Origin of the sequence: Mycobacterium sp. 852014-50255_SCH5639931 (assembly GCF_001665605.1) — a bacterium.
GTDB classification, from domain to species: Bacteria; Actinomycetota; Actinomycetes; order Mycobacteriales; family Mycobacteriaceae; genus Mycobacterium; species Mycobacterium paraffinicum.
In genome coordinates this window covers 1-112,808 of the sequence record NZ_LZSV01000019.1, presented here as the reverse complement: position 1 = coordinate 112,808, position 112,808 = coordinate 1, and the positions used below count along the sequence as shown (strand labels likewise).

Sequence of the window (112,808 nt, the reverse complement as noted above, 5' to 3'; positions counted from 1 at the left end):
GGCCCGGGTGCATGCCAAGGCCGAGGTGCTCAAGCTGATCAACTGGGAACTGGCGTCGTCGAACAGCGAGTCGTTGTCGCCGGCCGACGCATCGGCGGCCAAGGTGTACGGCACCGAACTGGCCACCGAGGCCTACCGGCTGCTGATGGAGGTGCTGGGGACCGCGGCGACGGTGCGCCAGGATTCGCCGGGTGCGCTGCTGCGCGGCCGGGTCGAGCGGATGCACCGCGCGTGCTTGATCCTGACCTTCGGCGGCGGCACCAACGAGGTGCAGCGCGACATCATCGGCATGGTCGCGCTGGGCCTGCCCCGAAACCGCTGAGCCCCCTCTTCCTAAGGACGAACATCGATGGATTTTTCGACAACCGAAGCGGCGAACGATCTCGGCGGCTTGGTCGACACGATCGTGAACTCGGTATGCACACCGGAGCACCAGCGTGAGCTCGACAAGCTAGACCAACGGTTCGACCGTGAGCTGTGGGGCAAGCTCGTCGACGCCGGAATCCTCACCAGCGCTTCGGCCACCTCGGTGGGCGGCGATGGATTCGGGGTGCTCGAGCAGGTCGCCATCCTGGTGGCGTTGGGTCACCAGTTGGCGGCCGTGCCTTACCTGGAGTCGGTGATGCTCGGCGCCGGTGCATTGGCCCGCTTCGGAACCGAGGAGCTGCAACAGGATTGGGGCGCCCCGGCGGTCAGCGGCGAGAAGATTCTCGCCGTCGCGCTGCTGGGCGAGATGGGTGAGGGTCCGGTGCAGGCCACCCGCGCCGGCGACGGCTATCGCCTCACCGGTACCCGCACCCAGGTCGGCTTCGGGCCGGCGGCCGACGCCTTCCTCGTCCCGGCCGAGACCGACTCCGGCACGGCCGTTTTCGTGGTTGCCGTCGGCGATCCCGGCGTTTCGGTGACCGCGTTGGAGACCACCGGCCTGGGCAGCGTCGGGCACCTGGCGCTGGACGGGACCGAGGTGGACGGTGCCAGGATGGTCGGCGGCGCGGAGGTCGTCGTCTGGCTCGACACACTTGCGGCCCTGGGCCGCAGCGCCTTCCAACTCGGAGTGCTGGAACGCGGACTGCAGCTCACCGCCGAATACGCCCGTGAGCGGGAGCAATTCGATCGTCCGATCGGTAGTTTCCAGGCGGTGTCACAACGGCTGGCCGACGGCTACATCGACGTCAAAGGCTTGCGGCTCACGCTCACTCAGGCGGCGTGGAAGGTCTCCGAGGACGTTCCCGCCGACATCGACGTGGCCAGCGCCGCGTTCTGGGCCGCCGACGCCGGGCACCGCGTGGCGCACACCATCGTGCACGTGCACGGCGGCGTCGGCGTCGATACCGACCACCCGGTACACCGCTACTTCTTGGCCGCCAAGGAGGCCGAGTTCGCGTTGGGCGGGGCTACCGGCCAGCTGCGCCGGATCGGCCGCGAGCTGGCGGAAACCCCTGCCTAGTTTCGTGCTTCCTCCCGACCCCACGGTCACCAGGCTGCTGGTACCGCTGGCCGAGATCGAGGACCGCGGCGTCTATTTCGAAGACTCGTACGTCAGCTGGCGCGATCACCTGCGCCACGGCGCCGCGATCGCGGCGGCCCTGCGTGACCGCCTCGACCCTTCGCGGCCGCCGCACGTCGGCGTGCTGCTGGAGAACACCCCGTTCTTCTCGGCGATGCTGACGGCGGCCGGCATGTCCGGGATCGTGCCGGTGGGCCTCAACCCGGTGCGCCGCGGCGACGCGCTGGCGCGCGACATCGCCCATGCCGACTGTCAGGTGGTGCTGGCCGACTCGAATTCGGCCGAGTCGCTTGCCGGCATCGACTACGTCAACGTCGACTCCGCCGAGTGGGCCGACGAAGTGGCCACACATCGCGATGCCGAGCCGCACTTCCAATCGGCGACGGCCGCGGACCTTTTCATGCTGATCTTCACCTCGGGTACCAGCGGCGAGCCGAAGGCGGTCAAGTGCAGCCACGGCAAGGTCGCGATCGCTGGCGTGACGATGACACAGCGATTCGACCTCGGCCACGACGACGTCTGCTACGTGTCGATGCCGCTGTTCCATTCCAACGCGGTGCTGGTCGGCTGGGCGGTGGCGGTGGCCTGCCAGGGCTCACTGGCGTTGCGGCGTAAGTTCTCCGCGTCCAACTTCCTGGTCGATGTCCGCCGCTTCGGCGCCACCTACGCCAACTACGTCGGCAAGCCCCTGTCGTACGTGCTGGCAACGCCCGAGCAGCCCGACGACGCGGACAATCCGCTGCGGGCGGTGTACGGCAACGAGGGCGTGCCCCGCGATGTCGAACGCTTCGCGCGTCGATTCGGCTGCGTGGTCCAGGACGGGTTCGGTTCCACCGAAGGCGGGGTGGCGATCGCGCGCACCCCGGACACCCCGGATGGTGCCTTGGGCCCGCTGCCCGAGGGCGTCGACATCGTCGACCCCGACACCGGTGCGCCCTGCCCGGCGGGCGTGGTCGGCGAGCTGGTGAACACCGCCGGAGCGGGCCGGTTCGAGGGTTACTACAACGACGAGGCCGCCGAGGCCGAGCGGATGGCGGGCGGGGTCTACCACACCGGCGACCTCGCCTACCGCGACGACGCCGGCTACGCGTACTTTGCGGGACGGCTGGGCGATTGGATGCGCGTCGACGGTGAAAACCTCGGCGCCGCCCCGATCGAACGGGTGCTGCTTCGCCACCCGGACGTGACGGAGGTGGCCGTCTACGCGGTGCCGGATCCGGTGGTCGGTGACCAGGTGATGGCCGCTTTGGTGCTGGCATCCGGGGCCGAGTTCGATGCCGAGAAGTTTCGCGCCTTCCTGGCCGAGCAGCCCGACCTGGGGCCCAAGCAGTGGCCGTCCTACGTCCGGGTCAGTGCCGAACTTCCGCGCACGGTGACCTTCAAGGTGCTCAAGCGCCAGTTGGCGGCCCAGGGTGTCGACTGCGACGATCTGGTGGCGCGAATCCAGCCGAAAAGGGGGAGGGGAACGTCCGCAGGTGATGAAACTCCGTAAGGTGATGGCCGGATCGGCTCTTCTTGCGTCCCTCGGCGCGGTCGCTCTCGGGTTGGGCGCCGGTCTCGCCGTGGCGGATCCTGTGCCACCGCCACCTCCGCTGCCTCCCCCGCCGCCGCTGGTGTGGGCGCCGCAGGCACCGGAGCCCGATCCATGGCAGCCTCCGCCGCAGGAGGAGTCACCGCCGCTGCCGCCGCTGCCGGCGAGTTAGCGACGCGCCGTCACCGTTGTCGCACTGGGCGTTAAGACGGTCGACGATAATGCGACACTGCACAGACATGTCGTCGAAGGAGCCGCGATGGTTGGTCCGATCAGCCGGCCTCTGGAGACAGCGCTCGAAGCGAGCTTTGAACAGCTTTGCGCCACGGTACCGGCGGACGTCGGCATTGCGATCGCCCGACCGGATCGCACCTACTCGTTGGGTCGGTGGTGGTCCGGTGTCGCATGGTCGACCATCAAGGTGCCGTTGGCGATCGCCGCGCTGCGGTGCGATTGGTTGCACGCCAAGGACCTGGCCGTTAAGGCGATCACGGAATCCGACAATCGCGCATCGGAGCAATTGTGGTCCCGCTTGGGCGATCCGGAGGAAGCGGCACGGCGAGTGCAGGCTGTGATCGCCGAGGGCGGTGACACGGCCACCGTGGTCGAATCTCGTCGGCTTCGGCGTGGGTATACGGCATTCGGCCAGACGCAGTGGACCCTGCAGCGGCAAGCGCGGTTCGCGGCCGAGCTGCCTTCGATCCCCGATTCGGCCGACGTCATCGACCTGATGCAGGGACTCACCAGCGGCCATCGCTGGGGGCTGGCGGCCAAAGGTCTTGCGGCCAAGGGCGGTTGGGGGCCCGGCATGCACGGCGACTACCTGGTGCGGCAGTTCGGCATCGTGCCCACACCATCGGGGCAGTGGGGCGTGGCGCTGGCGGCCAAGGTTCACGACGGGGTGTTGGAGACTGGCGTCGAGGTCCTGAACACAATGTCCGAGTGGGTCCTCAGCCGGCTTCCCGGGTTAGCCCGTTATTGACGGCACCACGGCGTCGATCAGGTGTGGCCCGGGTTCGCTCAATGCTTGACGCAGCGCGTCGGCGAGTTCCTCCGCGGTGGTGACGCGGCGGGCAGGCACTCCCATCCCCTCGCTGATCTTGACGAAATCCATTGTGGGGCGCGACAAGTCCAGCAGGTCCAGCGCCTTGGGCCCTGGAGCCGATCCGGCGCCCACCCGAGCCAACTCGATCCGCAGGATGTCGTAGGCGCTGTTGTCGTAGATCACGGTGGTCACGTTCAGGTTTTCCCGTGCCTGAGTCCACAATCCGGAGATCGTGTACATCGCCGACCCGTCCGATTCCAGGCAGAGCACCGGACGATCGGGCGCCGCCACCGCGGCACCCACGGCGGCCGGGATGCCGTACCCGATCGCCCCGCCGGTCAGCGTCAGCCAGTCATGGGCCGGCGCCCCCGCCGTGGTCTGGGCGAGCAGCACACCCGAGGTGTTCGACTCGTCGACGACGATCGCCCGTTCCGGCAGCAGCGCGCCGATCACGTCGGCCGCTGACGCGGACGTCAGGGCACCCATCGGTAACTGCGGCCGCGCCGCGGCCGCCACCGGGGCAGCCGTTCCGGGCGCGACCTCGTCGGCCACCGCGGCGAGCGCTTCGGCGGCGCCGCTGTGCCCGGCGAGCAGATGCACCTCGCAGCCGGCCGGGACGAGGTCGCTGGGCATGTTCGGGTAGGCGAAGAACGACACCGGCGACTTGGCGCCGGCCAGCACCAGATGCTTGGCACCGTCGAGTTGCGCGGTCGCGGCCTCGGCGAAATAGGCCAGCCGTTCGACGGCGGGGACGCCCGCACCGCGCTCCAGCCGAGTCGGGAACGTCTCGCACAGCACGCGGGCGCCGGTCGCCTGAGCGATCCGAACGGCGGCGGCAAGACCCGGACCGCGAGTGGCGTCACCGCCGATCATGAGCACCGTGGGTTCCCCGGAGCGCAGCACCTCGATCACTTCGAACGCCAACCGCGGCTCGGCCCCCGCGGGTTCCGCGGGCACGGTGGCGCCGGCTTGCGCCCCGTCCGACCAGGACACGTCGGCGGGCAGGATCAGCGTCGAAATCTGCGAGCCTGCGCGGCTGGCGGCGATCGCCTCGGCGGCGTCGGACGCGACGTCCGCGGTGTGTTCGGTGCGACGCACCCACCCCGAGACCGTGCCCGCGAGCGCGTCGATGTCGGATTCCAGTGGGGCGTCGTACTTTTTGTGATACGTCGCGTGGTCGCCGACGACCACCACCATCGGCACCTGAGCGCGCCGGGCGTTGTGCAGGTTCGCCAGGCCGTTGCCCAGGCCGGGACCCAGGTGCAGCAGCACCGCGGCCGGCCGGCCTGCGATGCGGGCGTAGCCGTCGGCCGCGCCGGTCGCGACGCCCTCGAACAGCGCCAGCACACCGCGCATGCGCGGGACGGTGTCCAGCGCGGCCACGAAATGCATCTCCGAGGTGCCCGGGTTGGCGAAACACACGTCGACGCCACCGTCGACCAGGGTGTTGATCAGGGCCTGGGCACCGTTCACGTGATCGCCTCCAGTTTGAAAACGCGCTCGGCGTTGCCGTGCAAGAAGTCTCGGCGGCCCTCGTCGGCCAGACCGAGGTCCGCCAGTCCCGCCAAGGCGTGCGCGTGGGTCATCATCGGATAGTTGGTGCCGAACAAGACCTTGCGTTGTCCGGTACCGGTTTTCATGAACCGGACCAGCTCATCCGGAAGTCGCTTGATCGTGTAGGCCGACGTGTCGATGTAGACGTTCGGATGCTTGCGGGCGACGGCGACCATCTCCTCGGTCCACGGATACCCGACGTGGCCACACACGATCACCAGCTCGGGAAAGTCGAGCGCGACCTGGTCGATGTAGGGGATCGGGCGGCCGGTCTCCGATGGCCGCAGCGGACCGGTATGGCCCACCTGGGTGCAGAACGGCACCCCCAGCTCCACGCATTCGGCGAACAGCGGATAGTAGCGGCGGTCGGTGGGTGGCGCGTTCCACAGCCACGGCACCACCCGCAGGCCCAGGAATCCCTCTCGAACGCGGCGCCTCAGCTCACGGACCGCTTCCATCGGGCGATCGAGGTCGACGGTGGCCAGTCCGCCAAACCGGTTCGGATGCAGGCGAATCCACTCGGCGACCTCGTCGTTGGAAATCAAATCCTGGCCGCCGGGGCCGCGCCACGCGCTGAGCAGGCCGAAGCGGACGTCGGCCGCGTCCATGGTCGCGATGCTCGCCTCGATCGGGACGTCGGCGTCCGGTATGGAGTCACCGGTCCAGCGCCGCAAGGATGCCAGCATGTCGCTGCGCAGGAACCGCGCAGTGGGGTGCTGCATCCACACATCGACCGTCATCGCGATCAAGAGTAGACGCGGCGTCAGAGGGTCAGCGCGGCGCGGGCGCAGGCGTGCGTCCGTTGGGCGTGCCCGCCGCCGAACAGCACGACGTGCGCCAGCAGGGGAAAGAGCTGGTGCAGCCCGATGCGGTTGCGCCAGCCGGCGCGCAGCGGCCGCACCCGCTCGTAGCCCGCGACGATGGCATCGTAGTGCGGGCAACCGAACAGCGCGAGCATCGCCAGGTCGCTCTCGCGGTGACCGGCGTGCGCGGCCGGGTCGATCAGCACCACCCCGTCGGGCGTCCACATCACGTTGCCGCCCCACAGATCGCCGTGCAGCCGGGCGGGCAGGTCGTCGTCGTCGAAATCACCCGAGCGACAACGCGCTACGACGGAATCGATGGCGCTTCGGGTGGACGCATCGAGCCGCGCCGCGGCCAGCTCCACCATCGGGAGCAGCCGCTCCTCGGCGTAGAAGTCGCCCCAGCGGCGGTGCCGCCGCAGCGACATCGGCAGCGGCTGGGACAGCGGCCCGAAGAACCCGGGTCCGTCCCACCCGTCGGGCCCGGCGCCGAAGTCGGGGGCACCGGCGTCGTGCGTCACCGCGAGCCGGCCGCCGAACGCGAGCGCCGCCTCGGGAGTCGGTGTCACCGACTCGAGCCGCCGCAGGGTCAGGCTCGTCGCGTCGACGGAGACAACGCGCGCGCAGGGCACACCCCCGTCGATGCCGGCCAGCCACCGCAATCCGGCGGCCTCCCACGCAAAGTAATTACTGGGCGCGGCCGGGTGTTGCTTGACGAAGTCGCTCAAGCGGTCGCGTGGGCGGCGTGCACGTCGTCGGCCGGGCGCGCCTCCGTCTGCTCCTTGGCCCAGCGGTAGTCGGGCTTACCGGCCGGTGACCGCTTCACCTCGTCGACCAGCCAAAGGCTGCGGGGCACTTTGTATCCGGCGATCTCGGAGCGCACGAAGCGGTCCAGCTCCACCAGCGACGGCCGGGCACCCGGGCGGGGCTGCACGACGGCGGCCACGTGTTGGCCGTAGCGGGGATCGGGAACACCGACCACCAGCGCGTCGAACACGTCGGGGTGGCCCTTGAGCGCCGCCTCGACCTCCTCGGGGTAGATCTTCTCGCCGCCGCTGTTGATCGACACCGAGCCGCGGCCCAGCATCGTCACGGAGCCGTCCTCCTCGACGAGGGCCCAGTCTCCGGGGATCGCGTAGCGGACCCCGTTGATGGTCTTGAACGTTTCGGCGGTCTTCTTCTCGTCCTTGTAGTAGCCGACCGGGATGTTGCCCTTCTTGGCGATGAAGCCGCGCACACCCGAGCCGGGCTTGACCTCGTTGCCCTCCTCGTCGAGGACGACGGTGCGGTGGTCGATCGTCACGCGCGGGCCGCCGGCGTGCGGCGCGTCCTTCGCGACGATGCTCGTACCGCCGAATCCGGTCTCCGAGGAGCCGATCGAGTCGGTGATGACCCGGTTGGGCAGCAGCTCGAGCAGCCTTTCCTTGATGCTCGGCGAGAACAGCGCCGCGGTGCTGGCGAGCAGGAACAGCGACGAAAGGTCGTAGTCGTGGTCGGTGTCGAGCGCGTCGAGCAGCGGGCGCGCCATCGCGTCGCCGGTGAAGAACAGCAGGTTCACCTTGTGCTCGTGGATCGTGCGCCACACCTCCTCGGCGTTGAATTCCGGTGCGAGCACGGTGGTTTGGCCCGAGAAGATCGACATCCAGGTGGCCGACTGGGTGGCGCCGTGGATCATCGGCGGAATCGGGTAGCGCACCATCGGCGGATTGGCGGCCGCGGCCTTGGCCAGGTCGTGCTCGTCCTCGACGAATTTGCCTGTCGCGAAATCGGTTCCGCCGAACAGCACCCGGTAGATGTCCTCGTGGCGCCACATCACGCCCTTCGGGAAGCCGGTCGTGCCGCCGGTGTAGAGCAGGTAGATGTCGTCGGCGCTGCGCTCGCCGAAGTCGCGCTCGGGGGAGCCTTGAGCGATCGCCGAGTAGAACTCGACACCGCCGTAGCGCTGGTAGTCGTTGTCGGAGCCGTCCTCGATGACGAGGATCGTCTTGACGTTCGGGGTGTCCGGCAGCACGTTGGCCACCCGGTCGGAGTACTGGCGCTCGTGGACCAGGGCGACCATGTCGGAGTTGTCGAACAGGTAGCGAAGCTCGCCCTCGACGTAGCGGTAGTTGACGTTCACCAGGATGGCGCCGGCCTTCACGATGCCGAGCATCGCGATGACGATCTCGATGCGGTTACGGCAGTACAGCCCGACCTTGTCGTCCTTTTTCACCCCCTGGTCGATCAGGTAGTGGGCCAGGCGGTTGGCCTTCTCCTCAAGTTGGGCGTAGGTCAGCTTCTCGTCGCCGCAGATCAGGGCGACACGGTCCGGCACAGCGTCGATGGCGTGCTCTGCGAGATCGGCAATATTCAGGGCCACGGCCACCAAATTAGAACGTGTTACATTTCTTGACAAGCTCATGCCCCTCGTCGACGGAAAGGCGGTAGCCGTGGCACCGGCCCCAGCAAACGAGCAGTCCGGCCCCTCTGGAGCAGATGCGCTGGTGGAACAGCGTGGCCACACCCTGATCGTCACGTTGAACCGGCCACACGCCCGCAACGCCCTGAGCACCGAAATGATGGAAATCATGGTGCAGGCCTGGGACCGCGTCGACAACGATCCGGACATTCGCTGCTGCATCCTGACCGGGGCCGGTGGCTACTTCTGCGCTGGCATGGACCTCAAGGCGGCAACCAAGAAGCCGCCGGGTGAGTCTTTCAAGGACGGCAGCTACGACCCGTCGCGAATCGATGCTCTCCTCAAGGGCCGCCGGCTGACCAAGCCACTGATCGCGGCCGTCGAGGGACCCGCGATCGCCGGCGGCACCGAGATCCTGCAGGGCACCGACATCCGCATCGCGGGCGAGAGCGCCAAGTTCGGCATCTCGGAGGCCAAGTGGAGCCTCTACCCGATGGGCGGATCGGCCGTGCGGCTGGTGCGCCAGATTCCCTACACGGTGGCGTGCGACCTGCTGCTGACCGGGCGGCACATCACCGCCGCCGAAGCCAAGGAGATGGGCCTGATCGGGCATGTGGTGCCCGACGGGCAGGCGCTGACCAAGGCCCTCGAGATCGCCGAGATCATCGAGAACAACGGCCCGCTGGCCGTGCAGGCGATCCTGCGGGCGATCCGCGAGACCGAGGGCATGCACGAGAACGAGGCCTTCAAGATCGACACTCAGATCGGCATCAAGGTGTTCCTGTCCGACGATGCCAAGGAAGGCCCCCGGGCGTTCGCCGAGAAGCGCAAGCCCAACTTCCAGAACAAGTAACCCTCCTCTTGACGCCGAACGTGAACTGAGGGCCACTTTTCGGCCGATTTTTCGCCCTGACGTCACGTTCGGCGTTGTCAGTCCCCCGCGCCACACTGCCGGCATGCGGGAACCGTTCATCGGCAGCGAGGCGCTGGCATCGGGCGCACTGACGCCCGCTACGAAGCGCTGGCCGACCTCGGATGGATGGCCATCCGGGTCACGGCCGGCGACACGCGGGGTGGAATCCTCGCACGCGTGGCCGCCGCCTGGACCCGCCGAGCGTGAACTCATGGCTGGTTTCGGCCGATTTCCTCGCCCTCAGATCACGCTCGGCGAACAGGGGCGGCGCTCAGCCCAGCGGCGCGGTCGGCGTGAACGCCACCGGCATTTTCTCCAGGCCGGACACGAAATTGGCGGGACGCAAGGGCAGGTCGGCGTCCGAAGCCAGCCGCATGTCCGGTAGCCGCTGCAGCAGCCGGGTCTGCATGATCGACAGCTCCAGCCGCGCGAGCTGGTTACCGAGACAAAAATGCGTCCCGAAGCCGAAGGCAAGGTGGTTGTTCGGGTAGCGCTCCATGTTGAACGTCTCCGGGTCGTCGAAGACCTTCTCGTCGAAGTTCGCCGACTCGAACAGCAGGATCATCTTCTCGCCCTGGCGCAGCTGGGTGCCGTGGAATTCGGTGTCGGCTGTGATCGTGCGCGCCATGTTCTTCACCGGCGCGGTCCAGCGGAGCATCTCCTCGATCGCGTTGGGTAGCAAGCTCAGGTCGGCCGCCAGGCGCCGGTGCTGATCGGGGTGCAACAGCAGCTGCCTCGTCCCGCCGGACAGCGTGTGGCGCGTGGTCTCGTCGCCGCCGATCAACAGCAGCAGGACCTCGGTGACGATCTGGTGGTCCTCGAGCCGCGAGCCCTCGACCTCCGCGTGCACGAGGACGCTGACCAGGTCATCGGTCGGCTCCTTCTTGCGGGCCTCGATCATCCCCATCATGTACTGGCTGTAGGCCGCGAAAGCTTCCATGGTGACCTGGACGTCCGCTTCAGCGGCGGTGCTGCTCAACGCGCCGACCAGCTCGTCGGACCACTTCAGGAACATCGTGCGTTCTTCCGGCCGCACGCCGAGCATGTCGCCGATGACGGCCATCGGCAGGGGCGCGGCCAGGTCCCAGACGAAGTCACACTCGCCGCGCTCGCACACCGCGTCGATCAGCGTGTCACAGAGCGAAACGATCTTGGATTCCAGGTCTTTCACGCGTTTGCGGGTGAAACCGGAGTTGACGAGCTTGCGGCGCAACAGATGTTGCGGATCGTCCATCTCTATCATCATTTCGACCCCAGGTTGATCGGGTCGGATGCCGCCGGCGTTGGAGAACAACTCGGGGTTGCGCTCCGCCTCGATCACCGCCTGGTAGGTCGAGGCGGCGGCCAATCCATTGCGGTCCCGGAAGACCGGCTCGTGCTCGCGCATCCACTTGTAGATGGGCCGAGAGTCACCGGCGTAGAAAGTCCCGTCGGTGAGGTCGACGTCGGGTTTCGTCATCGTCATGAGATCTCCTGGGCATCACCGAAGGACATTTGTACGCGGTCAACAGAGCTGGACACCATGGCACGCTTCGGAAGACCAAGCGAAGCAAGCTCTTTCGAGTACGGATGCTCGCCGAGCCGGATGCTCACCCCGCCGAATCGCGTTCGCACGCCGTCCAGGGTGTGCTCGAAGGCGGTCTCGCGGGTGATTCCGTCGCGGTGCGAGTAGGTGCGTTGCGCTTGCTGGCGCGGGGTCAGCCGGAACGGCAGGCCGCGGCGGAATTCCATGCCGATCACCGGCTGGCCGTCGATGCTGAGGTCAAAACCGAACCGGTACCCTTCCCGAACGGTGAAGTCGCCCATCACCTTCGGGTAGCCCCAGATCTTGGTTCCCGCTTCCAAGGTGAACGCCTGGTCGACGGGAAGGTGGTGAATGAAGGCACCGGCCGACTGCAGGGCACGCGGTCCGCTAGCGTTCGAGCCGGGCGGGTTGACCATCACGCTGGTGCCGAACTCGTGATACTGGCCCAGGTCGCCGTCGATGTAGTGCATCAACATCAGCACCGCGATCGCGCGGCCGGGAAGGTAGCGGCAGACCTGCAGGCCGCTGTAGTCGATCATCTGCTGCGCGGCGTCGGCGTCGACGGAGAACATCGCCATATGTTGATTTGCCTGGCGGATTCGCACCGGCATCGTGAGTACCGTGCCCGCGATGGTGTGCTGCGAGGCTGTCATCGGGCCAATCTAGAACGTGTTCTATTCGTTCGGCAATAGCGGGTCAGATCAGCGTGGCGAGCTCCCTGATCTGCGCCTCGTTGCGTCCGTTGACCACCATCATGGTGACGCCGGCGGCTTCCCAGACCTTGACCTGCTCACGGACGTAGTTGATATCGCCGACGATCGCGGCGTCGTCGACGACCTCGTCCGGGATGATCGTCGCGGCCTTGTCCTTCTGATTGCTGCGGAAGAGCTTGGTCACGTCGTCGACCACCTCGGCGTAGCCCATCCGGCGGTACACGTCGGCGTGGAAGTTGGTGTCCTCGGCGCCCATGCCGCCCATGTAGAGGGCCAGATAGGGCTTCATGGCCGCGAAGGCGGCGGCGCGGTCGTCGGTGATGACGATGTTGGCGGTCGCGCAGATCTCGAAGTCCTCGCGGCTGCGCCGCGCCCCGGGCCGCGCGAAGCCCTCGTCGAGCCATTCGTTGTAGGTATCCGCCATCCGCGGCGTGTAGAAGATCGGCAGCCAGCCGTCGCAAATCTCGGCGGCCAGCGCGACGTTCTTCGGCCCCTCGGCCCCCAGCATGATCGGGATGTCGGGGCGCAACGGGTGGGTGATGGGCTTGAGCGCCTTGCCCAGGCCGGTCGTCCCCTCCCCCGTCAGCGGCAACGGATAATGCGGCCCGTCGCTGGTCACCGCCTTCTCTCGCGCCCAGACCTGCCTCATGATGTCGACGTACTCGCGGGTGCGGGCCAGTGGCTTGGGGAACGGCCGGCCGTACCAGCCCTCGACCACCTGTGGGCCGGAGACACCGAGGCCCAGGATGTGCCGGCCGCCGGACAGGTGGTCGAGCGTCAGCGCGGCCATCGCGGTTGCCGTCGGGGTGCGCGCGGACAGCTGGATCACCGAGGTGCCCAGCCGGAGCCGGTGGGTCGACGATCCCAACCAGGCCAGCGGCGTGTAGGCGTCGGACCCCCACGCCTCGGCGGTGAATACGGCGTCGAAACCGGCTTCCTCCGCCGCGGCTACGAGCTCCGCGTGATTCTGCGGCGGCTGAGCGCCCCAATACCCGAGCTGCAACCCCAGCTTCATAGTCATTGACCCTTCCGGCGACCCGATGTTGAAACCGTTCTTAGAACCTGTTCTACTCGATGGCGTGACAGCCAGCTCGAGCAGCCCGACCTTGACGGATCACCCTGAGCCACCGCTCTCCGCGCCACTGACGTTGTCTTTCGACTACACCCGTTCGGTCGGCCCCACGCTAAGCAAGTTCTTCACCGCACTGCGTGAGCGCCATGTCTTGGGGGTGCGCGGATCCGATGGCCGGGTGCACGTTCCACCGGCGGAATATGACCCGGTTACCTACGAGCCGCTGGGCGAGATGGTACCGGTCTCCAGCGTCGGCACCGTCGTGTCCTGGACGTGGCAACCCGAACCGTTGGAAGGCCAGCCGCTGAACCGTCCGTTCGCCTGGGCGCTGATCAAGCTCGACGGCGCGGACACCCCGCTGATGCACGCCGTGGACGCCGGCAGTCCTTCCGCCATCAAGAGCGGCTCCCGGGTGCACGTGCACTGGGCCGACGAGCCGGTGGGCGCGATTACCGACATCGCCTACTTCGCACTCGGCGAGGAAGCCGAACCCGTGTCCGAACACGCCGCGGGCGAACAGGATCCGGTGACCATGATCGTCACGCCGATCTCGCTGACGATTCAGCACACCGCCTCCCATGAGGAGAGCGCCTACTTGCGCGCTATCGCCCAGGGCAAGCTGCTGGGCGCGCGGACCGGCAAAACCGGCAAGGTCTACTTCCCGCCGCACGGCGCGGACCCGGCCACCGGCCAGCCCACCACCGAGTTCGTCGAGCTGCCGGACAACGGCACGGTCACGACGTTCGCGATCATCAACATCCCGTTCCAGGGACAGCGCATCAAACCGCCGTACGTGGCGGCCTATGTGTTGCTCGACGGGGCCGACATTCCCTTTCTGCACCTGGTCGCCGATATCGACGCGCACGAGGTGCGGATGGGGATGCGCGTGGAAGCCGTGTGGAAACCCCGCGAGGAGTGGGGCTTTGGCATCGACAACATCGAGTACTTCCGGCCGACAGGGGAACCCGACGCCGAGTACGACACCTACAAGCACCACCTGTAAAGGGCCTACCTGTAAATGAGCGCTCGCAACGTTGCGGTGGTCGGCTTTGCCCACGCGCCGCATGTCCGCCGCACCGACGGCACCACCAACGGTGTCGAGATGTTGATGCCGTGCTTCGCCCAGCTCTACGAGGACCTCGGAATCACCAAGGCCGACATCGGCTTCTGGTGCTCGGGTTCGTCCGATTACCTTGCAGGACGGGCTTTCTCGTTCATCTCGGCAATTGACTCGATCGGCGCTGTCCCGCCGATCAACGAGTCGCATGTCGAGATGGACGCGGCCTGGGCCCTCTACGAGGCGTACATCAAGCTGCTGACCGGCGAGGTGGACACCGCGCTGGTGTACGGGTTCGGCAAGTCCTCGGCTGGGATTCTGCGACGGATCCTGTCGCGGCAGACCGACCCGTACACCGTCGCGCCGCTGTGGCCGGACTCCGTGTCGATGGCGGGGCTGCAGGCCCGCGTCGGGCTCGACACCGGCAAGTGGACCGAAGAGCAGATGGCGCGCGTCGCGTTCGACACCTTCGAGAATGCCCGCCGGGCGGACTCTGTGGAGCCGGCGATGAGCGTCACGGAATTGCTCGAAAGGCCATTCTTCGCCGAGCCACTGCGGCGCCACGACATCGCGCCCATCACCGACGGCGCCGCCGCCATCGTGCTCGCGGCCGGTGACCGGGCGCGCGAACTGCGCGAAAACCCAGCCTGGATAACGGGAATCGAGCACCGCATCGAGACGCCTTCGCTCGGCGCGCGCGACCTCACCCAATCCGTGTCGACCAGGGCGGCGGCTCAAGCGGCGACGGGGGGCACGATCGACAACCTCGACGTTGCCGAGATCTGCGCGCCCTTCACCCACCAGCACCTGATCGTCGCGGATGCGATTCGGATTCCGGGGCCAACCAAAGTCAATCCGTCCGGCGGCGCGCTGACCGCGAACCCCATGTTCGTCGCCGGGCTCGAGCGCATCGGCTTTGCGGCGCAACACATCTGGAACGGGTCGGCCGAGCGGGTGCTCGCGCATGCCACCAGCGGGCCCGCGTTGCAACAGAACCTGGTCGCGGTCATGGAAGGAATGAACTGATGGCCGGTGCAGGCCCGAACCTCGCCGCGGTACTCGGTACCGGACAAACGAAGTACGTCGCGAAGCGACAAGATGTCTCGATGAACGGGCTGGTGCGCGAAGCGATCGACCGCGCGCTGGCCGACTCCGGCTCCACCTTCGACGACATCGACGCCGTGGTCGTCGGCAAGGCGCCCGACTTCTTCGAGGGCGTCATGATGCCCGAGCTGTTTATGGCCGACGCCATGGGAGCCACCGGCAAGCCGCTGATCCGGGTGCACACCGCGGGTTCGGTCGGCGGATCCACCGGGGTGGTGGCCACCAGCCTCGTCCAATCGGGCAAATACCGGCGTGTGCTGGCGATGGCCTGGGAAAAGCAGTCGGAGTCAAACGCGATGTGGGCGTTGTCGATTCCGATCCCCTTCATCAAGCCGGTCGGCGCCGGTGCGGGCGGTTATTTCGCCCCACACGTGCGGTCGTACATCCGCCGGTCGGGCGCACCGTTGAACATCGGCGCCATGGTCGCGGTGAAGGACCGGCTCAACGGGGCCCGCAACCCGCTGGCCCACCTGCACCAGCCTGACATCACTTTGGAGAAGGTGATGGAGTCGCCGATGCTGTGGGATCCCATCCGTTACGACGAGACGTGTCCGTCATCGGACGGCGCCGCCGCGGTCGTGATCGGCAACGAGGAGGCTGCCGAAGCCCGTCTGGCGCAAGGACAACCGGTGGCATGGATTCATGCCACCGCGCTGCGCACCGAGCCGCTGCAGTTCTCGGGCCGCGACCAGGTCAGCCCGCAGGCCGGGCGTGACGCGGCCGCCGCGCTGTGGAAGGCGGCGGGCATCACCAGCCCGATCGACGAGATCGACGCCGCAGAAATCTACGTGCCGTTCTCGTGGTTCGAGCCGATGTGGTTGGAAAACCTCGGGTTTGCACCCGAGGGCGAGGGCTGGAAACTCACCGAAGCCGGCGAGACGGCGATCGGCGGACGGCTGCCGGTCAACCCGTCCGGCGGTGTGCTGTCGTCGAACCCGATCGGCGCCTCCGGCCTGATTCGGTTCGCCGAGGCGGCGATTCAGGTGATGGGCAAAGGTGGGGATCACCAGGTTCAGGGCGCGCGCAAGGCCTTGGGCCACGCCTACGGCGGTGGCTCGCAGTACTACTCCATGTGGGTGGTCGGTGCGGACAAGCCCACGCCTGAGAAAGTCGACGCGTGAGCGAACACCCGGCGCACGAGGCCGGTAGGCGCTCGCGCGAGGCGGTCATAGCCAGGGACAAAGAGGCGTGGCTGGCGGTGTTCGCCGACGACGCCATCGTGGAGGATCCGATCGGGCCGTCGGCGTTCGACCCTGAGGGCAAGGGCCACCGGGGCCGCGACGCGATCTCGGCCTTCTGGGACAAGGCCATCGCCCCCACCACCAAAATCGAGTTCGTCTTCCGCGACACCTACCAATGCGGCAACGAGGAAGCCAATGTCGGGCACATCCTCATCACCCATGGTGACTACCAGGTGACCGCCGAGGGTGTGTTCACGTACAAGGCCGACGACGAGGGCAAGATGACCGCCCTGCGCGCGTACTGGGAGATGGACCGGGCGACAGCCACGTTGAAGAAGGTAACCAGCTAGGTCGCGGGGTCGAGCAGCACACGTTGGTGCCGAGTTCCCCTCGCTGCTTCGATTCTGCCGACCGTCCTCCCCATCTGCTGGCACGCTATCTTCATGTCCGACAAGCACGTCGTTCTCGTGCACGGTTCATGGAGCCGCGGGGAGCAGTGGGCACCCGCCCGGGCCGCTTTTGCGGAACGTGGCTTCACGGTGCACACGCCGACATTGCGCCATCACGAACTGCCCCTGCGCGACGGTGCGGCCAAGATCGCGTCGTTGAGCATCCGCGACTACACACACGATCTCGTTGCGCTGGTCGCATCGTTGGATTCCCCGCCGCTGCTGGTCGGGCACTCGTTGGGGGGCCTGGTGGTCCAGCTGGTCGCGGCCCGGACGGCACATGCCGGCGTCGTCGCCGCCTGCCCGTCGTCAGTGGGGCCCTCGGGTCTGAATGCAACGACGATCGGCATCGCGCTGCCGCACGCCCGTAAGCCGCGGCCATGGGCCAGGGCCGTCTATCCCCCGGCGTGGCAACGGTTTCGGCGAGGGATCGCTAGCGCACAGACCGAGGAGGCGGCTCGCGAGGTGTTCGACGACCTGGTCTGCGAATCCGGGCGTATGCTGTTTTTCGAACTGGCTATGCCGTGGCTGGACCGCAACAAGGCCGCAAGAGTGGACTTCGGCGCCGTCACGGGACCGGTGCTCGTCATCAGTGGCGCCCACGACCGCATCATGCCGCCCCGTCTGGCGCGCCGGACGGCGGGCCGGTTTGCCAACGCGAGTTACGTGGAGATCCCGGGGTCTGACCACATGGTGTTTTCCGGAGCGGCGTTACCCGCCACTATGGGCCTCATCGACGATTGGATCGCGACGCATCGCCTTTTTCGCCAGTGTCTGACGCGTTGCGCGGACACGTCGGCCCGGAAGGTCTAGAGCGGCTCGAGCCCGGCCAGGTGCCGCTGAGCCAGCTCGCGATAGGCCTGCGGATTCACCTTGACCCACATCTCGGCGCCCGTCCCGGCGACCGGGCCCTTGATCTGCGCCGGTGCGCCTACCGCCAGCATGCCGGCCGGAATCTGGGTGCCGGCCGTCACCAGCGAGTGGGCTGCGATCAGGCTCCGTGCGCCGATCACCGCGCCGTCGAGAACGGTGGCGTGGTTGGCGATCAAGGCCTCGGACCCGACGTGCACCCCGTGAATGCAGCACATGTGCGCCACCGTGGCGCCCGGGCCGATGTCGACCGGGATGCCCGGCGGCGCGTGCAGCACGGACCCGTCCTGCACGTTCGCGCCCTCCCGCACCACGATGGGCCCATAATCGGCGCGCAGGACGGTGTTGAACCACACCGAGGCACCGGCCTCGACGACAACGTCGCCGATCAGAGTGGCGGTCGGGGCCACGAACGCGGTGGGATCCACCCGCGGCGCCCGCCCCTCGAAAGCAAACAGCGGCATCGTCTAGATATACCCCGAGTGCGCGCACGCCGCGGGAAAGCCCAGCCAGACTCGCCGTCGTTGCGCGCCCCGGGCGCAAAACTGTAACGTGTTCTAGTTAGAGGGGTCGTGAGTTGGAGGTGACTGGTGAGTACCGACACCAAAGCGGTCGGCATCCGGGAAATCGATCCCGGCGCGTTGCCGACGAGGTACGCCCGGGGCTGGCACTGCCTGGGCGTCGCGAAGGATTTCCAGGACGGTAAGCCGCACTCCATCGAGGCGTTCGGTACCAAGCTCGTCGTCTTCGCCGACTCAAGTGGGGACCTGAAGGTGCTGGACGGTTATTGCCGGCACATGGGTGGCGACCTCTCGGAGGGCACCATCAAGGGCGACGAGGTGGCCTGCCCGTTCCACGACTGGCGCTGGGGTGGTGATGGGCGCTGCAAGCTGGTGCCGTACGCCAAGCGCACACCCAAGACGGCGCGCACCCGCTCGTGGACGACCGATGTACGCGGCGGCCTGCTGTTCGTCTGGCACGACCACGAGCAGAACCCGCCGGACCCCGCGGTGCGGATTCCCGACATCCCGGAAGCGGCGAGTGACGAGTGGACCGAATGGCGGTGGAACCGGATCCTCATCGAGGGGTCGAACTGCCGCGACATCATCGACAACGTCACCGACATGGCGCACTTCTTCTACATCCACTTCGGTTTGCCGACGTACTTCAAGAACGTTTTCGAGGGCCACATCGCGTCGCAGTATCTGCACAACGTGGGGCGGCCGGACGTCAACGACCTGGGCACCTCGTACGGTGAGGCGCACCTCGACTCGGAGGCGTCGTACTTCGGGCCGTCCTTCATGATCAACTGGCTGCACAACAGCTACGGCGGATACAAGGCCGAGTCGATCCTGATCAACTGCCACTACCCGGTTACCCAGAACTCGTTCGTGCTGCAGTGGGGCGTCATCGTCGAAAAGCCCAAGGGCATGGACGAAAAGATGACCGAGAAGCTGTCGCGGGTGTTCACCGAAGGCGTCAGCAAGGGCTTCCTTCAGGACGTCGAAATCTGGAAGCACAAGACCCGCATCGACAACCCGCTGCTGGTTGAGGAGGACGGCGCCGTCTATCAGCTGCGTCGCTGGTATCAGCAGTTCTATGTCGACGTTGCCGACATCCAGCCGGAGATGGTGGAACGCTTCGAGATCGAGGTGGACACCACGCGCGCCAACGAGTACTGGAACGCCGAGGTCGAAGAGAACCTGAAGACCAAAGAGACCGAAGACGTACCCGCGGAGCAACACTGACCGACATGCCCGGCGATCAGGTTCCTGACGTCGATCGGCTCGCTCGGTCGATGTTGTTGCTGCACGGTGATCACCACGATCACGACGAGCGACCGGTCAGTTCCGAAAGCAATGGCGGATCTTGGTCGAAGTCAAGGGATTTCGCCAACGATCCGCAACGCGCCGCCGCCGTCGCCGAGGCCAGCCGCGCCGACCGAGAACGCTACCTCAGTTCGGGGCTGCTTCCGGTGGATTGCCGGTTCTGCCACGTCACGGTCACCGTCCGAAGGCTGGGCCCGGGCCACACCGCCGTGCAATGGAACACCGAAGCATTGCAGCGCTGCGCGCACTTCACCGAGGTGCGTAACTCCGGCGGCGATACCGCACGCACCCGGTCGTGCCCCAAACTGAGCGACAGCATCGAACACGCCGTCGCGGAGGGCTATCTGGCCGAGCCCGACGATCCGGACGCTGACTGAATCACTGCCCTTGGGGCAGTTTGGTTATCGCCTCGAACGCCTCGAGGAATACCGCCGCGATGTCGCCGTCCCGAGCGCTGGCCATCGGTTCGCGGCATCACCGGCCTTCGGCGCGCGAACGGGCCGGCGCCATCGGGCCTCCAGACGGTGTGTGGTTAGGGCCGCGGCGTATCGGCGACTGATCTACAGTCCCGCGAACCGCTCCTTGACGGTTTCCACGGTCAGCCCGTAATCGGCCAGCGAGTAGCGGTGTTTCGGCGCCCGCTCGCCGGATTGACTGTCGGCGTGCGCCTTTTCCATCGCCGCCCGCGCCTCCTCGGTCAGCGACAATCCGAAGTGGCGGTAGATGTCGGCCACCGTGCCGATCGGATCGGCGATCAGTTCCTTGTAGTCGACGTCATAGAACTGAGCCGGCGAGTATTTGGCGCGGGCGGTGTTGAAGCGCTCCAGTCCACGCGACCAGGTATCCATTGCGTCAGCGCCGATTTGAGCTCCGTCGAACGATGTCGACCATCCCTCCGCGGTGTGCTGAGCCAGCGAGCACATCGAAGCCATGATCGTCTCGACCGGCCGATGTGTCTGAATCACCAGCGCGTCGGGATACGTCGCCATCAAGGCGTCCAACGCAAACAGATGACTGGGATTTTTCAGCACCCAACGCTTTTCGGTGTCGTTCAGTCCGATCAGTTGGAGGTTCTTGCGGTGCCGGTGGTAGGACGGCGTCCAGTCCTGTTGCGACAGCCACTGCGCGTACGTGGGCACATGCGCCAACGTCTCGTAGGACACCGAATGCAGCGATTGCCGAAGCAGCTGCCAGCACTCCTCCAGTTCGTATGCGGCCATGAAGTGCAGGCCGGTGTACCCGGGGTTGTCCTGGTGGTGCTTGTTGAATTGATCGTCGAGTTGGCGATAGAGGGGATGCGACTCCCAGGTTTCGCGTGGTGGACGAGGCTGCGGGAATTCGGCCAGCCACATGTGCAGGCCCTGATGCGCGGGGTCGGCGCCGAGCAGGCGGTGCAGCGCGGTGGTGCCGGTGCGCACCAGGCCGGTGACGAAGATCGGGCGTTCGATCACCACGTCGGCGTGCTGCGGGTACTGCTTCCAGGACGCCTCGGACAGCAGCCGGGCCACCAACGCGCCGCGCAGGAAGAACCGATTCATCTTGCTGCCCAACACCGTTAGACCGGCTTCACGCCGGTACGAGTCCAGCAGCACCTCCAGCGCTTCGAGGTAGTTGTCGTCGTCGGTGCCGAAGTCGTCGAGCCCGGTCAGCTTGGTGGCCGATGCGTGCAGTTCGTCGACGGTGCCGATATCGGTGCGATCGGACATCAGTTGTGGTACTCCCCGCAGTTGACGTCCAGGGTCTGCCCGGTGATGCCGCTGGACAGATCGCTGGCCAGGAAAAGGATCGCCGAGGCCACCTCGTCCTCGGTGGGCAGGCGCTTCAGGTCGGAGTTCGCCGCGGTGGCCGCGTAGATCTCCTCCGCCGTGGTGCCGTACTTGCCAGCCTGGTGCTCGAAATACGCCTGCAATGTTTCACCCCAGATATAGCCGGGGGCAACTGAATTGACGCGAATGCCCTTCTCACCCAGCTCGGTGGCCAGGGATTGCGACATGGACAGCAGCGCGGACTTGGCCATCTTGTAGGCGCCGTATTTGGCCTGGGAGTGCCGTAGCACCATGGAGTTGACGTTGACAATCGATCCGTGCGACTTCTCCAGCGCGGGCGTGAAAGCCTGGATGAGCCGCAACGCGCCGAGCGCGCTCAGCTCGATCGCGTCACGGATGTGCTGAAAACTGGTGCCGGCCAACGGCTTCATGGACGGCACCCGGAACGCGTTGTTGACCAGCACGTCGACCTTGCCGTAGGTCGCCATGGTGGTCTCGACGAGGTAGTTGACCTCGTCGTCGTCGGTGATATCGGCACGCACCGCCAACGCCTTGTGCCCGGTGTCGTTGATCTGCTTGGCGACGTTTTCCAGCCGCTCCACGGTCCGCGCCGCCAGCACCAGGTCGGCACCGTCCTGAGAGCACCGGTGCGCCAGGGTGGTGCCGAGCCCCGGTCCCACGCCACTGATGACGACGACCTTGTCGTTGAGCAATCCTGACATCGTCACCCCAGCATCCTGGCCGCAATTTGTTGTTGACGCAGCGCTATTCGCGCACGCCATTCGTCGTCGGAAATCTTATTGTGCTCGAAGTAGGGCAACGTGGCCGGTATGGCGTCGAAGTCGACCAGTTCCACGGTGGGGCCGTCGGCCTCGGTGAGTTGACGGGACACCCGCTGCCAGCGGAACTGCAGGAAGCCCCGCCGATGGTTCAGTGTCTCCACCCAGTTGGTCACCCCCGGGTTCTGGTCGGCCACGACGATGCGCACCTTTCCATCCGGATCCGCTTGCGCCTGAGTATTGTTCAGCGACGTCTGGTGGTTGATGTAGTCCAGCGAGATGTACCACAGGCTGCCCAGTTGGAAGCCGAGGTAGGGGGCGTCGGAGACCGGGATGGTGATCACCAGTGCCTGATCGGGCCGCAGGTCGTAGTGTCCCACCGACGAATATTGCGTCGCCAGCCCACCCGGCGTCAGCCGCGGTGCGACCATGGTGTTGACCGGGAGGTCGAGATAAAACCACTGCGGGAATTGCAGCCAGGTCTTCACCCGGTTGACGAGTTGCTTCCCGGCTGTGGCGTAACGCTTTTCGATGGTTTCGCGGGTCAGCGGCGGTGGGGCGGTGCCTGCGGTGTCCAGCCGGGAGATGGCCAGCGTGCCGCGCTGTGCCGACCAGTCGCCATAGACCTCGCGGATGACCAGCTGCCCCGGGCTGGTGGGCCGCACCCGCCACTCGAAGCTGCCGTCCGCGTCGATTTCGAGTTCGCGGTCGTCGAACGCGGCCTGGCTGGCCGGCACGTTGTCGTCGGTGTATTCACCGCCGAGCAGCTGGAAGCTCAGATCGGTCGTGGTGCCGCGCCGGCCCGTGACGACGTAGTCGTGATTGGCGTGCACCCGGGTGCCGAAGTAGAGGGTGTCGGGGTTGTCGAGGCCCATCTTGGTGAACGGTCCGGTGCCCGACTGCAGGAACGGGTGGTCCCGGTCGTAGTCGAAGGCCAGGTGCATGCAGGCCGAAACGCAGCCCGCCAGGTACTGCAGCCCTTCGAGCAGGTCGGCGTCGGTCTCGATGTGGGGGGCGTCGGCGATCAGTTTCTCGGCTTCGACGATCGCGGCGGTGAGGGGATCAGAGAACACGCCTAGACGCTAGAACGTGTTCTACTTTTTCGTCAATGGCGAACGTTCCCGCGCGTCGGCCGCACGTTCAAGGACGAGGCCGACTCGCTAGGGCGCGCACTGCTGCGACAGGTCGATCAGGTGCTGCCGGACGTCGGGATGCCGATTCAGGTAGTCCATGACGTTGCCGTTACCGCCCTCGGCCTGAGATCTGGCCTGCAGCTCCTGGTGGAGCTGGGGGTGCTGCTTCAGGTACGAGTCGATGGAATTTCCGACGGTCTGGTTGCACTGGGGAGCCGCGTTGACTGTGCCCGCCAGTGGCACCGCGATGACCGCGGCGGCGGTGGCGGTCAGCAGCCCCCCGGCGAGCAGGCCGTACAGCCCGCGGCGGCGAGCGCCGACTGTGTTGGATGTGCTCATGCGCGCCAGAGTACTCGCGGCAGCTTTGCGTAACCTGTGCGTTTCGTCGCTCAGGAGGAGGTGGTCAGCGCGAGGACGCGGTGCCGCTTTCTTGCTCGCGCTTGATTTCCAGCGCGATATCGATGAGTTGGTCTTCCTGGCCGCCGATGAGCTTGCGCTGACCCGCCCGGTGCAGCAGCTGATGCGCGGGTACGCCGTAGCGCTCGGACTGGCGGATGGCGTGCTTGAGGAAGCTCGAGTACACCCCCGAGTAGCCCATGATCAGCGCGTTGCGATCCAGCAGGCATTCGGCCGGCATCGCCGGGGCGACCACCTCTTCGGCGGCGTCGGCGATGTCGAAGAAGTCGATACCCGTCTTGACGCCGATCTTGTCGAACACCCCGATGAGCGCCTCGACGGGCGCGTTGCCCGCGCCGGCGCCGAACCGGCGACACGAGCCGTCGATCTGCTTGGCGCCCGCCCGGACCGCCTCCACCGAGTTCGCCACCCCCAGGCCGAGGTTCTCGTGCCCATGAAAACCAACTTGAGCAGCCGACCCCAATTCGGCGACCAGTGCGGCCACCCGGTCGCGGACCCCTTCGAGAACCAGCGCGCCGGCCGAGTCGACCACGTAGACACACTGGCAGCCCGCGTCGGCCATGATGCGAGCCTGCTGCGCAAGTTTTTCCGGCGAAATGGTGTGCGACATCATCAGGAACCCGACGGTTTCCAGCCCCAGCTCGCGCGCCAGGCCGAAGTGCTGAATGGACACGTCGGCCTCGGTGCAGTGGGTGGCGATCCGGCAGATCGAGCCGCCGTTGTTCTGGGCTTCCTTGATGTCCTCTTTGGTGCCCACGCCGGGCAGCATCAAAAAGGCGATCTTGGCTTCCTTGGCCGTCTCGGCGGCCAGCTTGATCAGCTCCTGCTCGGGCGTCTTGGAGAATCCGTAATTGAAGCTCGAGCCGCCCAGCCCGTCGCCATGGGTGACCTCGATGACCGGCACACCCGCGGTGTCCAGGGCCGCCACGATGGCGCCCACCTCTTCTTTGGTGAATTGGTGGCGTTTGTGGTGGGAGCCGTCCCGCAACGACGTGTCGGTCATCCGGACGTCCCAGATCGGGTTGAAGAAGATCTCCTGAGTGCTCATGCCTGCGCTCCTCCCGCCGTCGCGGATAAGGATTCCTTCGCGATCTCCTCGCCGACCTTGGTGGCCGCGGCGGTCATGATGTCCAGGTTGCCCGCATACGGGGGCAGGTAATCGCCGGCGCCCTCGACCTCGACGAACGTGGTGACGACCGCCTGACCACCGGAGTTCATCGACGGCTCGTCGAACTGCGGCTCGTTTAGCAGCCGATACCCCGGCACGTAGGTCTGCACCTCGGCCACGACGTCGTGGATGGATTTGGCGATCGCGTCCCGGTCGGCGTCCTCGGGGATGGCGCAGAAGATGGTGTCGCGCATGATCATCGGTGGGTCGGCGGGGTTGAGGATGATGATCGCCTTGCCGCGCTTGGCACCGCCGATGGTCTCCACACCCTTGCTGGTGGTCTTGGTGAACTCATCGATGTTGGCCCGGGTGCCCGGCCCCGCGGAGACCGACGCCACCGACGCCACGATCTCGGCGTACGGCACGCCGCCCTGGTCGACCAACGCGCGACTGACCGCGTACACGATCGGGATGGTCGCCTGTCCCCCGCAGGTGATCATGTTGACGTTCGGCGCATCCAGGTGCTGGCGGAGGTTGGCCGGCGGGATGACCGCGGGGCCCACCGCGGCCGGCGTCAGGTCGATCGCCCGGATTCCCGCGGCCGCATACTTCGGCGCCGCGTCCCGGTGCACGTAGGCGCTGGTCGCCTCGAACACCAGGTCGGGTTTCTCGGACTGGGCCAGCAGCCAGTCCACACCTTCGTGCGTGGTCTCCAGACCCAGCTTGCGGGCCCGTGCCAGGCCTTCGCTTTCCGGGTCGATGCCCACCATCCAGCGCGGCTCCAGCCAGTCCGACCGCAGCAGTTTGTAGAGCAGGTCAGTGCTGATGTTTCCCGACCCGACAATGGCCACACTCGCCTTAGCCGGCATGACGCTCCTTTGCGAAGCTCTAGATATTTAAGTCCGACGATTTAATTCGAGACTATTCGAACGACAACTGAACAGAACCCAGGCCCGTGAAGTCGGCCACAAACTGGTCGCCGGCGTGCGCGTCGATTGCTCGCGTGCACGATCCGGGAAGCACCAGATCGCCTTTGCGCAGCCGTACACCGAAGCCCTCCACCTTGCGGGCCAGCCAAGCCACCGCGGTGACCGGGTTGCCCAGCACCGCGTCGGTGCGGCCCTCCGCGACCACCTCGCCGTTGCAGCGCAACACGGCGTCGATGCCCTTCAGGTCGACGTCGCGAGGCGAGACGCGCGCGTTGCCGAGAACGAAGCCCGCGGACGAGGCGTTGTCGGCGATGGTGTCGCACAACTCGATCTTCCAGTCGGTGATCCTGGTATCGATCAACTCGATCGAAGGGACCAGCGCCTCGGTGGCCGCCAGCACGTCTTCCTCGGTGCAGCTGGCTCCCGGCAGGTCGGCGTTCAGGATGAAACCGACCTCGACCTCGACCCTCGGCCACAGGTAGCGGTTTGCCTTGACCGGCGTGTCCTCGAACAATTCCATCTCGTCCAGCAAATGCCCGTAGTCCGGCTCGTCGACCCCCATCATCTGCTGGATCGCCTTCGACGACAGGCCCACCTTGTGGCCCAGCACGCGGGCCCCCTCGGCGACCCGCTGACGGATGTTGATCAGCTGGATTTCGTAGGCGTCGACGACGTCGATGTCCGGGTGGGCGGCAGTCAGCGGCGCGATCGGCTCGCGGCTCCGCTCAGCCTGCGCCAAGTCGGCAGCAAGCCCGTCTCGCGTCGCAACACTGAGCATCTGCAGAAGTCCCCTCGTTCGTGTGACCGGCCCAGTAGCGCCCGGCCTGGGCAATTCTATAACGTGTTCTACATGACAGCACAGGAGCTCGACGTCGTCGTGGTCGGGAGCGGCGGAGCCGGCATGGTGGCTGCCCTTACCGCCGCTCACCGGGGCCTTTCCACAGTAGTCATCGAGAAGGCTGCGCACTTTGGTGGCTCCACCGCCCGCTCTGGTGGTGGCGTGTGGATTCCCAACAACGACGTGCTCAAGCGCGACGGCGTCCGCGACAATCCCGAGGCGGCCCGGACCTACCTGCACGGGATCGTCGGCAACGTCGTCGAGCCGGAGCGCATCGACACCTACCTCGACCGCGGACCCGAGATGCTGTCGTTCGTGCTGAAGCACACGCCGCTGAAGATGTGCTGGGTTCCGCGCTACTCCGACTACTACCCGGAGGCGCCGGGCGGTCGCACGGAAGGCCGCTCGATCGAGCCGAAGCCGTTCGACGCCCGCAAGCTCGGACCCGACGAGGCCGGGCTGGAACCGGCATACGGCAAGGTGCCGCTCAACGTGGTTGTGATGCAACAGGACTACGTGCGGCTGAACCAGCTCAAGCGACACCCTCGGGGTGTGCTGCGCAGCCTGAAGGTCGGCGCCCGCACGATGTGGGCGAAGGCGACCGGTAAGAACCTCGTCGGCATGGGCCGGGCGTTGATCGGCCCGCTGCGGATCGGGCTGCAGCGGGCGGGCGTCCCGGTGCTGCTCAACACCGCGCTGACCGACCTGTACGTCGAGGACGGCGTGGTGCGCGGGGTCTATGTCCGCGATAGCGGCGCATCCGAGTCATCGGAGCCGCGCCTCATCCGGGCCCGTCGTGGGGTGATCCTCGCCTCGGGCGGCTTCGAGCACAACGAACAGATGCGCGTGAAGTACCAGCGCGCGCCGATCACCACGGAGTGGACCGTCGGCGCCAAGGCCAACACCGGTGATGGCATCATGGCCGCCGAAAAGCTGGGTGCCGCACTGGAACTGATGGAAGACGCCTGGTGGGGCCCGACGGTCCCGCTGGTGGGCGCACCGTGGTTCGCGTTGTCGGAACGCAATTCGCCGGGATCCATCATCGTGAACATGTCGGGCAAGCGGTTCATGAACGAGTCGATGCCCTACGTCGAGGCCTGCCACCACATGTACGGCGGGGAATTCGGCCAGGGCTCGGGGCCGGGCGAGAACATTCCGGCGTGGCTGGTGTTCGACCAGCAATACCGGGACCGCTATATCTTCGCGGGATTGCAGCCGGGGCAACGCATTCCCCGCAAATGGCTGGAGTCCGGGGTCATCATCCAAGCCGACACGCTCGAGGAGCTCGCCCAAAAGGCCGGTCTTCCGGCGGCCGAGTTATTGGCCACGGTGCAGCGATTCAACGGCTTCGCCCGGTCAGGCGTCGACGAGGATTACCACCGCGGCGAGAGCGCTTACGACCGCTACTACGGCGACCCGACCAACAAGCCCAACCCCAACCTCGGCGAGCTCACCCACGCGCCGTACTACGCCGCCAAGATGGTGCCCGGAGACCTGGGCACGAAGGGCGGCATCCGCACGGACATCCACGGCCGTGCGCTGCGCGACGACGGTTCGATCATCGAAGGCCTTTACGCCGCAGGCAATGTCAGTGCCCCGGTGATGGGTCACACCTACCCGGGTCCGGGCGGCACGATTGGCCCGGCGATGACCTTCGGTTACTTGGCCGCACTGCACATCGCGGGGGAAAACTGATATGCCTATCGATGTAGACGTCGCGCTGGCCGCCGAGCTGGACCCCATCGAATTCGCCTGGACGAGCAGCGATGTGCAGCTCTACCAATTGGCGTTGGGGGCCGGCAAGGATCCGATGGACCCGCGCGAACTGCGCTACCTCGTTGACGACACACCGCAGGTCCTGCCGACGTTCGGCAACGTGGCGGCGTCCTTTCACATGACCAAGCCGCCGACCGTGCAATTCCCCGGCATCGACATCGAGCTGGGCAAGGTGCTGCACGCCAGCGAACGGGTTGAGGTGCCCGGACCGCTGCCGCCCTCGGGATCCGCTCGCGCCGTCACCCGGTTCACCGACATCTGGGACAAGGGCAAGGCCGCGGTGATCTGGAGCGAGACGACGGTCAGCGCGCCCGACGGCACGCTGCTGTGGACCCAGCGGCGGTCCATCTTCGCCCGTGGCGAAGGCGGATTCGGCGGCGAGCGCGGGCCGTCCACGTCGGACGCGGCGCCGGACCGCGCGCCCGATGTCGAGGTGGCGGTGCCGATCCTGCAGCAGCAAGCGCTGCTGTATCGGCTCTGCGGGGACCGCAACCCGCTGCACTCCGATCCGGAATTCGCTGCGGCGGCCGGCTTTTCGCAGCCCATCCTGCACGGCCTGTGCACGTACGGCATGACGTGCAAGGCCATCGTCGACACGCTGCTGGACGGCGACGCCGGCGCGGTGGCCGCCTACGGCGCGCGCTTCGCCGGTGTGGCGTTCCCCGGCGAGACGCTCAATGTCGGCATCTGGAAGGAAGACGGGCGCCTGCTGGCCAGCGTCGTCGCGCCTGCCCGCGACAACGCCGTGGTTTTGAGCGGCGTAGAGCTGGTGCCGGCGTAGGGACTTGCGCCGACCGCCCGGCTAGCCGGGGGGTCGTGGTTGTGTGCCCGGCTAGCCGGGCACACGACGAGCACGCGCAGCGCGAACCCTGTAAATGATGTCGCCGGGCCGGTCGCCCGCGACCACCCTTACAACGATCCAACCCAGACGCTCGAGCGTTTCCAGCCTCCGAACATCCCAGGTGTACTGCCAGCGATCGCTGCGGTGCTGCTCACCGTCGTACTCCACCGCAACTTTGACCTCCTCCCACCCCATATCCAAATACGCGAACACGCTGCCGAATTCGTCGAGCGCCGGAATCTGTGTCTGGGGCCGCGGCAGGCCAGCCTCGATCAGCACGACTCGAAGCCATGACTCCTTCGGAGACTGCGCCCCGGGGTCGAAGAGGTCAGCTGCTCGCCGGGCTCGCGCAATGCCTCGGCGTCCCGCATACCTGCGCGCTAACAGCTCGACGTCAGCTGCCTTGATTTCCGTCGCTCCGGCCAACGCGTCAATAGCCGCCACGGCAGTCATCGTCGGATACCAGCAGCCGAGGTCCAGCGCTGTCCTGGTCGGCGATGTAACCGTCAGGCCACCGATTATTTCGATTTCATCCGCCGCGACGATTTCCGTATGCAGCTGTATTCCAGGCGAGCGATGGTGGTTGGTGTGGATCAGTTCCACGACTCTTGTGTCGTCGACCCATTTGCTCCCGTGTAGCACCGCCGCCGAGAACCCCGCGACAACTCCCCGGCGGCCGCTCCACAGCCACCCGGCCTTGGCGCGCACCGCGGCGGTGAGCTCGGCATCGCGATCGATGTAGACGCCGGGAAAAAGCCGGTGGTAGCGCGCTTCCAATCGGCTCTTCGTGACGAGTCCACACGCAATGGCTTCGCTTCCGACAAATGGCTCACCCATCGCCGCAGGGTCGCACGCCTAACCGCCGGCGTCACTTCAGCTGCCCAGTGCCCGTCCAGCCGCACGTTGAGCGCCGAGCGCCCGGCTAGCCGGGCGGTGACCGAAAAGGAGAACCCGGCCTAGCCCAGGATCAGGCCCGACGTGGGCACACCCGTGCCCGCGGTGACGAGCACGTGTTCGACGTCGGGGACCGGGTTCACCGAGGTGCCGCGCAATTGCCGCACGCCCTCGGCGATGCCGTTCATGCCGTGGATGTAGGCCTCACCGAGCTGACCGCCATGCGTGTTGATGGGAAGCCGGCCACCAATCTCAATCGCGCCATCGGCGATGAAGTCCTTGGCCTCGCCCTTGCCGCAGAATCCCAACTCCTCCAACTGGATCAGCGTGAAGGGCGTGAAGTGGTCGTACAAGATGGCGGTCTGTATGTCGGACGGCTTCAAGCCGGATTGCTGCCAAAGCTGCTGGCCCACCACGCCCATCTCGGGCAGGCCCAGTTCCGGTCGGTAGTAGCTGACCATCGTGTACTGGTCGGGGCTCGAGCCCTGCGATGCCGCCTCGATGACGGCCGGCCGCTGCTTGAGGTCCCGCGCGCGCTCAGGCGAAGTCACCACGATCGCGACCGCGCCATCGGTTTCCTGGCAGCAGTCCAGCAGTCGCAGCGGCTCGGCGATCCACCGCGAATTCTGGTGGTCCTCAATGGTGATCGGCTTTTCGTAGAAGTACGCCTTCGGATTCTTGGCGGCGTGCTTACGGTCGGCCACCGAGATGGCGCCGAAGTCGCGGCTGGTCGCACCGGACAGGTGCATGTAGCGCTGGGCGATCATGGCGACCTGCGCGGCCGGCGTCGAGAGGCCATGCGGGTAGGAGAACGAGTTGTCCGCGGCGGTCGAATCCGCTTGTGCGCGGGCATCTCCCACCAGCCTGGTCTGCACCTGGCCGAACCGCATGCCCGAGCGCTCGTTGAATGCCCGGTACGCCACCACGACGTCCGCCACTCCGGTGGCGACGGCCATCGCCGCCTGCTGGACGGTCGCGCACGCGGCGCCGCCGCCGTATCCGATCTGCGAGAAGAACTTCAGATCACCGATGCCGACCGCCCGCGCGACAGCAGTCTCGTTGTTGGTGTCCATCGTGAAGGTGGTCAGCCCATCGACATCGGACGGCGAAAGACCCGCGTCGTCCAACGCGTCCAGCACCGCCTCGGCCGCCAACCGCAGCTCGCTGCGACCGGAGTCCTTCGAGAAGTCGGTGGCGCCGATGCCGACAATCGCGGCTTTACCCGACAACATCAGGAGTCCCCCATCCTCAGGGTCACGGTCGCGATGACGTGGTCACCAAGGCTGTTGCGGCCGAACACCTTCACCGTGATCAGGCCGTCGTCCACGGCGGTCACCTCACCGGAGAAGGTCACCGTGTCGTAGGCGTACCACGGCACCCCGAGCCGCAGCCCGATGGACTTGATCAGCGCCGACGGACCCGCCCAGTCGGTGACGTAACGCTGCACCAGCCCGGTGTCGGTCAGGATGTTGACGAAGATGTCCTTCGACCCCTTGGCCTGCGCCAGATCGCGGTCGTGGTGTACGTCCTGAAAGTCGCGCGTGGCCAGGGCCGTCGAGATGATGAACGTGGGATCACCGTGCAGCTTCAGCTCCGGCAATACGGTGCCCACTTCGATGGTCGGGGCGCTCATGCGTCTGGCTCCCATGCGTACAGGGTCCACTCGGGGCCGGTGTCGCCGGCCGGGAAGTCGATATAGGTTGCGCGCACCGGCATTCCGATCGCCACCGAGCCCGGGTCCGCCCCGCGCAGCTCGCCGAGCATCCGCACGCCCTCCTCGAGTTCGACCAGCGCGATCACGAAAGGCAGCGTGCGCCCGGGCACCTTCGGTGCGTGGTGCACAACGAAACTGAAGAGCTTGCCCTTACCGCTCGCCACCACGTAGTCGATCGGAGCGGCCTTGTCCTGCCACACGGCGGGCACCGGCGGGTGCTGCAGGCTGCCGTCGGGCCGCCGTTGGATCCGCAGCTCGTGTGCCTTGACGCCTTCCCAGAAGAACGCCGTGTCGCGCGACGACGAGGGGCGCATCATGGCATCGGGGTCGAGGTCCGTGGGCACCGACGACGCCTGCTCAGCGGCCTCGCGCGGCCTGAATTTCAGGATGCGCCAATTCATCTCGGCGACATCCTCGTCCCCGACCCGCCAGATGATGTGCTGGTTGATGAAATAGCCCTCACCCAAACCGGTCTGCTTGGGCCCGATTACGTCGCCCATCTCCGAAGTGATGCTGACGTGCTCGCCGGGCTGCAGGTAGCGGTGATAGGTCTGCTCGCAGTTCGTGGCGACGACGCCGATGTAGCCGGCGTCGTCGAACAACTGCATGATGGGCCCCATCGGGTCGTCCTTCGGCCGTTCCCCGCTCAGGCCGAACATGGTCCACACCTGAATCATGGCCGGCGGGGCCACAATTCCCGGGTGTCCGACGGCGCGGGCGGCGGCCTCGTCGACGTAGATCGGGTTGCCGTCGCCGATGGCCTCCACCCAGTTGTTGATCATCGGCTGGTTCACCGGGTCGCGGCCGGCGCGCGGCTTCGGACCCCCGGCCGCCTTGATCTCCGCGATCGCTTCCTGGATGTCGGTCACCTGGGCACCCTCGGCACCTTGAGGCCGGCGGCCGCGATCATTTCTCGCATCACTTCGTTCACGCCTCCACCGAAGGTGATCACCAGGTTCCGCTTGGTCTGCGAGTCCAGCCAGTTGAGCAGCTCGGCGGTCTCCGACTCGGCCGGGTTGCCATACTTGCCGACGATCTCCTCGGCGAGCCGGCCGATGTACTGAATACGCTCCGTACCAAAGACTTTCGTCGAGGCGGCATCGGCCACGTTGATGTCCTCGCCCGCGGCGGCGACCTGCCAGTTCAGCAGCTCGTTGATTCGCCACATCGCGTGGATCTCACCGAGCGCCCGCTTGACGTCGGCGTGGTCGATCGGCGTGACCCCGTCGGCGCCGGGCTTGGACGCCCAGGCGTGCACCCGGTCGTAGATGCCGGCCGTACGGCCCGCGGGGCCCAGCATGACCCGTTCGTTGTTGAGCTGGGTGGTGATCAGCCGCCAGCCGCCGTTCTCCTCGCCGACCAGCATGTCCGCGGGCACGCGCACGTCGTTGTAGTACGTGGCGTTGGTGTGGTGGGCGCCGTCGGACAGGATGATCGGCGTCCAGGAATAACCGGGATCCTTGGTGTCGACGATCAGGATCGAAATGCCCTTGTGCTTCACGGCTTCCGGATCCGTGCGGCAGGCCAGCCAGATGTAGTCCGCGTCGTGAGCGCCGGTGGTGAAGATCTTCTGCCCATTGACGATGTACTCGTCACCCTGACGCACGGCGGTGGTCCGCAGGGAGGCCAAATCGGTTCCCGCCTCGGGCTCGGTGTAACCGATCGCGAAGTGCACCTCACCGGCCAGGATCGCCGGCAGGAACTTCTTCTTCTGCGCCTCGCTACCGAATTGCTGCAGGACGGGACCCACTGTCTGCAACGTCACCGCGGGCAGCGGCACGTCGGCCCGATGCGCCTCGTTGACGAAGATCGACTGCTCGATCGGGCCGAAACCCAACCCGCCGAACTCCTTTGGCCATCCGACCCCGAGCTTGCCGTCCCGGCCCATCCGCCGGATCACCGCACGATAGGCCTCGTTGTGACGGTCCTGCTCCATCGCCTTCATCTCATCGGAGGAGATCAGGTTCGAAAAGTATTCCCGTAATTCCGCTTGCAGCTGACGCTGCTCCGGAGTCAGGTCTATGAACATTGCGCTCCCACCAGGTCGAGACGATGAGAAGGCCCGCCCAGCAGCCGGGTCAGGTCTTTGATTGTGGAGTAGTACCGGTGCATCGGATAGGTGATGTCCATTCCCATGCCGCCGTGCAGGTGGTGGCAGAGCTGCATCACCGGCGGCGCCTGCGAGGTGACCCAGTACCCCAGGACATCGAGGTCGTCGTCAGCATCCCGCCCTTCGGACAGTCGCCACACGACCGACTTCGCCGCCAAATCGATGGTGCGCGAGGCGATGTAGACCTCGGCGAGCTGGGCGGCCACGGTCTGGAACGTCGACAGCGGCTTGCCGAACTGCTTGCGGTTGGCCACGTAGTCGGCGGTGAGTCGCAACGCCCCCGCCACCAATCCGTCGGCGTACGCGCCGATTGCCGCCAGCGCCAACTGGTTGACCCGGGGGGCCGTCGCGCCCGCCAGCACGTTGGAGTCACCGACCGCGACGTCAGCGAACGTCACCGTGTACTCATCGGTGTCGCTGGACGTCGGGGTCTGGACAAGCTGCACACCGTCGGCCTTCGGCGACACGACGACGACCGCGCTGTCCGCGGTGACGATCATCCAATCCGCTTGTCCGGCGTAGCCAACACCGACCTTGGTGCCCGACAGCCGCCCGTTGGCGAAGGTGCTCGACGGCCGGTCGGGCAGCGCGGTCCCCGGCTCGTTGAGCGCGGCCGTCAACACGCCGCCCTTCGGGACACCGGCCAGGAACCGGTCCTGCTGTTCATCGGACGCCAGGTCGAGCAGGGGCACCACGCCGAAACCGAGCGTGACCAACGCCGGCGTGATGGCGCCGTGACGACCCACCTCAGTCAGCACCGTGGCGACCTCGGGCAGGCCCACGCCGTCACCGCCCAGACGCTCGGGGACCGGCAGCGCCGGCACGCCCCCGCTGACCAGCGCTTCCCAGTTGAGATCCCGGTCCAGAACGGACGTCACCACATCGGCGACGGCCTGTTGCGTCGCAGTGAGATTGAAGTCCATCAGGACGTCACCGTGTGGCGCCGGTGTAGTCGACCTGCCAGTGCTTGATCCCGTTGAGCCAACCCGACCGCAGTCGCTCGGGCTCGCCGATCGGCTTGAGGTCCGGCATGTGATCGGCGACCGCGTTGAAGATCAGGTTGATGGTCATGCGGGCCAGGTTCGCGCCGATACAGTAGTGGGCGCCGGTGCCGCCGAAGCCGACATGGGGATTCGGGTCGCGCAGGATGTTGAAGGTGTGCGGGTCTTCAAAGACCTCTTCATCGAAATTGGCCGACCGGTAGGACATCACCACCCGCTGACCCTTCTTGATCTGCACGCCGGCCAATTCGGTGTCCTCGTTGGCGGTGCGCTGGAAGGCCGATACCGGAGTGGCCCACCGGATGATCTCGTCGGCGGTGGTCGATGGGCGCTCCTTCTTGAAGAGCTCCCATTGATCGGGGTTGTTCGCCATGGCGATCATGCCGTGGGTGATCGAGTTCCGAGTGGTCTCGTTACCCGCCACCGCGAGCATGACCACGAAGAAGCCGAACTCGTCATCCGAGAGCTTCTCGCCCTCGATGTCGGCCTCGATGAGCGTGGTGACGATGTCGTCGGTGGGGTTCTTGCCCCGCTCCTCGGCCATGGCCATCGCGTACGTGATCAGCTCCATGGACGACTGCGCGGGATCGACGTGGGCGTACTCGGGGTCGGTGCCACCGGTCATCTCGTTGGACCAGCGGAAGAGCTTGTCGCGATCCTCTTGGGGAACGCCGAGCAGGCCCGCGATGGCTTGCAGCGGCAGCTCGCACGAGACCTGCTCGACGAAGTCGCCGCTACCCTCGGCCGCCGCGGTCTTGGCGATGTTCTGGGCGCGCTGGGCCAGTTCGGCCTCCAGCCGTCCGATGGCCCGCGGCGTGAACCCGCGGGAGATGATCTTGCGCAGCCGGGTGTGGTGGGGTGCGTCCATGTTGAGCATGACGCTGCGCTGCAGTTCGACCTGCTCCCGTTTCATCTCCGGCGGCCACGTCGGGATGGCGCCGTTCATCCAACTCGAGAAGATGTCGCTGCGTTTCGACACCTCCTTGACGTCGGCGTGCTTGGTGACGAGCCAGTATCCGTGGTCCTCGAAGCCGCCCGAGCCGCCCGGGATGTCGACCCAGTGGATCGGCTCCGCCTTGCGCAGCTGGGCGAGTTCCTCAACGGGCAACCCTGCGAGGTTGACGTCAGGGTCAAGGAAGTCGAAGTCGGCGGGAATGTTGGGGGGTGCCATGATGTGTGCGCTCCTCAATTGCAACGTGTTCTAGTGCCAGTAAAACACGGCTCCTGCGCAGATAAAAGGCAGGTCACCATCCTCGCTTGTCAGAGTAATGAAACGTGTTCTAGCCTGACGGAATGGGTAACCCGGTAATCGTCGAAGCCACCCGCAGCCCGATCGGCAAGCGCAACGGATGGCTGTCAGGCCTGCACGCCACCGAGCTGCTTGGTGCGGTGCAGAGGGCACTGGTTGAGAAGGCCGGCATCGACGCCGGCGACGTCGAACAGGTCATCGGCGGCTGCGTGACGCAGTTCGGCGAGCAGTCCAACAACATCACGCGCGTCAGCTGGCTCGTCGCGGGCCTGCCTGACCACGTCGGCGCGGCGACCGTCGACTGCCAGTGCGGCAGCAGCCAGCAGGCCAACGGTTTGATCGCGGGCCTGATCGCGGCGGGCGCCATCGACGTCGGCATTGCGTGCGGAATCGAGGCGATGAGCCGCGTCGGGCTCGGCGCCAACGCCGGCCCCGACCGGGGGATCCTGCGGCCCGCGTCGTGGGACATCGACCTGCCCGACCAGTTCACCGCGGCCGAGCGGATCGCCAAGCGGCGCGGCATCACCCGCGAAGACATCGACGAGTTCGGTTACCAGTCGCAGGCCAAGGCCAAGCGGGCGTGGGAGGAGGGCCGCTTCGACCGCGAGATCTCCCCGATCGAGGCGCCTGCGCTCGACGAGAACAAGCAACCGACGTCGGAGCGGGTCACCATCTCCCGCGACCAGGGCCTGCGCGACACCACACTCTCGGGCCTGAGCTCGCTGAACCCGGTCATCGAGGGCGGGATCCACACGGCGGGGACGTCGTCGCAGATCTCCGACGGCGCCGCTGCCGTGTTGTGGATGGACGAGGACAAGGCCAAGGCGCTCGGACTGCGGCCTCGTGCGCGCATCGTCAGCCAGGCGCTGGTCGGCGCCGAGCCCTACTACCACCTGGACGGCCCGGTGCAGTCGACGGCCAAGGTGCTGGAGAAGGCCGGCATGAAGATGGGCGACATCGACATCACCGAAATCAACGAGGCCTTCGCGTCGGTCGTGCTGTCCTGGGCCCGGGTGCACAATCCGGACATGGACAAGGTGAACGTCAACGGCGGTGCCATCGCGCTGGGCCACCCGGTGGGCAGCACCGGCAGCCGGCTGATCACCACCGCGCTGCACGAGCTGGAGCGCACCGACCAGAGCACCGCGCTGATCACCATGTGCGCGGGCGGTGCCCTGTCGACCGGCACCATCATCGAGCGCATCTAGCTCGTCTTGATCGTCTCGGAATCCAGCCGCATCGCCGCGGCGCAGTCCTACATCGACGCGCTCGTCAGCCATGACGGCGACTCCGTTCCGTTCGCCGCCGGCTGCACCCGCATCGAGCAGGGCGTCAAGAACGGATTCTCCGGAAACCACTTGCGCCGCAGCCTCAATCGCGGGGCTCAGTACCGATTGCTCAAGGAAACGACGCCGCCGGACTATCGGATCGACGGCGACCGGGTGCACGCGGCCTACGCCGTGCTGACCAAGGCGGCGTTCGGCGCTCGGCGGCTGGCCGCACGGGTCGACGAGACGTTCGTGATTCCCGCCGAAACCCCGAGCGGCAGAGCCGAAATCCACCACATCAAGGTTCGCTTCCAACCGTTCATTCAGCAGGGCCGCTAACGACGCAGCCCGCAAAGCGGGGTGCGGGGCGCCGGCCAGATCGAGCACAGAGGAACATCATGCCCAAACCGAAACCACGCTCGTTGAATGCTCCTTGGGTCAGCTTCATCATCAAGTGGATGGCCAAGGGCAACACGTGGATCTACCGGCGCAGCAACGGGAGATTCGGCAGCACCTTCCAGAACGCTCCCGTCGCACTGCTCACCACCACGGGCCGCAAAACGGGTGAACCCCGGGTGAGCCCGCTGCTCTACCTGCGCGAAGGAAACCGGGTGGTGTTGGTCGCCTCGAAGGGCGGCAGCGACAAGCACCCGCTGTGGTACCTCAACCTCAAGGCCAATCCCAAAGTCTCCGTGCAGATCAAGGACGATGTGCTACAACTGCAGGCCCGCGATGCCACCGAGGCCGAGCGCGCGGAGTACTGGCCGAAACTGGACGCCATGTACCCGTCGTTCGACGACTACCGGTCCTGGACCGATCGGGTCATCCCCATCGTGATCTGCGACCCGGCGGGTTAGGTGGGCGCAACGGACTAGGCCCCGTACACCGGTACCGGCGGGCGCGCCATGGCGAGCAGGTCGGCGACGACGGGCCCCAGTTCCGCGGGGTCCCACTTCGCGCCCTTGTCGATCTGCGGTCCGTGCGCCCAGCCCTCGGCGACCCGGATCTTGCCGCCCTCGACCTCGAACACCTTCCCCGTGACGTCGCGGGATTCGGCGCTGCCCAGCCACACCACCAGCGGTGAGATGTTCTCCGGCGCCATCGCGTCGAAATCCTGGTCCTGCGTTGCCATCATCTCGGCGAAGACGGTCTCGGTCATGCGGGTGCGGGCCGACGGTGCGATGGCGTTGACGGTGACGCCGTAGCGGCCCATTTCGGCCGCGCCGACCAACGTCAGCGCCGCGATGCCGGCCTTGGCGGCGCTGTAGTTACCCTGTCCGACGCTGCCCTGCAGGCCGGCACCCGAACTGGTGTTGACAATCCGCGCGTCGACGGTCTTGCCCTCTTTGGACAGCCCGCGCCAGTACGACCCCGCGTGCCGCATGGTGGCGAAGTGACCCTTGAGATGCACGGCGATGACGGCGTCGAACTCTTCCTCGCTGGTGTTGGCCATCATCCTGTCGCGCACGATGCCGGCGTTGTTCACCAGGACATCCAGGCCACCGAAGGTGTCGACGGCGGTCTGGATCAGGCCCGCGGCTTCGTTCCAGTCGGCGATGTTGGATCCATTGGCGACGGCTTCCCCACCGGCCGCGGTGATTTCGTCGACCACGCCCTGTGCGGCGCTGCCGCCGCCGGCCGGTGAACCGTCGAGGCCCACGCCGATGTCGTTGACCACCACGCGGGCGCCTTCGGCCGCGAAGGCCAGCGCATGCGCGCGACCGATACCGCCGCCCGCTCCGGTGACGATGACGACGCGGCCGTCAACCACTCCCATTGTTCGTGTCTCCTCTACTTGATCGCGCTGGCGTTCGTTGTGGCCAGATAGTGCGGCGGCTCACCGCCGCCGTGCACCTCCAGCGAGGCACCGCTGATGTAGGACGCCGTGTCCGACGCCAGAAACGCTGTGGCCCAACCGATGTCTTCGGGCTTGGCCAACCGGCCCAGTGGCACGTTCTTTGAGATCGCGGCGATAGACTCGGCGTCACCATAGAAAAGCTCGGACTGCTCGGTCTCCACCATGCCGACCACGCAGGCATTCACCCGGACCTTCGGCCCCCACTCCACCGCCAGTGTCTGCGTGAGGCTTTCCAAGCCCGCCTTGGCCGCCCCGTACGCGCCGGTGCCGGGCGACGGCCGTCGACCACTCAGGCTGCAGATGTTGATGATCGACCCGCCGCGGTCCTGGTTTTGCATTTGAGCGTTTGCGTGTTGCGAAACCGACAGCGCGCCAATCAGGTTGAGCTCGATGATCTTGCGGTTGAACTTCGCGCTGGACTCCGCGGTCAGCACGTACGGCGAACCGCCGGCGTTGTTGACCACGACGTCGAGCCGGCCGTGCTGCTCGACGATGGAGCCGATCAGCGCCTTGACGGCGTCGTCGTCGCGGACGTCGCACGAGTGAAACTCATAGGGCAGGCCCTCGACGGGCCGCCGTGCGCAGGTGATGACGGTTGCGCCCTGCGCGGCGAAGACCGCACTGATGCCGGCGCCCACTCCGCGGACCCCGCCGGTGACCAGAACCACCCGCCCGGCCAGCCCCAAGTTGATGGCGTCGGGTGCTTCGGCGCGAGTCACTGTGCTAGCGTACCAAGCAAGTGCTTGCTTAGGTAGTTACCCCACAAGGAAGTGGCACCGTGCCCATCACATCCAAAACCACCGAACCGGGCATCGTCGCGGTCACCGTCGACTTTCCCCCGGTCAACGCCATCCCGTCGCGCGGCTGGTTCGAACTGGCCGACGTCATCACGGCCGCCGGTCAGGACCCCGAGACTCACGTCGTCATCCTGCGGGCCGAGGGCCGTGGCTTCAATGCCGGAGTCGACATCAAGGAGATGCAGCGCACGGAGGGATTCACCGCGCTGATCGACGCCAACCGCGGTTGCTATGCCGCCTTCCGCGCCGTCTATGAATGCGCGGTGCCGGTCGTTGCCGCCGTGAACGGGTTCTGCGTCGGCGGCGGCATCGGCCTGGTCGGCAACTCCGACGTCATCGTGGCCTCCGACGACGCCACGTTCGGGCTGCCCGAGGTGGAGCGCGGCGCCCTGGGCGCGGCCACCCACCTCTCTCGGCTGGTGCCGCAGCACCTGATGCGGCGGCTGTTCTTCACCGCCGCCACCGTGGACGCCGCCACCTTGCACCACTTCGGTTCGGTGCACGAGGTGGTGCCGCGCGACCAGCTGGACGAGGCCGCGCTACGGGTTGCCCGCGACATCGCCGCCAAGGACACCCGCGTCATCCGCGCGGCCAAGGAGGCACTCAACCTCATCGATGTGCAGCGGGTCAACTCGAGTTACCGCATGGAGCAAGGGTTTACGTTCGAGCTCAATCTGGCCGGGGTGGCCGACGAGCACCGCGACGCGTTCGCCGGTACGGCGAAGGGTGAGAAGTCTTGAGCGACAAGAGAACCACCCTCGACGAAGCCGTCGGGCAGTTGCGCAGCGGCATGACCGTCGGCATCGGCGGCTGGGGCTCGCGGCGCAAGCCGATGGCGTTCGTGCGGGCCATGCTGCGCACCGACGTCACCGACCTCACGGTGGTCACCTACGGCGGACCCGACCTCGGCTTGCTGTGCTCGGCCGGCAAGGTCAAGCGCGTCTACTACGGCTTCGTCTCGCTCGACTCCCCGCCCTTCTACGACCCGTGGTTCGCCAAGGCCCGCACCAGCGGCGCCATCGAGGCCCGGGAAATGGACGAGGGCATGCTGCGTTGCGGCCTGCAAGCCGCCGCGCAACGCCTGCCGTTCCTGCCGATTCGGGCCGGGCTGGGCAGCTCGGTCCCCGACTTCTGGGAGGGCGAACTGCAGACCGTGACCAGCCCCTACCCCGCGCCCGAGGGCGGCTACGAGACGCTGATCGCCATGCCGGCGCTGCGCCTGGACGCGGCCTTTGTGCACCTCAACCTCGGTGACTGCCAAGGCAATGCGGCCTACACCGGTATCGATCCCTACTTCGACGACCTGTTCCTGATGTCCGCCGACCAGCGCTTCCTGTCGGTGGAGCGTGTCGTCTCCACGGAGGAGTTGGTCAAGGCTGTTCCCCCGCAGGGGTTGCTGGTGAACAGGATGATGGTCGACGCCGTGGTGGAGGCGCCCGGCGGCGCCCACTTCACCACCGCCGCACCGGATTACGGCCGGGACGAGAAGTTCCAGCGGCATTACGCCGAGGCGGCCTCGACCGAAGAGGGCTGGCAGAAGTTCGTCCAGACCTACCTGTCGGGCGGCGAGGACGACTACCAGGCGGCGGTTCGCGCATTCGCAGAGGAGGCCTGAAAGTGAGCAGCACCCGCGCCGAAGTGTGCGCAGTCGCCTGCGCCGAATTATTCAGGGACGCCGGCGAAATTATGGTCAGCCCGATGACGAACATGGCTTCGGTCGGTGCGCGACTGGCGCGGTTGACCTTTTCACCCGACATCTTGCTGACCGACGGCGAGGCGCAGCTGCTGGCCGACACCCCGGCCCTGGGCAAGACCGGACCCGTCGAGGGCTGGATGCCATTCGGCCGGGTCTTCGAGACGCTGGCCTGGGGGCGGCGGCACGTGGTGATGGGTGCGAATCAGGTTGACCGCTTTGGCAATCAGAACATCTCGGCGTTCGGTCCGCTGCAACACCCGAGCAGACAGATGTTCGGCCTGAGGGGTGCGCCCGGTAACTCGATCAACCATGCGACCAGCTATTGGGTGGGCAACCATTCGACGCGGGTGTTCTGCGAGGCCGTCGACGTGGTCTGCGGCATCGGCTGGGACAAGGTGGACGCGGACAATCCGGCCTTCCGGTTCGCCAACACGTACCGGGTCGTGTCCAACCTGGGCGTGTTCGACTTCGGCGGCCCGGGCCGCACGATGCGCGCGCTGACGCTGCATCCCGGGGTGTCACCCGACGACGTTCGCGAGGCCACGTCGTTCGACGTGCACGGTGTCGACGAGGCCGGCGAGACCAGGCTACCGACGGACGAAGAGCTCCACCTGATCCGCGAGGTGATCGACCCGAAATCCCTGCGCGACAGAGAGATACGTTGATGAAGTTGCGCACGCCGCTGACCGAGCTGGTCGGTGTCGAGCACCCGGTGGTCCAAACCGGGATGGGCTGGGTGGCCGGCGCCCGGCTGGTGGCCGCGACGGCCAACGCGGGCGGCCTGGGCATCCTGGCTTCTGCCACCATGACACTCGACGAGCTGGCGACGGCCATCGGAAAGGTCAAGGCCGCCACCGACAAACCGTTCGGGGTGAATATCCGCGCCGACGCCGCGGACGCCGGCGACCGCGTCGATCTGATGATCCGCGAGGGCGTGAAGGTGGCGTCGTTCGCCCTGGCGCCCAAGCAGGAGCTGATCGCGCGGCTGAAAGAGGCCGGAGCGGTGGTGATTCCGTCGATCGGCGCAGCCAAGCATGCGCGCAAGGTCGCGGCCTGGGGCGCCGATGCGATGATTGTGCAGGGCGGCGAGGGCGGTGGACACACCGGACCCGTCGCCACGACGTTACTGCTGCCGTCGGTGCTGGACGCCGTGCAGGGCACCGGAATCCCGGTGATCGCGGCGGGCGGGTTCTTCGACGGGCGCGGGCTGGCGGCCGCGCTGAGTTACGGCGCGGCCGGGGTGGCGATGGGCACGCGCTTTCTGCTGACCTCCGATTCGACCGTGCCCGAAGCGGTCAAGCGCCGCTACCTCGAAGCGGCGCTGGACGGCACGGTGGTGACCACGCGCGTGGACGGCATGCCGCACCGGGTGCTGCGCACCGGCCTGGTCGAGAGGCTGGAAAGCGGTTCGCCGGTGCGGGGTCTCACCGCGGCCGTGCGCAATGCGGCGAAGTTCAAGCACATGTCGCAGATGACCTGGCGGTCGATGATCCGCGATGGGATGGCGATGCGCCACGGCAAGGAGATGACCTGGTCGCAGGTGGTGATGGCGGCCAACACCCCGATGCTGCTGAAGGCGGGGCTGGTCGAGGGCAACACCGAAGCCGGGGTGCTCGCCTCCGGCCAGGTGGCCGGCATCCTCGAGGACCTGCCGTCGTGCGCCGAGCTGATCGACTCGATCGTGCGTGACGCGATCGAACACCTGCAGTCGGCGTCCGCGCTGATCGAATCCGGCGACTAAAGACCCTGGCTTCGGCGCGGGCTCGCGATCATCGTGGAGTCATGAGTGCGCTACTACCTGAAGCCTGGCCGAAGCCGTTGCTGGGCGCGATCCGTGTTTCCAACAGATACCTGCTCAACCCACTGATGCTGCGCCTGGCCGGCCACAAACATTGGTACGCATCGGCCATCCGCCACACCGGACGACGATCGGGCAAGCAGTACGCCACGCCGGTCGTGGCGGACCGGACGGCCGACGGGTTCGTCATACCGCTGCCCTATGGCACTGGAGTGGACTGGTTGCAGAACGTCCTTGCCGCGGGGCGAGCGACCATCTCCTCCCAGGGCGAGAGTTACGACGTCGCGCAGCCCGAGGTGATCGACGCGGAGGCGGCCTTGCCCATGCTGTCGGCCGACCGGAAACGCACGTTCGCCCGGCTCGGCATCGCGCATTACCTCAGAGTCCGGGACGCTTCGGCGCCGAACTGAGCTCGGCGCTGTTCGTCGAGACTTAAACCACGCACACGCTTTTCGGCGTGTCGTGTGCCTGGTTTAAGTGTCGCGACGAAAGACGAAGCCCCGAAGGCGCTACAGCCGCTCGATGATGGTGACGTTCGCGGTGCCCCCGCCCTCACACATCGTCTGCAGGCCATAGCGGCCGCCGACGCGCTCGAGTTCGTTGAGCATGGTGGCGAACAGCTTGGCGCCGGTCGCGCCCAGCGGATGCCCAAGGGCGATCGCGCCGCCATTCGGGTTGACCTTCTCCGGGTCGGCCTTGATCTCCTTGAGCCAGGCCATCACCACCGGCGCGAACGCCTCGTTGATCTCGACGGTGTCGATGTCGTCGATCGACAGCCCGGCCTTCTCCAGCGCGTGGCGTGTGGCCGGGATGGGCCCGGTCAGCATGAACACCGGGTCGGCGGCGCGGGCGCTGATGTGGTGGATGCGCGCGCGAGGGGTCAGTTTGTGGTCCTTGACGGCCTGCTCGGAAGCCAGCAGCACCGCGCTCGCGCCGTCGGAGATCTGGCTTGCCATCGCCGCCGTCAGCCGGCCGCCCTCGACGAGCGTCTTCAGGCCGGCCATCTTCTCCAGCGACGACTCGCGCGGGCCCTCGTCGACCCGGAACGGCCCGGATTCCGTTTCGACGGTGATGATTTCGTTGTCGAAGTGACCGCCGCGGATCGCGGCGAACGCGCGCTCGTGGCTGGCCAGCGCGTAGCGCTCCATCTCCTCGCGTGACAGGTTCCATTTCTCGGCGATCATCTCCGAGCCGCGGAACTGAGAGATCTCCTGGTCGCCGTAGCGGTGCAGCCACTGCTTGGACTCGTTGGTCGGGGAGGTGAACCCGAACTGTTCTCCCACGGTCATGGCCGACGAGATCGGGATCTGGCTCATGTTCTGCACACCGCCGGCCACGATGAGGTCGGCCGTGCCGGCCATGATGGCCTGTGCGCCAAAGGAAATCGCCTGCTGGCTGGAGCCGCACTGCCGGTCCACGGTGACGCCGGGAACCTCTTCGGGGTAGCCCGCGGCCAGCCACGAGAGCCGGGCGATGTTGCCCGCCTGCCCGCCGATGGCGTCGACGCAGCCGGCGATCACGTCGTCGACGGCGGCGGGGTCGACGTCGACCCGGTCGAGCAGCCCACGCCAACCAAGGGCGCCGAGGTCCACGGGATGAACCCCGGCCAGCGATCCGTTGCGCTTGCCGATCGCGGTACGTACAGCGTCGATGACGTACGCCTCTGCCATTTGTCAGACTCCTTCTTTGGTAATCCCACCGAGAACGATGGCGAGGTATTGCTGACCCACCTGTTGTGCGGTGAGGGGTCCGCCTGGTTGATACCAGCGCACCGACACCCACGTGGTGTCACGAATGAAACGGTAGACCAGGTCGACGTTGAGGTCGGGCTGGAAGTAGCCCTCGTCGATGCCCTGGTTGATCACCTCGAGCCACATCTTGCGCTGCTGGCGGTTCATGTCCTCGATATAGGAGAACCGGGGCTGCGACAACAACCGTTGGGCTTCGTCCTGATAGATCACGACCTGCGCGTGCCGATGCTCGATCGCCTCGAACGACGCCATGAACAGCCCCTTGAGCCGCTCCAGCGGATTGGCCTCGCGGTCCACGATCTCGCTGTAGCGGGCGAACAACCAGTCCAGGAAACTGCGCAGCACCTCGTCGACCATCTCCTCCTTGGAGGAGAAGTGGTGATAGAGGCTGCCGGAGAGGATTCCCGCGCTGTCCGCGATGTCGCGCACGGTGGTGGCGCGCAATCCACGCTCGGCGAACATGGTCGCGGCGAGCTCTAACAACTCGTCGCGACGGCTGTTTGCCTGACCGGCCACTCGGTCCACCCGATCAGAGTATCAACCAAGCGCTTGCTTGGCCAGCTTCCCGCTCACGGATGCTGGCTGGACACCGAGATGACCTCGCCGGTCAGGTAGCTCGAGTAGTCACTGGCCAGGAAAGCGATGGTGGCCGCGACCTCCCACGGCTCGGCCGCCCGCCCGAACGCTTCACCGGCCGACAGCCGATCGAGCAGATCGGACGAGGTCGTCTTGTCCAGAAACTTGTGCCGCGCGATGCTCGGGGACACCGCGTTGATCCGCACCCCGTATTCGACGGCTTCGATCGCGCTGCAACGGGTTAGCGCCATCACGCCCGCTTTGGCGGCCGCATAGTGCGCCTGCGAGTGCTGCGCCCGCCAGCCCAGAACGCTTGCGTTGTTGACGATCACCCCACCGTGGTCCGCTTCGCGAAAGTAGCCCAGCGCCGCCCGGGTGGCCCGGAACACCGACGACAGCGTCACGTTCAGGACGCGGTCCCACTCGTCGTCGGTCATGTCGACCACCGGGGTCTGACCGCCCAGCCCGGCGTTGTTGACCAAAACGTCCAGTCGGCCCATCCGGGCGGTGGTCGACGCGATCAGCGCGTCCACCTGCGCGCTGGACGTCACGTCGCATAACACGCTCTCGACCCGGCCCAATCCCAACGCGGACAGTTCGGCGGCGGTCTCCCCCAGCCGTCGTTCGTGGTGGTCGGACAGCACCACGTCGGCGCCCTCGACCAGGGCCCGTCGCGCCGTCGCCGAGCCGATCCCGGTGCCGGCGGCCGCGGTTACGACGACCACCTTGCCTTGCAGAAGCCCGTGCCCGGCAACCTCTTTCGGAGCTTCGGACAGGGTCATCCCTTTACCTCCCGGGGCAGGCCGAGCACCCGCTCGGCGATGATGTTGCGCTGGATCTCGTTGGAGCCGCCGTAGATGGTGTCGGCGCGGGTGAACAGGAAAAGCCGCTGCCATTCGTCGAATTCGCCGTCCGACAAGGTCAGCCCCGGCTTGCCGATCACGTCCATCGCCAGCTCGCCCAGATCGCGATGCCAGTTGGCCCACAACAACTTTGACACGTTGTCCTGGCCGGGCTGCTCAACGTCCATGGTGGCCAGCGCATACGAACGCATGGCCCGCAGCCCGGTCCACGCCCGCGTCAGCCGCTCCCGGATGAACGGGTCGTCGGCGGCGCCGTTGCGCTGCGCAAGGTCGGCCAGGTTGGAAAGCTCACGGGCGTAGCGGATCTGCTGTCCGAGTGTCGACACGCCGCGTTCGAAGGTCAGCGTGCCCATGGCGACCCGCCAGCCGTCGCCGGGCTGGCCGACCACCAGATTGGCGTCGGTGCGGGCGTCGTCGAAGAAGACCTCGTTGAATTCCGAGTCGCCGGTCAGCTGGATGATCGGGCGGACCTGCACACCCGGTTGGTCCAGCGGCACCAACAGATACGACAGCCCGGCGTGCCGCTTGGAACCCTTCTCCGTGCGAGCGACCACGAAGCACCACTGCGCCCAGTGCGCCAACGAGGTCCACACCTTCTGGCCGTTGATCACCCACTGGTCACCGTCCAGCTCGGCGGTGGTGGAGACGTTGGCCAGGTCGCTGCCGGCGCCGGGCTCGGAATAGCCCTGACACCACAGCTCGGTGACGTCGAGGATCTTCGGCAGGAAGCGCTGCTGCTGCTCGGGCGTCCCGAAGGCGATCAGCGTCGGCCCGAGCAGTTCCTCGCCGAAATGGTTCACCTTGTCCGGGGCATCGGCGCGGGCGTACTCCTCGTAGAACGCCACGCGGTGCGCGGTCGACAGCCCGCGGCCGCCGTGTTCCACCGGCCAGCCCAGGCAGGTCAGGCCGGCCTTGGCCAGATGCTGATTCCACGCCCGGCGTTCTTCGAACGCCTCGTGCTCGCGCCCCGGTCCGCCAAGACCCTTGAGAGCTGCGAATTCGCCGACCAGATTGTCGGCGAGCCAACCGCGGACCTCCGCCCGGAACTCCTCGACGTCCTGCATGCCCTGTAGGCTAACCTACCAAGCACTTGCTTTGTTAGAGGAGCATTCATGGGGAGCGATCCGCGCACCGTACCGGCGGCGCTCGATCGTTTGGCGCAGCAACTCCCCGATCACGACGCGTTGATCACCGACGAGCGGTCGTTCACAGCGGCCGCACTGCGCGACGAGGTGCACCGGGCGGCGGCCGCGCTGATCAGCCTCGGCGTGCAGGCGGGGGACCGCGTGGCGATCTGGTCGCCGAACACCTGGCACTGGGTGGTGGCCTGCCTGGCGATCCACCACGCCGGTGCGGCCATGGTGCCCCTGAACACCCGCTATACCGTCGAGGAAGCCGCCGACATCCTGGCGCGCACCGCAGCGCCCGTGCTGTTCGGGATGGGGCGATTCCTCGGCCACGATCGCGTCGCCGACCTGGACCGCTTGGGCCCGGAAGCCCTGCCCGCGCTGCGGCACATCGTGCGGATCCCGATCGAGGCTGACGACGGAACGTGGGACGACTTCATCTCGCGCGGCTCGGACGTCAGCGCGGTCGCGGCCCGCGCCGCTGCGGTCACGCCCGACGACGTCAGCGACATCCTGTTCACCTCGGGCACCACCGGCCGCAGCAAAGGGGTGCTCTGCGCGCACCGGCAGTCGCTGTCGGCCTCGGCGTCGTGGGCCGCCAACGGCAAGATCACCAGCGACGACCGCTACCTGTGCATCAACCCGTTCTTCCACAACTTCGGGTACAAGGCCGGCATCCTGGCCTGCCTGCAGACCGGGGCGACGCTGATCCCGCACCTGACCTTCGACCCGCTGCGCGCGCTGCAGGCGATCGAGCAACACCGCATCACCGTGCTGCCCGGACCGCCCACCATCTATCAGACCCTGCTGGACCATCCGCAGCGCAAGGACTACGACCTGAGCTCGCTGCGGTTCGCGGTGACCGGAGCGGCCACCGTTCCCGTCGTGCTGGTCGAGCGCATGCAGTCCGAGCTCGACATCGACATCGTGCTTACCGCTTACGGGCTGACCGAGGCGAACGGCATGGGCACGATGTGCCGGGCGGACGACGACGCGGTCACCGTCGCCACAACGTGCGGGCGCCCGTTCGCCGACTTCGAATTGCGCATCGACGCAACAACTCCCGGCGAAGCGGGTGAGGTGCTGCTGCGCGGGCCGAACGTCATGCTGGGTTACCTCGACGACCCGGCCGCCACCGCGGCCGCCATCGACCCCGACGGCTGGCTGCACACCGGTGACATCGGTGCCGTCGACGCGGCCGGCAACCTGCGCATCACCGACCGGCTCAAGGACATGTACATCTGCGGCGGATTCAATGTCTACCCCGCCGAGGTCGAGCAGGTGCTGGCCCGGATGGAGGGGGTCGCCGACGCCGCCGTGATCGGGGTTCCCGATGAGCGCCTCGGCGAGGTCGGGCGGGCGTTTGTCGTGACCAGGCCCGGCGTCGACCTCGACGAGCAGTCCGTGATCGCTTACACCCGTGAACATTTGGCGAATTTCAAGGCGCCGCGGTCGGTGCGGTTCGTCGACGCGTTGCCGCGCAATCCGGGCGGCAAGGTGGTCAAACCACAACTGCGAGAGTGGACGTGAAGTGGATCTGGAACTAGACGAAGAGACCCTGGCGTTTGCGGCCGAGGTGCGGGACTTCTTGTCGGCCAACGCCGATTCGATCCCGACGAAGTCCTACGACAACGCCGAGGGCTTCGCCCAGCACCGGCAGTGGGACCGAGTCCTGTTCGACGCCGGGCTGTCGGTGATCACCTGGCCCAAGAAATACGGGGGCCGCGACGCGCCACTGCTGCACTGGGTGGTGTTCGAAGAGGAGTACTTCCGCGCCGGCGCCCCGGGACGCGCCAGCGCCAACGGCACCTCGATGCTGGCGCCGACGCTGTTCGCCCACGGCACCGAAGAGCAGCTGGACCGCATCCTGCCGAAAATGGCCAGCGGCGAACAGATCTGGGCGCAGGCGTGGTCCGAGCCGGAATCCGGCAGCGACCTGGCCTCGCTGCGATCCACCGCGACCAAAACCGACGGCGGCTGGCTGCTGAACGGGCAGAAGATCTGGAGTTCCCGCGCGCCGTTCGCGGAAATGGGCTTCGGGCTGTTCCGGTCGGACCCGACGGCCGAGCGGCACAACGGCCTGACGTACTTCATGTTCGACCTGAAGACCAAGGGCGTCACCGTGCGACCCATCGTCCAGCTGGGCGGCGACACCGGCTTCGGCGAGATCTTCCTCGATGACGTGTTCGTCCCCGACCACGACGTCATCGGCACCCCGAACGAGGGCTGGCGGGCGGCCATGAGCACCTCGAGCAACGAACGCGGCATGTCCCTGCGCAGCCCGGCCCGCTTCCTGGCGACCGCCGAGCGGCTGGTGCAGCTCTGGAAGGACAGCGGCTCTCCCCCGGCCTTCGTCGACCGCGTCGCCGATGGCTGGATCAAGGCACAGGCCTACCGGCTGCAAACCTTCGGCACGGTGACCAGGCTGGCCGACGGCGGTGAGCTGGGCGCCGAATCATCGGTGACCAAGGTGTTCTGGTCGGACCTCGACGTGGAGCTGCACCAGACCGCACTCGACGTGCTCGCCGCCGACGGCGAGCTCGCCGGCAATTGGACCGATGGCCTGCTGTTCGCGCTGGGCGGCCCGATCTACGCCGGCACCAACGAGATTCAGCGCAACATCATCTCGGAGCGGCTGCTGGGCCTGCCCCGCGAGAAGTCCGGGGGCAAGAAGTGAAATTTGCGCTAGACGAACAGCAGCGCGACTTCGCGGCCAGCATCGACGCCGCCCTGGGCGCGGCCGACCTGCCCGGCGTGATCCGCGCGTGGTCGGCGGGCGATACCGCGCCCGGCCGCAAGGTGTGGGGCCAGCTGGCCGACCTGGGTGTCACCGCGCTGGCGGTCCCCGAGAAGTTCGACGGCATCGAGGCGCATCCGGTCGACCTGGTGGTCGCACTCGAACGCCTGGGACGGTGGTGTGTACCCGGGCCGGTGGCCGAATCCATCGCCGTGGCACCGGTTTTGCTCGCCTCCGACGATCAGGCCGAGCGCTGCGCCGCCCTGGCCTCCGGTGAGCTGATGGTCACCGTCGCGCTGCCGCCGCAGACGCCGCGCGCGGTGGACGCCGTCACGGCCGGTCTGGTGCTGGTGGCAACCGACGAGGGCGTCGCCGAAGCGACGCCGGGTGACCGGCACGAGTCGGTCGACCCGAGCCGGCCCCTCTACGACGTGACCCCAGCCGGCCGGGCCTGGCAGGCGGATCTTCGGCGCGCCTACGAGTTCGGGGCGCTGGCCACCGCCGCACAGCTGGTCGGCGCGGCCGAGGCGCTGCTGCGCGATACCGTCGACTACGCCAAGCAGCGGTCGCAATTCGGCCGGGTGATCGGTTCCTATCAGGCGATCAAGCACAAGCTCGCCGACGTGCACATCGCGATCGAGCTGGCCCGCCCGCTGCTGTATGGCGCGGCCTTATCACTCGAGCCCCGCGACGTCAGCGCGGCCAAGGCGGCGGCGGCCGAGGCGGGCCTGCTGGCCGCGCGGTCGGCGCTGCAGACCCACGGCGCGATCGGGTTCACCCAGGAACACGACCTGTCGCTTTGGTTGCTGCGGGTGCAAGCATTGCGTTCGGCCTGGGGTACGCCCGAGGCGCATCGGCGGCGAGTGCTGGAGGCGCTATAACCATGACTCGCGGCGCGACGATGCAGAGTGTAGCGATGTGGGGGTACCACCCGCTTGCGGGGGAGAGGAGCGGCGCTCGTGAGTGAAGAACGGGAGATGCTGCGGGAGACCGTCGCGACCCTGGTGGCCAAGCACGCGAACCCGGCGGCGGTGCGCGCGGCGATGGAGTCCGACCGCGGCTACGACGAGTCGCTGTGGCAGCTGCTGTGTGAGCAGGTGGGCGCCGCCGCGCTGGTGATCCCCGAGGAGCTGGGTGGAGCGGGCGGTGAACTGGCCGATGCCGCAACGGTTTTGCAGGAGCTGGGCCGGGCGCTGGTGCCCTCCCCCCTGCTGGGCACGACGCTGGCTGAGCTGGCCCTGCTGGCCGCGCCCGAACCCGACGCCGAGACGCTGGGCGGCCTCGCCGAGGGCACCTCGATCGGCGCGCTGGTGCTCGACGCCGACTATGTGGTCAACGGCGATATCGCCGACGTCGTAGTCGCCGTCGACGACGGCCAGTTGAGCCGGTGGACCCGATTCGGCACACAGCCCGTCACCACCATGGACCCGACCCGGCGGCTCGCGCAGCTCAAGGCCGAGGCGACCGAACCGATCGGCGCCGACCCCGGCATCGCCGACAGCGCGGCCATCCTGCTGGCCGCCGAGCAGATCGGCGCCGCCGAACGCTGCCTGGAGCTCACCGTCGAATACGCCAAGAACAGAGTGCAATTCGGCCGTCCGATCGGCAGTTTCCAGGCCCTCAAACACCGGATGGCCGATCTGTACGTCGCGATCGCCGCGGCGAAGGTCGTCGTTGCGGACGCTTGCAACGAGCCCACCCCGACCAACGCGGCCACAGCGCGCCTCGCCGCGACCGAGGCGCTGTGCACCGCCGCCGCCGAAGGCATCCAGCTGCACGGCGGGATCGCGATCACCTGGGAACACGACATGCACCTGTATTTCAAACGCGCCCACGGCAGCGCGCATCTGCTCAGCACACCGCAAGAACTGCTCGCACGACTGGAAGCCGAGGTGCTCGAGACGTCGTGAACGACCACGTCGCGCTGCGCGCCGCCATCCCGCCCTTCTATGTGATGGACGTGTGGCTGGCCGCGGCCGAGCGCCAGCGCAGCCACGGCGACCTGGTGAACCTGTCGGCCGGCCAGCCCAGCGTGGGAGCGCCGGAGCCGGTGCGCGCGGCCGCGGCCTCCGCCTTGCACCTCAACGAGCTCGGTTACACCGTGACGCTGGGAACCCCCGAGCTGCGCGCGGCGATAGCGGCGGATTACCAACGCCAGCACGGGCTTCGGGTCGAACCCGACGACGTGGTGGTCACCACCGGTTCTTCCGGCGGATTCCTGCTCGCGTTTCTGGCGTGCTTCGACGCCGGTGACCGGGTGGCGCTGGCCAGTCCTGGCTACCCGTGCTACCGAAACATTCTGTCCGCGTTGGGATGCGAGGTGGTCGAAATCCCCTGCGGACCGCAGACCCGCTTCCAGCCCACCGTGCAGATGCTCGCCGAACTCGACCCGCCGCCCCACGGCGTGATCGTCGCCAGCCCGGCCAATCCCACCGGAACCGTGATAGCCCCGTCCGAGTTGGCCGCCATCGCGTCGTGGTGCGAGACGTCCGGGGTCCGACTGATCAGCGACGAGGTCTACCACGGCCTGGTCTACGAAGGGGCGCCGCAGACCAGTTGCGCCTGGCAGACATCACGAGACGCCGTGGTGGTCAACAGCTTTTCGAAATACTGGGCGATGACCGGTTGGCGGCTGGGCTGGATGCTGGTGCCACCGGCGCTGCTGCGAGCGGTGGACCGCCTGACCGGCAACTTCACCATCTGCCCGCCGGTGCTGTCGCAACTCGCCGGGGTGGCGGCCTTCACCCCCGAGGCGATCGCCGAAGCCGACAGCAACCTTCACCACTACGCGACCAACCGCACGCTGCTGCTCGATGGGCTGCGCCAGATCGGCATCGACCGCCTCGCGCCCACCGACGGCGCGTTCTACGTGTACGCCGACGTGTCGGACCGCACCAACGACTCGATCGCGTTCTGCTCGAAACTGTTGGACGACACCGGGGTTGCCATCGCGCCGGGGATCGATTTCGACACCACGCACGGCAACTCATTCGTCCGGTTGTCGTTCGCCGGGCCGACCGGCGACATCGAAGAGGCGCTGCGGCGGATCGGCCCCTGGCTTTAGGCGTCCAGGATCTTGTCCAGGCGAGCCTCGAGGGCACCGCGGTCGCCGACGTCGGACACGTTGATGCCGAACCGGCCGATGAGGGTGTCCACCACCGCCGCCGCGTCGTCCAGGCGGATCTTCTCGCTGGCGTCGGCGCGATGGATGGCCAGGTTCCGACCGGCCAGGTTCAGTCGGGCGTCGTCGGTGACGCGCGCGGCCGTCAGACCGGTGACGAAGTGCGACGAGGGATGCGTCGAGACGAACCAGCTGCCCACTTGCAGGTCGACGTCCGGCGCGGTCCGGGAGCTGAACTCGTAGAGCGGTTGCCACTCGCCGCGGACCTGGGCCTGCAAGACCAGGCCGTCGCCGCGGTCCTCCAGCCGGTAGGGCTCGTGCGTCGTCTGCTGCACGCTGCCGGTCTCGATGCGCAGTGGCGAGGTGGGTGTCTGGCCACCGAAGCCCACGTCGACGAGGTACGAAGCGTGGGAGCCGGGGAACGTCACCGCCAACACGGTGTGCGTCTGCGGCGGTGACGGCGCGTCGAGCGGCCGCATCCACACCACCCGGCCGGCCAGGCGCCGCACGCGGAAGCCCAGCTCGGTCAGCACGTAGCCCATCAAGCCGTTCTGCTCGTAGCAGTAGCCACCCCGGCCCCGCCGAACCAGCTTGCCGGCGAGGGCGCCCGGGCTCAGGTCGTCGACGGGCACACCCAGCAGCGGATCGAGGTTTTCGAATGGAATCGCTTTGGTGTGCGCGCTCACCAAGGCCCGCAATACGTCGAGGTTGGGCGCCGCGGCGCCGCCATAACCGATGCGATCGAAGTACTCGCCCAGCTCCAGCGTCATACGGCCATTCTGCTGCCAACGCCATCGGCAGGCGTGCGACGGCGGGTAGCGGGTATGCCGTCCCTAGCCCCAAGCCTTGGTCCGAAGGAGGAACCCGTGCCCGACGTCGACCTCTATCTCGATCCCGTCTGTCCTTTCTCCTGGGTGACAGCGCGCTGGCTGCGTGACGCCGCACAATCCACGCACACACCGGTCGCCCTGCGGCAGATGAGCCTGGCGGTGCTCAACGAGGGCCAGGACAAGGACGCCAAACAGCAACGCATGATGGAGCGGTCGACACGGCTGGGACGCCTGTTCGCCGCGGCCGTCGCCGAGCGAGGACCGGACGCGTTTGCGGGCCTCTACGACTCGATCGGTCGCCGGATCCATGTGCGGCAGGAGGACCTCACCGCAGCAGGAATCCGGGAAGCCCTCGCCGCGAACGGCCTCGAGGAGAGGCTTGCCGAAGCCCTCGACGACAGCGGCTTCGACGACGCGGTCAAGCGGGCGCACCAAGCCAGCCAAGACGCCTTGGGCGACGAGGCCGGCAGCCCGATCATCGCGATCGACGGCCACGCGTTCTCCGGCCCCGTCCTGACCCGAACACCGAACACGCAGGACGGTATTCGCTTGCTGGAGGCCGTGCTCACCATCGCCGGCGTTCCGGAATTCGCAGAGCTGCAACGGCCCCATCAGGGCCCGCCGACCATCGAAGCCTGAGCGCGACCGACGCGCGTCGTCGGCTAACTCTCCCGGCCCCGGCCCGCGGCCGGGTGAACTAAGGTTGCCGAAAGAGGCACCGGCGAGGTGCTGAGCGTTTAACCTTGAGCTCGCCTATTACATATTTCGCGGAGGGTTGAGCGCCAGCAAATGCCTGAAGAGCCCCATTCCGACAATGTCGCACCGGTACCGAGCGGCATCACCGCGGAGCTGGCGGCCGCGGGGTTCGAGGATGCGCGCCAGGTAGCCCGCGGCGGAGCGGGGGTCATCTACTGCTGCTATGAGACCGCGCTCGGGCGAAGCGTCGCGGTGAAGGTGCTGCCATCCCACATCGACGACGACAGCAGAGAACGGTTCCTGCGCGAGGGCTACGCGATGGGCGGGCTATCCGGCCATCCGAACATCGTCAACATCCTGCGGGTCGGCGTGACCCCGAGCGGCAAGCCCTACATCGTGATGCCCTATCACTCGGCGGACTCGCTGGCGGTCCGGCTGCGCCGGGAAGGGCCGGTCGCCTGGCCCGAGGCGTTGCACATCGGCGTAAAGCTCTGCGGCGCACTGGAAACCGCGCACCGGACCGGGACCTTGCACCGGGATATCAAGCCGGCCAACATCCTCGTCAATGACTACGGCGAGCCGCAACTGAGCGATTTCGGCATCGCCCACATCGAAGGCGGGTATGAGACCGCGACCGGGTTCTTCTCCGGGACGATCGATTTCACCGCGCCGGAGGTCATGACGGGCAACCCGGCGACGATCGCGTCCGACATGTATTCGCTTGGGGCCACGCTGTATGCGCTCATCGCGGGCAACGCCGCGCACGAGCGCAAGAAGGGCGAGGACCTGATCGCGCAGTATCTGCGCATCAGCACCGCCGGGATCCCGGACATGCGGCCCGACGGCATCCCGGACGCGGTGTGCACGGCGATCGAGAGGGCGATGTCGATCGACCCCGCCGAGCGGCCCGCCTCGGCCGAGGAGTTCGGCCGCGAGCTACAGGCCGCCCAGCGCCGCAACGGGCTGAAACCCGACGCGATGGCCATCACCGGACGGCCCTCGGCCGTGGCGGCGGATGCCCCATATGCCGCGCCCGTCCCGCCCGGCGGCCACAGCGAGGTGGCGCACCCGCCCCTCCCCAACACGTCGAGCATGCCCGCACCGACGCGTGGGCCGAGAGGGCACGACGACCCGACCTCCGCGATCAGCGCCCCGCTCGGGCACGAACATGCGCTGGAAACGGCGGCCCTTCCGCAGTCGGCACCCGCTGAGCTGGCGAGCTTGCTGCGTGGCGGACAGGGGTCGGCGACGCAACCAAAGGTGCGGCCACCCAACGCTGCCCCGCCGTCGGGCCGAAACGGCGGCGCCCAGGGCCCGCCGCGCGGTCCCACGGACCGGGCCGCCGCGTGGTTCGCGGAGCCCGGGAAGAAGCGGAACCGCATCGCGCTGGTGGCCGGAGCGGTCGCCGCGGTCGTGCTGTTGGTCATCGGCGGCGTCATTTTCGCGCTTTCGCCGGACAACAACGCCGGGTCCAAAGGGACGTCGGGCCAGCCGACCGCGCAGCCGCCCATGCAATGGAAACCGATCACCAACGCGCGCATTTCGCGGGACGCGGCGGCCACCACGCAGGCCGACGGCACCATCTGGATCTTCGGCGGCATCCGCAGCGACGGTGGCCTGACCGGACTGCAGGAGGGCTACGACCCTGTCATCGACAGCTGGAAGGTCGGCGACGACCTGCCGGTCCCCGTTGCGCACGCGATGGCGGTCACCTGGCAGGGCAACCCGGTGGTGCTCGGCGGCTGGAAGTCCGAGGGCGGCAAAAACGTTGCGAGCGACCAGGTTTGGCGGATCATCAACAGCCGCTGGGTCGAGCTTCCGCACCTGTTGCAGCCCCGGGCGGCCGCGGCGGCGGCCGTGGTCGGCGACCGGCTGGTCGTCACGGGCGGCGTCGACGCAAGCGGCGCGCTGCTGAACACGACCGAGGTGTTCGATGGCAACGCCTGGACCCTCGGCGCGCCCATCCCGACGCCGCGTCAGATGCTGGCCGCGGCCTCGGACGGGAAGCTGGTGTACACCGTGGGCGGTGCCAGCGGCTCCACGGATCTGGCGACGGTCGAGGCGTACGACCCGGCCGCGAAGACGTGGACGCCGTTGCCCGCGCTGAGCCAGCCGCGCAGCGACCTCGGCGCGGCGATCGTCGACGGGCGCCTGGTCGCGGTCGGCGGCGTTTCGGCCGGACGACTTCTCAAGAGCGTCGCCGCCTTCGACCTGATGACAAAGGCGTGGTCCGCCTTGCCCGACATGACGACCGCGCGGCACGGCATGGCCGTCGACGCGGTGGAGAAGTCCGTGTACGCGATCGGCGGGTCGACCGCCGTCGGCGACGGCCAGCTGACGTCGTCGGCCGAAGCGCTGAAGCTGCCGGCCCGCCGGATCCAGCCGGCGTCGCAGTGGCGGTCACTGCCGGACGCGCCGACGCCCCGGCTGATGACGGCATGGGCCGTGGTCAACGACAAGATCTGGATCGTCGGCGGCCTGCGGAACGGCGTCGCACTGCAGACCGTGGAGAGCTACGACCCGCACACCGGCGCCTGGGAGACCGGGCCGCCCCTGCCCATCCCGCTGCATCACGCGGCGGCGGCGGCCTACCGCGGCGAGGTGGTGGTGCTCGGCGGTGCCAGCGATCAGCTGGCCAACGCATCCGACAAGGTGTTCGCGCTGCGCGGCGGCTCTTGGGTTGAGCTTCCGCATCTGACGCACGCGCGTGCGGCGCCGGCCGCGGCGGTGGTGGGCGACAAGCTCGTCGCGGTGGGTGGCCAGAACGCCAAACAGGTTGTTCCGCAGACCGAGGTCTTCGACGGCAGTTCGTGGAACGACGCCGCCGACATGCCGACACCGCGCGAACATCTGGCCGCGGTGTCGGACGGCACCTACGTGTACGCGATCGGCGGTAGGTTCCTTTCCGCCGACAAGAACTCCGCGGCGAACGAGCGGTTCGATCCGCAATCGGGCAACTGGACCAAGCTGGTGGGCATGCCGACCCCGCGCGGGAGCTACGGCGCGACCTACATCGACAGCCGCATCGTGGTCGTCGGCGGCGAGGAACCGACGATGGTGCTGAACGTCGTCGAGATGTACGACATCGCCGACGCGAAGTGGAGCACCCTGCCGCCGATGCCGACCGCACGCCACGCCGAGGTGGTGGCGACGGTCGGGAACACCGTCTACTGCATCGGCGGCGCGAACCGGCCGACCCACGAGGGCCCGATCGCGACCGTGGAGGCGCTGGACTTCATGTAGGGCCTGCCCCGTGAGCGCGCGACGATGAATCGGCGACGGGTTGTCGACTGGCTGTATGCCGCCAAGCGGTGGATGTATCGCGGTGGGAGACCGGGATTTCCGGCCAGAGTGATGAATCGGCTTTCCGCGCTGCAGTATTCAGCGGGTGTCCTGTCCCCGGCGCGGGCGATGACGCTCGAGGTGCTGGGACGGCGGTCCGGACGAGTGGTCTCGGTCCCCGTGGTCGTGGTCGGTCACGATGGCGAGCGCTACCTGGTATCGATGCTGGGCGATGACGCGAACTGGGTGCGCAATGTTCGCGCGGCGGGCGGGCGTGCGGTCATGCGCCGCAGGCACGCCGTGCCCGTGCACCTGCTCGAGGTCGCCACCGACGACCGCGCACCCATCTTGCGCCGCTACGTCGAGGTGGCGCCCGGAGCGCGCCCACACATTCCACTTTGCAGCGACGCTCCGCTGACGGAATTCGAGCGAATCGCCGCCCACTACCCGGTCTTCCGGATCACCCCCGACGATCCGCCTCGTCCGCGAGGAAACGGGCGCGCCGGTAGGCACTGAGGAACAGCACCGCAAGACCCAACTGGACGGCCAGCATGGGCGCCATAAAGCCGACCCGAACCAGCCCGCTGCTGATCGCATAACCCCCCGCGGCCGCGAGCCCCACGAGCACCGGGCACACCGTGAGCAGCAATACCCCTCGCCGGTCGACAGGTGCACGACCGGCCCACACGAGCAGCGCCGTCCATCCAGCCATCAATGCCGCACACAGCGCGGCAGCGTAGCGGTAATCGGGTGCCGGGGTGAACCCGTGGAGACCCAACATCGCGGCGGCCACGCGCGGCACCAGCAGTGGCACCACCATCACGGCATCCACCACGGCTCCGGCCCAGTACGCGAAACGCAGCGTGTCACAGCGACCTGCCATCGACCTCACCTGCCAGTAGCCCTCGGCTTACGCGGTCTCATGATTTCGGCGTCCGCGGCGACCGGGTAGAGGCCAAGGTCACCTGGCCAGAGTCGCCGATCCCGCCCCATTGTTTTACTTGCGCCAGATACGGGGATTCCACTACGAGCCGGCGCCTCGCGCCAGGCGAAAACCGACCTGATGGGAGCCCATGATGAATAGCACCGCTATCTGGATCGTGGTCGCCGCCGCGGCGGTCTTGGTGATTCTCGTTGTCGTCGTCGCACTGAGCAGAATGCGGCGCCGCCGACGGCAGCGCCAGGCCGAAGAGATCCGCGAGCAGGCCAAGCTGGAGACGGCAAAGGTCGAGCGGCGCGAAGCCCTTGCCCAGGAAACGGCCGCCAAGGCCCGCGCCGCCCAGGCCGAGGCGGAGGCCAAAGCGGCCGAAGCCGCCCGGCTGCAGGAGCGAGCGGCCAACCATCAGAGCGAGGTCGCGGCGTCGCGCGAACAACTGCAGGAGCAGTTCAAGCGCGCCGATGAACTGCACCCGGAGGCCGCCGCGAAGCCAGCGGGTGAGCACGACGATCCCAACGCGGTGCGGTCCTCGGAGTCGCACGAGCCGACGACCGACGCCGAGACCGTCGGGCACGACACCTACCGCGGGACGCCCGGCTGAGCTCTAGAGCCAGGTGTCCTGGGTGGTGGCGGTGAGGAACGCTTCGAGGTCGTCGCGCCACTGGGCCGGTGTGGTCTTGTCCGGTTCGATCCCGGTGTATTCGCCGCGATAGAACAACAGCGGGCGCGGCTTGATCTTGGGTGCCTCCGACAGCGACTGGACCGCGCCGAACACGACGAAGTGGTCGCCGCCATCGTGCACCGACGCCACCGTGCAGTCGATGTAGGCCAGCGACCCGTCAATGACTGGTGAGCCGAGTTCGGAAGCGTGCCAGTCGATTCCGGCGAACTTGTCGGGCTCCTTCGATCCGAATCGCGCTGAAACGTGCTTCTGCTTCTCGGTCAGCACGTTGACGCAGAACCGGCCGCTGGCCTCGATGGCCTGCCAGGATCGCGACACCTTGGTGGGGCAGAACAACACCAACGGCGGGTCCAGCGACAGCGCCGCGAACGATTGGCAGGCGAAGCCGATAGGGACGTCGTCGTGCACCGTGGTGATGATGGTGATGCCGGTGCAGAACTGACCCAGCACCTGCCGGAAGGACCGCGGATCGATCGGCGCAGACATGACTATCCGCGGGCGCCGACCGTGAAGTCGTGGCCCCACAGGCTGACGGCCGTGCTCTCCCGGGCGACCCAATCGTTATCCTCGACTTGCCTTCCCTCGCAGCCGAATTCGATGTCGAAGCCGCCGGGTGTCTTCATGTAGAAGGACAGCATCAGGTCGTTGACGTGCCGGCCAAGCGTGGCCGACATGGGTACCTTGCGGCGCAACGCCCGGTCCAGGCAGAGCCCGACGTCGTCGGAGTTCTCGACCTCCATCATCAGGTGCACGATGCCGCTCGGCGTCGGCAGCGGCAGGAAGGCCAGGCTGTGGTGACGCGGGTTGCAACCGAAGAACCGCAGCCACGCGGGCGCACCGTCGGCCGGCCGGCCGACCAATTGCGGCGGCATCCGCATGGAGTCGCGCAGCTTGAAGCCGAGCACGTCACGGTAGAAGTGCAGGGCCTCGTCGTCATCGCGGGTGGACAACACCACGTGGCCCAAGCCCTGCTCGCTGGTGACGAACTTGTGCCCGTACGGGCTGACCACGCGGCGGTGCTCCAGCGCGACGCCGTGGAAGACCTCCAGGCAGTTGCCGGACGGGTCGGCGAACCGGATCATCTCGACGACGCGGCGATCCGCCAGCTCGGCGGCGGTGGCCTCCTTGTAGGGCACGCCCTCGACGTCGAGCCGGTTCCGGATCTCTTGCAGCCCTTCGGCATTAGCGCATTCCCAGCCGGCCTCCATGAGGTGGTCGCGCTCGCCGGGCACGATCACCAACCGGGCCGGGAAATCGTCCATGCGCAGGTAGAGCGCGCCCTCTTCTGCGCCGCTGCCCTCGACCATGCCGAGTACCTTCAGGCCGTACTCACGCCAGGCCGCCATGTCGGTGGCCTCGATGCGTAGATAGCCCAGCGATCGGATGCTCATCACGCACCTCCCAGGAAATCAACGGTCAACTTGTTGAACTCGTCGAACTTCTCCACCTGCGCCCAATGTCCACACTGCCCGAAAACGTGGAGCTGCGCACGCGGAATGGTCTTCAGTGCGACCAGCGCACCGTCGAGCGGGTTCACCCGGTCCTCACGACCCCAGATCAACAGCACGGGCTGGCGCAGCCGGTGCACCTCGCGCCACATCATCCCGAGCTCGAAGTCGGCCCCCGCGAACGACATTCCCATGGCCCGGGTCGCCGTCAGTGATTCCGGCGTGCTGGCCAGCGCGAACCGCTCGTCGATCAGCTCCGGCGTGATGAGCTTCTGGTCATAGACCATGACCCGCAGGAACGCCTCGAGATTTTCCCGAGTGGGTTCGACGGAGAACTTCCCCAGCCGCTTGACGCCCTCGGTCGGATCCGGGGCGAACAGGTTGATACTCAGCCCGCCGGGCCCCATCAACACCAGTCGGCCGGCCCGATCGGGATAGTCGAGGGCGAACCGCACGGCGGTGCCCCCGCCCAGCGAATTCCCCACCAGCGGAACGCGTCCCAGCCCGAGCTGGTCGAATAGCCCCTTGAGCGCCCGCGCGGCGTAGTGGTTGAACTGGCCGTGCTCGGCGCGCTTGTCCGAAAGCCCGTAGCCGGGCTGATCGACGGCCAGCACATGGAACCGCTGCGCCAGCACTGGAATGTTGCGCGAGAAGTTCGTCCAGCTCGCAGCGCCGGGACCGCCGCCGTGCAGCAGCACCACCGTCTGGTCGTTGCCGACCCCGGCCTCGTGGTAGTGCAGCTTCAGCGGTCCGTCGACATCGACATCGACAAAGCGCGAGGTGGACTCGAACGTCAGCTCTTCGGTAGCCGTCATTCAGCGCCGCTCCTCCTCATCGCTTCGCTCTGCATGGTCGCCGGCGCGCACGGCTAGACCATCGTGTCGCCCGGCGGCAACCCGAACTCGTTGTTCCCGAAGATCTGGTAAGCCCGCTCGGGATCGTTGGCGGCGTGCACCCGGCCGGCGTGCGCGTCGCGCCAGAACCGTTGCACCGGTTGGTCGTTGCCCAGGGCGGTGGCGCCGGAAGCCTCGAACAGCCGGTCGATGGAAGCGATCGCACGTCCGGTCGCCCGCACCTGGTCGCGGCGGGCGCGGGCGCGCAGCTCGAACGGGATCTCCTTGCCCGCGGACAACAACGCGTACTCGTCGGCGACGTTGCCGCTCAACTGGCGCCAGGCCGCGTCGATGTCGCTGGCCGCCTCGGCGATGCGCACCTTGGCGAACGGATCGTCCTTGGCCTTCTCCCCGGCGAACGCCGCGCGCACCCGCTTGCCCTGGTGCTCCACGTGCGCGTCGTACGCGCCGTAGGCCATGCCGACGATCGGCGCGGAGATGGTGGTGGGGTGCATTGTGCCCCAAGGCATTTTGTAAACGGGGGCGGTGTTCGTCTGGTACCCGCCGGCAGTGCCGTCGTTCATCGCCTTGTAGGACAGGAACCGGTGCCGGGGCACGAAGACGTCCTTGACGACCACCGTGTTGCTGCCGGTGCCGCGCAAGCCGACGACATGCCACACGTCGTCGATGCGGTACTCGCTGCGCGGGATCAGGAAGCTGCCGAAGTCGACCGGACGGCCGTCCTTGATCACCGGACCGCCGAGGAAGGCCCACGTGGCGTGGTCACATCCCGACGACCAGTTCCAGGAACCGTTGACCAGATATCCGCCGTCGGTCACCACGCCCGCGCCCATCGGCGCGTACGACGACGAGACCCGCACGTTCGGGTCGTCGCCCCAGACTTCGTCCTGGGCCTGCTGGTCGAACAGCGCCAGGTGCCAGTTGTGCACGCCGATGATGGAGCTCACCCAGCCGGTGGAGCCGCACGCGCTGGCCAGCCGCCGCACCGCCTCGTAGAACAGGGCGGGATCGCATTGCAGTCCACCCCACTGTTCGGGCTGGAGCAGGGTGAAGAAGCCGACGTCCTGCAGATCCTGAACGGTCTCGTCGGGCAGCCGCCGCAAATCCTCCGTCGCCTGAGCGCGCTCCCGAATCCGGGGCAGCAGATCATCGATGCCAGCCAAAACCGACTGCGCGTCGCGTTGTTGAATGGACGTCACTAGGTTTGCCTCCTGGGCCAAACTTACTCAGCGGACTTACACCAGAGACTAGAACACGTTCCGATTTGTGTCGAGCAGGGTATTCCTGCGGCTGGTAGCGATACGAATCCGCTTTTCTGTAACATGTTCTAGTTGTAACGAGAGGGAGGATTGGGTCTTGGCCGAGGCCAATCTCGACGAGCCGCTCGGCGACCACGTCCTTGAACTGCAGATCGCCGAGGTCGTCGCCGAAACGGATGACGCGCGGTCGCTGGTGTTCGCGGTGCCCGACGAGCCGGGCGATCCCGACATCCCGCCCGAGCGGCTGCGCTACGCACCGGGCCAGTTCTTGACGTTGCGCGTTCCCAGCGAGCGCACCGGATCGGTGGCCCGCTGCTACTCGCTGTGCAGTTCGCCGTTCACCGACGACGCGCTGACCGTCACCATCAAACGGACCGCCGACGGATACGCGTCGAACTGGCTGTGCGAGCACGCGCGGGCGGGCATGCGGATCCACGTGCTGGCGCCGTCGGGCAACTTCGTGCCCAAGACGCTCGACGACGACTTCCTGTTGATGGCCGCCGGCAGCGGGATCACCCCGATCATGTCGATCTGCAAGTCGGCCCTCGCCGAGGGCAGCGGCCAGGTGACGCTGCTCTACGCCAATCGCGATGACCGGTCGGTGATCTTCTCCGACGCGCTGCGCGAGCTGTCGGCCAAATATCCCGACCGGCTCACGGTGGTGCACTGGCTGGAATCGGTGCAGGGCATGCCGAGCGTGACCGCGCTGGCGAAGCTCGCCGCCCCCTATACCGATCGCCCCGTGTACATCTGCGGGCCCGGCCCTTTCATGGATGCCGCCCGCGAAGCGCTGGAATCACTGAAAGTGCCTGCGCAGCAAGTACATATCGAGGTGTTCAAGTCGCTGGACTCCGACCCGTTCGCGGCGGTGAAGATCGACGACACCGCCCCGGGCGACCAGCCGCCGGCCACCGCCGTGGTGCAGCTGGACGGTGAAACGCACACCGTGTCGTGGCCGCGCAACGCCAAGCTGCTCGACGTGTTGCTCGCGAAAGGTTTGGATGCGCCGTTCTCCTGCCGCGAGGGCCACTGCGGCGCGTGCGCGTGCACCTTGCGCAGCGGCAAGGTGAGCATGGAGGTCAACGACGTGCTCGAGCAGCAGGACCTCGACGACGGCCTGATTCTGGCCTGTCAATCTCACCCGGAATCTGATTCGGTAGAAGTCACCTACGACGAGTAGTGGCGGGGTTAGGTTCACCGCTAGGGTTGGCGAACCGAGAGGGGAACAGCATGAAGCGGCTGATAACCGGGTTTGCGGTGGTCGGATCGGCGCTGACGTTCCTGCCGGGCCCGGTCGCCGGCGCGGCCAGCAACACCGCGACCACATTGTTCCCGCTGGACGGCCCCAACCAGCTGGAGACGCGCACCATCCTGAATTGCTTCAAGTCCGACGGCCACTGCGACTTCACCGCCGGCGCGGACATGCTGACGCCCGACGGGGTGACCGGCTTCCCGTCCGGCCTGTGGGCCCGCCAGACCACGGAGATCCGATCGTCGAACCGGCTGGCCTACCTGGACGCGCACGCCACCGGTGAGCACGAGCGGGTGATGAAGTCGATGGGGTCCGACGAGATCACCACCGTCTACTTCGGTGAGGGCCCGCCGGACAAGTACCAGACGACCGGCCGCATCGACTCCACCGATTGGCAGACGGGTCAGCCCAAGACCGACAACAACGTCATCGTCTGCACCCACATCCAGGTGGTCTACCCCGGGGTCAACATCACCTCCCCCAGCACCTGCGCCCAGACCACGTTTTCCTAGAGCCGCTTATAGCGCGTCAGCGAGGTAGCCCGAGGAGCCGCTCGGCGGCCACGGTGAGCAGGATCTGCTCGGTGCCGCCGGCGATGGTGAGGCAGCGGGTATTGAGGAAGTCGTACACCGCGTGATTGCGGACCAGCCCGCCGCCCTCGGAAACGTCCATCATGTACTCGGCCAGCGCCTGCCGGTAGCGCACCCCGATGAGCTTGCGGACGCTGGACTGCGCCCCCGGGTCCTGCCCGCCCACGGCGAGCTGGGCGATCCGCTGGTCCAGCAGCGCGCCGGTTTGGGCGATGACGATCAACCGGCCGAGCCGATCCTGCTGCGCGGCATCGAGATCCAGCTCCGCCAGCACCTTGAGCAGTTCCTCCATCGGGTTGCCCAGCGCGGTGCCGGTGGCCATCGCGATGCGTTCGTTGGCCAGCGTGGTCCGGGCCAGCCGCCAGCCGTCGTTCACCTCGCCGACCACCATCTCATCGGGGACGAACACGTTGTCCAGGAAGACCTCGTTGAACAATGAGTCACCGGTGATCTCCCGCAGCGGGCGGATCTCGATGCCCGGTGACTTCATGTCCACCAGGAAGTAGGTGATGCCCTTGTGCTTCGGCGCGTCGGGGTCGGTGCGCGCCAGGCAGACGCCCCACCGCGCCTTGTGCGCCGCCGACGTCCACACCTTCTGCCCGGTGAGCAACCAGCCACCCTCGCTGCGCGCCGCCTTGGTGCGCAGCGATGCCAGGTCAGAGCCGGCTCCCGGCTCGGAAAACAGTTGGCACCAAAGGAATTCACCGCGCAGGGTGCCCGGCACGAAGCGCTCGATCTGCGCCGGCGTGCCGTGCTCGAGGATGGTCGGCGCCGCCCACCAGCCGATCACCAGGTCGGGCCGCACCACGCCGGCCGCCGCCAGCTCCTGATCGATCAGCAACTGCTCGGCCGGCGACGCGCCACGCCCGTGCGGCGCCGGCCAGTGCGGAGCCTGCAGCCCGGCCTCGGCGAGCGCCGCCTGCCGCTTCCCTTCGGGCAGCGCGGCGATTTCCGCGATGGCGGCGGCGATCTGCGCACGCTGACCCTCGACGTCGGTGAGGTCGATCCCCAGGCGCCGCCGCACACCGCCCTGCGTCAGTGCGGTGACGCGGCGCAACCAGCGCTCGGCGCCCCCGAGGAAGCTGCCGATGGCGTGCGCCCGCCTCAGGTACAGGTGCGCGTCGTGTTCCCAGGTGCAGCCGATGCCGCCGAGCACCTGGATGCAGTCCTTGACGTTGGCCTTCGCGGCGGCGATGCCGATGCTCGCCGCCAAAGCGGCCGCAATAGAAAGCTGGTCAGCATCGCTATCCGCTGCGGCGCGGGCGGCGTCGGCGGCCGCCACCTCCGCCTGCTCGGCGCGACACAGCATCTCCGCGCACAAATGCTTGACGGCCTGGAAACTGCCGATCGGCTTGCCGAACTGCTCGCGGACCTTGGCGTAGTCGACGGCGGTGTCCAGCGACCACCGAGTCAAGCCCGCCGCCTCGGCCGCCAGCACGGTCGCCGCCAGCTCCTCGACGCGCCGGGGCGACGCCGTGATCTTGGTCGCCGGCGCCGACGTCAGCACCACCCGGGCCAACGGCCGGGAGAAGTCGGTGGCGTCCAGCATCTCGATCTGCACGCCGTCGCTCTCGGAGTCGACCAGCAGCCAGGTCCCGCCGGCCGGCAGCAACAGGACGCCGCCGCCGGCGGCACCCAACACCAATGGCAGCACGCCCGATACCCGCGAGGTTTCGCTGTCGAACTGCGCATCCCCGTCCAGCGCCAGCCCGGCGAAGCGTTCGCCGGCGGCCAGCTGCGCCAGCAGTTCGGGGTCGGAGACGACGAGCGTTGCCAGCGCCGTGGTCGCCACCGGCCCGGGCACCAGCGCCTTGGCCGCCTCCTCGACCATCGCGCACAGGTCCTCGACGCTGCCACCCGCGCCGCCGTGCTCCTCCGCGATCGCGACACCGAAAATGCCCAGCTCGGCGAGGCGGGCGAACACCGGACGCCACGCGTCGGCCCCTCCTTTTTCCGAGCCCTGCTCGACCTCGCGAATCGCGGTGGTCCCGCCGGGCCCCGCCGCCGAATTGCGGGCCCAGTCGCGCACCAGCGCACGCGCGGCGAACTGCTCGTCTGTGACGGTCGCTACCACCCTCGGGACCTCCGCGTCCTTCGACTCGACGTGACGTTGGGGCCTACGACCCCTAGCTCTCGATTCTCCTGCGTGTCTCGGGTCGCTGCGCAACCCGCCTCGTCGCAGACTAGAACGTGTTCTAATAGTGCCAGCGATCGACCGTCAAGTCGAACGCCATCACAGCAGCACACGCGGCTGTCCCGGCGGTACGGAGGTGGGAAATTCACACTCAGCATGCGTATCGTTTGCAAGCGAGCCGCCAGGAACAGGAGCAACCCGTCATATGCCAGCCGGTGCCAACTCGCGGGCCAACGCGAGCCGCGCTTCTGACTCGCAACCGCGCGAGGTCATGAACGTGGCGGTATTGGCGGAATCCGAACTCGGCTCGGAGGCACAGCGGGAACGCCGCAAGCGGATCCTGGACGCCACCATGGCCATCGCGTCCAAGGGCGGCTACGAGGCGGTCCAGATGCGCGCGGTCGCCGACCGCGCCGACGTGGCAGTGGGGACGCTGTACCGATATTTCCCCTCGAAGGTGCACCTGCTGGTGTCGGCCCTGGGCCGGGAATTCAGCCGCATCGACGCCAAGACCGACCGCTCGTCGGTCGCCGGGGGCACGCCGTTTCAGCGGCTGAACTTCATGGTCGGCAAGCTCAACCGCGCGATGCAGCGCAATCCCCTGCTCACCGAGGCCATGACGCGGGCCTACGTCTTCGCCGACGCCTCCGCGGCCAGCGAGGTCGACCAGGTTGAGAAGCTCATCGACTCCATGTTCGCCCGGGCGATGGCCGACGGCGAACCGACCGAGGACCAGTACCACATCGCCCGGGTGATCTCTGACGTCTGGCTGTCCAACCTGCTCGCCTGGCTCACCCGGCGCGCCTCCGCCACCGACGTCAGCAAGCGGCTGGATCTGGCCGTGCGGTTGTTGATCGGCGACCAGAACGGCGGCTAGGCGGCGATCGCAAGCGCGGCGTTGCCGGGCGCTGGGGGTACCCCCGCGAAGCTGGGGGACGGGTCGCCGCATCAGACTAGGCCGGCGGACCGGCGGTGCGCCCCCGGATCAGCTCGGTAGCCAGGACCTCCGCGACCGGCAGGCCTGACCGCGGCGGACTCAGCAACAGCTCACCGGCCCGGCGGCCCTTCTGCAGGCTCGGCTGAGACACGGTGGTCAGCCCACGGCCGATCGCGTCAGGCACGCCGTCGAAACCGGTGACCGTCATCTGCCCGGGCACGTAAATGCCATGTGCGCGAAGGTAATCCATGGCGGACAGGGCCAAGATGTCGGCCGTGCACATCAGCGCGGTGATCCGCGGATTGGCCTCCAGCGCCGCCTTGGCGGCGGCTCCCCCGGAATCCGGCAGGTGCTCGTAGCTCTCCACCACGGTCAGCGCATCGCGGTCGACGCCGGCGGCCGTCATCGCCTCCCACACGCCGATGATGCGTTCACGCTGCACGTCGAAGGCCGGCGACCGCAACCGGTCCGCGTCCACCAGCCCCTGCCGGCGGTCCCGGCCCAGCCGCATCGTCAGCAGCCCGATCTCGCGATGCCCCAGCCCGAGCACGTAGTCCGCCAGCTCGCGCATCGCCGCCCGGTCGTCGATGCCCACCCGGGACACACCGGCGAGCCCCTTCGGCTGGTCGACGACCACGACCGGCAACCGGCGCTGCAAGACGACCTGCAGGTACGGATCCTCTTCGCACACCGAATACACCACGAAGCCGTCCACACCGGCGCCGAGCACCGCGCCCGTACCGTCCTGGATGCTGCGGTCCGGCCCGACGGCCACCAGCAGCAGTCCCTGCCCCAGCTCTTCGCAGGACTGGGCGACCCCTGCAACGAAATCCCGTGCCGCCGGGTCGCTGAAGAAGTAGGTCAGCGGTTCGGCCATCACCAGCCCGACAGCACCGGCCTTGCGGGTGCGCAGCGAGCGCGCCACCGGATCGGGACCCGGGTAACCCAGCCGCTTGGCCGTCGCCAGCACGCGCTCACGCAGGTCGGAAGAGAGCTGATCCGGCCGGTTGAAGGCGTTCGAGATCGTGGTGCGCGAAACCTTCAGTTCGTCCGCCAACGACGCCAGAGTCGCACGCCGGCGCGGTGCGGGGCTCACGGTCGGTGACGCTACAGCGAATCCGCACGCGCGCCTAAGCGGCTTCCACTCGTCACTTTGTAATGGAAACGATTTTCATTAGTATTATGTGTCGGCCAGTCGGCCAGCGAGAGGACATCGGACGTGCGCATGGCGCTCAAGCGGGGACGAAGCGCGGCCGCCAACGCACTGCGTTGGCTGCCTGCCGTGCTGGTCCTGCTTGCTGCCGGCACCGCTCCCACCGGCTGCGGCAGCCCGGCGCATCCGCGCGCGGCCGCCGTCGTGGCCTCCACCGGTGTATGGGGCAGCGTGGCCCGCGCCATCACCGGCCGTCGCGTCGCGGTCAACGCCCTGCTGGCCGGCGGCGACACCGACCCGCACTCCTACCAGGCCAGCCCATCGGACGCGGCCGCCATCACCGACGCCAGCCTGGTCGTCTACAACGGCGGGGGCTACGACCCGTGGGTCGACCAGGTGCTGGCCGGGCATCCCGGCGTGAAATCGATCAACGCCTATGCGTTCCTGAAAAACGCCGGGACGGCAGAGCAGGCCAACGAGCACGTGTTCTACAACCTGGACGTCGCCAAATCGGTCGCGTTCGCCATCGCCGACCGCATGGCCGTAGTCGACCCGGTCCACGCCGCCGACTACCGCGCCAACGCCGCCGAGTTCTGCCGCGGCGCCGACGCGATCGTCATTTCCGAACACGCCATCGCCAGCGCATACCCCGGCACCGGGGTCATCACGACCGAACCTGTCGCGTACTACCTGCTGGCGGCGTCCGGCCTGGTCAACCGCACCCCGCAAGCCTTCACCGCGGCGAACGAGAACGAAACGGATCCTGCGCCGGCCGACATGGCCTTCGTCCTCGACCTGATCGACCATCGTCAGGTGTCGGCGGTGCTGATCAACCCCCAGACCTCGACCGCCGCGATCAACGGCGTGCGGGATGCCGCGCGCCGCGCGGGCCTGCCGGTGACCGAGGTGAGCGAGACGCTTCCCGACGGGACCGATTACCTGAGCTGGCAGCGCAACACGGTCAACCAGCTGCTGACGGCGCTGCAGTCCGGCCGGTCAGTACAGCCGTGAGCCTCGATGCGGTCCCGGCCGTCGACCGCTACCCGGATACCGTCTCGCTGCGGGGGGCCCGGCTGGCGTTCGGTGACCGCGTGCTGTGGGATCACCTCGACCTGTCGGTGTCGCGGGGCGAGTTCATCGCCGTCCTCGGTCCCAACGGCAGCGGCAAGACGTCACTACTCAAGGTGCTGCTGGGCCAGCTGTCGCTGTCCGCCGGGGTCGCGCTGGTGGACGGAAAGCCGATGAACTCGGGCAGCGGACGCGTCGGCTACGTGCCGCAACACCGACCGATGGACCACGACGTGATGCTGCGTGGACGCGACCTGGTTCGGCTGGGCGTCGACGGACACCGTTGGGGCGCCATGCCCCTGAGATCCGCCGACCGGGCCCGCCGGCGCGCGGCCGTGCGCGAGGCGCTGCGACAGGTCAACGCCGAACACCTGGCCGACGTCCGGGTGGGGGTGATGTCGGGCGGCGAGCTACAGCGGATTCGCATCGCGCAGGCGCTGGTCAGCGACCCGATGCTGCTGCTGTGCGACGAGCCGCTGCTCGCCCTGGACCCGGCGAACGCGAAGCTGGTGTCCGCCCTGATCGACCGCCGCCGCCGCGATGCGTCGACCACCGTCATCGTCGTCACCCACGACGTCAACCCGATCCTGTCCTACGTGGACCGGTTGATCTATCTGGTTGACGGACGATTCCGGATCGGCACCGTCGAAGAAGTGATGACCACGGAGACCCTGTCCATGCTGTATGGGGCCGACATCCAGGTGGTGAAGGTCAAGGACCGCTACGTGGTGGTGGGCGAGCCGACCGACTGGGCCCACCAGTGAACCATCGGCTCACGGGCGTCCTGGCCCACCTGCTCGACTTCGACGTCACCGCCCATCTGCTCGGCCACGACTTCGTCCAGCAGGCCCTGCTCGCGGCCGCGCTGCTGGGGCTGGTGGCCGGGTTGATCGGGCCGTTCATCGTGATGCGTCAGATGTCTTTCGCCGTGCACGGTTCCAGCGAATTGTCGTTGACGGGAGCGGCTTTCGCACTGCTGGTCGGCGTCGAGGTGGGGGTGGGCGCGCTGGTCGGCAGCGCTTTGGCGGCCGCGCTGTTCGGCGTTCTGGGGCGGCGGGCCCGCGAACGCGACTCGGTCATCGGCGTGGTGCTGGCCTTCGGCCTGGGCCTGGCCGTGCTGTTCATCTACCTGTACCCGGGCCGGACCGCGACCAGCTTCGCGCTGCTCACCGGACAGATAGTCGGCGTCGGCTACACCGGACTGAGCATGCTGGCGCTGGTGTGCCTGCTCGTCATCGCCATCATCGCGACGTGCTACCGCCCGCTGTTATTCGCCACCGTCGACCCCGACGTCGCCGCGGCCCGCGGCGTGCCCGTTCGCGCGCTGGGCATCGTGTTCGCCGCACTGGTCGGCGTGGTGGCCGCTCAGGCCGTACAGATCGTCGGGGCGCTGCTGGTGATGTCGTTGCTGATCACGCCGGCCGCCGCGGCCGCCCGAGTGGTGGCCTCGCCGGCGGCGGCGATGGTCACCTCAGTCGTCTTCGCCGAGGTTTCCGCCGTCGGCGGCATCGTGCTATCGCTGGCGCCGGGTGTCCCGGTGTCGGTCTTCGTCGCGGGGATTTCGTTCGCGATCTATTTGTTCTGCTGGCTGCTGGGACGACGGCAGGAAGCCGCCTCCTAAGCTTGTCGGCACAGACGGGCCCCGCGTCCGAAAGGCTCTGGTGCGTAGGCAACTCCCAATACTCCTGCAGGCGGCGGTGTGCGCCCTCGCGGCCGGCTGCACCACCGTCGTCGGCGGAAGCGCAGCGCCCGCGGACACCCGCGGTCCGCTCACGCAGGCCCCGGTGACCGTCACCACCCTGGACGGGCTGCTGCTCGACGACAGGAAGGTCAACGACATCCTGGGGGCGGGAATGCGAATCCGGTTTCGCACGCAGGAGATGTGGGACTCGAGCCAGACGTTCAGCGAGAAGAGCTGCCTGGCGATGGCCGGGCCCGCCCAGCAGGCCGTATATGCGGACACCGGATGGACCGCGGTGCGCGGCGAGCGACTGGACGACAGCTTCGACAACCCCAAGGTGCGCAACGACTCCGTCAACCAGGCCGTGATCGCCTACCCCACGGCCCGCCAGGCCAACGCGTTCTACGAGGCCTCGGTCAGGAGGTGGTCCGCCTGTGCCAACCGCCGCTTCGTCGACCATCCCGCCGGCCAGCCCGAGATCGCGTGGGCGGTGGCCGATTCCCACCAGGTCGGCGGCACGCTCAGCACGTCCGAAGAGCAGGTGGGCAGCGAGGACGGCTGGCGGTGCCAGCGCGCGCTGACCGCGCGCAACAACATCGTCATCGATGTGGCCGCCTGCGGCTCCTTCCTACCCGGTGGGTCCGCGGTCGACGTCGCCCAACAGATCGCGGCCGCGGTCGTCACCCGGTAGCGACGGGGAAGACGACCGCCTCTCCGGATGGCACTGGCGCCGCCCCATAAGCTGGGCGGGTGGCCCGCATCGACCTCAACGCCGACCTGGGCGAGGGCTTCGGCGTCTGGCGCCTCGGTGATGACGAGGCCATGCTGCGGATCGTCACCAGCGCCAACGTGGCGTGCGGGTTCCACGCCGGGGATCCAGCCGGATTGTTGCGGGTCTGCCGGTCCGCCGCCGAGCGCGGCGTCCGCATCGGGGCGCAGGTGAGCTATCGCGACCTGGCCGGTTTCGGCAGGCGCTTCATCGACGTCGCCGCCGACGACCTGGTCGCCGATGTGGTGTATCAGATCGGCGCGCTGCAGGCGGTCGCGCGCGCATCGGCTTCCGCGGTGTCCTACGTCAAACCCCATGGCGCGCTGTACAACACGATCGTGACCAACCGCGATCAGGCGGCCGCCGTCGCGGAGGCGGTGCGGCTGGTGGACCCGGCGCTGCCGGTGCTGGGCATGGCGGGCTCGGTGTTCTTCGACGAGGCCTCGCGCCGCGGCCTGCGCACGGTGGCCGAGGCCTTCGCCGACCGCGCCTACCGGGCGGACGGCCAGTTGGTGTCCCGCCGCGAACCCGGCGCGGTGCTGCACGACCCGGCGGCGATCGCCGACCGCGTGGTGGGCATGGTGGCCTCCGGCCGGGTCACCGCCGTTGACGGCACACCGATCGCGGTCAGCGTGGAATCGGTCTGCGTGCACGGCGATTCGCCCGGTGCGGTGCAGATCGCGACCGCCGTCCGCGACCGGCTCGCTGCCGCCGGCGTCGAGATCGGGGCGTTCGGCTGATGCGGCTGAAACTCGGCCGGCCCGACATCGGACGGTATGCGGATCGGTTCGACGCGCCCGGCGCCGAACCCGGATCCCTGTCGGTGACGTGGATGGGCGTGGCGACGTTGCTCATTGACGACGGGTCGTCGGCGCTGCTGACCGACGGCTACTTCTCCCGGCCGGGCCTCGCGCGGGTGGCGGCCGGCAGGGTGGCGCCGTCGCCGGCCCGCGTGGATGGTTGCCTGGCCCGGGCCAAGGTGTCCCGGCTGGAGGCCGTGATCCCGGTGCACACCCACATCGACCACGTGCTGGATTCCGCGCTCGTCGCCGACCGCACCGGGGCACGACTGGTCGGCGGCCGGTCGGCGGCCAACGTCGGGCGCGGATACGGACTTCCCGAGGACCGGCTCGTCGTCGCCGTTAGCGGCGAGCCGATTACGTTGGGCGCCTTTGACGTAACGCTGGTCGAATCGCATCACTGCCCGCCGGACCGGTTTCCCGGCGTGATCGACGCGCCGGTGACCCCGCCGGTCAGGGCGTCCGCCTATCGCTGCGGGGAGGCCTGGTCGACGCTGGTGCATCACCGTCCGTCGGGCCGGCGGGTGCTGATCCAGGGCAGCGCCGGTTTCGTCAAGGGCGCGCTGGCGGGCCACCGCGCCGAAGCGGTCTATCTGAGTGCCGGGCAGCTGGGCCTGCAACCGAGGCCGTACCTGGTCGACTACTGGACCGAGACCGTGCGCGCGGTGGGGGCACGCCGGGTGATCCTCATTCACTGGGACGACTTCTTCCGGCCGCTGTCAAAGCCGCTGCGGGCCTTGCCCTATGCGGGCGATGACCTGGACGCATCGATCCGCATCCTGGACGAGTTGGCCGCACAGGACGGTATCGCGCTGCACCTGCCGACGGTGTGGCGGCGCGAAAACCCCTGGGCGTGAAGCGGTTATAAAGCCTTGACCCTGACACTTGCGCTGGTGCTGCTCGCTGCCGTCCTGGCCTTCGCCGTCGTGCGCCCGAGGGGCTGGCCGGAGGCGGCGGCGGCGGTCCCCGCGGCCCTCATCCTGATCGCGGTGGGCGCCATATCGGTGCATCAGGCGGTCGAGGAGGTGGCCGGTCTTTCGGGGGTGGTCGGGTTCCTGGGCGCGGTGCTGGTGCTGGCCAAGCTGTGCGACGACGAGGGCCTGTTCGAGGCGGCGGGTGCGGCGATGACGCGCGGCCGCGTGGGGTCGAGCGGCCTGCTGCTGCGGGTATTCGCCATCGCCTCCCTGATCACCGCCGTCTTGAGCCTGGACACCGCGGTGGTGCTGCTGACCCCGGTCGTGCTGGCGGGCGTCCGCCGGCTGCGAACCCCGGTGCGGCCGTACGCCTATGCCACCGCGCACCTGGCCAACGGCGCCTCCCTGCTGCTGCCGGTGTCCAACCTGACCAACCTGTTGGCGTTTCACACCGCCGGCCTTTCGTTCACGCGGTTCACCTTGTTGATGGCGTTGCCGTGGGTGGGCGCGGTGGTCACGCTGTATGCGGTATTCCGCTGGTTTTTCGCCGCCGACCTGCGCGTGCAGCCGCACCCTGAGCAACCCGAGCCGGCGCCGCGGCCGCCGATTTTCGTGTTGGCGGTGGTCGGGCTGACGCTGGCCGGCTTCGGGGTCGCCCAGTCCATCGGGGTGGCCCCCGCCTGGGTGGCGCTCGCCGGCGCCGCGGCCCTGGCCGTGCGCAGCCTGAGCCGTGGGCACACCTCGGTGGTGGACATCGCGCGCTCGGCGCACGTGTCGTTCCTGGTGTTCGTGCTGGCACTGGGCGTCGTCGTGCGGGCAGTCATGCTCAACGGCATGGACAGGGCGATGTCGGCGGTGCTGCCGGCCGGTTCGACACTGCCCGCGCTGCTCGCCATCGCCGCGGTGGCCGCGGTGCTGGCCAACGTCGTGAACAACCTGCCCGCCACCCTTGTGTTGCTGCCACTGGTCGCGCCAAGCGGGCCGGTCGCGATTCTGGCCGTCCTGCTCGGGGTCAACATCGGACCCAATCTGACCTACGTCGGGTCCTTGTCGAACCTGTTGTGGCGGCGCGTGCTTCGCCAGCACGATGTGGATGCCGGTGTCGGGGAATACACCCGCCTGGGGCTGTGCACCGTGCCCGTGTCGCTGGTGGTCGCGGTCGTCGCGCTGTGGGCGTCGGCCAGGGTGCTCGGCGTCTAGCCGATCGCCTCCCTGAATTCCACGCCCTGCTGCAGCGCTTGCGCGGCTTCGGCGATGTCCACAACGGGATAGACCTGGTAATCCAGGATCGTGGCGAATTGGCTTGTGGTCTCAACCAAATCGGCCGGGTTGTCGGACTCCACCACCGCGAATCCACCACCGCCGTCGATGCGGCCGACGAACTGGTGATACATCGTGGTCTGCGGTTGCGACCACTTCGAGTATGCGGCCAAGCCCCGTCGCAGACTTTCGTCGTTCTCGGCCGCCGTGCCGTTCAAGCGATATGTCCAAGCCACTACGTACTTCATCGCGCTCTCCTTTTCTCGTTGGGATCGCAACGATATGGCCGATTTCCGTTGTGCTCACGAGTACTCGACTACTCGAATATCCCGTGCGTCAGTCAGACACCGGTCCCGATCGGATTATTGATGCCAGTTCCTCGCGGGACTGGGCGCCCACCCGCTGGCAGGCCCGGTAGACATGACCCTCCACGGTGCGCACGGACATCACCAATTTCTCGGCGATCTGGCGGTTGGACAGACCGGCCACGACGAGTTCGATGACATCGCGCTGGCGACCCGAGAGTTTGAGACCCGCCGGAGTCCGCAACGCGGGCGTGCACAAACCGCCACATTCCTCGGCCAGTTCACGGGCCAGCGCCGACGCATAGAGCCCGCGCTTGTGCTGCTGCCCTTCGATGAACGCAACAGAGGCCTGCGCCGCCGCGTCGGCGGACGCGGCCCGATCGCCGATTGCGCGGTAGGCGGCCGAAACCGCCAGGAGCCCTTCGCCGTTCCCGGCCCGCAGGGCCTCGGCGTGCGAGGCGATGGCCTCGGCCAGCGGCAGCGACAGCACGTCGGCCAGCGCCCGGGCCCGCGCCGCGCCCGAGGCATCCCCCCATTGCGTCGCGGCTTGTAGGCAGGCCAGTTCGTGGGTCGGCTGGCCGCGGTCGCGCGCGAGTTGCGCGGCCGCCTGTGCGGTCGCCACGGCCTCGCCCAGGCGACCGCTTGCCGCCAGCGCCCACCCACCGGCCAGCGACAGGCCGGTGTGCATGAACAAAAAGTCGGCGGGCACGCAGGCCCGCGCCCCGGCGACCGCGTTGTTCGCTTCCGCCGCGTGCCCGAGCTTGCCGTGCGCCTCGGCCAACGCGAAATAGCTCGCCGGTCTTAAACCGGTTGTTATGGCGTGTATTTGCGCCCCGGCAAGCGCTTCGTGCACCAGCCGGACCGCGTCGGCGACGGCGCCACGCGCCAAGTCGGCGTTTCCAAGCAGGAGGGCCAGGTTCGCGTAGGCCAGACCCGGGATGTCGCGGGCCGAGTCGGCCACTTCCTTTGCCAGGATGACGAATTCCTCGATGCGCCCTGTCAACCGGCAGGCCCGGCCGTACACCGCGCCGAACCAGAACCGCATGTGCGACGCCTCAAACGACGTCGTCGCCCGGCGTAGCGCCTGCTCGGCCACGCTTGCCAGGCAGTCGACCTCCCCCAACGCCCCCATGGCCATGATCAACGCCAGCGACGCCATCATCGCGTGGAAGTCTGGCAGCGTGTCTGAATCCAGTGCGGCCCTGGCTCTTTCGGAGGCGATCTCGCAGCGCGCGGCCACCGCATCCAGGCACGCCTGCACCGCCAAACGCTCGGCGACCTGCGCCGGCGTCTCGCGGGTCACGGCCAGGCCGTCGAGGATCTCCGAGGCGTCCGCCGGCCTGCCGAGCATCCACACCAGGTTTGCCGCGCGCAGGGTCGCCCAGTAATGGCCATCGGGCGGATCGCCGTCGGTGATCGCGCGCAGCGCCAACTCGGCCTGCTCCCCGCGGCCGAGCAGCATCAGGTTCATCGCCCGCACCCCCGCCGCCCCCGGTGCCCCGGCCTGCGCCGCGGCGTTGGCCAGCCGGTCGGCCAGATCCAGATCCAACAGTGTCATCGCATGCCGCGCCGAATCCAGATACAGCTCGGGTTGCGGGGCCAGATCCGACTCCAGGCTCAGCAACGCCCGACGCACCGTGGCTTGCACATCGGCGTCACCGTCCCGCCCCAGCCGCGTCGCCAACCGGCCCCGCACGTTCGACAAATACATCTCGCCGGCGCCCGCGCGGCGAAGCTCACCGAACAGCGGGTGTGCGAGTCTGGCCATCAACCCCCTGGCTGTGCGTTCGACGTTCACCAGGCCCATCGCTTCGGCCGCCACCAGGTCCTCGCGACATACCAAGTCGCACAACAAGTCGACGGGTAGCGGCTCGCATTGGGAGAGCGTGTCGACCACCAGCGCCAACGGCGGCGTCAGGCGACCAAGTTGGCGTCCCACCGTGTCGGACAAGCTCGCAGAGACCGCGACGTCTCCGTCCCACATCCACACCCCGGCCACTTGGCGAACCCGTCCGGCCGCCATCTGATCGCTCAGCAGCTGCCGAAGAAACAGCGTGTTCCCCCCGGTGAGCCGCCGGAACCGGGCCGCGCAGCGCGCATCCACCGGACCGCCCAGCGTGCGCTCGATCACCTCGCGCGTCGCCGCAGCCGAAAGCGGCTCCAAATCCAGGCGAGTCAGCAGGCCGTCCTTCCACAGCGCCGTCACCGCATCGGGCTCTTCGCTGCCGGAGCGCACCGTGACCACCAGCCGGGCCCCGCCGGACTGTGCCAGCTGGTGAATCACGAGCGCGGACAACCCATCCAGCAGGTGCGCGTCGTCAACGCCCACCACCACCCGGCCCCGGCGTTGTCGCGCCACAAACGATTCGATCACGCGCCGCACGTTGGACAGCGGATCCGACATCCCGTCGCCCAGTAGGCCGATGAACGCCCCGAGGGGCAGCGCATGGGCCGACTGGGTGCCGACAATCCATTGGGTGCGCTCGCCCGACGCCCCGGCGCGCCGCAGCGCTTCGCGGGCCAACCGGGTCTTGCCCACCCCGGCGCCGCCTGCGATCAACACCCCGGAGTGCTGGTCAGCGCCGCTCAGGGCGCGGCGAATGGTTGCCAACTCGCTGTCGCGCCCAATCAGCAGGTCGCCGCCGATCACGCGGCGACTATAGCCGCGTGGCGGCACCGCGGGGGCCGGATTGCCACCGTTTCGGGTGCGCTTTGACCGGCCGGTGTCCACAGCCGGTGCCCGACTCGCGTATCCGACTACGCTATCGGCGCCCACCGAGCGCTGTGAGCATGACTTTTGTCAGCCAACGGTCAGAAAGGCGGAGTGCCATGTTCGACATGAAGGCCAAGATCGGCAGTCACGCGGTGGTGTTGGGAGCGAGCATGGCCGGTTTGCTGGCCGCGCGATCGCTAGCCGACTTCTTCGACACGGTGACGGTCGTGGAGCGTGACCCACTCCCCGACGCCCACGCCCCTCGCAGGGGCGTGCCGCAGGGCAGGCACTTGCACGCCCTGTTGGCCCGTGGAGCACAGGTGATCGAGGGGATGTTCCCCGGCGTCCTCGACGAGATGGTCCACGACGGCGCGCACCACTTCGACGGCGGGGATCTCTCCGAGCTCTACTACAACGTGGGCGGACACCTGATGGCGCGCCGCGGCAGCGCGACCGGGCTGACCGCCTACAGCGCGACACGGCCCTTCCTCGAAGACCACGTCCGCACGCGGCTGCGCGAGATTCCCAACGTCACCCTGCTCGACGAGCACTTCATCCTGGGCCCGGTGTCGACCCTCGACCACCACCGCGTCACGGGAGTACGGGTGGTCTGCGGCCGTACCGGCGAACCCACCACGCTGCCCGCCGAGTTGGTCGTCGATGCCACCGGGCGGGCCGCCCGTACCCCGACCTGGCTGGACAACTTGGGGTACGACCGCCCGCATGAGGATCGCGTCGACGTGCAGCTGACCTACGCCAGCCAGGCGCTGCGCATGACGGCCGAAGCGCCACGGGAGCTCGGCTTCCTCATCGGTATCGTGCCCGGCAGGCCGAGAGGTTGCGGCCTGTTGCACTGCGAGGACGACACCTGGCTGCTCACGGTGATGGGGGTGGCCGGCCAGGAACCGGCGTCGCTCGATCTCGCGGAGATGTGCGATTTCGTGGCGGACTGCGCGCCGGCCCACCTGCTCGCCGCGGTGCGAGCCGCCGAACCCATCGGCGAACCGGTGCGGCACCGGACGCCGTGCAGTCGATGGCGCCGCTACGACAAGCTGCGGCGCTTCCCCGAGGGCCTGCTGGTCATCGGCGACGCGATCTGCAGCTTCAACCCGATCTACGGCCAGGGCATGACGGTCGCCGCGCTCGAGGCGTTGGCGCTGCGCGACTGCTTGTCTGCCGGTACCGACGATTTGGCGCGGCGCTTCTTCCGCGCCGCGGCAGCGCCGATCCGCCAGGCTTGGCAGCTATCGACCAACCCCGACCTTGCCCTTCCCGAAATCCACGGCACCGCACCGCTCGTCGCGCGGCTGTTCAACAAATACGTTGATCGGGTGCTCGCCGCGGCCGAAAGCGACACCGCCGCGCTGAATCAGTTCATCAGAGTGACCTCCCTCGTCGACCCCGCGACGCGACTGTTGCGCCCGAATATGATCTGGCGCGCCGCCCGCGGGCGCCGACCCGGCATCGATGCCGATATCGCGCCCGCCGACGTTCTGGTGAAAGCGCCGCGCTGACGCTAAGCCCGGTGGTAGGCCGGCGGCAGCGGCATCCCGAGTTCGGCCAGCACGCCGCGCAACCGGGTCGGGAAGTCGGTGATGATGCCGTCTACGCCGTCGGTGATCTGTTCGCGCATCGCGGCCGTATCGTCGACCGTCCACGGGATCACCTTCAGCCCCAACGCATGCGCGCGATCGACGTACGGTCTGCCCGCGACCAGCTGGTACCTGGGCGAGATGATCTCCGCGCCCACCAGCTTCGCCCCGATCATCGGGTCGCCGATGGCGACGACGTTCTCCCCGGCCAGCCATGGCGAATCCGGCACCCAGGTCTCCTCGTTGTACAACGCTACCAACGGAATAGACGGCTCTTCCCGGTGCACCAACGGCAGGGTCCGCCAGTCGAAGCTCTGGATCTCCACCCGGTCGATCTTGGCGGCCGACCTGACCGCGGCGAGTATCACGTCGACGAACTGTTGGGGATCGGCCGAGGTGCCGGGTTTGTCGGCTGCCACCTTCGTCTCGACGTTGTAGCGCACGGCCGCATGGTAGGAATCGGCCAGCGCGAACACCTCCGCCAGGACGGCTATCTTGTTGCCCCGCACCACTTCAGCGTTGGGAAATTCGGCCAGCCGCCGCCCGCAGTCCAGCGTGCGAATCTGGTTCAGGGTGAGTTCGTGCACCAACTTGCCGACGTAGGGATACTGCGGATCGCCGGGGAAGGCCGGCCCGGTGTCGGCGCATTTCTCGGCGTCGATCGTCGGATCGTGCCACACCAGCGGTTGCCCGTCCCTGGTGATGTTGATGTCGAGTTCGAGTGTGCTGACGCCCAATTCGAGTGATTTCGCGAAGGCGCGCAACGACTCTTCTGTGGTCTCCCCGCGCCCGCCGCGATGAGCCTGCAGGTCGAATTCGGGGGCTTGGGCGCCGGCCGCGGGCGCCAGCACAACGAGTAGGGCCAGCGCGGCTCCGAGGCGCACGGGCCACCGGCGCACCGGAGCTAAGCCCTGCGCTGGCGCGCGATTTCGGCGAGCACCACCCCGGCGGCCACCGAGGCGTTCAGCGATTCGGCGTGCCCGGCCATCGGAATGGACACCACCTCGTCGCAGTTCTGCCGCACAAGTCGTGACAGCCCTTTGCCTTCGGATCCGACGACCACCACCAGCGGGTCGGCGCCGTCGATGTCGTCGACGACGGTGTCACCGTCGGCGTCCAGGCCGATCACCCGGATGCCGCGGTCGGCCCAATCCTTAAGCGTCCTGGTGAGATTGGTGGCCCGTGCCACCGGGATCCGCGCCGCGGCCCCGGCGCTGGTGCGCCAGGCCACCGCCGTCACCGACGCCGAGCGTCGCTGCGGGATCAGCACACCGTGGCCGCCGAACGCCGCGACCGAACGCACGATCGCACCGAGGTTGCGCGGATCGGAGATGTTGTCCAGCGCGACCAGCAGGGCGGGCGGTGAGTTGATCGCGGTGGTCAACAGGTCGTCGGGGTGGGCGTAGTCGTACGGCGGCACCTGCAGTGCGATGCCCTGATGCAGGTGGTTGCTCGTCATCCGGTCCAGGTCGGCACGCGGTATCTCGAGGATCGATATGCCCGCATCCGCTGCGCGGGTGACGCTTTCGGTGACCCGCTCGTCGGCCTCGGTGCCCAGGGCCACGTATAGCGCGGTCGCCGGCACCCCGGCCCGCAGGCACTCCAGCACCGGGTTGCGGCCGAGCACCGTCTCCGTCTCGTCGGTGGCGCGCTTGGCCGGCCGCCGCGGCGACTGGGCGCGTTTGGCGGCGGGATGGTTCGGACGCAGGTGCGCCGGCGGTGTGGGACCGCGGCCCTCGAGCGCACGGCGACGCTGGCCGCCCGAACCCACGGTGGGTCCCTTCTTGCTGCCCGCTTTGCGTATTGCTCCGCGGCGCCGCGAATTGCCGGCCATCTAGTTGCCGTGCTTTTCTTCGCGGGCCAACAGCTCCCACTGCGGCCCGTCCGCGGTGTCGGTGACCTCGATGCCGGCGATCTTCAGCCCGTCCCGAATCTCGTCGGCGAGCGCCCAATTGCGTTGCTCGCGAGCCTTTTCCCGGTTCTGCAGTTCGGCACGCACCAACACCTCGACCGCGGCCAGCGCGGCCGTCGTCTCGTCGCGGGTTTCCCAGCGTTCGTCGAGCGGGTCGCAGCCCAAGATACCCATCATGGTGCGGATCGCGCGGGCATGCTGCAACGCGCCGTCGTGGTCGCCGGTGTCGAGGGCGCGGTTGCCCTCGGCCCGGGCGTGGTGCACCTCGGCCAGCGCGGCCGGAACCGCCAGGTCGTCGTCGAGCGCCTCGGCGAACCGCGGGGTCCATTCGCCGGGCTCGACGGCTCCGACGCGAACGCGGACGCGGTGCAGGAACTCCTCAACGCCCACATAGGCTTTCACCGCGTCCTGCAGTGCGGTGTCGGAGAATTCCAGCATCGAACGGTAGTGCGCGCTGCCCAGGTAGTAGCGCAGCTCCGCCGGGCGCACCCGCTGCAACAACGCCGGTATGGCCAACACGTTGCCCAGCGACTTGCTCATCTTCTCGCCGCCCATGGTGACCCAGCCGTTGTGCAGCCAGTAGCGGGCGAATCCGTCACCGGCGGCGCGGCTCTGCGCGATCTCGTTCTCGTGGTGCGGGAAGACCAAGTCCATCCCGCCGCAATGAATGTCGAATTCCGGCCCCAGGTAGGTGCGGGCCATCGCGGAGCATTCCAGGTGCCAGCCCGGGCGGCCGCGCCCCCAGGGTGTGGGCCACGACGGCTCGCCGGGCTTGGCGGCCTTCCACAGCGTGAAGTCGCGTTGATCGCGCTTGCAGGTGGCCACGCCTTCGCCCTGATGGACGTCGTCGATCTTGTGACCGGAAAGCTGGCCGTACTCCGGGTAGCTGAGCACGTCGAAATAGACGTCGCCGCCCGCCGGGTACGCGTGGCCGGTTTCGATCAGGCGGTCCATCAACTCGACCATCTGGGTGATGTGCCCGGTGGCGCGTGGCTCGGCCGACGGCGGCAGGACGTCCAGGGCGTCGTAGGCGGCGCTGAACGCGCGCTCGTAGGTGGCCGCCCACTCCCACCACGGCCGGTCGGCCGCGGCGGCTTTGTTGAGGATCTTGTCGTCGATGTCGGTGACGTTGCGAATGAAGGTGACGTCGCAGCCGCGCGCCATCAGCCAGCGGCGCAGGATGTCGAAGGCCACGCCGCTGCGGACATGGCCGATGTGCGGCAGGCCCTGAACGGTGGCGCCACACAGGTAGATGGAGACGTGGCCCTCGCGCAGCGGAACGAAATCACGGACGGCACCGGCCGCCGTGTCGTGTAGCCGCAAGCGGGCGCGATCGGTCACGACGTGCCAGCTTACCGGGTGGTTCCGAGTTGCCCGGCGCTGCGCGCGCCTTAACCGGCGGCGATTACCAACGCGGTGGCGATGGCGGCGCGGCCCTCGCCGCGGCCGGTCAGGCCGAGCCCGTCGGTCGTCGTCGCCGCCACCGAGACCGGAGCCCCCAGCAGCTCCGATAGCACGCGCTGCGCCTCGGCCCGGCGCGGACCGACCTTCGGCTCGTTGCCGATCAGCTGCACCGCGGCGTTTCCGACCCGAAAACCGTCCCGAGCCACCAGATCGGCGACGTGGCGGAGCATGTCGGCGCCGCTGACCCCTTTCCAGCGCGGGTCGTCGACCCCGAAGACGGCCCCGATGTCGCCCAGCCCCGCGGCCGACAACAGCGCGTCGCACAGCGCGTGCGCCCCCACGTCACCGTCGGAGTGGCCGGCGCAGCCGTCGGCGCCGGGAAACAGCAGACCCAGCAGCCAGCAGGGCCGCCCGGGTTCGATCGGGTGCACGTCGAGCCCGAGGCCGACCCGAGGCAGCTCGCTCACCGGCGCACGACCGCTTCGGCCAGCAACAGATCGAGCTGGGTGGTGATCTTGAACGCCAGGACGTCGCCGTCGACCACCTGGACCTGGCCGCCGACGTGCTCGACGAGCGAGGCGTCGTCGGTGAAATCGGCGGTTCCCGCGCGCTGGTACGCCCGCAGCAGCAAGTCACGGGCGAAGCCCTGCGGCGTCTGCACGGCGCGCAGTCCGGCCCGCTCGGGCGTACCCAGGACCACGCCGTTGGCGTCCACGGCCTTGATGGTGTCATGCAGGGGCAGCGCGGGCACGACGGCGTTGTGCCCGGCCCGCAACGCGTCCACCACGCGCACGATCAGTTCGGGCGGCGTCAGGGCGCGTGCGGCGTCATGGACCAGGACGAAATCGGGTTCACCGGCGAGGGCCGCCAGCGCCAGGCTCACCGATGTGGTGCGATCGGCACCGCCGGGGACGACGGTCGCTCGCTCCCCCAGGGCCTGCTTGGCCTCGTCGACGCGGGCCGCCGGGACAGCCACGACCACGTGGTCGACGACTCCGGATTCCAGCAAACCCTCGACGGCGCGGTCCAACAGGGTGCGCCCGTCGACCTCGCAGAATGCCTTGGGGACACCGGCGCCCAGTCGCTCGCCCGACCCTGCGGCCGGGACCACTGCGACAACCGTGCCCGAGGAGATCGTCCCCGTGACCACCGAAAAATCAGGGCCTTCAGGAAGCGGCGGCCAGAACCTCGTCGAGGATGGTTTCCGCCTTGGCGTCGTCGGTGCTCTCGGCCAGTGCCAACTCGCCGACCAGGATCTGGCGGGCCTTGGCCAGCATGCGCTTCTCGCCGGCGGACAGGCCACGTTCCTGGTCCCGACGCCACAGGTCGCGAACTACCTCGGCCACCTTGTTGACATCGCCGGAGGCCAGCTTTTCCAGATTGGCCTTGTAGCGGCGCGACCAGTTGGTCGGCTCTTCGGTGTGCGGAGCCCGCAGCACCTGGAACACCTTGTCGAGGCCTTCTTGCCCGACGACGTCGCGAACACCGACGTACTCAGCGTTGTCGGCGGGTACTCGAACTGTGAGGTCTCCCTGCGCCACCTTCAAGACGAGATATTCCTTTTGTTCCCCTTTGATGGTGCGGGTTTCAATCGCCTCGACTAACGCAGCACCGTGATGCGGGTAAACAACGGTGTCGCCGACCTTGAAGATCATCTGATTCGAGCCCCTTTCGTTACTTCAGTCTAACACGGCCGCCCAATCGCGCGTGGAGCAACGATGCAGGTCAGGGGCACAACACGCGCAGATTAGGGGTTGACAGGGGGAGGAGAACGTGCAGTGACGCACATTACCAATGCGTCCGTTCGGCCCCGAGGGCGGCCCCTGAGCGCCGGAAAAGACCCCGCTGGATGGGCTGCCGGGCTGGTCTGACGCCCCGCGCTACCGCGCGCGAAACGTTCCTACTACTGTGCATAGTTGCATCAGTCGAACCGGCCCAGCAGGAGGCATTGAGTGAACCGATTCGAGATCAGCCTCTCGTTCCGGGCCGCGCTCGTCGGCCTCGTCGCGGTGCTCGCGGTCCTGCTGAGTGGCTGCGGGGCCGGCCAGGTCTCGCAGATGGCCGTCCAGGAGCCCGCCATCAACGGCAACAAAGTCACCTTCAACAACGTGGCGCTGCGCGACATCCGCATGCAGGCCGCGCAGACCGGTGCAGCCGTGCAGCCGGGCCGGACGGTCGATCTGGTGCTGGTGGCCATCAACCAGTCGCCGGACGTGCCGGACAGGTTGGTGAGCATCACCAGCGACGTCGGTTCGGTGGCCTTGAGCGGAGACGGCCGCCTGCCCGCCGGCGGAAGGCTGATGATCGGGACGCCGGAGGGACAGAGGGTGGCGCCCGGGCCCTTGGGCGCCAACACCAACGCCGCCAAGGCGACGGTCACCCTAGCCAAGCCGGTCAGCAACGGCCTCCTGTACAACTTCACCTTCAATTTCGAGAAGGCCGGGCAGGCCACCGTGCTGGTGCCGGTTTCGGCCGGGTTGAACCCGCCCCAGCAAAGCTAGGCGCGCGTAACCGCCTGTCATAGCCGGGATTTGTCGTACCGGCTCGATACCGTCATGGCGTGGCAAATCCGCGCTCGCAATACCGCTGCTCCGAATGCCAGCACGTCACCGCCAAGTGGGTGGGCCGGTGCTTGGAGTGCGGCACCTGGGGCACCGTCGACGAGGCGCCGGTACTGACTGCGGTCGGCGGCCGCCGAGCGGGTTCGGCCTCGGCTTCCGCTTCCCGGGCCGTGCCGATCACCTCCGTCGAACCCAACGCCAGCCAGCACCGCTCGACCGGCGTCGGGGAACTCGACCGGGTGCTCGGGGGCGGCGTGGTGCCCGGTTCGGTCACGCTGCTGGCCGGCGATCCTGGCGTGGGAAAGTCGACGCTGCTGCTCAAAGTCGCCCATCGCTGGGCGCTTTCGGGCCGGCGCGCGCTGTACATCTCCGGTGAGGAGTCCGCCGGCCAGATCCGGCTGCGTGCCGACCGGATCGGCTGCGGCGCCGACGAGGTCTACCTGGCCGCCGAATCCGACGTGCACACGGTGCTGGACCACATCGCGACCGTGCGGCCCGCCCTGGTGATCGTGGACTCGGTGCAAACCATGTCCACGACCGAGGCCGACGGCGTCGCGGGCGGGGTCACGCAGGTCCGCGCGGTCACCGCCGCGCTGACCGCGGCCGCGAAGGCCACCGGCGTCGCGCTGATCCTGGTCGGCCACGTCACTAAGGACGGCGCCATCGCCGGGCCGCGCTCGCTGGAACACCTGGTCGATGTGGTGCTGCATTTCGAGGGCGACCGCAACGGGTCGCTGCGGATGGTCCGCGGGATCAAGAACCGGTTCGGGGCGGCCGACGAGGTCGGCTGTTTCACGCTGCACGACAGCGGAATCGAGGACGTATCCGACCCGTCGAACCTCTTCCTGGATCAACGGCCGGCACCGGTCGCCGGGACCGCCATCACCGTGACGCTGGACGGGAAGCGACCGCTGATCGGGGAGGTGCAGGCGCTGCTAGCGACCCCCGGGGGCGGCTCGCCGCGCCGCGCCGTCAGCGGTATCGACCCCTCCCGAGCCGCGATGATCAGCGCCGTGCTGGAAAAGCACGGCAGGCTGCCCGTCAGCGTCCACGACATCTACCTGTCCACTGTGGGCGGCATGCGGCTCACGGATCCCTCCTCGGATCTTGCCGTCGCGATCGCGCTGGCCTCGGCATACTCGGATCGACCGCTCCCGACGACGGCGGTGATGATCGGCGAGGTGGGGCTGGCGGGTGACCTGCGACGGGTCAGCGGCATGGAGCGGCGGCTGGCCGAGGCCGGGCGCCAGGGATTCAGCATCGCGCTCATCCCGGACGGGGACGACCCGCGCCGCGAGATCGTGCCCGACGGGATGCAGGCGCTGCGGGCACCGACCATCGTCGCGGCGCTGCAACACATGAAAGCCATCGCCGAGCCGCGCAACGGCTGGACGCGTAACGTGGCGGGGCCGCACAATGACACGCTGTGACACGTCCGACACTGCGTGAGACCGTCGCCCGCCTGGCGCCGGGCACCGGGCTGCGAGACGGCCTGGAGCGCATCCTGCGTGGCCGCACCGGTGCGCTGATCGTCATCGGTAACGACGAAAACGTCGAGGCCATCTGTGACGGCGGCTTCGCCCTCGATGTCCGTTACGCGCCGACCCGGCTGCGCGAGCTGGCAAAGATGGACGGTGCCGTCGTGCTGTCCACCGACGGCAGCCGCATCGTGCGGGCCAACGTGCAGCTGGTGCCGGACCCGTCGATACCCACCGACGAATCCGGAACGCGGCACCGCTCGGCGGAACGGGCGGCGATTCAGACCGGCTACCCGGTGATCTCGGTGAGCCACTCGATGAACATCGTGACCGTCTACGTCGGCGGGGAGCGCCACGTGGTGGCCGATTCAGCGACCATCCTGTCGCGGGCCAACCAGGCGATCGCGACCCTGGAGCGGTACAAGACCCGGCTCGACGAGGTCAGCAGGCAGCTGTCGCTCGCGGAGATCGAGGACTTCGTCACGCTGCGCGACGTGATGACGGTGGTGCAGCGGCTCGAGCTGGTCCGGCGGATCGGTCTGGTGATCGACTACGACGTCGTCGAGCTGGGCACCGACGGTCGCCAGCTGCGGCTGCAGCTCGACGAGCTGCTGGGCGGCAACGACATCGCGCGGGAACTGACCGTGCGCGACTACCACGCCAGCCCGGAGCCGCTGTCCAAGGCGCAGATGACCGCGACACTCGACGAGCTGGACGCCCTCTCAGACACCGAGCTGCTCGAACTCACCGCGCTGGCAAAGGTTTTCGGCTACCCGACCACGGCCGAGGCGCAGGACTCGGCCGTGAGCCCGCGCGGCTACCGCGCGCTGGCCAGCATCCCGCGGCTGCAGTTCGCCCACTCCGACCTACTGGTCCGGTCGTTCGGGACGCTGCAGGGCTTGCTGGCGGCCAGCGCCGGCGACCTGCAGTCGGTCGAGGGCATCGGCGCGATGTGGGCCCGCCACGTGCGTGAGGGACTATCGCAGCTCGCGGAGTCGACAATCTCCGATCCGCTGAGTTAGCCGGCTGGGACCGGTGGTGCCTCCGGCGGCGGCGCGACGGCCGGCTGACCCGGCCCCGGGCCCGGCGGCGGTGGCGGCTGGTTCATGATGAACGGAACCGGCTGCGAGCGCAGGTTGCCCAGCTGCACGACCAGGTTGTAGGTGCCCGGTCCGATGGCCGGCCGGGGCAGCGGGCAGTGCGGCGCCGACCCCATCCCCGTCCACGTCACCGCGGTCGTCACCTGCTCGCCCGGAGTGAATGCCTTGATCAAGGTCTCGTTGGAGGGCGCGCAGTCCAGGTTCGACCACAGGCGCTTGTTGTCCAGCGAGTACACGTAAGCCGCCAGCACCGCGGCGCCGACGTCCCGCTTGCAGGACACCAGGCCGATGTTGGTGACGACCATGGTGAACTTCGGCTGATCGCCGATGAAGTACTGGGGCGCATTGGTCAGGCCCTTGACGGCCAGCGTCGAATCGGGGCAGTCGTCGCCCTCTTTCAGCACCGGCGGCGGCTGCACTGCAGCGGTCGGGGTGGGCATCTCCGGGTTCTGGCCCTGTTGCGGCGGCACCCCCGGGTTCGGCTGTTCCCCGGGCGCTGCCGGCGGGGGCGCCTGCGGCACGGGCGCGCCTGGCTTGTTCTGAGCGGAATTGGGTTTGTCGGCACTGGCGGGCTTGGCGCCCGTGTTGTGCCCCATGAAGGCGATGACCGCGGCGACCACGATCCCTACTACGACGACCGCGACGCCCACGGCCAGGCCACGGCGCCGCCAATAGATCTCGGTGGGTAGCGGGCCACGCGGTTCCAGATCCAGCACGTTTGCAGCGTAGGTCCAGGTCACGTCGAGTTGCCTGACCCGCCTCGGCGTGTCGCGGGGTTTGCTGGCTGACCGCCGTGTTAGTGACGGCCGCTGAGGCCGGGTATTCGGCCGCTATTCGCCAATGTCACCGACGTGATCGACCAGGGCGGCGCGCCCGTCGGCGAGGTGATAGGTGGCGCCCGCTACCGCCAGGGTGCGCTCGGCAATCCGCTCGGCGATCGCCGAAGAACGCGACACGAGCTGGGCGACCGTTTCACGAACATGCCGTTCCTCGAACTCGTCGACGCGGCTCAGGCCCTCACGGCGGCCCATCAGGATCGATGGCGCGACCCGCTCCACCACGTCGCGCACGAAACCGCCCGGTATCGCACCGTCGTTGATGGCGGCCAGGGCGGCCTTGACGGCACCACAGCTGTCATGCCCCAGAACGACGATCAGCGGCACGTCGAGCACCGTCACGGCAAACTCGATGGAGCCCAGCACCGCCGAGTCGATGGCCTGCCCGGCGGTGCGCACCACGAACATGTCGCCCAGACCCTGGTCGAAGATGAGCTCCGCCGCCACCCGGCTGTCCGCGCAGCCGAACACGACCGCGGTGGGCTTCTGCCCACCGGCCAGGCTGGCCCGGTGTTCGACACTCTGGCTGGGATGCTGGGGCTTCCCCGCGACGAATCGCTCGTTACCCTCTTTGAGTGCTTTCCACGCGGTTACCGGGCTGGTGTTAGGCATGGCTGACATCATGCCGCATCCGTCGGTAAACGGACGGCCAACTATTGCGGCCGACGAGTTGCTCGACTGGTACGAACGATCCCGGCGCGACCTGCCCTGGCGGGAGCCCGGCGTCAGCGCATGGCAGATCCTGGTCAGCGAGTTCATGCTGCAGCAGACACCGGTGTCGCGGGTGTTGCCGATCTGGTCGGACTGGGTGCGGCGGTGGCCCACCCCGTCGGCCACCGCCGAGGCCAGCGCCGCCGACGTGCTGCGGGCGTGGGGCAAGCTGGGTTATCCGAGGCGGGCCAAGCGCTTGCACGAGTGCGCGACCGTCATCGCGCGTGAGCACGGCGACGTGGTTCCCGACGACGTCGACACCCTGCTGACCCTGCCCGGCATCGGCAGCTACACCGCACGCGCCATCGCCTGTTTCGCTTACCGTCAACCGGTTCCGGTGGTGGACACCAACGTTCGCCGGGTGGTGGCCCGCGCCGTGCGCGGGCTGGCCGACGGGGGTTCTGCGTCAGTGGTGCGGGACATGGCCGATGTCTCCGCTCTGCTGCCCGCCAACGACACGGCGCCGCGGTATTCCGTCGCCCTGATGGAACTGGGCGCGACGGTGTGCACCGCGCGAACGCCGCGGTGCGGGTTGTGCCCGCTCGCCCGGTGCGCGTGGCGGGACGCCGGTCATCCCCCGGCGCAGGGGCCGGCCCGGCGGGTGCAGACCTACGCCGGAACCGACCGGCAGGTCCGCGGACGCCTGCTGGACGTGTTGCGCGGCAACGGCTCTCCGGTCACCCGGGCGGAGCTGGACGTGGCGTGGTTGACCGATACGGCCCAGCGGGACCGGGCCCTGTATTCGTTGCTGGCCGACGGCCTCGTGACGCAGACGGCCGACGGCCGGTTCGCACTGGCGGGCGAAGCGTAGTCCCGCCGTCATAGGTCTTCAGAGGTCGTTGCCGGCGTAGGACTGGTTGAAGCTCTTATTGGCCAGCGGGAAGTCGGGGACGATCGTGTCGGCCATCGCGACCGGCAGCGCGGGCCAGTTGAACCATGACGGATCGACGATCTTCGCGCGGGTGATCCGGTTGGCGGCGCCGGTTTCGACGCGGTGGACGATGGTGCCGCGCCAACCTTCGACGATGCCGATGCCGCTGCCGGGTATGCGCGCCACGTCCACGTTTTCGGCGTATTCTATTGGGCCGCTGTGCGATTCGATCAGATGGCAGGCCAGCTCGGTGGATGCGGCGAATTCGTCGCGCCGCACGGTGTAGCGGGCCAGCACGTCACCGGCGGCGGCGTCGGTCTCGGTGACGGGCAATGCGGTGGTGGGGTGTTCGAGCCGGGCGTCGGTGCGCATACCGCTGGCCCGAGCGACGTAGCCCAGGCAACCGAGAGCCTGAGCGTCGTCTCGCTGCAGGACGGCGGTCCCGGCGAATCGGTCGTACACGACGGAGTTGCGCAGGGTCAGCTCGGCAACCTCCGCGACGTCGGCTGCAATGGACCGCAGGTCGGCGACGTCGGGTAGCCCCCGCAGCGCGACCCCGCCCGGGTTGATGGCACCGCGCAGCAGGCGGTGCCCGGTGACATTCGCGTTGAGCCGCAGCAGTTGTTCGCGGATGCGTTGAGCGTGGGCGTTGGCGAGCCCGAACCCGACGTCATTGGCCAGCGCGCCCAGATCGGCGGCGTGGTTGTAGAGGCGTTCGAGTTCGACCAGCAGTGCCCGCAACCGGTGCACCTCGTCGGGAAGTTCCATTCCGAGCGCGTCTTCGACGGCGAGGCAGTGGGCGAGCGCGTGCGCGGCGGAGGTGTCGCCGCTGACGCGCTCGGCCAGATCGACCGCGCCGCCGGCCGGCCGGCCCTCGAACAGCTTCTCCATGCCGCGGTGGACGAACCACAGTCGGGCCTTGAGCCGCAGCACGGTTTCGCCGGCGACGGAGAAACGGAAATGGCCGGGTTCAATCAACCCCGCATGCACCGGACCCACCGGGATTTCGTACACGCCGGGACCCTCGACGGTGACGAACGGGAAGTGGCCGGCGCCATCGAATTTGGGGGCGGGCGACGTGTCACCGCGCATGGGATGCCAGTCCTCGGGCCAGTGGGCGTGGCGCACCAGGCGGCGCGCCTTGGGATGCCCCACGGGCCGGATCCCGTACAGGTCCGCGATTTCGCGCTCGAACCGGCTGGCCGGAAAGGACAGGTAGGCCAGCGATCGGACCGTCGGGTCATCCTTCGGCACAACGCATTCGAGCTCGACGCGGCGATCGGGATATCCGGCGAGGAACAGATAGACGACACGTAGAGCGGCGCCGTCGTCGTGGCCGGCCACCAGAGCCAACCGAAACCCCTTGCCCAGCAGGTCTTCTGTCGTTTCGGCCAATCTGCCCTGAGACAGCCGGTGGCGCTGCCATTGCGCCTTCATCGCGGTCCCCCGACGCCGCTGGCCGCGGCGGTGAACAGGTCGGTGAGGGGGCCGGCGGTGACACCGAGGGCGATCGATGCGGCAATGCCGACGAGCAGGGCAGCCGCCACCGTTCGCGGGACGGCGATTTCGGGAGCGGCAGCGGCGCCGCCCAGCAGGATGCGGCCCGAGTTGCGGGCCAGCGCGGCGAAGGCAACCGCAACCAGCGCCATGCCAGCGGCGAGCGCCCAGGTGAGCCGCGCGTCGGCCAGCGACCGGCCGATGGCGAGCTCACTGGCGAACATCGCGAACGGCGGCATGCCGAGCAGCACGATCACGCCGACGGTGAGCGACACACCGATGAGGCGGGAGCGCCGCAGCACGGCGCTGATGTCGGCTATCGCGGTCGAGTTGTGCGCCGCCTGCAGCTGGCCGCTCGCCAGGAAGAGGACCGTCTTGCCGATCCCGTGCGCCAGGACGTGCAGCAGCAGCGCGGCGATGGCCAGCGTGGTTCCGGCCGCGGCGGCGATCGCGATCAGGCCCATGTTCTCCATCGAGGAGTAGGCGAGCATGCGTTTGATGTCCGTTGTCACCGTGAGCATGAGGGCGGCGATTAGCAGCGTCGCGAGCCCGAGCACCAGCAGGCCCGACCGCATGAAAGTGGGTCCGGTGGCCGTGCCGATGATCGGCTTGAGGCGGATCAGTACCGAGAAGGCCACCGACAGCAGCACCCCGCTCATCAGAGCCGACACCGGTGCCGGAGCCTGGCTGTGGGCGTCGGCCAACCAGGTGTGAAAGGGAAACAGCCCGGCCTTGGCGCCGTAGCCGACGAGCAGCAACCCGCCCGCGAGTCGAGCGATGCCCGGATCGAGCCCGCCCGCATGGGCCGCCAGCACATCGAGGTTGAGGGCCGCACCGGCCGGCGCCCCGGCATGCTCGGCGGCGTAGTAAAGCAGCACCGTGCCCAGGAAGGCGATGGCGATGCCGACCGAGCAGATCACGACGTACTTCCACGTCGCCTCGAGCGCGCCGCGGGTGCGGCGGTGCCCGACCAGGAAGGCGGTGATCACCGTGGTCGCTTCGATCGCGATCCAGATCACGCCGATGTTGTTGGCGCACACGGCGACAACCATCGCGGACAGGAATCCCGCCGTCAGGGCCCCGTACACCCGGGCACCGCGCGCGTCGGTGTGGCCGTGGGCGAGTTCGGCATCGAGGTACCCGATGCTCGCCCAGGTGGCCAGTGTGGCAACGATTCCGATGACGATCAGCATCGTGACGGTGAGCGCGTCGAGCCGCAGCAGGCCGCCCAACGCGAACCGCGTTCCCGACCCGACCCGGAACGCGAGTGCCGCGCCACATGCGAGCACCGTGACGGCCGAGAGGACGATCAGCGTCGCTGTCGTCCGGCGCCACCCGGCGATCAGCACGGTGACTGAGGCGCCGACCGGGGCAAGGATCGCCGCGAGCAGTAAATCGGTCATCAGTCGTGCAGCTCCTGCAACGCGTCCAGGTCCGCGCCGCCGAACGCGCGGGATAGCCGGCCCGTCAGTACGCCGATCACGATGACCGCGAACAACACGTCCAGCGAGGCGCCGAGCTCGACGATCAGCGGTACCCCGGCGGTGAGCAGAAACGCGGTGGCCGCGATCCCGTTGTCCAGCATGAGGAATCCCGCGGCCTGCGACACCGCGTGCCGCCGCGTGACCATCACTAGCAGTGCGATGAGCACCACCGCGGTGGCGGCCGGGACGGCGGTGGTCGTGGCGGCGGGCTGCAGATTCACCAGGGGCCGGGTGGTGGCGAACGCGGCCAACGTCAGCGCGGCGGTGATGAGGAGCGACGTGGCGGTGTTCACCAGCGGGGTGGCTTCCCGGTGCGATCGCGCTTCGGTGCCACCCGCGCGGGCCAGCAGTCGCGGCAGCACCGCAACCCGCAAAATCAGCACGGCCACACCGACACCGATGAGCGCCCCGTCGCCGTCGTACACCCCCCGCAGGATGGGGATGGCCGCGAGGGCGACGCCCTGCCATGCCAGCAGACGGATGATGGCGACCAGGTCGCGGCGCCACACGATCAGCACGGCGGCCAGGAGCAGCCCGCCGGCGGCGAGGTCGACGAGTACCGAAAACGAGCCGTACGTCATGTCGGAACCACGAAGAAGTTGGCGGCGACGACCGCAAGCAACGCCAGCAGGAACGATCCGGCGAGCAACTCGGGCACCCGGAAGAGCCGCAGCTTGGCGACGAACACCTCGACGGTGGCCAGCAGCCCTGCCAGGAACGCGACCTTGGCCGCCACCGCCAAGACACCGATGATGATCTCAACGGCACCGGGCCGGCCCCCCGCAATGCCCCACGGCGCGAACAGGTTTGCCAGCAGCGCCAAGAGCACGGTCAGCCGCATCCCGGCCGCCCACTCGACCAGGGCCAGCCGCGGACCGGCGTATTCGAGGACCATCGCCTCGTGAACCATCGTCAGCTCGAGATGGGTGGCCGGGTTGTCCACCGGTAGCCGGCCGGTCTCGGCGACGATCACGATCACCAGCGCGGCGAACGCCAGCACCGCCGCCAGCGACACCACCTGCCCGGGGTGGGTGATCGTATGCGCCACCAGTGCACCGAGATTCGCCGATCCCGCGGGCATGGAGAGCGCGAACACCGCCAGCAGAATGGTGGGTTCGACCAGCGCGGCTATGGTGATCTCGCGGCTGGCACCCATGCCCCCGAACGAGGTGCCAGTGTCGATGCCGGCCAGGGTCAGCGCCACGGTGCCCACGAACAGCAAACCGACCACGGCGAACAGGTCGGCGCCGGCATCCAGTGGCGATCCGGTGGCGACCAGCGGTGCGATCGCGGCGATCAGCAGTGTGGTTCCGGCGACGATCGCGGGTGCCGCCGCGAATACCACCGTGGTTCCGTGCGGCGTGATCTGTTGCTTGCCAAGCTGTTTGACGATGTCGCGCCACGGCTGCAAGATTCCGGCGCCGGCGCGGCCTTCCCAGCGCGCGCGCACCTGCCTGGTCAGCCCGACCACCAGCGGCGCCCCGGCCACGACGCCGCCGATTTGGACCGCGCCCGCGACATAGGACAGGACATTCATCGGGCCACCACCAGCACGATCAGCACACCGAGCGCGCCGTAGGCCAGATACAGGTGGACGCTGCCGGTGTGGGCGCGCCGCACCAGGCCCGCCGCCGCCTCAACCGCCCGGATCACCGGCGCGTAGCAGCGTTCCTCGATCGCGTCCGCGATTCTGGTGCGGTAGGTGATTTTGTCGGCCAGATACCGGGATTCGACGCTGTGGGTGACTTCGACGTCGGTGTCGGGTCGCAGGACGTCGTCGAAGATCCGTTGCAGCGGCTCGGCGAACGATGTGGCCGTGTATTGCATTCGCGCGGTGAGATCGTCGGCGCCACAGGCCCACAGCGGCAATGTGGCGGGCGCCGGCCGCCGGCTCCGGCGCCAACGGGCCAGCGCGGCCGCGGTCAGCGTGGCCACCACGACGCCGGCGGCGATCGCGCCGGGTGCGATCGAGCCCTGGACGCCCGGCAGGCGCACCATGGCGCCGAGACTGGTGAATTCCATTGCCCGGGCCGCCGGCAGCGCGGCGACCGCCTGGCGCAGCGCGGGTGCCACCACCGCGGGCGCCACGGCCAGCATCAGGCAGGCGGCCGCCGCGATGCCCATACCGGCCAGCATGGTGTGCGGCGCCTCGCGTGCCTGTGCGGCCTGTTCGGAGCGCGGCCGCGCCAGATATCCGATACCGAACGCCTTGACCATTGCCGCCACGCCCAGCCCCGTGGTGAGCGCGACCGCGCCGACCGCGAGCGGCGTGGTCAATGCCAAGACGGCCGAATGCTCTCGCGCAGTGTGGATCAGCGACTGCACCAGCAGCCACTCGCTGACGAACCCGGCGCCCAGGGGCAGTCCGGACGCCCCGAGCGCGGCCACTCCGAAAAGGCTTGTCGTCACCGGCATCCGGCGGGCCAGACCGCCCAGCCGGTCGAGGTCACGCAGCCCCGTGGCGGCCAACACCGATCCGGCGGCGAGGAACCCGAGGCTCTTGAATGCCGCGTGCGCGACGAGGTGCAGCATGGCGGCGGCTGCGGCGATCGTCGCCGGTCCGTTCGCGCCGGCGGCCGCGAACAGCGTGGCCGCTCCCAGCGCCAACGTGATCAATCCGAGGTTCTCGGTAGTCGAATAGGCAAGTAGCCGTTTGAGATCCGTGGCCACCGAGGCCTGCACCACGCCGTAGAGCGCCGACACCCCACCGACGACCATCAAGGTGAGTCCCCACCACCGCGGCCCCGGGCCGAGCAGCTGCAAGTCGACGCGGCAGATGCCGTAGACCCCGAGGTTGACCATCGCCGCACTCATCAGCGCCGAAACGGGACTCGGCGCCTCCGGGTGGGCGCGCGGCAACCACGCATGCAGCGGCACCAGCCCGGCCTTGGAGCCGAACCCCGCAAGCGTCAGCAGGAACACCGCGGTGCACGCCCCCTGCGGTATCCGGTGCAGGTCGGCGAACCGGTCCGCGCCGCCCGCCGCCGACAACGCCAGCAGGCCGACCAGTATCGCCACGAACCCCAACTGGGTCATCACGGCATACACCAGGCCGGCCGAGCGCACCATCGGGCGGGTGTGGTCGGTCAGCACCAGCACCAGCGACGCGACCGCCATCAACTCCCACACCAGCAGGAAGGTGGTGACCGACCCCGCGGCGGGCACCAGCAGCATCGCCGCGACGAACGCCGGCAGGACGGCCAGGGTTACGGGGCCCAGCCGCTCGCGCCGGGCGTATCCGATCGTGTACAGCCCGACCACCAGCGCGACCGCCCCGGTAAGCGCAATGAAGAATCCGCCCAGCGGATCGAGCCTCAGCTCGACGCCCGCCAGCGGAAGCAACCATCCGATTCGGACCGAGCGCACCGACCCGAACATTCCGAGCCCGCCGGCCCATACCCCCGCCCCACCCAGCAGCGAGGTCAGCACGCCCGCGCCGATGGACGAAGAACCGTTGCGGCGCAACATATTTGGTTCCGGCACCACGCTGGTCGCCAAGACAGCGGTCACCTGCCGGTCACCGATCGCAGGGCCGCGACGATTTGGCTCGGCGTCGGCGGGCATCCCGGGATTTCCACGTCCACGGACACCGTCTCGCCGACCGAGCCGGCCACACCGTAGGCGTCGCCGAACACCCCTCGATCGATGGCGCAGTCCCCACAGGCGATCACCCGCCGGGGCCGCGGCGTGGCCTCGATCGTGGCGCGCAAGGGGCCGGCCATGTTGTGTGTCACGACACCGGTCACCAGGAGCGCGTCGGCGTGCCGTGGGGAGGCCACCAGGCGGGCACCGAATCGCTCGGCGTCATAGACCGGACCGAAGGCGCCCGCGATCTCCACTTCGCACCCATTGCACGAACCCGCGTCGACGTGCCGGATCTGCAGCGAACCACGCACCCCGGCGGGCGGCTCGGTCGTCGCCTCCGGTGGCGGGGGTGCGGGTTCGGCGATCCGGCCGACGCGCAATGCTTTGCTGATCCAGCCCATCGGCGCTACTCCGCACCGCCGGCGCGCAGGCCTTCCAGCATCGCCACGCGGTCGCTCAGCACCCCGGTGAGCACCTTGCGTGCCAGCGTCAGCAGTTCGGCGATGTCCGGAGAGGCGATCGAGTAGATCATCGTGTTGCCATCCCGCAGCGCCTCGACCACCCCGGCCCGGCGCAGAACGCCGAGCTGTTGGGACAGGTTCGATGCTTCGAGCCCGACCTCGGGCAGCAGTTCGGCGACCGACTTGTCAGCAACCACCAGAAGCTCCAGGATCCTGATCCGCGCCGGGTGCCCCAGCGTCTTGAAGAACTCGGCCTTGAGCTTGTACAGCGGCTCCGTCACGCAAATCTCCTGAAGACTACAAGCTTTCTATATTCGAACAATTGAAGAATTTATCATATGGTGCTGCGCGTCGTCACATCGAGCGGCCAGGCACCCGCGACAGTCAGTCGCGCGCAGGCAACTTCGCCAAGAAGGATTCGACCGCGTCGCGGTACACCTGCGGCGCCTCGTCATGAATTAGGTGGCCGGCTTGGGGCACATGCAAATACGTTGCGGCCGGGTTTATTTCGGCCATTTCCCGCATCTGCCCCGGCGGCGTCACCGAGTTGCCGGCCTCGATGAGCAACGCCGGGGCTCGCACCGCCCGCCACTGCTCCCAGTAGTGGCGCGTGCCCCATTCGGCGGCGATCTCGATCCACCGCGCGGTATGTCCGTGCAGGCGCCAACCGGTGGCGGTGCGGTCGAAGGCCTCCAGGAAGTACCGTCCGGCGACGGCCCCGAATTCCTCGAATACCCGCTCTGCGGAACCGAATTCGACTGGCAGCGCGTGCAGCCACGGCTCCCATGGACCGGTGGTGCGGCCCCGGAAGTCGGGGGCCATGTCTTCAAGCACCAGCGCGGAGACCAGTTCCGGACGCTCCGCGGCCAGACACCACGAGTGCAGCGCGCCCATAGAATGGCCGACCAGCGTGACCGGCGCTTCCAGTGTGCTCACCGCGTCGGCCAGGTCGTCCACGAAACGTTCGGTGCCGACCGGGTTCGGGTCGTCGACGCCGCGCCCCCGATGCCACAAGGCGTCGTAGGTGTACACCACGCCCAGCCCAGTCAGCCACGGCAGCTGCCGCGACCACGTGGTACCCCGCCCCATCAGGCCGTGCACCAGCACCAACGGCTCACCTTGGCCTCCGCGGCAAGTCAGCAGTTCACTGGGCATGTCACCATCCTGCGTGCCCCGCCCTGCAGATGGACAGGCCGGGCGAAGGGGTAGCCTAGCGGCATGCCGTCAGTGGTGAAGATCAACGCAATCGAAGTGCCCGCCGACGCCGGCCCGGAGCTGGAGAAGCGGTTCGCACACCGGGCACACGCGGTCGACAACCAGCCCGGCTTCCTCGGGTTTCAGCTGCTGCGCCCGATCAAGGGCGAGGACCGCTACTTCGTCGTGACGCAGTGGGAGTCCGAGGAGGCATTTCAGGCGTGGGCGCAAGGGCCCGCCATTCAGGCCCATGCGGGCGAGCGGGCCAACCCGGTGGCGACCGGGGCCTCGCTGCTGGAATTCGAGGTTGTGATGGACGTTGCCGGCAACAAGCAGGCTGGCTAGCGGGTACTCGGCCCGGCGCCGCGCGGTGGCGTTGAGTGCCGCCGCAGCACTGGTAGTCACGTTCGCGCCCGGTTGCGCCTCCTCCCCCTCACCGCAGGCGAACGCGGCCAATCCCGGCCGGCAGATCGACGTGCGGACGCCGCCCGGTATCCGGGCACAGCAGACGCTGGACATGCTCAACTCGGACTGGCCCATCGGCCCGGTCGGTGTCGGCACCCTCGCCGCGCCAGACATGGTCAAATCGGTGGAGACCACCATGGAGTCGCTTTGGTGGGACCGGCCGTTCACCCTCAACGGCGTTGATCTGGGCGCCAGCGTGGCCACGTTGCACCTGACGTCCTCCTACGGTGCGCGACAAGACATCCGCATCCACACCGACGACGGCGGATGGGTCGATCGGTTCGACCTCGACACGCAGGCACCGAAGATCGATTCGTGGCACGACATCGATGCGGTGTTGAGTAAGACCGGCGCCCGCTACTCCTACCAGGTCGCCAAGGTCGACAACGGGCACTGCGATCCGGTCGCGGGCACCAACACCGGTGAATCTTTGCCGCTCGCATCGATTTTCAAGTTGTACGTGCTGCACGCCCTAGCGGGTGCCATCAAGGACGGAACGGTCTCCTGGGACGATCAGCTGACCGTCACCGACAAGAGCCGCGCGGTGGGCTCGTCCGGTTTGCAACTGCCCGCCGGAGCGCAGGTTTCGGTTCGGACGGCCGCCGAGAAGATGATCGCGACGAGCGACAACATGGCGACCGACCTGCTGATCGGAAAGCTGGGCACACACGCCATCGAAGAAGCGCTCGCCACGGCGGGCCACCACGACCCGGCCAGCATGACGCCGTTCCCCACGATGTACGAGCTGTTCTCGGTCGGCTGGGGTAAGCCGGACCTGCGCACCCAATGGCAGCATGGGTCAGCACAAGTACGCGCCCAACTGTTGGAGCAGGCGAATTCGACTCCCTACGAACCCGATCCGATCCGCGCCCACTCCCCGGCATCGTCCTACGGCGCGGAGTGGTACGGCAACGCCGAGGACATCTGCCGCATCCATGCGGCCCTGCAGGCCGACGCCGTCGGTAAAGCCGCACCGGTCAGACAGATCCTCTCCGCGGTGGCGGGCATCCAACTGGACCGCAAGGTCTGGCCTTACATCGGCGCGAAAGCCGGTGGGCTGCCCGGTGATCTGACCTTCAGCTGGTACGCCGTCGACAAAACCCAGCAGCCGTACGTGGTCAGCTTCCAGCTCAACTGGCCGCGCGACCACGGGCCGACGGTCACCGGGTGGATGCTGCAGGTCGCCAAGCAGGCCTTCGCGCTCATCGCACCGCGCTAGCGGTTGGCGGAGCGGCGGCGTATACGGCCGATAGGCAAAGTGATGCAGACCACATACCGCGCGGGACTTTTGGCCCTTCCCGACGGGTACGTCGCCAGACGAGACTGCATAACCTGCCAGAGTCGGGGGTCCGGACGGAGGTAGTGCGGTTTGTATGTGCAGATGGGCCGCCGGCGGCGAGTGAAAGTGGCTGCGCCTCATGATCTTCTCGACCGCACCGGTCACGCATACGGTGGCGCGCATCGAGCGGAGACTGCCGAATGACAGCGTTGACACCGTCGCGCGAGGTGATCCAAATCGATGACCGCGAGGCGATGGGATTGCTGGCCAGTGTCGACCATGGTCGGGTGGTGTTCAACGAGAGGGCACTGCCCGCGATCCGCCTGGTGAACCATGTCGTTGACGACGGGCGGATCATCGTGCGTACCCGCCTGGCAGCCAAGGTGTCCACCGTGGTGCGGTCGGGCGCCGACGCCGGTGCGGTGGTGGCCTACGAGGCCGACAGCCTCGATCCCGAGCGGCGGGTCGGCTGGACCGTGGCGGTCACCGGGTGGGCAACCACGATCACCGACCCCCAGCAACTCGCACGCTACGGACGACTTTTACACCCTTGGGTCAACATGACCATGGACACGATGATCGCGATCCGGCCGGAGATCATCTCCGGCATCCGCATCGTCGACGACGCTGGCGGAGAATAGCCGCCCCGGTCGGTCCGGCCGCAGTCAGAGGCGCAGCGTCCAGCGGCCGTTGCGAAAGTGCAGTCCGGTGCGACTCATCGGTGCAACGTCGATGCCCCAGAACGATTTCGGGGGTGAGTCGAGGCCGTGCAGGATCGCCGCCCGGATCACCGCGGGGTGCGTCACCGCGACGGCGGCCGACGCGCTCTCGGTCAACGAATTCAGCCATCCGGCCACCCGCCGCATCAGGTCGGTGATCGACTCGCCGCCGTGCGGCGCCCGGGTGGGATCGGTCAGCCAGACCGTCAGGTCGCCGGACGGCACGTCCTGAAGCCTCTTTCCCCGCCATCGACCGCAATTCAGGTCGGCCAGCAGCGGGTCGGTTGCGGCATCCAATCCCAGCAGCTCCGCCGTTCGACGGGCCCGCCGCTCGGGTCCGGTGAAATGTCGTGCGTCACGGCCTGATTGGGCGGCGGCTCCGGCCTGTCGACGGCCCATGTCGTTGAGGGGTTCGTCGGCGGGGAAAAGCCCGGCCGCCATGGCATCGGTCATCGCGTGCGACACCAAGGTCAGCCGGACGACCTCCGTCACGCCGCGACGCTCGATACCCGTCCGCTCCCGGCGCGCTCCTCCAGCAGCCGCCCGGCGAGCGTCGCGAACACCACGCCGATGGTCACCCACAACACCAGCTGGGTGGCCAGCGACAGCACCCTGAATTCGTAGAGGACGTCGGCGGGAAAGCCCGGATAGACGATGGCGCCAGACGCGTCGCGCAGCGGTCCGGGCGTCTCGTCGACGTTCGGCAGCAACATCATCACTACCGCCACCGCCGCGACGTATCCGCCCACCGCGAGCAGCCGGCCGTTCCACCCGCCGAACCGGGCCGTCAGCCCCCGCGCCAGCCACGCCGCCGCGACGGCCAGCACCACCGACGCCAGCACCATCACCAGATACCCGCCGGTGCGTGCCCCGATCGTGTCCGCCTGCCCCACCGCCGGTGGGTTCGGCGGATACTTCACGAACGGCACCAAATACACCGCGACGAACGCGGCCGCCGCCAGCAGCAGCGAAAGCGCCCGCGCACCAACATTTGTCGCACGCGCGGCGACGACGCAGAACAGCACTCCGAACAGCGCGCCCATCGCGAGGCCGAAGATGAGCACACCGAAGCCCAACCCGGCAATGGACTGGACTCCGCGGCTGAACAACTCGGCGCCGTGCTCGTGCACGCCATGGGCGTTCTCGGCGTCGGCGCGGCCGTCCTCGAAAGCGATCGCGCGGCCGATCACCGGCTCGGCGCAGAGGCGGGCGAAGGCGAACGCCAGCACCGCGCCGACTGCACCGGCCAGCAGGCCGCGTCCGATCAGACGCTTCTCCACGCGATCAGTGGCAGGGGAAGCCGAGCAGGTGCCGCGCGTCGTGCATGAACTCGTGCACGTGCGAATCGCTACCGAAGAGCGACACCGCTCCCTGGTCGACGCCGACGAAGTAGAGCGCCAACAGCGCCAGGAAAGCGGTTGCCGCCAACCAGACCGCGGCACTGGTCGCCGACAGGTCAACCGATCGGGTGCGGCTGCCGGTCAGCTCAGGATTCGACACGATGGCGCTCCTTCCGGGGATATACGCGTCCCCGTTGGTGATGACGGGCCATGGGTCTGACTATCGACAGTGGCGCGACCGTTCTGGACTTTCACCAGATTCCGTTGCCCGTCAGGACGAAGTCAGTGTAAACCGGGGGTCAATGCTGCGGCGGTAGGGCGCCGTAGCCCAGCTGGCTCGCCGTGTATTTCGCGGCCTCGGTGACCGGTGTGGCCTGAACCGCCGTGCCGTACGCGCAGATCTCGGTCCACGCGTCGCCGATCTCGGTCGTGTCGAAACGCATTGCGACGATCGCGTTGCCGCCGCGTTTACGCGCCTCGTCGATCAGCCGGCCCATCGCTTCGTTGCGGCTTTCGGCCAGGTTCTTGGTCATGCCGGCAAGCTCGCCGCCGAACATGGCCTTGAAGCCCGCACCCATCTGTGAGAACGCGTTGCGCGAGCGGACGGTCAGCCCGAACACCTCGCCGCAGACGCGCTGAATCTCCCAGCCCGGGAGGTCGTTGGTGGTGACGATCAGCACAGGCGGGCTCCCTACATGCGAAACGGGCGGTTAATCCCGTCAGAGATTAACCACCCGTTTGCTGCAGTGCTACGGCGTTTCTGGGGCCGCGTGGGCTCCGGCCTTCGCCAGGTCCGGCTCGGCCGGCGGCTTGCGGGTCCCGGTGAAGGTGAACACCGCGTCCTCGCCGGCGCTCTCGCCGTCCCAGTTGTCCACGTCGACTGTGACGATCTGCCCCGGCCCGACCTCCTCGAAGAGGATCTTCTCGGACAGCTGGTCCTCGATCTCGCGCTGAATGGTGCGCCGCAGCGGGCGGGCACCAAGCACCGGGTCGAAGCCCCGCTTCGCCAACAACGCCTTCGCCTTGTCGGTCAGCTCCATAGCCATGTCCTTGGCCTTGAGCTGCTTGCCGACCCGTTCGATCATCAGGTCGACCATCTGGATGATCTCTTCCTTGGTCAGCTGGTGGAAGACGATGATGTCGTCGATGCGGTTGAGGAACTCCGGGCGGAAGTGCTTCTTCAGCTCGTCGTTGACCTTCTGCTTCATCCGCTCGTAGTTGTTCTCACCGCCACCCTGGGTGAAGCCCAGGCCGACCGGCTTCGAGATGTCGGACGTACCGAGGTTCGAGGTGAAGATCAGCACGGTGTTCTTGAAGTCCACCGTGCGTCCCTGGCCGTCGGTGAGCCGGCCGTCCTCGAGGACCTGCAACAGGCTGTTGTAGATCTCCTGGTGGGCCTTCTCGATCTCGTCGAACAGCACCACCGAGAACGGCTTGCGCCGCACCTTCTCGGTGAGCTGGCCGCCCTCTTCGTAGCCGACGTATCCCGGCGGGGCGCCGAACAGCCGCGACGCGGTGAACCGGTCGTGGAACTCGCCCATGTCGATCTGGATGAGCGCGTCGTCGTCGCCGAACAGGAAGTTGGCCAGCGCCTTGGACAGCTCGGTCTTACCGACACCGGACGGGCCGGCGAAGATGAACGAACCGGACGGGCGCTTCGGGTCCTTTAGCCCGGCACGGGTACGGCGGATCGCCTTGGAGACGGCCTTGACCGCGTCCACCTGGCCGATGATCCGCTTGTGCAGCTCATCCTCCATGCGCAGCAGCCGGGTGGTCTCCGCCTCGGTGAGCTTGAACACCGGGATGCCGGTCCAGTTGCCCAGCACCTCGGCGATCTGCTCGTCGTCGACTTCGGCGACCACGTCGAGATCACCTGAGCGCCACTGCTTTTCGCGCTCGGCGCGCTGAGCGACCAGAGTCTTCTCGCGGTCGCGGAGGCTGGCCGCCTTCTCGAAGTCCTGGGCGTCGATCGCGGACTCCTTCTCCCGCCGCGCGTCGGCGATCTTCTCGTCGAACTCGCGCAGGTCTGGCGGAGCGGTCATGCGGCGGATCCGCATCCGGGCGCCGGCCTCGTCGATCAGGTCGATCGCCTTGTCCGGCAGGAACCGGTCGTTGATGTAGCGGTCCGCCAGGGTGGCGGCGGCCACCAGCGCCGCATCGGAGATCGACACCCGGTGGTGCGCCTCGTAGCGGTCCCGCAACCCCTTGAGGATCTCGATGGTGTGCTCCACCGTCGGCTCGCCCACCTGGACCGGCTGGAAGCGGCGCTCCAGGGCGGCGTCCTTCTCGATGTACTTGCGGTACTCGTCGAGCGTGGTGGCGCCGATGGTCTGCAGCTCGCCGCGGGCCAGCTTGGGCTTGAGGATCGACGCGGCGTCGATCGCGCCCTCGGCGGCACCGGCACCCACGAGCGTGTGCAGCTCGTCGATGAACAGGATGATGTCGCCGCGGGTGTTGATCTCCTTGAGCACCTTCTTCAGGCGCTCCTCGAAGTCACCGCGGTAGCGCGAGCCGGCGACCAGCGAGCCGAGGTCCAGCGTGTAGAGCTGCTTGTCCTTCAGCGTCTCCGGCACCTGGCCGTGCACGATGGCCTGCGCCAGGCCCTCGACGACGGCGGTCTTGCCGACGCCGGGCTCACCGATCAGCACCGGGTTGTTCTTGGTGCGCCGGCTCAGCACCTGCATCACGCGCTCGATTTCCTTCTCACGTCCGATGACCGGATCGAGCTTGCCCTCCATCGCGGCGGCCGTCAGGTTGCGCCCGAACTGGTCGAGCACCAACGAGGTCGACGGGCTGCCCGATTCGCCGCCGCGGCCACCGGTCCCGGCCTCCGCGGCCTCCTTGCCCTGGTAACCGCTCAGCAGTTGGATGACTTGCTGGCGCACCCGGGTCAGCTCTGCGCCCAGCTTCACCAACACCTGGGCGGCCACGCCCTCACCCTCGCGGATGAGGCCCAGCAGGATGTGCTCGGTGCCGATGTAGTTGTGGCCGAGCTGCAGCGCCTCGCGCAGGCTCAGCTCGAGCACCTTCTTGGCGCGCGGCGTGAACGGGATGTGGCCCGACGGCGCCTGCTGGCCCTGGCCGATGATCTCCTCGACCTGGCTGCGGACGCCCTCGAGGGAGATGCCCAGCGACTCCAGCGACTTGGCGGCGACGCCCTCGCCCTCGTGAATCAGACCCAACAGGATGTGCTCGGTGCCGATGTAGTTGTGGTTGAGCATCCGGGCCTCTTCTTGCGCCAGGACGACGACCCTGCGGGCACGGTCGGTAAATCGTTCAAACATCGGTGGTTACCTGCTCTCCCTCACCATCGGTACTAGCCTTTCAGTGGCCCACCGGTCCCCGTTGGGGCCGGAATCGCATACCTGCCATCCACTGTAATGGTCGGCCTGCCAGGGGGCATAACCTTGCGGTTCCTTGCGGTTCCTTGCTGTTCAAGACGCGCCGGGCCTGTTTCGGGCGATCTCCCTGTGATTACAGCGCCGTAACCGAATCAACGTGGCGGAGTGCCAATTCGTTTCCTTACTCAACGGCGATATTTTTCGCGGCCAGCGAAACGACAAACCGGCGCCCAGGCCTTCCGCCCGGGCGCCGGTGAGAGGTTTGTCAGGTCGCCGCGTGGAACGCGTCGATGACGTCGGCCGGGATGCGGCCGCGGGTCGAAACGTTGTGACCGTTTCGGCGAGCCCACTCGCGGATCGCCGCGCTCTGTTCACGGTCGATCGCGCCACGACCGCGGCCGGAGCCGGAACGCCCACGCCGACGACCGCCGACCCGACGGCCGGCTTCCACCCACTGCTTCAGGTCGCTGCGGAGTTTCGCGGCATTCTTAGACGAAAGGTCAATCTCATAGGTCACCCCGTCAAGCCCGAATTCGACCGTTTCGTCGGCTGCGCCGGCACCGTCGAAATCATCGACCAGGGTGACGGTCACTTTTTTCGCCATTAGCTTATCCTCGCATTTCGTCCTGGGCAGTTGCCGAGCAGATTGGGTGAGCCTCCCCAGGTCATCAATCTGCCATAACAACGCAGCATACTCAATCTGGCCCCAAGCCGCACAGTTGCACTTTTCAAGTGGAGTGCGGCCGAACAATCGGGAACAAAACTGTCTCTCGAATTGACAGTCCGGTCAAAGACATCAACAACCGATCGATACCCATTCCGGTTCCGGTGCACGGCGGCATCGCATACTCGAGGGCGGCAAGAAAGTCTTCGTCAAGCACCATCGCTTCGTCGTCGCCGGCCGCCGCGGCGCGGGCTTGCGCGGCGAATCTCTCCCGCTGCACGACGGGGTCGTTCAATTCGGAGTAGCCGGTGGCCAGTTCGACGCCGCGCACGTAGAGGTCCCACTTCTCGGTCACACCGGGGATGCTGCGGTGCTGGCGCGTCAAAGGCGTTGTCTCAACCGGGAAGTCCCGCACAAAGGTGGGCGCGGTCAGCGTATCTCCTACCGTATGCTCCCAGAGTTCCTCGACGAGCTTTCCGTGCCCGTAGCCGCGATCGCGGGGAATCTCGACTCCGAGCCGGTCCGCGATGGCCCAAAGCCGCTGAACCGACGTCTCGGGTGTGATCTCTTCGCCGAGTGCCGCCGACAGCGACGGGTACATTTGAATCGACGCCCATTCTCCGTCTATGTCGTAGACGCTCCCGTCGGGCAGCGGTAGTTGTCTGGTTCCGATCGCCTCATCGGCGACCTCTTGAATAAGCTCACGCGTGACGACTGCCGAATCGTCATAGGTTCCGTACGCCTGGTAGGTCTCCAGCATGGAGAATTCCGGAGAATGGGTGGAATCGGCGCCTTCGTTTCGGAAGACTCGATTTACTTCGAAGACCTTGTCAAAACCCCCGACGATGCAGCGCTTGAGGAACAGTTCCGGCGCGATCCGCAGGTACAGATCCATGTCGAGAGCATTGGAATGCGTGACGAACGGCCGCGCCGCCGCGCCTCCCGCCAGCGTCTGCAGCATAGGCGTTTCGACTTCGAGAAACCCGCGCCGTTCGAGCGAGTTGCGTATGGCGCGCACTACGGCGATCCGCTGTCGCGCCACCGTCCTGGCCTGGGGCCGGACGATGAGGTCGACGTAGCGCTGCCGCACCCGCGCCTCTTCGCTCATCTCCTTGTGGGCCACCGGCAGCGGTCGCAATGATTTCGCCGCCATTTGCCATGAATCGGCCAGGACGGACAATTCGCCGCGGCGTGAGCTGATCACGTTGCCGTGTACGTAGACGATGTCGCCGAGGTCGACCTCGGCTTTCCACGCATCGAGCGCTTCGGGGCCCACCTTGTCGAGGCTGATCATCACCTGCAGGCTGGTGCCGTCGCCCTCCTGAAGTGTCGCGAAGCACAATTTCCCGGAGTTGCGCGCGAACATCACCCGACCCGCGACGCCGACGACGTCTTCGGTCGCGGTGTCGATCGGCAGGTCGGGATGCTCGGCGCGGACCTGCGCCAGGGTGTGGGTGCGTTCGATCGCGACCGGATACGGTTCACGGCCCTCCGCCAACAAGCGAGCGCGCTTGTCCCGGCGGATGCGGAACTGCTCGGGCAGGTCTGCTGGGTCGGCGTCACTCACGACGTGCCAGCTTAAATGACTGGTCTTCGAGCTTGCGTTGACGCCGTCTCAGCGCGCGGTTTTCAGCCGACCGCGCTGGGTGTCCCGGTTGCGTTCGAACACCAGGCGCAGTCCCTGCAGGGTCAGATGTTGGTCGTAATGGCTGGCCGTGTGCAGCTCGGGCAGCAGCAGCGGTGCCGTGTGTCCCGTCGCGACCACCGCGACGTCGTCTCCGGCAAAGCCCTCGACGTCCTGGCGAATGCGCCCGACCAGACCGTCGACCAGACCGGCGAAGCCGAACACGGCTCCGGCCTGCATGCATTCGACGGTGTTCTTGCCCACCACCGAACGCGGGCGGGACAGCTCGACCCGGCGCAGCGCGGCGGAGCGGGCCGCGGCGGCGTCCGAGGAGACCTGCACGCCCGGCGCGATCGCGCCGCCGAGAAATTCGCCCTTGGCCGACACCACGTCGACGCAGATCGATGAACCGAAGTCGATGACGATGGCGGCGCTTTGAAACCGGTGAAATGCGGCCAGGCAGTTGACGATTCGGTCGGCGCCGACTTCTTTTGGATTGTCGACGAGCAGTGGGATGCCGGTGCGCACCCCGGGTTCGATCAACACGTGCGGCACCGAGGGCCAGTACTGGTCGAGCATGATCCGCACTTCGTGCAGCACCGACGGGACGGTGGAGAGGGCGGCCGCGCCGGTTAGCCGCTCGGAGTCTTCGCCGATCAGACCGTCGATGGTCAGGGCCAGCTCGTCCGCGGTCACCTCGGACTCGGTCCGGATCCGCCAGTGCTGCACGACCTTTGCGTGCTCCTTGGATCCGGAGATCAGCCCCACGACGGTGTGGGTGTTACGGACGTCGATGGCGAGCAGCACGGTTACCGCGCAACGATTCGGGGATCCAACAGCTCGGCGGCGTCCGCGGGCACGAAGGCCGGATCGTGGCCAAGGTCGATCGGCTTGTTGTCGGCGTCGACGAACACGATCCGAGGCTGGTAGGACCGCGCCTCGGCCTCTTCCATGGCCCCGTACGAGATCAGGATCACCAGGTCGCCGGGGTGCACGAGATGGGCTGCGGCGCCATTGATTCCGATCACGCCGCTGCCCCGCTCCCCGGTGATCGCATAGGTCACCAGGCGGGCGCCGTTGTCGATGTCGACGATGGTCACCTGCTCGCCCTCGAGCAGGTCCGCAGCGTCCATCAGGTCGGCGTCGATGGTCACCGAGCCGACGTAGTGCAGGTCAGCCTGGGTGACGGTGGCGCGGTGGATCTTCGACTTGAGCATCGTCCGTAGCATCAATTCCTCCAAGATGATTCACGGGTGTCCCGATATCCGTCCGGCCCCACGGGTGCCGGCGAAGTTTCGATCTCGATCGAGATGTTGTCCAGCAGCCTGGTGCTGCCCAGCCGGACCGCGACGAGCAACCGGCCGGTTCTGTTGCTGCCCAACGGACCCAGGTCCGCGTCGCGCAACTCGAGGTAGTCGATCGTGAGCTCGGGCACCGCATCGAGCACCGCGCGCGCCGCGTCCAGCGCGGCCTGCGGCCCGGCGTCGGCGGCGTGCGCCGCCGCCGTCAGCGCCGCCGAGACCGCGACGGCCGCCTCACGCTGCCCCGGATCGAGGTAGCGGTTGCGGGACGACATGGCCAGCCCGTCGGCTTCGCGGACGGTGGGCACGCCGACCACCGCGACGTCGAGGTTCAGGTCGGCGACCATCTGCCGGATCAGCACCAGTTGCTGATAGTCCTTCTCGCCGAAGAACACTCGGTCCGGGCGCACGATCTGCAGCAGCTTGCACACCACGGTCAACACGCCGGCGAAGTGGGTGGGCCGCGGACGGCCCTCTAGGTCGGCGGCCAGCGGACCGGGCTGCACGGTGGTGCGCAGGCCGTCGGGATACATGGCCGCCGCCGTTGGGGCGAATACGATTTCGACGCCTTCGCGGCGCAGCAGCGCCAGGTCGTCGTCCAGGGTCCGCGGGTAGGCGTCGAGATCTTCCCCGGCGCCGAACTGAAGCGGGTTGACGAAGATCGACACCGCCACCACCGAGCCGGGCAACCGCTTGGCGGCGCGCACCAGGGTGAGGTGACCCTCGTGCAGCGCGCCCATGGTCGGCACCAACATCACCCGGCGGCCGGTGTGGCGCAGAGCCCGGCTGACGTCACTGACGTCGCGCGGCCGCAAGTACACGTTGAGTTCGCCGGCCTTGAAGGCGGGCGGCTTGCCTGGTCTCATCCCGCCAGGACCTCGACGACGTCGGCGGGGGCGTGGGCGCGCCGGGCGGTCCGCAGGGCGTTCACCCGGTACGCCTGCGCGAGTTCCGGGTCGGCCTGGTTCAGCGCAGCAAGGTGCCCGGCGACCGCGGCGGCGTCACCGCGCGCGACCGGACCGGTCAGCGCGGCCTGCCCGCGTTGCAGGGTGTTCTCCAGCGCCGCCCGGGCCAGCGGGCCGACGATGCGTTCGGCGATCCCGCCCGGCTGGTCGTCGACGGACTGCTGCCCGAGCAGTTCGCTGCCGCGCAGCGCGGCCCGCAACGCCTCGAGCGCGTCGGCGAGCACCGTCACCAGGTGGTTGCCCGCATGCGCCAGGGCGGCGTGGTAGAGCACCCGCGATTCCTCACGCACGCAGAACGGTTCGCCGCCCATCTCCAGGACCAGCGACTGCCCGATCGCGTAGCCCACATCGTCGGCCGCGGTGATGCCGAAGCAGGTGTCGGGCAGCCTGCTGATGTCCTCATCGGAGCCGGTGAACGTCATCGCCGGGTGAATCGCGAGCGGGATGCAACCGTCCTGGGTCAGCGGCGCGAGAATGCCCACCCCGTTGGCGCCGGACGTGTGGGCGACGATCGTGCCCGGCCGCACCGACGACGTCGCGGCCAGCCCGGACACCAGGCCGGTGAGTTCGCTGTCGGGAACGGCCAACAGCAGCAGCTCTGCGCCGGCGGCCACATCCGGCGGGGCCACCACCGGGGTATCGGGCAGCCAGCGCTGGGCCCGCTGCCGCGACGCGTGGGAGATGGCGCTGCACGCGACCACGACGTGGTCCGCGCGCTCCAGCGCAACCCCGAGCGCGGTGCCGACCCGGCCGGCGGAGATGACCCCCACCTTGAGCCTGGCCGGGCGCAAACCGTCGAACTGCACCATCGCAGACGACCTCACAGATTTCTTCGTTCGTTCCGGTCCCACTTCGTGGGTACCGTTCGGTCACTAAAACTGTAGTCGATTACCGGGCGGCACCCAATGTGAGGAAGCTCCCAGCTCAGCCATCGCGACGACGGCGCCGGCCGCCCTCGGACGGCTGCACCTGTAACCGCGCCAACAGGTCGGCAACCGACTGGCCGCCGGTCGAGGGGCCCTCGCCCATGCTGTTCAAGTCCTCAGTCTGCGGGTCCACGCCGCCGTGTCGGGGCGTGTGTTCCGGCGCGGGCGGCGGTGCTAGCCGAGGTGGTTGCTCGGCGGCGTGGACCCGCAGACTGAGGACTTGAACAGCATGGGCG

The 112,808-nt window shown here is 67.9% G+C and carries 115 protein-coding genes and 1 pseudogene (1 of these 116 running past the window's edge); 50 read left to right on the top strand and 66 right to left on the bottom strand.

Annotated features, from left to right (window positions below):
- From A5758_RS12510 to A5758_RS12495, 5 genes are all read left to right on the top strand, one after another.
- Positions 1-322, top strand: the end of a protein-coding gene (locus tag A5758_RS12510) for an acyl-CoA dehydrogenase (RefSeq protein ID WP_066955190.1). It extends 857 nt beyond the left edge of the window; only the last 322 of its 1,179 coding nucleotides appear in the window; the start codon falls outside the window, past its left edge; the stop codon is at positions 320-322.
- Between the two features lie 27 nt (positions 323-349).
- Complete coding sequence (locus A5758_RS12505; RefSeq protein ID WP_067740274.1) at positions 350-1,447, top strand: acyl-CoA dehydrogenase family protein; 1,098 nt, start codon at positions 350-352, stop codon at positions 1,445-1,447.
- Positions 1,448-1,451: 4 nt separating this feature from the next.
- Positions 1,452-2,999, top strand: coding sequence for a long-chain-fatty-acid--CoA ligase FadD17 (fadD17, locus tag A5758_RS12500; protein WP_067740272.1), 1,548 nt, complete (start codon positions 1,452-1,454; stop codon positions 2,997-2,999).
- Positions 2,983-3,210: a hypothetical protein gene (locus A5758_RS25205; protein WP_197503922.1), complete on the top strand. Its 228-nt coding sequence runs from the start codon at positions 2,983-2,985 to the stop codon at positions 3,208-3,210. Before fadD17 ends, A5758_RS25205 begins: the two co-directional genes overlap by 17 nt.
- Before the next feature lie 87 nt (positions 3,211-3,297).
- The gene (locus A5758_RS12495) at positions 3,298-4,020 is read left to right on the top strand and encodes a serine hydrolase (protein ID WP_067740264.1); all 723 of its coding nucleotides are present in this window, start codon (positions 3,298-3,300) and stop codon (positions 4,018-4,020) included.
- On the opposite strand, the gene A5758_RS12490 is transcribed toward A5758_RS12495, so the two are convergent.
- The 4 genes from A5758_RS12490 to A5758_RS12475 are packed head-to-tail and all read right to left on the bottom strand — an operon-like array spanning position 4,006 to position 8,805.
- Positions 4,006-5,556, bottom strand: coding sequence for an acetolactate synthase large subunit (locus tag A5758_RS12490; RefSeq protein ID WP_067740262.1), 1,551 nt, complete (start codon positions 5,554-5,556; stop codon positions 4,006-4,008). The two genes, A5758_RS12495 and A5758_RS12490, sit on opposite strands and share 15 nt — an antisense overlap.
- Positions 5,553-6,377, bottom strand: coding sequence for an amidohydrolase family protein (locus A5758_RS12485; protein WP_067740254.1), 825 nt, complete (start codon positions 6,375-6,377; stop codon positions 5,553-5,555). Before A5758_RS12485 ends, A5758_RS12490 begins: the two co-directional genes overlap by 4 nt.
- A 23-nt stretch (positions 6,378-6,400) precedes the next feature.
- A complete protein-coding gene (locus A5758_RS12480) occupies positions 6,401-7,168 on the bottom strand; it encodes a fructosamine kinase family protein (RefSeq protein ID WP_067740248.1) in 768 nt (255 codons plus the stop codon).
- On the bottom strand, positions 7,165-8,805 hold the full coding sequence (locus tag A5758_RS12475) for an acyl-CoA synthetase (protein WP_067204462.1): 1,641 nt from the start codon (positions 8,803-8,805) through the stop codon (positions 7,165-7,167). Before A5758_RS12475 ends, A5758_RS12480 begins: the two co-directional genes overlap by 4 nt.
- A gap of 64 nt (positions 8,806-8,869) precedes the next feature.
- On the opposite strand from A5758_RS12475, the gene A5758_RS12470 reads away from it, so the two are divergent.
- Positions 8,870-9,691 carry a crotonase/enoyl-CoA hydratase family protein gene (locus tag A5758_RS12470; protein ID WP_156622606.1) on the top strand — a complete coding sequence of 274 codons (822 nt, stop codon included), beginning with the start codon at positions 8,870-8,872 and terminating at the stop codon, positions 9,689-9,691.
- Positions 9,692-10,022: 331 nt separating this feature from the next.
- On the opposite strand, the gene A5758_RS12465 is transcribed toward A5758_RS12470, so the two are convergent.
- Genes A5758_RS12465 through A5758_RS12455 form a run of 3 tightly spaced genes read right to left on the bottom strand, consistent with a single transcriptional unit; the run spans position 10,023 to position 13,004 of the window.
- A complete protein-coding gene (locus tag A5758_RS12465; protein ID WP_156622605.1) occupies positions 10,023-11,216 on the bottom strand; it encodes a cytochrome P450 in 1,194 nt (397 codons plus the stop codon).
- On the bottom strand, positions 11,213-11,929 hold the full coding sequence (locus tag A5758_RS12460) for an acetoacetate decarboxylase family protein (protein WP_067740240.1): 717 nt from the start codon (positions 11,927-11,929) through the stop codon (positions 11,213-11,215). The genes A5758_RS12465 and A5758_RS12460 overlap by 4 nt, the downstream gene beginning before the upstream one ends.
- Positions 11,930-11,972: 43 nt before the next feature.
- Positions 11,973-13,004, bottom strand: coding sequence for an LLM class F420-dependent oxidoreductase (locus tag A5758_RS12455; protein ID WP_067740238.1), 1,032 nt, complete (start codon positions 13,002-13,004; stop codon positions 11,973-11,975).
- A 64-nt stretch (positions 13,005-13,068) separates the two neighbouring features.
- On the opposite strand from A5758_RS12455, the gene A5758_RS12450 reads away from it, so the two are divergent.
- From A5758_RS12450 to A5758_RS12430, 5 genes are all read left to right on the top strand, one after another.
- Positions 13,069-14,064, top strand: a complete 996-nt coding sequence (locus tag A5758_RS12450; RefSeq protein ID WP_067740236.1) for a Zn-ribbon domain-containing OB-fold protein — start codon at positions 13,069-13,071, stop codon at positions 14,062-14,064.
- Positions 14,065-14,079: 15 nt separating this feature from the next.
- Entirely contained in the window at positions 14,080-15,144 is a 1,065-nt protein-coding gene (locus A5758_RS12445) for a thiolase domain-containing protein (RefSeq protein WP_067740234.1), read from the top strand.
- Positions 15,144-16,343, top strand: a complete 1,200-nt coding sequence (locus tag A5758_RS12440; RefSeq protein WP_067204439.1) for a thiolase domain-containing protein — start codon at positions 15,144-15,146, stop codon at positions 16,341-16,343. The genes A5758_RS12445 and A5758_RS12440 overlap by 1 nt, the downstream gene beginning before the upstream one ends.
- Positions 16,340-16,753 carry a nuclear transport factor 2 family protein gene (locus A5758_RS12435; protein ID WP_067740232.1) on the top strand — a complete coding sequence of 138 codons (414 nt, stop codon included), beginning with the start codon at positions 16,340-16,342 and terminating at the stop codon, positions 16,751-16,753. The genes A5758_RS12440 and A5758_RS12435 overlap by 4 nt, the downstream gene beginning before the upstream one ends.
- 93 nt (positions 16,754-16,846) lie before the next feature.
- Positions 16,847-17,665, top strand: coding sequence for an alpha/beta hydrolase (locus tag A5758_RS12430; RefSeq protein ID WP_067740230.1), 819 nt, complete (start codon positions 16,847-16,849; stop codon positions 17,663-17,665).
- Here the strand turns inward: A5758_RS12430 and A5758_RS12425 are convergent.
- Positions 17,662-18,186 (bottom strand): gamma carbonic anhydrase family protein, encoded by a 525-nt coding sequence (locus A5758_RS12425; RefSeq protein WP_067204430.1) that lies wholly within the window; start codon positions 18,184-18,186, stop codon positions 17,662-17,664. The two genes, A5758_RS12430 and A5758_RS12425, sit on opposite strands and share 4 nt — an antisense overlap.
- Before the next feature lie 126 nt (positions 18,187-18,312).
- Here A5758_RS12425 and A5758_RS12420 point away from each other — a divergent pair, with 126 nt between their 5' ends.
- Both A5758_RS12420 and A5758_RS12415 read left to right on the top strand, forming a co-directional pair.
- Positions 18,313-19,470, top strand: a complete 1,158-nt coding sequence (locus A5758_RS12420; protein WP_067740223.1) for a Rieske 2Fe-2S domain-containing protein — start codon at positions 18,313-18,315, stop codon at positions 19,468-19,470.
- Between the two features lie 5 nt (positions 19,471-19,475).
- A complete protein-coding gene (locus A5758_RS12415) occupies positions 19,476-19,928 on the top strand; it encodes a hypothetical protein (RefSeq protein ID WP_067204427.1) in 453 nt (150 codons plus the stop codon).
- A 183-nt stretch (positions 19,929-20,111) separates the two neighbouring features.
- On the opposite strand, the gene A5758_RS12410 is transcribed toward A5758_RS12415, so the two are convergent.
- The 7 genes from A5758_RS12410 to A5758_RS12380 form a co-directional block, all read right to left on the bottom strand.
- Positions 20,112-21,257, bottom strand: coding sequence for a sulfotransferase (locus A5758_RS12410; RefSeq protein ID WP_067740221.1), 1,146 nt, complete (start codon positions 21,255-21,257; stop codon positions 20,112-20,114).
- Complete coding sequence (locus tag A5758_RS12405; protein ID WP_067204420.1) at positions 21,257-22,039, bottom strand: SDR family oxidoreductase; 783 nt, start codon at positions 22,037-22,039, stop codon at positions 21,257-21,259. Before A5758_RS12405 ends, A5758_RS12410 begins: the two co-directional genes overlap by 1 nt.
- Positions 22,040-22,041: 2 nt before the next feature.
- Positions 22,042-23,169, bottom strand: a complete 1,128-nt coding sequence (locus tag A5758_RS12400) for a hypothetical protein (protein ID WP_067740219.1) — start codon at positions 23,167-23,169, stop codon at positions 22,042-22,044.
- An 87-nt stretch (positions 23,170-23,256) separates the two neighbouring features.
- Positions 23,257-23,568 carry a hypothetical protein gene (locus A5758_RS12395; RefSeq protein ID WP_067204414.1) on the bottom strand — a complete coding sequence of 104 codons (312 nt, stop codon included), beginning with the start codon at positions 23,566-23,568 and terminating at the stop codon, positions 23,257-23,259.
- 64 nt (positions 23,569-23,632) lie between these two features.
- On the bottom strand, positions 23,633-24,694 hold the full coding sequence (dmpG, locus tag A5758_RS12390) for a 4-hydroxy-2-oxovalerate aldolase (protein WP_067740217.1): 1,062 nt from the start codon (positions 24,692-24,694) through the stop codon (positions 23,633-23,635).
- The gene (locus A5758_RS12385) at positions 24,691-25,623 is read right to left on the bottom strand and encodes an acetaldehyde dehydrogenase (acetylating) (RefSeq protein ID WP_067740215.1); all 933 of its coding nucleotides are present in this window, start codon (positions 25,621-25,623) and stop codon (positions 24,691-24,693) included. Before A5758_RS12385 ends, dmpG begins: the two co-directional genes overlap by 4 nt.
- Before the next feature lie 52 nt (positions 25,624-25,675).
- A complete protein-coding gene (locus tag A5758_RS12380) occupies positions 25,676-26,461 on the bottom strand; it encodes a 2-keto-4-pentenoate hydratase (RefSeq protein WP_067740214.1) in 786 nt (261 codons plus the stop codon).
- Positions 26,462-26,533: 72 nt separating this feature from the next.
- Here A5758_RS12380 and kstD point away from each other — a divergent pair, with 72 nt between their 5' ends.
- Complete coding sequence (gene kstD / locus A5758_RS12375; protein WP_067740299.1) at positions 26,534-28,216, top strand: 3-oxosteroid 1-dehydrogenase; 1,683 nt, start codon at positions 26,534-26,536, stop codon at positions 28,214-28,216.
- A gap of 1 nt (position 28,217) precedes the next feature.
- Positions 28,218-29,078 carry a MaoC/PaaZ C-terminal domain-containing protein gene (locus A5758_RS12370; protein ID WP_067740211.1) on the top strand — a complete coding sequence of 287 codons (861 nt, stop codon included), beginning with the start codon at positions 28,218-28,220 and terminating at the stop codon, positions 29,076-29,078.
- A gap of 51 nt (positions 29,079-29,129) precedes the next feature.
- Here the strand turns inward: A5758_RS12370 and A5758_RS12365 are convergent, their stop codons facing one another.
- The 7 genes from A5758_RS12365 to A5758_RS12335 all read right to left on the bottom strand — a co-directional run bounded on the left by A5758_RS12365 (position 29,130) and on the right by A5758_RS12335 (position 36,028).
- Positions 29,130-29,975 carry a DUF559 domain-containing protein gene (locus A5758_RS12365; RefSeq protein WP_067740210.1) on the bottom strand — a complete coding sequence of 282 codons (846 nt, stop codon included), beginning with the start codon at positions 29,973-29,975 and terminating at the stop codon, positions 29,130-29,132.
- 119 nt (positions 29,976-30,094) lie between these two features.
- Positions 30,095-31,264 (bottom strand): lipid-transfer protein, encoded by a 1,170-nt coding sequence (locus A5758_RS12360; RefSeq protein WP_067740207.1) that lies wholly within the window; start codon positions 31,262-31,264, stop codon positions 30,095-30,097.
- Positions 31,264-31,665, bottom strand: a complete 402-nt coding sequence (locus A5758_RS12355) for a MaoC family dehydratase (protein ID WP_067264566.1) — start codon at positions 31,663-31,665, stop codon at positions 31,264-31,266. The genes A5758_RS12360 and A5758_RS12355 overlap by 1 nt, the downstream gene beginning before the upstream one ends.
- Entirely contained in the window at positions 31,662-32,615 is a 954-nt protein-coding gene (locus A5758_RS12350; RefSeq protein ID WP_067740205.1) for a bifunctional MaoC family dehydratase N-terminal/OB-fold nucleic acid binding domain-containing protein, read from the bottom strand. The genes A5758_RS12355 and A5758_RS12350 overlap by 4 nt, the downstream gene beginning before the upstream one ends.
- Positions 32,612-33,775 carry an acyl-CoA dehydrogenase FadE29 gene (gene fadE29 / locus A5758_RS12345; RefSeq protein ID WP_067740203.1) on the bottom strand — a complete coding sequence of 388 codons (1,164 nt, stop codon included), beginning with the start codon at positions 33,773-33,775 and terminating at the stop codon, positions 32,612-32,614. The genes A5758_RS12350 and fadE29 overlap by 4 nt, the downstream gene beginning before the upstream one ends.
- Complete coding sequence (locus tag A5758_RS12340; protein ID WP_067740199.1) at positions 33,766-34,779, bottom strand: acyl-CoA dehydrogenase family protein; 1,014 nt, start codon at positions 34,777-34,779, stop codon at positions 33,766-33,768. Before A5758_RS12340 ends, fadE29 begins: the two co-directional genes overlap by 10 nt.
- Before the next feature lie 7 nt (positions 34,780-34,786).
- On the bottom strand, positions 34,787-36,028 hold the full coding sequence (locus A5758_RS12335; protein WP_067204383.1) for a cytochrome P450: 1,242 nt from the start codon (positions 36,026-36,028) through the stop codon (positions 34,787-34,789).
- A gap of 122 nt (positions 36,029-36,150) precedes the next feature.
- Between A5758_RS12335 and A5758_RS12330 the strand changes: the two genes are divergently transcribed.
- The 3 genes from A5758_RS12330 to A5758_RS12320 are packed head-to-tail and all read left to right on the top strand — an operon-like array spanning position 36,151 to position 38,231.
- Positions 36,151-37,314 (top strand): steroid 3-ketoacyl-CoA thiolase, encoded by a 1,164-nt coding sequence (locus A5758_RS12330; RefSeq protein ID WP_067740197.1) that lies wholly within the window; start codon positions 36,151-36,153, stop codon positions 37,312-37,314.
- A gap of 6 nt (positions 37,315-37,320) precedes the next feature.
- Positions 37,321-37,713: a hypothetical protein gene (locus A5758_RS12325; protein ID WP_067740195.1), complete on the top strand. Its 393-nt coding sequence runs from the start codon at positions 37,321-37,323 to the stop codon at positions 37,711-37,713.
- A 59-nt stretch (positions 37,714-37,772) separates the two neighbouring features.
- The gene (locus tag A5758_RS12320) at positions 37,773-38,231 is read left to right on the top strand and encodes a nitroreductase family deazaflavin-dependent oxidoreductase (protein WP_067740193.1); all 459 of its coding nucleotides are present in this window, start codon (positions 37,773-37,775) and stop codon (positions 38,229-38,231) included.
- A 14-nt stretch (positions 38,232-38,245) separates the two neighbouring features.
- Here A5758_RS12320 and A5758_RS12315 read toward each other — a convergent pair whose 3' ends face one another.
- Together A5758_RS12315 and A5758_RS12310 are read right to left on the bottom strand one after the other, a co-directional pair.
- On the bottom strand, positions 38,246-39,151 hold the full coding sequence (locus A5758_RS12315; protein WP_067740191.1) for an SDR family oxidoreductase: 906 nt from the start codon (positions 39,149-39,151) through the stop codon (positions 38,246-38,248).
- A 14-nt stretch (positions 39,152-39,165) separates the two neighbouring features.
- Positions 39,166-39,951, bottom strand: coding sequence for an SDR family oxidoreductase (locus A5758_RS12310; protein WP_197503921.1), 786 nt, complete (start codon positions 39,949-39,951; stop codon positions 39,166-39,168).
- A 59-nt stretch (positions 39,952-40,010) separates the two neighbouring features.
- Between A5758_RS12310 and echA20 the strand changes: the two genes are divergently transcribed.
- The 5 genes from echA20 to A5758_RS12285 are packed head-to-tail and all read left to right on the top strand — an operon-like array spanning position 40,011 to position 43,933.
- Positions 40,011-40,769, top strand: a complete 759-nt coding sequence (gene echA20 / locus A5758_RS12305; RefSeq protein ID WP_067740189.1) for a (7aS)-7a-methyl-1,5-dioxo-2,3,5,6,7,7a-hexahydro-1H-indene-carboxyl-CoA hydrolase — start codon at positions 40,011-40,013, stop codon at positions 40,767-40,769.
- On the top strand, positions 40,766-41,644 hold the full coding sequence (gene ipdA, locus A5758_RS12300; protein ID WP_067740182.1) for a cholesterol ring-cleaving hydrolase subunit IpdA: 879 nt from the start codon (positions 40,766-40,768) through the stop codon (positions 41,642-41,644). The genes echA20 and ipdA overlap by 4 nt, the downstream gene beginning before the upstream one ends.
- A 2-nt stretch (positions 41,645-41,646) precedes the next feature.
- Positions 41,647-42,390, top strand: coding sequence for a cholesterol ring-cleaving hydrolase subunit IpdB (gene ipdB, locus A5758_RS12295; RefSeq protein WP_067740180.1), 744 nt, complete (start codon positions 41,647-41,649; stop codon positions 42,388-42,390).
- Complete coding sequence (ipdC, locus tag A5758_RS12290) at positions 42,390-43,466, top strand: (3aS,4S,5R,7aS)-5-hydroxy-7a-methyl-1-oxo-octahydro-1H-indene-4-carboxyl-CoA dehydrogenase (protein ID WP_067740177.1); 1,077 nt, start codon at positions 42,390-42,392, stop codon at positions 43,464-43,466. Before ipdB ends, ipdC begins: the two co-directional genes overlap by 1 nt.
- 41 nt (positions 43,467-43,507) lie before the next feature.
- Positions 43,508-43,933, top strand: coding sequence for a nitroreductase (locus A5758_RS12285; protein WP_067204350.1), 426 nt, complete (start codon positions 43,508-43,510; stop codon positions 43,931-43,933).
- 99 nt (positions 43,934-44,032) lie between these two features.
- Here A5758_RS12285 and fadA6 read toward each other — a convergent pair whose 3' ends face one another.
- Genes fadA6 through ipdE1 form a run of 4 tightly spaced genes read right to left on the bottom strand, consistent with a single transcriptional unit; the run spans position 44,033 to position 47,777 of the window.
- On the bottom strand, positions 44,033-45,193 hold the full coding sequence (gene fadA6 / locus A5758_RS12280) for a steroid 3-ketoacyl-CoA thiolase FadA6 (RefSeq protein ID WP_067204347.1): 1,161 nt from the start codon (positions 45,191-45,193) through the stop codon (positions 44,033-44,035).
- Between the two features lie 3 nt (positions 45,194-45,196).
- Positions 45,197-45,799, bottom strand: coding sequence for a TetR family transcriptional regulator KstR2 (gene kstR2 / locus A5758_RS12275; protein ID WP_156622604.1), 603 nt, complete (start codon positions 45,797-45,799; stop codon positions 45,197-45,199).
- Positions 45,800-45,843: 44 nt separating this feature from the next.
- Positions 45,844-46,632 carry a (5R,7aS)-5-hydroxy-7a-methyl-1-oxo-2,3,5,6,7,7a-hexahydro-1H-indene-carboxyl-CoA reductase gene (gene ipdF, locus A5758_RS12270; protein ID WP_067740173.1) on the bottom strand — a complete coding sequence of 263 codons (789 nt, stop codon included), beginning with the start codon at positions 46,630-46,632 and terminating at the stop codon, positions 45,844-45,846.
- The gene (gene ipdE1 / locus A5758_RS12265) at positions 46,629-47,777 is read right to left on the bottom strand and encodes an acyl-CoA dehydrogenase IpdE1 (protein WP_067740171.1); all 1,149 of its coding nucleotides are present in this window, start codon (positions 47,775-47,777) and stop codon (positions 46,629-46,631) included. The genes ipdF and ipdE1 overlap by 4 nt, the downstream gene beginning before the upstream one ends.
- A 48-nt stretch (positions 47,778-47,825) precedes the next feature.
- Between ipdE1 and fadD3 the strand changes: the two genes are divergently transcribed.
- The 5 genes from fadD3 (at position 47,826) to A5758_RS12240 (ending at position 53,641) form a co-directional block, all read left to right on the top strand.
- Positions 47,826-49,370 (top strand): 3-((3aS,4S,7aS)-7a-methyl-1,5-dioxo-octahydro-1H-inden-4-yl)propanoate--CoA ligase FadD3, encoded by a 1,545-nt coding sequence (gene fadD3, locus A5758_RS12260; protein ID WP_067740169.1) that lies wholly within the window; start codon positions 47,826-47,828, stop codon positions 49,368-49,370.
- A gap of 1 nt (position 49,371) precedes the next feature.
- On the top strand, positions 49,372-50,517 hold the full coding sequence (locus A5758_RS12255; protein ID WP_067740167.1) for an acyl-CoA dehydrogenase family protein: 1,146 nt from the start codon (positions 49,372-49,374) through the stop codon (positions 50,515-50,517).
- Positions 50,514-51,458, top strand: a complete 945-nt coding sequence (locus tag A5758_RS12250; protein ID WP_067204327.1) for an acyl-CoA dehydrogenase family protein — start codon at positions 50,514-50,516, stop codon at positions 51,456-51,458. The genes A5758_RS12255 and A5758_RS12250 overlap by 4 nt, the downstream gene beginning before the upstream one ends.
- A 78-nt stretch (positions 51,459-51,536) precedes the next feature.
- Positions 51,537-52,487, top strand: coding sequence for an acyl-CoA dehydrogenase family protein (locus tag A5758_RS12245; protein WP_067740165.1), 951 nt, complete (start codon positions 51,537-51,539; stop codon positions 52,485-52,487).
- Positions 52,484-53,641 carry a pyridoxal phosphate-dependent aminotransferase gene (locus A5758_RS12240; protein WP_067740163.1) on the top strand — a complete coding sequence of 386 codons (1,158 nt, stop codon included), beginning with the start codon at positions 52,484-52,486 and terminating at the stop codon, positions 53,639-53,641. The genes A5758_RS12245 and A5758_RS12240 overlap by 4 nt, the downstream gene beginning before the upstream one ends.
- Here A5758_RS12240 and A5758_RS12235 read toward each other — a convergent pair.
- Positions 53,638-54,468 carry an arylamine N-acetyltransferase gene (locus tag A5758_RS12235; protein WP_067204318.1) on the bottom strand — a complete coding sequence of 277 codons (831 nt, stop codon included), beginning with the start codon at positions 54,466-54,468 and terminating at the stop codon, positions 53,638-53,640. The two genes, A5758_RS12240 and A5758_RS12235, sit on opposite strands and share 4 nt — an antisense overlap.
- Positions 54,469-54,564: 96 nt before the next feature.
- Here A5758_RS12235 and A5758_RS12230 point away from each other — a divergent pair, with 96 nt between their 5' ends.
- From A5758_RS12230 to A5758_RS12220, 3 genes are all read left to right on the top strand, one after another.
- Positions 54,565-55,167 (top strand): DsbA family protein, encoded by a 603-nt coding sequence (locus tag A5758_RS12230; protein WP_067740160.1) that lies wholly within the window; start codon positions 54,565-54,567, stop codon positions 55,165-55,167.
- 150 nt (positions 55,168-55,317) lie between these two features.
- The gene (locus tag A5758_RS12225; RefSeq protein WP_067740158.1) at positions 55,318-58,467 is read left to right on the top strand and encodes a serine/threonine-protein kinase; all 3,150 of its coding nucleotides are present in this window, start codon (positions 55,318-55,320) and stop codon (positions 58,465-58,467) included.
- 24 nt (positions 58,468-58,491) lie between these two features.
- Positions 58,492-59,022 (top strand): nitroreductase family deazaflavin-dependent oxidoreductase, encoded by a 531-nt coding sequence (locus A5758_RS12220; protein WP_067740157.1) that lies wholly within the window; start codon positions 58,492-58,494, stop codon positions 59,020-59,022.
- Here A5758_RS12220 and A5758_RS12215 read toward each other — a convergent pair.
- The gene (locus tag A5758_RS12215; protein WP_067740155.1) at positions 58,967-59,389 is read right to left on the bottom strand and encodes a hypothetical protein; all 423 of its coding nucleotides are present in this window, start codon (positions 59,387-59,389) and stop codon (positions 58,967-58,969) included. The genes A5758_RS12220 and A5758_RS12215 overlap by 56 nt on opposite strands.
- A 193-nt stretch (positions 59,390-59,582) precedes the next feature.
- Here A5758_RS12215 and A5758_RS12210 point away from each other — a divergent pair, with 193 nt between their 5' ends.
- Entirely contained in the window at positions 59,583-60,044 is a 462-nt protein-coding gene (locus tag A5758_RS12210) for a hypothetical protein (RefSeq protein ID WP_231987297.1), read from the top strand.
- Positions 60,045-60,047: 3 nt separating this feature from the next.
- Here A5758_RS12210 and hsaB read toward each other — a convergent pair whose 3' ends face one another.
- The 4 genes from hsaB to hsaA are packed head-to-tail and all read right to left on the bottom strand — an operon-like array spanning position 60,048 to position 63,626.
- Positions 60,048-60,611, bottom strand: a complete 564-nt coding sequence (gene hsaB, locus A5758_RS12205) for a 3-hydroxy-9,10-secoandrosta-1,3,5(10)-triene-9,17-dione monooxygenase reductase subunit (RefSeq protein ID WP_067204299.1) — start codon at positions 60,609-60,611, stop codon at positions 60,048-60,050.
- Between the two features lie 2 nt (positions 60,612-60,613).
- Positions 60,614-61,516: an iron-dependent extradiol dioxygenase HsaC gene (hsaC, locus tag A5758_RS12200; protein WP_067204295.1), complete on the bottom strand. Its 903-nt coding sequence runs from the start codon at positions 61,514-61,516 to the stop codon at positions 60,614-60,616.
- Positions 61,516-62,388, bottom strand: coding sequence for a 4,5:9,10-diseco-3-hydroxy-5,9,17-trioxoandrosta-1(10),2-diene-4-oate hydrolase (gene hsaD / locus A5758_RS12195; RefSeq protein ID WP_067204292.1), 873 nt, complete (start codon positions 62,386-62,388; stop codon positions 61,516-61,518). The genes hsaC and hsaD overlap by 1 nt, the downstream gene beginning before the upstream one ends.
- Positions 62,389-62,441: 53 nt before the next feature.
- Positions 62,442-63,626: a 3-hydroxy-9,10-secoandrosta-1,3,5(10)-triene-9,17-dione monooxygenase oxygenase subunit gene (gene hsaA / locus A5758_RS12190; RefSeq protein WP_067740150.1), complete on the bottom strand. Its 1,185-nt coding sequence runs from the start codon at positions 63,624-63,626 to the stop codon at positions 62,442-62,444.
- Between the two features lie 157 nt (positions 63,627-63,783).
- Here hsaA and A5758_RS12185 point away from each other — a divergent pair, with 157 nt between their 5' ends.
- Together A5758_RS12185 and A5758_RS12180 are read left to right on the top strand one after the other, a co-directional pair.
- Positions 63,784-64,866, top strand: a complete 1,083-nt coding sequence (locus tag A5758_RS12185) for a ferredoxin--NADP reductase (RefSeq protein WP_067204285.1) — start codon at positions 63,784-63,786, stop codon at positions 64,864-64,866.
- Positions 64,867-64,916: 50 nt separating this feature from the next.
- Positions 64,917-65,450 carry a hypothetical protein gene (locus A5758_RS12180; protein ID WP_067204282.1) on the top strand — a complete coding sequence of 178 codons (534 nt, stop codon included), beginning with the start codon at positions 64,917-64,919 and terminating at the stop codon, positions 65,448-65,450.
- Between the two features lie 16 nt (positions 65,451-65,466).
- On the opposite strand, the gene A5758_RS12175 is transcribed toward A5758_RS12180, so the two are convergent.
- Positions 65,467-67,602 carry an acyl-CoA dehydrogenase gene (locus A5758_RS12175; RefSeq protein WP_067740148.1) on the bottom strand — a complete coding sequence of 712 codons (2,136 nt, stop codon included), beginning with the start codon at positions 67,600-67,602 and terminating at the stop codon, positions 65,467-65,469.
- Positions 67,603-67,939: 337 nt separating this feature from the next.
- On the opposite strand from A5758_RS12175, the gene kstR reads away from it, so the two are divergent.
- Entirely contained in the window at positions 67,940-68,539 is a 600-nt protein-coding gene (gene kstR, locus A5758_RS12170) for a cholesterol catabolism transcriptional regulator KstR (RefSeq protein ID WP_040621610.1), read from the top strand.
- Positions 68,540-68,615: 76 nt separating this feature from the next.
- Here kstR and A5758_RS12165 read toward each other — a convergent pair whose 3' ends face one another.
- Entirely contained in the window at positions 68,616-69,695 is a 1,080-nt protein-coding gene (locus A5758_RS12165; protein WP_067740145.1) for a LacI family DNA-binding transcriptional regulator, read from the bottom strand.
- A 129-nt stretch (positions 69,696-69,824) separates the two neighbouring features.
- On the opposite strand from A5758_RS12165, the gene A5758_RS12160 reads away from it, so the two are divergent.
- Genes A5758_RS12160 through A5758_RS12130 form a run of 7 tightly spaced genes read left to right on the top strand, consistent with a single transcriptional unit; the run spans position 69,825 to position 76,184 of the window.
- Positions 69,825-70,763: a metal ABC transporter solute-binding protein, Zn/Mn family gene (locus A5758_RS12160; protein WP_067740143.1), complete on the top strand. Its 939-nt coding sequence runs from the start codon at positions 69,825-69,827 to the stop codon at positions 70,761-70,763.
- On the top strand, positions 70,760-71,584 hold the full coding sequence (locus A5758_RS12155; RefSeq protein ID WP_067204269.1) for a metal ABC transporter ATP-binding protein: 825 nt from the start codon (positions 70,760-70,762) through the stop codon (positions 71,582-71,584). The genes A5758_RS12160 and A5758_RS12155 overlap by 4 nt, the downstream gene beginning before the upstream one ends.
- Positions 71,581-72,441, top strand: a complete 861-nt coding sequence (locus A5758_RS12150; RefSeq protein ID WP_067204265.1) for a metal ABC transporter permease — start codon at positions 71,581-71,583, stop codon at positions 72,439-72,441. The genes A5758_RS12155 and A5758_RS12150 overlap by 4 nt, the downstream gene beginning before the upstream one ends.
- Positions 72,442-72,481: 40 nt before the next feature.
- The gene (locus A5758_RS12145; RefSeq protein ID WP_231987296.1) at positions 72,482-73,192 is read left to right on the top strand and encodes a sensor domain-containing protein; all 711 of its coding nucleotides are present in this window, start codon (positions 72,482-72,484) and stop codon (positions 73,190-73,192) included.
- A 59-nt stretch (positions 73,193-73,251) separates the two neighbouring features.
- The gene (locus tag A5758_RS12140; RefSeq protein WP_067740141.1) at positions 73,252-74,010 is read left to right on the top strand and encodes a LamB/YcsF family protein; all 759 of its coding nucleotides are present in this window, start codon (positions 73,252-73,254) and stop codon (positions 74,008-74,010) included.
- Positions 74,010-74,927, top strand: a complete 918-nt coding sequence (locus tag A5758_RS12135) for an MBL fold metallo-hydrolase (RefSeq protein WP_067740139.1) — start codon at positions 74,010-74,012, stop codon at positions 74,925-74,927. The genes A5758_RS12140 and A5758_RS12135 overlap by 1 nt, the downstream gene beginning before the upstream one ends.
- Before the next feature lie 15 nt (positions 74,928-74,942).
- On the top strand, positions 74,943-76,184 hold the full coding sequence (locus A5758_RS12130) for an SLC13 family permease (protein ID WP_067740137.1): 1,242 nt from the start codon (positions 74,943-74,945) through the stop codon (positions 76,182-76,184).
- Here the strand turns inward: A5758_RS12130 and A5758_RS12125 are convergent.
- On the bottom strand, positions 76,181-76,492 hold the full coding sequence (locus A5758_RS12125) for a DUF3303 domain-containing protein (protein ID WP_067740130.1): 312 nt from the start codon (positions 76,490-76,492) through the stop codon (positions 76,181-76,183). The two genes, A5758_RS12130 and A5758_RS12125, sit on opposite strands and share 4 nt — an antisense overlap.
- An 88-nt stretch (positions 76,493-76,580) precedes the next feature.
- The gene (locus A5758_RS12120; protein ID WP_067740288.1) at positions 76,581-79,199 is read right to left on the bottom strand and encodes a LuxR family transcriptional regulator; all 2,619 of its coding nucleotides are present in this window, start codon (positions 79,197-79,199) and stop codon (positions 76,581-76,583) included.
- A 179-nt stretch (positions 79,200-79,378) separates the two neighbouring features.
- On the opposite strand from A5758_RS12120, the gene A5758_RS12115 reads away from it, so the two are divergent.
- A complete protein-coding gene (locus tag A5758_RS12115; RefSeq protein ID WP_231987295.1) occupies positions 79,379-80,776 on the top strand; it encodes an NAD(P)/FAD-dependent oxidoreductase in 1,398 nt (465 codons plus the stop codon).
- 2 nt (positions 80,777-80,778) lie between these two features.
- Here the strand turns inward: A5758_RS12115 and A5758_RS12110 are convergent, their stop codons facing one another.
- The 6 genes from A5758_RS12110 to carD are packed head-to-tail and all read right to left on the bottom strand — an operon-like array spanning position 80,779 to position 85,825.
- A complete protein-coding gene (locus A5758_RS12110; protein ID WP_067740285.1) occupies positions 80,779-81,738 on the bottom strand; it encodes a glycerophosphodiester phosphodiesterase in 960 nt (319 codons plus the stop codon).
- A 20-nt stretch (positions 81,739-81,758) separates the two neighbouring features.
- Positions 81,759-82,688: a 23S rRNA (guanosine(2251)-2'-O)-methyltransferase RlmB gene (gene rlmB, locus A5758_RS12105; RefSeq protein WP_067204245.1), complete on the bottom strand. Its 930-nt coding sequence runs from the start codon at positions 82,686-82,688 to the stop codon at positions 81,759-81,761.
- Positions 82,689-84,107: a cysteine--tRNA ligase gene (cysS, locus tag A5758_RS12100; protein ID WP_067740128.1), complete on the bottom strand. Its 1,419-nt coding sequence runs from the start codon at positions 84,105-84,107 to the stop codon at positions 82,689-82,691.
- Positions 84,108-84,157: 50 nt separating this feature from the next.
- A complete protein-coding gene (gene ispF / locus A5758_RS12095) occupies positions 84,158-84,637 on the bottom strand; it encodes a 2-C-methyl-D-erythritol 2,4-cyclodiphosphate synthase (protein WP_067740126.1) in 480 nt (159 codons plus the stop codon).
- Positions 84,634-85,305, bottom strand: coding sequence for a 2-C-methyl-D-erythritol 4-phosphate cytidylyltransferase (gene ispD, locus A5758_RS12090; RefSeq protein ID WP_067204485.1), 672 nt, complete (start codon positions 85,303-85,305; stop codon positions 84,634-84,636). The genes ispF and ispD overlap by 4 nt, the downstream gene beginning before the upstream one ends.
- Positions 85,306-85,336: 31 nt before the next feature.
- Complete coding sequence (gene carD, locus A5758_RS12085) at positions 85,337-85,825, bottom strand: RNA polymerase-binding transcription factor CarD (RefSeq protein ID WP_007166539.1); 489 nt, start codon at positions 85,823-85,825, stop codon at positions 85,337-85,339.
- Positions 85,826-86,122: 297 nt separating this feature from the next.
- Here carD and A5758_RS12080 point away from each other — a divergent pair, with 297 nt between their 5' ends.
- From A5758_RS12080 to disA, 3 genes are read left to right on the top strand one after another with little or no spacing between them, the layout of a single operon-like run.
- The gene (locus A5758_RS12080; RefSeq protein WP_067740124.1) at positions 86,123-86,671 is read left to right on the top strand and encodes a hypothetical protein; all 549 of its coding nucleotides are present in this window, start codon (positions 86,123-86,125) and stop codon (positions 86,669-86,671) included.
- A gap of 59 nt (positions 86,672-86,730) precedes the next feature.
- Entirely contained in the window at positions 86,731-88,161 is a 1,431-nt protein-coding gene (gene radA, locus A5758_RS12075) for a DNA repair protein RadA (RefSeq protein WP_067740122.1), read from the top strand.
- On the top strand, positions 88,158-89,231 hold the full coding sequence (gene disA / locus A5758_RS12070) for a DNA integrity scanning diadenylate cyclase DisA (protein WP_066955447.1): 1,074 nt from the start codon (positions 88,158-88,160) through the stop codon (positions 89,229-89,231). The genes radA and disA overlap by 4 nt, the downstream gene beginning before the upstream one ends.
- On the opposite strand, the gene A5758_RS12065 is transcribed toward disA, so the two are convergent.
- The gene (locus tag A5758_RS12065; protein WP_156622602.1) at positions 89,228-90,025 is read right to left on the bottom strand and encodes a hypothetical protein; all 798 of its coding nucleotides are present in this window, start codon (positions 90,023-90,025) and stop codon (positions 89,228-89,230) included. The two genes, disA and A5758_RS12065, sit on opposite strands and share 4 nt — an antisense overlap.
- Before the next feature lie 114 nt (positions 90,026-90,139).
- Positions 90,140-90,757: a carbonic anhydrase gene (locus tag A5758_RS12060; RefSeq protein WP_067204223.1), complete on the bottom strand. Its 618-nt coding sequence runs from the start codon at positions 90,755-90,757 to the stop codon at positions 90,140-90,142.
- On the opposite strand from A5758_RS12060, the gene A5758_RS12055 reads away from it, so the two are divergent.
- Positions 90,756-91,667 carry an A/G-specific adenine glycosylase gene (locus tag A5758_RS12055; RefSeq protein WP_067740119.1) on the top strand — a complete coding sequence of 304 codons (912 nt, stop codon included), beginning with the start codon at positions 90,756-90,758 and terminating at the stop codon, positions 91,665-91,667. The two genes, A5758_RS12060 and A5758_RS12055, sit on opposite strands and share 2 nt — an antisense overlap.
- Before the next feature lie 18 nt (positions 91,668-91,685).
- Here the strand turns inward: A5758_RS12055 and A5758_RS12050 are convergent, their stop codons facing one another.
- The 8 genes from A5758_RS12050 to A5758_RS12015 all read right to left on the bottom strand — a co-directional run bounded on the left by A5758_RS12050 (position 91,686) and on the right by A5758_RS12015 (position 99,909).
- Positions 91,686-93,164 (bottom strand): NADH-quinone oxidoreductase subunit C, encoded by a 1,479-nt coding sequence (locus A5758_RS12050; protein WP_067740117.1) that lies wholly within the window; start codon positions 93,162-93,164, stop codon positions 91,686-91,688.
- A complete protein-coding gene (locus A5758_RS12045; protein WP_067740115.1) occupies positions 93,161-94,627 on the bottom strand; it encodes a proton-conducting transporter membrane subunit in 1,467 nt (488 codons plus the stop codon). Before A5758_RS12045 ends, A5758_RS12050 begins: the two co-directional genes overlap by 4 nt.
- A complete protein-coding gene (locus tag A5758_RS12040) occupies positions 94,627-95,289 on the bottom strand; it encodes a hypothetical protein (RefSeq protein WP_067740113.1) in 663 nt (220 codons plus the stop codon). Before A5758_RS12040 ends, A5758_RS12045 begins: the two co-directional genes overlap by 1 nt.
- Complete coding sequence (locus tag A5758_RS12035) at positions 95,286-96,236, bottom strand: respiratory chain complex I subunit 1 family protein (protein ID WP_067740283.1); 951 nt, start codon at positions 96,234-96,236, stop codon at positions 95,286-95,288. The genes A5758_RS12040 and A5758_RS12035 overlap by 4 nt, the downstream gene beginning before the upstream one ends.
- Positions 96,237-96,241: 5 nt before the next feature.
- Complete coding sequence (locus A5758_RS12030; protein ID WP_067740282.1) at positions 96,242-98,176, bottom strand: proton-conducting transporter membrane subunit; 1,935 nt, start codon at positions 98,174-98,176, stop codon at positions 96,242-96,244.
- A 38-nt stretch (positions 98,177-98,214) separates the two neighbouring features.
- Entirely contained in the window at positions 98,215-98,694 is a 480-nt protein-coding gene (locus A5758_RS12025; RefSeq protein ID WP_067740111.1) for an NADH-quinone oxidoreductase subunit B family protein, read from the bottom strand.
- 5 nt (positions 98,695-98,699) lie between these two features.
- Positions 98,700-99,035 carry a lsr2/espR transcriptional regulator gene (locus A5758_RS12020; protein ID WP_067740109.1) on the bottom strand — a complete coding sequence of 112 codons (336 nt, stop codon included), beginning with the start codon at positions 99,033-99,035 and terminating at the stop codon, positions 98,700-98,702.
- Between the two features lie 103 nt (positions 99,036-99,138).
- Positions 99,139-99,909, bottom strand: a complete 771-nt coding sequence (locus A5758_RS12015) for an alpha/beta fold hydrolase (protein ID WP_067740107.1) — start codon at positions 99,907-99,909, stop codon at positions 99,139-99,141.
- A 63-nt stretch (positions 99,910-99,972) separates the two neighbouring features.
- Here A5758_RS12015 and mhuD point away from each other — a divergent pair, with 63 nt between their 5' ends.
- From mhuD to A5758_RS12000, 3 genes are all read left to right on the top strand, one after another.
- A complete protein-coding gene (gene mhuD / locus A5758_RS12010; protein ID WP_067204197.1) occupies positions 99,973-100,293 on the top strand; it encodes a mycobilin-forming heme oxygenase MhuD in 321 nt (106 codons plus the stop codon).
- The gene (locus A5758_RS12005; protein ID WP_067740105.1) at positions 100,268-101,632 is read left to right on the top strand and encodes a serine hydrolase; all 1,365 of its coding nucleotides are present in this window, start codon (positions 100,268-100,270) and stop codon (positions 101,630-101,632) included. Before mhuD ends, A5758_RS12005 begins: the two co-directional genes overlap by 26 nt.
- Before the next feature lie 260 nt (positions 101,633-101,892).
- Positions 101,893-102,333, top strand: coding sequence for a pyridoxamine 5'-phosphate oxidase family protein (locus tag A5758_RS12000; RefSeq protein ID WP_067740103.1), 441 nt, complete (start codon positions 101,893-101,895; stop codon positions 102,331-102,333).
- A gap of 24 nt (positions 102,334-102,357) precedes the next feature.
- On the opposite strand, the gene A5758_RS11995 is transcribed toward A5758_RS12000, so the two are convergent.
- The 12 genes and pseudogenes from A5758_RS11995 to A5758_RS25200 all read right to left on the bottom strand — a co-directional run.
- Positions 102,358-102,903, bottom strand: a complete 546-nt coding sequence (locus A5758_RS11995; RefSeq protein ID WP_067740101.1) for a histidine phosphatase family protein — start codon at positions 102,901-102,903, stop codon at positions 102,358-102,360.
- Entirely contained in the window at positions 102,900-103,691 is a 792-nt protein-coding gene (locus A5758_RS11990; RefSeq protein WP_067740099.1) for a CbtA family protein, read from the bottom strand. Before A5758_RS11990 ends, A5758_RS11995 begins: the two co-directional genes overlap by 4 nt.
- Positions 103,692-103,695: 4 nt before the next feature.
- On the bottom strand, positions 103,696-103,911 hold the full coding sequence (locus A5758_RS11985) for a CbtB-domain containing protein (protein ID WP_067740097.1): 216 nt from the start codon (positions 103,909-103,911) through the stop codon (positions 103,696-103,698).
- A gap of 139 nt (positions 103,912-104,050) precedes the next feature.
- Positions 104,051-104,431: a YbjQ family protein gene (locus A5758_RS11980; protein ID WP_067740095.1), complete on the bottom strand. Its 381-nt coding sequence runs from the start codon at positions 104,429-104,431 to the stop codon at positions 104,051-104,053.
- Between the two features lie 69 nt (positions 104,432-104,500).
- Positions 104,501-107,035, bottom strand: coding sequence for an ATP-dependent protease ATP-binding subunit ClpC (clpC1, locus tag A5758_RS11975; RefSeq protein WP_067204174.1), 2,535 nt, complete (start codon positions 107,033-107,035; stop codon positions 104,501-104,503).
- A 322-nt stretch (positions 107,036-107,357) separates the two neighbouring features.
- Positions 107,358-107,696, bottom strand: coding sequence for a histone-like nucleoid-structuring protein Lsr2 (gene lsr2 / locus A5758_RS11970; protein WP_066955505.1), 339 nt, complete (start codon positions 107,694-107,696; stop codon positions 107,358-107,360).
- Positions 107,697-107,820: 124 nt separating this feature from the next.
- Positions 107,821-109,323: a lysine--tRNA ligase gene (gene lysS, locus A5758_RS11965; RefSeq protein WP_067204169.1), complete on the bottom strand. Its 1,503-nt coding sequence runs from the start codon at positions 109,321-109,323 to the stop codon at positions 107,821-107,823.
- A 48-nt stretch (positions 109,324-109,371) separates the two neighbouring features.
- Positions 109,372-110,187, bottom strand: a complete 816-nt coding sequence (locus A5758_RS11960) for a type III pantothenate kinase (RefSeq protein ID WP_067740093.1) — start codon at positions 110,185-110,187, stop codon at positions 109,372-109,374.
- A 2-nt stretch (positions 110,188-110,189) separates the two neighbouring features.
- Positions 110,190-110,609 carry an aspartate 1-decarboxylase gene (gene panD, locus A5758_RS11955; RefSeq protein WP_067740091.1) on the bottom strand — a complete coding sequence of 140 codons (420 nt, stop codon included), beginning with the start codon at positions 110,607-110,609 and terminating at the stop codon, positions 110,190-110,192.
- Complete coding sequence (gene panC / locus A5758_RS11950) at positions 110,609-111,547, bottom strand: pantoate--beta-alanine ligase (RefSeq protein ID WP_067740089.1); 939 nt, start codon at positions 111,545-111,547, stop codon at positions 110,609-110,611. Before panC ends, panD begins: the two co-directional genes overlap by 1 nt.
- On the bottom strand, positions 111,544-112,455 hold the full coding sequence (locus tag A5758_RS11945; protein ID WP_067740087.1) for a Rossmann-like and DUF2520 domain-containing protein: 912 nt from the start codon (positions 112,453-112,455) through the stop codon (positions 111,544-111,546). The genes panC and A5758_RS11945 overlap by 4 nt, the downstream gene beginning before the upstream one ends.
- A gap of 115 nt (positions 112,456-112,570) precedes the next feature.
- A pseudogene (locus A5758_RS25200) lies at positions 112,571-112,808 on the bottom strand (hypothetical protein); the annotation flags it as partial.

Coding starts and splice junctions, on each gene's coding strand:
- A5758_RS12505 (WP_067740274.1), top strand. CDS start 350: ATGGATTTTTCGACAACCGAAGCGGCGAACGATCTCGGCGGCTTGGTC.
- A5758_RS12495 (WP_067740264.1), top strand. CDS start 3,298: ATGGTTGGTCCGATCAGCCGGCCTCTGGAGACAGCGCTCGAAGCGAGC.
- A5758_RS12485 (WP_067740254.1), bottom strand. CDS start 6,377: ATGACGGTCGATGTGTGGATGCAGCACCCCACTGCGCGGTTCCTGCGC.
- A5758_RS12465 (WP_156622605.1), bottom strand. CDS start 11,216: ATGACGATGACGAAACCCGACGTCGACCTCACCGACGGGACTTTCTAC.
- A5758_RS12460 (WP_067740240.1), bottom strand. CDS start 11,929: ATGACAGCCTCGCAGCACACCATCGCGGGCACGGTACTCACGATGCCG.
- A5758_RS12455 (WP_067740238.1), bottom strand. CDS start 13,004: ATGAAGCTGGGGTTGCAGCTCGGGTATTGGGGCGCTCAGCCGCCGCAG.
- A5758_RS12445 (WP_067740234.1), top strand. CDS start 14,080: ATGAGCGCTCGCAACGTTGCGGTGGTCGGCTTTGCCCACGCGCCGCAT.
- A5758_RS12440 (WP_067204439.1), top strand. CDS start 15,144: ATGGCCGGTGCAGGCCCGAACCTCGCCGCGGTACTCGGTACCGGACAA.
- A5758_RS12430 (WP_067740230.1), top strand. CDS start 16,847: ATGTCCGACAAGCACGTCGTTCTCGTGCACGGTTCATGGAGCCGCGGG.
- A5758_RS12425 (WP_067204430.1), bottom strand. CDS start 18,186: ATGCCGCTGTTTGCTTTCGAGGGGCGGGCGCCGCGGGTGGATCCCACC.
- A5758_RS12415 (WP_067204427.1), top strand. CDS start 19,476: ATGCCCGGCGATCAGGTTCCTGACGTCGATCGGCTCGCTCGGTCGATG.
- A5758_RS12410 (WP_067740221.1), bottom strand. CDS start 21,257: ATGTCCGATCGCACCGATATCGGCACCGTCGACGAACTGCACGCATCG.
- A5758_RS12405 (WP_067204420.1), bottom strand. CDS start 22,039: ATGTCAGGATTGCTCAACGACAAGGTCGTCGTCATCAGTGGCGTGGGA.
- A5758_RS12395 (WP_067204414.1), bottom strand. CDS start 23,568: ATGAGCACATCCAACACAGTCGGCGCTCGCCGCCGCGGGCTGTACGGC.
- dmpG (WP_067740217.1), bottom strand. CDS start 24,694: ATGAGCACTCAGGAGATCTTCTTCAACCCGATCTGGGACGTCCGGATG.
- A5758_RS12385 (WP_067740215.1), bottom strand. CDS start 25,623: ATGCCGGCTAAGGCGAGTGTGGCCATTGTCGGGTCGGGAAACATCAGC.
- A5758_RS12380 (WP_067740214.1), bottom strand. CDS start 26,461: ATGCTCAGTGTTGCGACGCGAGACGGGCTTGCTGCCGACTTGGCGCAG.
- kstD (WP_067740299.1), top strand. CDS start 26,534: ATGACAGCACAGGAGCTCGACGTCGTCGTGGTCGGGAGCGGCGGAGCC.
- A5758_RS12370 (WP_067740211.1), top strand. CDS start 28,218: ATGCCTATCGATGTAGACGTCGCGCTGGCCGCCGAGCTGGACCCCATC.
- A5758_RS12365 (WP_067740210.1), bottom strand. CDS start 29,975: ATGGGTGAGCCATTTGTCGGAAGCGAAGCCATTGCGTGTGGACTCGTC.
- A5758_RS12360 (WP_067740207.1), bottom strand. CDS start 31,264: ATGTTGTCGGGTAAAGCCGCGATTGTCGGCATCGGCGCCACCGACTTC.
- A5758_RS12355 (WP_067264566.1), bottom strand. CDS start 31,665: ATGAGCGCCCCGACCATCGAAGTGGGCACCGTATTGCCGGAGCTGAAG.
- fadE29 (WP_067740203.1), bottom strand. CDS start 33,775: ATGTTCATAGACCTGACTCCGGAGCAGCGTCAGCTGCAAGCGGAATTA.
- A5758_RS12340 (WP_067740199.1), bottom strand. CDS start 34,779: ATGGACTTCAATCTCACTGCGACGCAACAGGCCGTCGCCGATGTGGTG.
- A5758_RS12335 (WP_067204383.1), bottom strand. CDS start 36,028: ATGGCACCCCCCAACATTCCCGCCGACTTCGACTTCCTTGACCCTGAC.
- A5758_RS12330 (WP_067740197.1), top strand. CDS start 36,151: ATGGGTAACCCGGTAATCGTCGAAGCCACCCGCAGCCCGATCGGCAAG.
- A5758_RS12320 (WP_067740193.1), top strand. CDS start 37,773: ATGCCCAAACCGAAACCACGCTCGTTGAATGCTCCTTGGGTCAGCTTC.
- A5758_RS12315 (WP_067740191.1), bottom strand. CDS start 39,151: ATGGGAGTGGTTGACGGCCGCGTCGTCATCGTCACCGGAGCGGGCGGC.
- ipdC (WP_067740177.1), top strand. CDS start 42,390: ATGAAGTTGCGCACGCCGCTGACCGAGCTGGTCGGTGTCGAGCACCCG.
- A5758_RS12285 (WP_067204350.1), top strand. CDS start 43,508: ATGAGTGCGCTACTACCTGAAGCCTGGCCGAAGCCGTTGCTGGGCGCG.
- fadA6 (WP_067204347.1), bottom strand. CDS start 45,193: ATGGCAGAGGCGTACGTCATCGACGCTGTACGTACCGCGATCGGCAAG.
- ipdF (WP_067740173.1), bottom strand. CDS start 46,632: ATGACCCTGTCCGAAGCTCCGAAAGAGGTTGCCGGGCACGGGCTTCTG.
- ipdE1 (WP_067740171.1), bottom strand. CDS start 47,777: ATGCAGGACGTCGAGGAGTTCCGGGCGGAGGTCCGCGGTTGGCTCGCC.
- fadD3 (WP_067740169.1), top strand. CDS start 47,826: ATGGGGAGCGATCCGCGCACCGTACCGGCGGCGCTCGATCGTTTGGCG.
- A5758_RS12235 (WP_067204318.1), bottom strand. CDS start 54,468: ATGACGCTGGAGCTGGGCGAGTACTTCGATCGCATCGGTTATGGCGGC.
- A5758_RS12225 (WP_067740158.1), top strand. CDS start 55,318: ATGCCTGAAGAGCCCCATTCCGACAATGTCGCACCGGTACCGAGCGGC.
- A5758_RS12220 (WP_067740157.1), top strand. CDS start 58,492: ATGAATCGGCGACGGGTTGTCGACTGGCTGTATGCCGCCAAGCGGTGG.
- A5758_RS12215 (WP_067740155.1), bottom strand. CDS start 59,389: ATGGCAGGTCGCTGTGACACGCTGCGTTTCGCGTACTGGGCCGGAGCC.
- A5758_RS12210 (WP_231987297.1), top strand. CDS start 59,583: ATGAATAGCACCGCTATCTGGATCGTGGTCGCCGCCGCGGCGGTCTTG.
- hsaB (WP_067204299.1), bottom strand. CDS start 60,611: ATGTCTGCGCCGATCGATCCGCGGTCCTTCCGGCAGGTGCTGGGTCAG.
- hsaC (WP_067204295.1), bottom strand. CDS start 61,516: ATGAGCATCCGATCGCTGGGCTATCTACGCATCGAGGCCACCGACATG.
- hsaD (WP_067204292.1), bottom strand. CDS start 62,388: ATGACGGCTACCGAAGAGCTGACGTTCGAGTCCACCTCGCGCTTTGTC.
- A5758_RS12180 (WP_067204282.1), top strand. CDS start 64,917: ATGAAGCGGCTGATAACCGGGTTTGCGGTGGTCGGATCGGCGCTGACG.
- A5758_RS12160 (WP_067740143.1), top strand. CDS start 69,825: ATGGCGCTCAAGCGGGGACGAAGCGCGGCCGCCAACGCACTGCGTTGG.
- A5758_RS12135 (WP_067740139.1), top strand. CDS start 74,010: ATGCGGCTGAAACTCGGCCGGCCCGACATCGGACGGTATGCGGATCGG.
- A5758_RS12125 (WP_067740130.1), bottom strand. CDS start 76,492: ATGAAGTACGTAGTGGCTTGGACATATCGCTTGAACGGCACGGCGGCC.
- A5758_RS12115 (WP_231987295.1), top strand. CDS start 79,379: ATGTTCGACATGAAGGCCAAGATCGGCAGTCACGCGGTGGTGTTGGGA.
- rlmB (WP_067204245.1), bottom strand. CDS start 82,688: ATGGCCGGCAATTCGCGGCGCCGCGGAGCAATACGCAAAGCGGGCAGC.
- carD (WP_007166539.1), bottom strand. CDS start 85,825: ATGATCTTCAAGGTCGGCGACACCGTTGTTTACCCGCATCACGGTGCT.
- A5758_RS12055 (WP_067740119.1), top strand. CDS start 90,756: ATGGCTGACATCATGCCGCATCCGTCGGTAAACGGACGGCCAACTATT.
- A5758_RS12060 (WP_067204223.1), bottom strand. CDS start 90,757: ATGCCTAACACCAGCCCGGTAACCGCGTGGAAAGCACTCAAAGAGGGT.
- A5758_RS12050 (WP_067740117.1), bottom strand. CDS start 93,164: ATGAAGGCGCAATGGCAGCGCCACCGGCTGTCTCAGGGCAGATTGGCC.
- A5758_RS12045 (WP_067740115.1), bottom strand. CDS start 94,627: ATGACCGATTTACTGCTCGCGGCGATCCTTGCCCCGGTCGGCGCCTCA.
- A5758_RS12040 (WP_067740113.1), bottom strand. CDS start 95,289: ATGACGTACGGCTCGTTTTCGGTACTCGTCGACCTCGCCGCCGGCGGG.
- A5758_RS12030 (WP_067740282.1), bottom strand. CDS start 98,176: ATGTTGCGCCGCAACGGTTCTTCGTCCATCGGCGCGGGCGTGCTGACC.
- A5758_RS12025 (WP_067740111.1), bottom strand. CDS start 98,694: ATGGGCTGGATCAGCAAAGCATTGCGCGTCGGCCGGATCGCCGAACCC.
- A5758_RS12015 (WP_067740107.1), bottom strand. CDS start 99,909: ATGCCCAGTGAACTGCTGACTTGCCGCGGAGGCCAAGGTGAGCCGTTG.
- mhuD (WP_067204197.1), top strand. CDS start 99,973: ATGCCGTCAGTGGTGAAGATCAACGCAATCGAAGTGCCCGCCGACGCC.
- A5758_RS12000 (WP_067740103.1), top strand. CDS start 101,893: ATGACAGCGTTGACACCGTCGCGCGAGGTGATCCAAATCGATGACCGC.
- clpC1 (WP_067204174.1), bottom strand. CDS start 107,035: ATGTTTGAACGATTTACCGACCGTGCCCGCAGGGTCGTCGTCCTGGCG.
- lsr2 (WP_066955505.1), bottom strand. CDS start 107,696: ATGGCGAAAAAAGTGACCGTCACCCTGGTCGATGATTTCGACGGTGCC.
- panD (WP_067740091.1), bottom strand. CDS start 110,609: ATGCTACGGACGATGCTCAAGTCGAAGATCCACCGCGCCACCGTCACC.
- panC (WP_067740089.1), bottom strand. CDS start 111,547: ATGAGACCAGGCAAGCCGCCCGCCTTCAAGGCCGGCGAACTCAACGTG.
- A5758_RS11945 (WP_067740087.1), bottom strand. CDS start 112,455: ATGGTGCAGTTCGACGGTTTGCGCCCGGCCAGGCTCAAGGTGGGGGTC.